The sequence below is a fragment of the Pseudomonas sp. BF-B-26 genome, from assembly GCF_019956495.1.
Lineage (GTDB): Bacteria > Pseudomonadota > Gammaproteobacteria > Pseudomonadales > Pseudomonadaceae > Aquipseudomonas.
In genome coordinates this window covers 1-115,343 of record NZ_JAHBDP010000011.1, presented here as the reverse complement: position 1 = coordinate 115,343, position 115,343 = coordinate 1, and the positions used below count along the sequence as shown (strand labels likewise).

80 protein-coding genes, 1 tRNA gene and 1 pseudogene are annotated in these 115,343 nt (G+C 58.4%); 41 read left to right on the top strand and 41 right to left on the bottom strand.

Annotated elements, in window-relative coordinates:
* Window positions 1-31: 31 nt before the first annotated feature.
* A complete protein-coding gene (gene phaR / locus KGB03_RS01065) occupies window positions 32-580 on the top strand; it encodes a polyhydroxyalkanoate synthesis repressor PhaR (RefSeq protein WP_192408535.1) in 549 nt (182 codons plus the stop codon).
* 35 nt (window positions 581-615) lie between these two features.
* On the opposite strand, the gene phaP is transcribed toward phaR, so the two are convergent.
* Window positions 616-1,185: a TIGR01841 family phasin gene (phaP, locus tag KGB03_RS01060; RefSeq protein WP_223525920.1), complete on the bottom strand. Its 570-nt coding sequence runs from the start codon at window positions 1,183-1,185 to the stop codon at window positions 616-618.
* Between the two features lie 255 nt (window positions 1,186-1,440).
* Here phaP and KGB03_RS01055 point away from each other — a divergent pair, with 255 nt between their 5' ends.
* Window positions 1,441-3,978 (top strand): DUF3141 domain-containing protein, encoded by a 2,538-nt coding sequence (locus KGB03_RS01055; RefSeq protein ID WP_223525919.1) that lies wholly within the window; start codon window positions 1,441-1,443, stop codon window positions 3,976-3,978.
* 25 nt (window positions 3,979-4,003) lie between these two features.
* On the opposite strand, the gene KGB03_RS01050 is transcribed toward KGB03_RS01055, so the two are convergent.
* Window positions 4,004-5,041, bottom strand: a complete 1,038-nt coding sequence (locus KGB03_RS01050) for an AraC family transcriptional regulator (protein WP_218535364.1) — start codon at window positions 5,039-5,041, stop codon at window positions 4,004-4,006.
* A gap of 342 nt (window positions 5,042-5,383) precedes the next feature.
* Between KGB03_RS01050 and phbB the strand changes: the two genes are divergently transcribed.
* The 5 genes from phbB (at window position 5,384) to KGB03_RS01025 (ending at window position 11,370) form a co-directional block, all read left to right on the top strand.
* Window positions 5,384-6,130: an acetoacetyl-CoA reductase gene (gene phbB / locus KGB03_RS01045; protein WP_111449940.1), complete on the top strand. Its 747-nt coding sequence runs from the start codon at window positions 5,384-5,386 to the stop codon at window positions 6,128-6,130.
* Between the two features lie 57 nt (window positions 6,131-6,187).
* Window positions 6,188-7,366: an acetyl-CoA C-acetyltransferase gene (locus KGB03_RS01040; protein WP_223525917.1), complete on the top strand. Its 1,179-nt coding sequence runs from the start codon at window positions 6,188-6,190 to the stop codon at window positions 7,364-7,366.
* A gap of 98 nt (window positions 7,367-7,464) precedes the next feature.
* Window positions 7,465-9,168, top strand: coding sequence for a class I poly(R)-hydroxyalkanoic acid synthase (gene phaC, locus KGB03_RS01035; RefSeq protein ID WP_223525916.1), 1,704 nt, complete (start codon window positions 7,465-7,467; stop codon window positions 9,166-9,168).
* A gap of 144 nt (window positions 9,169-9,312) precedes the next feature.
* The gene (locus KGB03_RS01030) at window positions 9,313-9,966 is read left to right on the top strand and encodes a hydrolase (RefSeq protein WP_008146861.1); all 654 of its coding nucleotides are present in this window, start codon (window positions 9,313-9,315) and stop codon (window positions 9,964-9,966) included.
* A 63-nt stretch (window positions 9,967-10,029) separates the two neighbouring features.
* Window positions 10,030-11,370 carry an OprD family porin gene (locus tag KGB03_RS01025; RefSeq protein WP_223525915.1) on the top strand — a complete coding sequence of 447 codons (1,341 nt, stop codon included), beginning with the start codon at window positions 10,030-10,032 and terminating at the stop codon, window positions 11,368-11,370.
* A gap of 9 nt (window positions 11,371-11,379) precedes the next feature.
* Here KGB03_RS01025 and KGB03_RS01020 read toward each other — a convergent pair.
* From KGB03_RS01020 to fdnG, 7 genes are all read right to left on the bottom strand, one after another.
* Window positions 11,380-11,475: transfer RNA gene (locus tag KGB03_RS01020), tRNA-Sec, on the bottom strand.
* Between the two features lie 6 nt (window positions 11,476-11,481).
* On the bottom strand, window positions 11,482-13,389 hold the full coding sequence (selB, locus tag KGB03_RS01015) for a selenocysteine-specific translation elongation factor (protein ID WP_223525914.1): 1,908 nt from the start codon (window positions 13,387-13,389) through the stop codon (window positions 11,482-11,484).
* Complete coding sequence (selA, locus tag KGB03_RS01010; RefSeq protein WP_223525913.1) at window positions 13,386-14,810, bottom strand: L-seryl-tRNA(Sec) selenium transferase; 1,425 nt, start codon at window positions 14,808-14,810, stop codon at window positions 13,386-13,388. The genes selB and selA overlap by 4 nt, the downstream gene beginning before the upstream one ends.
* A gap of 76 nt (window positions 14,811-14,886) precedes the next feature.
* On the bottom strand, window positions 14,887-15,813 hold the full coding sequence (fdhE, locus tag KGB03_RS01005) for a formate dehydrogenase accessory protein FdhE (protein ID WP_111449946.1): 927 nt from the start codon (window positions 15,811-15,813) through the stop codon (window positions 14,887-14,889).
* A 4-nt stretch (window positions 15,814-15,817) separates the two neighbouring features.
* Window positions 15,818-16,471 carry a formate dehydrogenase subunit gamma gene (locus tag KGB03_RS01000; protein ID WP_111449947.1) on the bottom strand — a complete coding sequence of 218 codons (654 nt, stop codon included), beginning with the start codon at window positions 16,469-16,471 and terminating at the stop codon, window positions 15,818-15,820.
* On the bottom strand, window positions 16,468-17,403 hold the full coding sequence (gene fdxH / locus KGB03_RS00995; RefSeq protein ID WP_223525912.1) for a formate dehydrogenase subunit beta: 936 nt from the start codon (window positions 17,401-17,403) through the stop codon (window positions 16,468-16,470). The genes KGB03_RS01000 and fdxH overlap by 4 nt, the downstream gene beginning before the upstream one ends.
* The gene (gene fdnG / locus KGB03_RS00990; protein WP_223525911.1) at window positions 17,404-20,469 is read right to left on the bottom strand and encodes a formate dehydrogenase-N subunit alpha; all 3,066 of its coding nucleotides are present in this window, start codon (window positions 20,467-20,469) and stop codon (window positions 17,404-17,406) included.
* A gap of 243 nt (window positions 20,470-20,712) precedes the next feature.
* Between fdnG and KGB03_RS00985 the strand changes: the two genes are divergently transcribed.
* From KGB03_RS00985 to KGB03_RS00960, 6 genes and pseudogenes are all read left to right on the top strand, one after another.
* A complete protein-coding gene (locus tag KGB03_RS00985) occupies window positions 20,713-21,867 on the top strand; it encodes a MalY/PatB family protein (protein ID WP_223525910.1) in 1,155 nt (384 codons plus the stop codon).
* Between the two features lie 209 nt (window positions 21,868-22,076).
* Window positions 22,077-22,680 (top strand): annotated as a pseudogene (locus KGB03_RS00980) (SDR family oxidoreductase).
* A gap of 304 nt (window positions 22,681-22,984) precedes the next feature.
* Window positions 22,985-23,596 carry a Yip1 family protein gene (locus KGB03_RS00975; RefSeq protein ID WP_223525909.1) on the top strand — a complete coding sequence of 204 codons (612 nt, stop codon included), beginning with the start codon at window positions 22,985-22,987 and terminating at the stop codon, window positions 23,594-23,596.
* A 45-nt stretch (window positions 23,597-23,641) separates the two neighbouring features.
* Entirely contained in the window at window positions 23,642-24,985 is a 1,344-nt protein-coding gene (locus tag KGB03_RS00970; RefSeq protein ID WP_223525908.1) for a cation:proton antiporter, read from the top strand.
* Window positions 24,986-25,173: 188 nt separating this feature from the next.
* Entirely contained in the window at window positions 25,174-25,470 is a 297-nt protein-coding gene (locus KGB03_RS00965) for a hypothetical protein (protein ID WP_192408506.1), read from the top strand.
* A gap of 491 nt (window positions 25,471-25,961) precedes the next feature.
* On the top strand, window positions 25,962-26,438 hold the full coding sequence (locus KGB03_RS00960; protein ID WP_223525907.1) for a hemerythrin domain-containing protein: 477 nt from the start codon (window positions 25,962-25,964) through the stop codon (window positions 26,436-26,438).
* 147 nt (window positions 26,439-26,585) lie between these two features.
* Here the strand turns inward: KGB03_RS00960 and KGB03_RS00955 are convergent, their stop codons facing one another.
* The 4 genes from KGB03_RS00955 to KGB03_RS00940 form a co-directional block, all read right to left on the bottom strand.
* Window positions 26,586-28,508 (bottom strand): PAS domain-containing sensor histidine kinase, encoded by a 1,923-nt coding sequence (locus KGB03_RS00955; protein ID WP_223525906.1) that lies wholly within the window; start codon window positions 28,506-28,508, stop codon window positions 26,586-26,588.
* A gap of 87 nt (window positions 28,509-28,595) precedes the next feature.
* A complete protein-coding gene (locus KGB03_RS00950; protein ID WP_223525905.1) occupies window positions 28,596-29,504 on the bottom strand; it encodes a zeta toxin family protein in 909 nt (302 codons plus the stop codon).
* 127 nt (window positions 29,505-29,631) lie between these two features.
* Window positions 29,632-31,911 (bottom strand): ATP-dependent DNA helicase, encoded by a 2,280-nt coding sequence (locus tag KGB03_RS00945; protein WP_223525904.1) that lies wholly within the window; start codon window positions 31,909-31,911, stop codon window positions 29,632-29,634.
* Complete coding sequence (locus KGB03_RS00940) at window positions 31,908-33,575, bottom strand: VRR-NUC domain-containing protein (protein ID WP_223525903.1); 1,668 nt, start codon at window positions 33,573-33,575, stop codon at window positions 31,908-31,910. The genes KGB03_RS00945 and KGB03_RS00940 overlap by 4 nt, the downstream gene beginning before the upstream one ends.
* 209 nt (window positions 33,576-33,784) lie before the next feature.
* On the opposite strand from KGB03_RS00940, the gene KGB03_RS00935 reads away from it, so the two are divergent.
* A complete protein-coding gene (locus tag KGB03_RS00935) occupies window positions 33,785-34,009 on the top strand; it encodes a YgdI/YgdR family lipoprotein (RefSeq protein WP_111449962.1) in 225 nt (74 codons plus the stop codon).
* 119 nt (window positions 34,010-34,128) lie between these two features.
* Here KGB03_RS00935 and KGB03_RS00930 read toward each other — a convergent pair whose 3' ends face one another.
* From KGB03_RS00930 to KGB03_RS00865, 14 genes are all read right to left on the bottom strand, one after another.
* The gene (locus KGB03_RS00930; RefSeq protein WP_223525902.1) at window positions 34,129-35,982 is read right to left on the bottom strand and encodes a polyurethanase; all 1,854 of its coding nucleotides are present in this window, start codon (window positions 35,980-35,982) and stop codon (window positions 34,129-34,131) included.
* A gap of 95 nt (window positions 35,983-36,077) precedes the next feature.
* Window positions 36,078-37,766: a polyurethanase gene (locus KGB03_RS00925; RefSeq protein ID WP_218535041.1), complete on the bottom strand. Its 1,689-nt coding sequence runs from the start codon at window positions 37,764-37,766 to the stop codon at window positions 36,078-36,080.
* A gap of 23 nt (window positions 37,767-37,789) precedes the next feature.
* Window positions 37,790-40,837 (bottom strand): autotransporter serine protease, encoded by a 3,048-nt coding sequence (locus KGB03_RS00920; RefSeq protein WP_223525901.1) that lies wholly within the window; start codon window positions 40,835-40,837, stop codon window positions 37,790-37,792.
* A gap of 224 nt (window positions 40,838-41,061) precedes the next feature.
* Window positions 41,062-44,019, bottom strand: a complete 2,958-nt coding sequence (locus KGB03_RS00915) for an autotransporter serine protease (RefSeq protein WP_223525900.1) — start codon at window positions 44,017-44,019, stop codon at window positions 41,062-41,064.
* A gap of 36 nt (window positions 44,020-44,055) precedes the next feature.
* Window positions 44,056-45,420, bottom strand: a complete 1,365-nt coding sequence (locus tag KGB03_RS00910; RefSeq protein ID WP_223525899.1) for a TolC family outer membrane protein — start codon at window positions 45,418-45,420, stop codon at window positions 44,056-44,058.
* A gap of 2 nt (window positions 45,421-45,422) precedes the next feature.
* On the bottom strand, window positions 45,423-46,757 hold the full coding sequence (locus tag KGB03_RS00905; protein WP_223525898.1) for an HlyD family type I secretion periplasmic adaptor subunit: 1,335 nt from the start codon (window positions 46,755-46,757) through the stop codon (window positions 45,423-45,425).
* On the bottom strand, window positions 46,754-48,529 hold the full coding sequence (locus tag KGB03_RS00900; protein ID WP_223525897.1) for a type I secretion system permease/ATPase: 1,776 nt from the start codon (window positions 48,527-48,529) through the stop codon (window positions 46,754-46,756). Before KGB03_RS00900 ends, KGB03_RS00905 begins: the two co-directional genes overlap by 4 nt.
* 188 nt (window positions 48,530-48,717) lie before the next feature.
* Window positions 48,718-49,143, bottom strand: coding sequence for an AprI/Inh family metalloprotease inhibitor (locus tag KGB03_RS00895; RefSeq protein ID WP_111449969.1), 426 nt, complete (start codon window positions 49,141-49,143; stop codon window positions 48,718-48,720).
* 67 nt (window positions 49,144-49,210) lie between these two features.
* Window positions 49,211-50,668: a serralysin family metalloprotease gene (locus tag KGB03_RS00890; RefSeq protein WP_223525896.1), complete on the bottom strand. Its 1,458-nt coding sequence runs from the start codon at window positions 50,666-50,668 to the stop codon at window positions 49,211-49,213.
* A 421-nt stretch (window positions 50,669-51,089) separates the two neighbouring features.
* Window positions 51,090-51,539 (bottom strand): hypothetical protein, encoded by a 450-nt coding sequence (locus KGB03_RS00885; protein WP_223525895.1) that lies wholly within the window; start codon window positions 51,537-51,539, stop codon window positions 51,090-51,092.
* Window positions 51,540-51,721: 182 nt separating this feature from the next.
* The gene (locus KGB03_RS00880) at window positions 51,722-52,807 is read right to left on the bottom strand and encodes a polyamine ABC transporter substrate-binding protein (protein ID WP_192408490.1); all 1,086 of its coding nucleotides are present in this window, start codon (window positions 52,805-52,807) and stop codon (window positions 51,722-51,724) included.
* A gap of 47 nt (window positions 52,808-52,854) precedes the next feature.
* Window positions 52,855-53,196: a cupin domain-containing protein gene (locus KGB03_RS00875; RefSeq protein WP_223525894.1), complete on the bottom strand. Its 342-nt coding sequence runs from the start codon at window positions 53,194-53,196 to the stop codon at window positions 52,855-52,857.
* A gap of 43 nt (window positions 53,197-53,239) precedes the next feature.
* The gene (locus tag KGB03_RS00870) at window positions 53,240-54,643 is read right to left on the bottom strand and encodes an NAD(P)/FAD-dependent oxidoreductase (protein ID WP_223525893.1); all 1,404 of its coding nucleotides are present in this window, start codon (window positions 54,641-54,643) and stop codon (window positions 53,240-53,242) included.
* Window positions 54,644-54,693: 50 nt separating this feature from the next.
* Window positions 54,694-55,509, bottom strand: coding sequence for a helix-turn-helix domain-containing protein (locus KGB03_RS00865; protein WP_218535064.1), 816 nt, complete (start codon window positions 55,507-55,509; stop codon window positions 54,694-54,696).
* Window positions 55,510-55,772: 263 nt separating this feature from the next.
* Between KGB03_RS00865 and KGB03_RS00860 the strand changes: the two genes are divergently transcribed.
* Window positions 55,773-56,045, top strand: a complete 273-nt coding sequence (locus tag KGB03_RS00860; protein WP_111449976.1) for a DUF1652 domain-containing protein — start codon at window positions 55,773-55,775, stop codon at window positions 56,043-56,045.
* A 66-nt stretch (window positions 56,046-56,111) separates the two neighbouring features.
* Here KGB03_RS00860 and KGB03_RS00855 read toward each other — a convergent pair whose 3' ends face one another.
* On the bottom strand, window positions 56,112-58,586 hold the full coding sequence (locus KGB03_RS00855) for a UvrD-helicase domain-containing protein (protein ID WP_223525892.1): 2,475 nt from the start codon (window positions 58,584-58,586) through the stop codon (window positions 56,112-56,114).
* Between the two features lie 280 nt (window positions 58,587-58,866).
* Here KGB03_RS00855 and KGB03_RS00850 point away from each other — a divergent pair, with 280 nt between their 5' ends.
* Window positions 58,867-59,562, top strand: a complete 696-nt coding sequence (locus KGB03_RS00850; protein ID WP_123364433.1) for a pirin family protein — start codon at window positions 58,867-58,869, stop codon at window positions 59,560-59,562.
* A gap of 159 nt (window positions 59,563-59,721) precedes the next feature.
* Here the strand turns inward: KGB03_RS00850 and pgm are convergent, their stop codons facing one another.
* The 4 genes from pgm to KGB03_RS00830 all read right to left on the bottom strand — a co-directional run bounded on the left by pgm (window position 59,722) and on the right by KGB03_RS00830 (window position 66,033).
* Window positions 59,722-61,368: a phosphoglucomutase (alpha-D-glucose-1,6-bisphosphate-dependent) gene (pgm, locus tag KGB03_RS00845; RefSeq protein ID WP_223525891.1), complete on the bottom strand. Its 1,647-nt coding sequence runs from the start codon at window positions 61,366-61,368 to the stop codon at window positions 59,722-59,724.
* 112 nt (window positions 61,369-61,480) lie between these two features.
* Window positions 61,481-62,881 (bottom strand): PLP-dependent aminotransferase family protein, encoded by a 1,401-nt coding sequence (locus tag KGB03_RS00840; RefSeq protein WP_223525890.1) that lies wholly within the window; start codon window positions 62,879-62,881, stop codon window positions 61,481-61,483.
* Window positions 62,882-62,948: 67 nt separating this feature from the next.
* Window positions 62,949-64,436: a hypothetical protein gene (locus tag KGB03_RS00835; RefSeq protein WP_223525889.1), complete on the bottom strand. Its 1,488-nt coding sequence runs from the start codon at window positions 64,434-64,436 to the stop codon at window positions 62,949-62,951.
* 574 nt (window positions 64,437-65,010) lie between these two features.
* The gene (locus KGB03_RS00830) at window positions 65,011-66,033 is read right to left on the bottom strand and encodes a zinc-dependent alcohol dehydrogenase family protein (RefSeq protein ID WP_218535077.1); all 1,023 of its coding nucleotides are present in this window, start codon (window positions 66,031-66,033) and stop codon (window positions 65,011-65,013) included.
* A gap of 269 nt (window positions 66,034-66,302) precedes the next feature.
* On the opposite strand from KGB03_RS00830, the gene KGB03_RS00825 reads away from it, so the two are divergent.
* The 4 genes from KGB03_RS00825 to KGB03_RS00810 all read left to right on the top strand — a co-directional run bounded on the left by KGB03_RS00825 (window position 66,303) and on the right by KGB03_RS00810 (window position 73,411).
* Window positions 66,303-67,220: a LysR family transcriptional regulator gene (locus KGB03_RS00825; protein ID WP_008156370.1), complete on the top strand. Its 918-nt coding sequence runs from the start codon at window positions 66,303-66,305 to the stop codon at window positions 67,218-67,220.
* A 312-nt stretch (window positions 67,221-67,532) separates the two neighbouring features.
* Window positions 67,533-68,786, top strand: coding sequence for a multidrug efflux RND transporter periplasmic adaptor subunit MexE (gene mexE, locus KGB03_RS00820; RefSeq protein ID WP_008156373.1), 1,254 nt, complete (start codon window positions 67,533-67,535; stop codon window positions 68,784-68,786).
* A gap of 12 nt (window positions 68,787-68,798) precedes the next feature.
* Entirely contained in the window at window positions 68,799-71,993 is a 3,195-nt protein-coding gene (locus tag KGB03_RS00815; protein ID WP_192408480.1) for an efflux RND transporter permease subunit, read from the top strand.
* Complete coding sequence (locus tag KGB03_RS00810; protein WP_192408479.1) at window positions 71,990-73,411, top strand: efflux transporter outer membrane subunit; 1,422 nt, start codon at window positions 71,990-71,992, stop codon at window positions 73,409-73,411. The genes KGB03_RS00815 and KGB03_RS00810 overlap by 4 nt, the downstream gene beginning before the upstream one ends.
* A 219-nt stretch (window positions 73,412-73,630) precedes the next feature.
* On the opposite strand, the gene KGB03_RS00805 is transcribed toward KGB03_RS00810, so the two are convergent.
* From KGB03_RS00805 to KGB03_RS00795, 3 genes are read right to left on the bottom strand one after another with little or no spacing between them, the layout of a single operon-like run.
* Complete coding sequence (locus KGB03_RS00805) at window positions 73,631-74,596, bottom strand: HlyD family secretion protein (protein WP_223525888.1); 966 nt, start codon at window positions 74,594-74,596, stop codon at window positions 73,631-73,633.
* A gap of 4 nt (window positions 74,597-74,600) precedes the next feature.
* Entirely contained in the window at window positions 74,601-74,801 is a 201-nt protein-coding gene (locus tag KGB03_RS00800; RefSeq protein ID WP_192408439.1) for a DUF1656 domain-containing protein, read from the bottom strand.
* Window positions 74,791-76,938: an FUSC family protein gene (locus KGB03_RS00795; protein ID WP_223525887.1), complete on the bottom strand. Its 2,148-nt coding sequence runs from the start codon at window positions 76,936-76,938 to the stop codon at window positions 74,791-74,793. Before KGB03_RS00795 ends, KGB03_RS00800 begins: the two co-directional genes overlap by 11 nt.
* 204 nt (window positions 76,939-77,142) lie before the next feature.
* Here KGB03_RS00795 and KGB03_RS00790 point away from each other — a divergent pair, with 204 nt between their 5' ends.
* The 7 genes from KGB03_RS00790 to KGB03_RS00760 all read left to right on the top strand — a co-directional run bounded on the left by KGB03_RS00790 (window position 77,143) and on the right by KGB03_RS00760 (window position 86,378).
* The gene (locus KGB03_RS00790; protein WP_111449989.1) at window positions 77,143-78,198 is read left to right on the top strand and encodes a tetratricopeptide repeat protein; all 1,056 of its coding nucleotides are present in this window, start codon (window positions 77,143-77,145) and stop codon (window positions 78,196-78,198) included.
* A 115-nt stretch (window positions 78,199-78,313) separates the two neighbouring features.
* Window positions 78,314-79,816, top strand: a complete 1,503-nt coding sequence (locus KGB03_RS00785) for an ATPase domain-containing protein (RefSeq protein WP_192408437.1) — start codon at window positions 78,314-78,316, stop codon at window positions 79,814-79,816.
* Window positions 79,817-79,830: 14 nt separating this feature from the next.
* Entirely contained in the window at window positions 79,831-81,483 is a 1,653-nt protein-coding gene (locus KGB03_RS00780) for an ATP-binding protein (protein WP_263293549.1), read from the top strand.
* Window positions 81,484-81,865: 382 nt separating this feature from the next.
* Entirely contained in the window at window positions 81,866-82,837 is a 972-nt protein-coding gene (locus KGB03_RS00775) for a hypothetical protein (RefSeq protein WP_218535088.1), read from the top strand.
* Between the two features lie 71 nt (window positions 82,838-82,908).
* Window positions 82,909-83,988, top strand: coding sequence for a hypothetical protein (locus KGB03_RS00770; RefSeq protein ID WP_223525885.1), 1,080 nt, complete (start codon window positions 82,909-82,911; stop codon window positions 83,986-83,988).
* Window positions 83,978-85,081: a mandelate racemase/muconate lactonizing enzyme family protein gene (locus KGB03_RS00765; RefSeq protein WP_223525884.1), complete on the top strand. Its 1,104-nt coding sequence runs from the start codon at window positions 83,978-83,980 to the stop codon at window positions 85,079-85,081. Before KGB03_RS00770 ends, KGB03_RS00765 begins: the two co-directional genes overlap by 11 nt.
* Before the next feature lie 58 nt (window positions 85,082-85,139).
* Window positions 85,140-86,378 carry an acetyl-CoA carboxylase biotin carboxylase subunit family protein gene (locus tag KGB03_RS00760; protein WP_223525883.1) on the top strand — a complete coding sequence of 413 codons (1,239 nt, stop codon included), beginning with the start codon at window positions 85,140-85,142 and terminating at the stop codon, window positions 86,376-86,378.
* 131 nt (window positions 86,379-86,509) lie between these two features.
* Here KGB03_RS00760 and KGB03_RS00755 read toward each other — a convergent pair whose 3' ends face one another.
* The 5 genes from KGB03_RS00755 to KGB03_RS00735 all read right to left on the bottom strand — a co-directional run bounded on the left by KGB03_RS00755 (window position 86,510) and on the right by KGB03_RS00735 (window position 93,036).
* On the bottom strand, window positions 86,510-86,887 hold the full coding sequence (locus KGB03_RS00755; RefSeq protein ID WP_008146959.1) for a response regulator: 378 nt from the start codon (window positions 86,885-86,887) through the stop codon (window positions 86,510-86,512).
* Between the two features lie 77 nt (window positions 86,888-86,964).
* Window positions 86,965-88,146, bottom strand: coding sequence for a hybrid sensor histidine kinase/response regulator (locus KGB03_RS00750; RefSeq protein WP_192408434.1), 1,182 nt, complete (start codon window positions 88,144-88,146; stop codon window positions 86,965-86,967).
* Complete coding sequence (locus KGB03_RS00745; RefSeq protein ID WP_218535098.1) at window positions 88,140-88,733, bottom strand: chemotaxis protein CheB; 594 nt, start codon at window positions 88,731-88,733, stop codon at window positions 88,140-88,142. The genes KGB03_RS00750 and KGB03_RS00745 overlap by 7 nt, the downstream gene beginning before the upstream one ends.
* Complete coding sequence (locus KGB03_RS00740) at window positions 88,730-89,545, bottom strand: CheR family methyltransferase (protein WP_192408432.1); 816 nt, start codon at window positions 89,543-89,545, stop codon at window positions 88,730-88,732. Before KGB03_RS00740 ends, KGB03_RS00745 begins: the two co-directional genes overlap by 4 nt.
* Entirely contained in the window at window positions 89,545-93,036 is a 3,492-nt protein-coding gene (locus KGB03_RS00735) for a response regulator (protein WP_218535103.1), read from the bottom strand. The genes KGB03_RS00740 and KGB03_RS00735 overlap by 1 nt, the downstream gene beginning before the upstream one ends.
* Before the next feature lie 261 nt (window positions 93,037-93,297).
* On the opposite strand from KGB03_RS00735, the gene KGB03_RS00730 reads away from it, so the two are divergent.
* The 13 genes from KGB03_RS00730 (at window position 93,298) to KGB03_RS00665 (ending at window position 111,826) form a co-directional block, all read left to right on the top strand.
* Window positions 93,298-93,657: a response regulator gene (locus tag KGB03_RS00730; RefSeq protein ID WP_218535107.1), complete on the top strand. Its 360-nt coding sequence runs from the start codon at window positions 93,298-93,300 to the stop codon at window positions 93,655-93,657.
* Between the two features lie 162 nt (window positions 93,658-93,819).
* Window positions 93,820-95,325: a PhoPQ-activated protein PqaA family protein gene (locus KGB03_RS00725; RefSeq protein WP_223525882.1), complete on the top strand. Its 1,506-nt coding sequence runs from the start codon at window positions 93,820-93,822 to the stop codon at window positions 95,323-95,325.
* 107 nt (window positions 95,326-95,432) lie between these two features.
* Entirely contained in the window at window positions 95,433-99,497 is a 4,065-nt protein-coding gene (locus tag KGB03_RS00720; RefSeq protein WP_223525881.1) for a hypothetical protein, read from the top strand.
* Window positions 99,498-99,574: 77 nt separating this feature from the next.
* Window positions 99,575-100,870, top strand: a complete 1,296-nt coding sequence (locus KGB03_RS00715) for a glycosyltransferase (RefSeq protein ID WP_218535114.1) — start codon at window positions 99,575-99,577, stop codon at window positions 100,868-100,870.
* A 139-nt stretch (window positions 100,871-101,009) separates the two neighbouring features.
* Window positions 101,010-101,873, top strand: coding sequence for a phospholipase (locus KGB03_RS00710; RefSeq protein ID WP_223525880.1), 864 nt, complete (start codon window positions 101,010-101,012; stop codon window positions 101,871-101,873).
* A gap of 78 nt (window positions 101,874-101,951) precedes the next feature.
* Window positions 101,952-102,857: an AraC family transcriptional regulator gene (locus KGB03_RS00705; RefSeq protein WP_223525879.1), complete on the top strand. Its 906-nt coding sequence runs from the start codon at window positions 101,952-101,954 to the stop codon at window positions 102,855-102,857.
* A 344-nt stretch (window positions 102,858-103,201) separates the two neighbouring features.
* Entirely contained in the window at window positions 103,202-104,512 is a 1,311-nt protein-coding gene (locus KGB03_RS00695) for an ABC transporter substrate-binding protein (protein WP_223525878.1), read from the top strand.
* 175 nt (window positions 104,513-104,687) lie between these two features.
* Window positions 104,688-105,614: a carbohydrate ABC transporter permease gene (locus KGB03_RS00690; RefSeq protein WP_046055095.1), complete on the top strand. Its 927-nt coding sequence runs from the start codon at window positions 104,688-104,690 to the stop codon at window positions 105,612-105,614.
* Between the two features lie 10 nt (window positions 105,615-105,624).
* Window positions 105,625-106,455, top strand: a complete 831-nt coding sequence (locus tag KGB03_RS00685; protein ID WP_111450004.1) for a carbohydrate ABC transporter permease — start codon at window positions 105,625-105,627, stop codon at window positions 106,453-106,455.
* 165 nt (window positions 106,456-106,620) lie between these two features.
* Window positions 106,621-107,724 (top strand): ABC transporter ATP-binding protein, encoded by a 1,104-nt coding sequence (locus tag KGB03_RS00680; protein WP_111450005.1) that lies wholly within the window; start codon window positions 106,621-106,623, stop codon window positions 107,722-107,724.
* A gap of 16 nt (window positions 107,725-107,740) precedes the next feature.
* Window positions 107,741-109,213: a mannitol dehydrogenase family protein gene (locus KGB03_RS00675; protein WP_223525877.1), complete on the top strand. Its 1,473-nt coding sequence runs from the start codon at window positions 107,741-107,743 to the stop codon at window positions 109,211-109,213.
* Window positions 109,214-109,371: 158 nt separating this feature from the next.
* Entirely contained in the window at window positions 109,372-110,868 is a 1,497-nt protein-coding gene (xylB, locus tag KGB03_RS00670; protein ID WP_223525876.1) for a xylulokinase, read from the top strand.
* Between the two features lie 13 nt (window positions 110,869-110,881).
* Window positions 110,882-111,826: a carbohydrate kinase family protein gene (locus KGB03_RS00665; protein ID WP_223525875.1), complete on the top strand. Its 945-nt coding sequence runs from the start codon at window positions 110,882-110,884 to the stop codon at window positions 111,824-111,826.
* Window positions 111,827-111,935: 109 nt separating this feature from the next.
* Here KGB03_RS00665 and KGB03_RS00660 read toward each other — a convergent pair whose 3' ends face one another.
* Window positions 111,936-113,237, bottom strand: a complete 1,302-nt coding sequence (locus tag KGB03_RS00660; protein ID WP_223525874.1) for an OprD family porin — start codon at window positions 113,235-113,237, stop codon at window positions 111,936-111,938.
* Window positions 113,238-113,478: 241 nt separating this feature from the next.
* Here KGB03_RS00660 and KGB03_RS00655 point away from each other — a divergent pair.
* Window positions 113,479-115,343, top strand: a 1,865-nt coding sequence (locus KGB03_RS00655; RefSeq protein WP_223525873.1) for a type VI secretion system tip protein VgrG, incomplete at its 3' end; no start/stop codon positions are given.

Below are 115,343 nucleotides of genomic sequence, written 5' to 3'. Positions count from 1 at the left end.
CAACCCGCAGCAGTGGCCAGAGTAGGTTAAGATGCCTGCAAACCAGGCCCGCCGCGAGACGCCCCGCATGACTGATACCACCCCCCGCCTGATCAAGAAGTACCCCAATCGCCGACTGTATGACACCCACACCAGCAGTCATTTGACGCTGGCGGACATACGCCAGTTGGTGGTCGACAAAGTTGCCTTTCAGGTGGTCGATGCCAAGAGCGGCGAGGACCTGACCCGCAGCATCCTGCTGCAAGTGATTCTGGAAGCTGAAAGCGGCGGTGAGCCCATCTTCACTACCGAAATGCTGATGGGGATTATCCAGTTCTACGGCCCTTATCAAGGCGTACTCGGTAGCTATCTGGACAAGAGCATTCAGACCGTGATCGACATCCAGTCCCAGACCGGCGCGCAATCGTCCGAGGCCTGGAGCGACTTCATGCATCAACAGGCCCCGGTGATGCAGGACCTGATGCGCCAATATGTCGACCAGTCGAAGGCGCTGTACCTGAACACCCAGAACCTGTTCGGCATGTTCGGCGGCAAGCCGGATACCAAAAACGGGCCGAAAAAAAATGGCGATGGGGAATAAACCCATCGCCATTGTTGCCGCTGATCTAATGCGACTTACTTATTACCGCTGGTAGCCTTGGCGCTTGCTTCTGGAGCAGCTTTGGTGGCCGCGGCAGTCGCTGCTTCGAAATTACTTTGAGCGGCTTCGGAAGCCTGTTTCACGGCTTTCTGTGCGCTTTCAAATGCAGTGCTGGCATTTGCCAGACCCGACTTGAACGCTGCCACAACAGGCTCGGAGCCGGCCGGTGCATTCTTGCTGATGGTTTCAACGAACTCTTGCACCTGTTGGGTGCCCGCTTCGACCTGGCTCGAAGTCAATTTGGCGATGTCCGACTGAGTACCGACGATCAGGGCTTGAACCTGACGATTGAATTCGGCCAGGCGTTCGGTCTGCGCGCTCGGCTGGGTGAAAGAAGCCTGCAGCTCGGCGAAACCTTGTGGATCACGCACGGCCAGCAGCTTGCGAACGCCTTCGAAGTGCTCTTCGGTGGAGTCGCGCAGTGCCTTGAACTGCAACTGGCTGAGCTGTTCAACGCTGGCGAAGACTTTGCCGCTGATTTGCTGCAAAAGGTCGAGGTTGGCTTTCTGAGCGGTTTGCAGTTTTTCCGAATTGAAAAAAGACATGCTTGAATCTCCTGGTACTGGAAGGCCCTGATGGACCAGAGGACGCGATAGCGATCCGGCCAGTCATCGCGTTAGCCTTGATATTGCAGTGCACAAAACCATTTGGCAACGTGTATTTTTGTGCGGTGCAAAATAAACTTTGCTAAAGCCCTCCTTGTTAGCTGTAAACTCCTGCTCATCGAACGGCCAGGCTAGCCCTCTTTAACTAAAGGGGTCTGATGGGCCGGTTCCCATGCACAGCGTCAGGAGATCACGATGGGTCAGGAATTAAATATTGCGCTGCAAGATGAAGAGTTCTCCGAACCCGCCGGCTTGTTCGAACACCTGAATCATCTGCAACGCCTCAATACCCGCAACGTCCTCGACGCCGTGCAGAAGCGCCAGGCAAAAACCTTCGCGCCTTTAAACCTTGGACAACTCCGACAGCCAACGCCTGCTGACTGGCAGGAATACTTCACGGACCTCGGCCAACGTAGTGTGTTGTTCTGGGACACCTTGCGTCAGCGCGGCGACAACACCCTGGCCCACGAACGCGCCGGGTATCCACTGCTGCTCAAGTTCAATCATGAAACACTGGTCGCCGGTGAAGACCTGCCCCGCCCGGTCAACTATTCGTTGTTGCAAATCCTCGGCGGCCCCGGTCAGCGGATCGACAGCAAAAAACAGCCGGTGATCATCATCGATCCCCGCGGCGGTCACGGCTCGGGCATCGGCGGGTTCAAACAGGATTCGGTCATCGGCGAAAGCCTGAGAGCCGGCCACCCCACCTACTTCATCTCCTTCAGTCACGCGCCCCGCCCAGGGCAAACCCTTGCTGATATCACAGACGCCCAAGCGCGGTTCATTGAAGTCGTCAGCGCCCGGCATCCAGACAGCGCCAAACCAGTCGTCATTGGTAACTGCCAGGCGGGCTGGGCGTTAATGGGCCTCGCGGCTACCCGTCCGGAGCTGCCGGGGTTGATCATCGTCAATGGTGCGCCGTTGTCGTACTGGGCCGGCGTCAACGGCCGCAATCCAATGCGCTACACCGGTGGTTTGCTGGGCGGTGGCTGGATGGCACGCCTGGGAAGCGATCTGGGCAATGACCGTTTCGACGGCACCTGGCTGGTGAGCAATTTCGAAAACCTGGACCCGGCCAACACCTTTTGGGGCAAGTACTACCACCTGTTCAGCGAAGTCGACAGCGAGGCGGCACGCTTTCTGGACTTCGAACGCTGGTGGGGCAGCCCGACCTTGCTCAATGGCGAAGAGATCGAGATGATTGTCGACGACCTGTTCATCGGCAATCGGCTGTCCGGTGGCCTTGGCCGCAAGAGCAGCGGGCTTGACCTCAAGCTGATCGAAGTGCCGGTGGTGGTGTTCTGCTCGTATGGCGACAACATCACCTCCCCACAGCAGGCACTGGACTGGATCACCGACGTCTATCCCAGCGATCTCGCGTTGCAAAATGCCGGACGCACCATCGTTTACCTACGACATGCGAGCATCGGTCATTTGGGCATCTTCGTGTCCGGTGACGTGGCGCGGCGTGAACACCGTGAATTGCTCGGTGCGGTTGATGCGATCAATGCACTGTCAGCCGGGCTGTATGAAATGCTGATCGAAGACCTGCCGGAGAATTCGGCGACGCCGTATGCCGTGCGTTTCGAACGCCGGCGTATCGCCGACATCCATGGCCAGGTGCAGCCGCCCCGCGATGACGATCGCGAATTTGCGCTGGTCCAGCGCGTGTCCGCTATCAACAACAGTGTGTACGACGAATGCATACGCCCGTGGTTGCGCCAGTTGATCAACGAACCGAGCGCCGAAATGCTGCGCCGGACGCACCCTTTCCATCAGCAGCAAGTGGCCTGGAGCAGTTTGAACCCGGCGCTTTGGTGGCTGGCAGGCAGTGCCGCCCAAGTGAGCAAGGATCGTCACCCCGCCAGCCAGAACAACCCGTTGCTGGTCTGGCAGGAACTGTTTTCCAACCAGATGCAGGATGCCTTGAACGGCTATCGCGACCTGCGTGATGCGGCTCAGGAAATGTGTTTCTACGGCGTGTATGGCGTGCTCAACAGCCTCGCTGGCAATGCCCCCGGACGAAATCTGCAGGAACATGCCGAGCAGCACGACAAGGTTTTGATCGAGCGCTTGCAGGATGCCCTGCCCCTCGGCGGCCTGATGGAAGCCTTGATACGGATCCTGTTCCTGCTGGGCCGCGACAGCGACGAGCCGGGCAAGGAAAGTGTCGAAAAATTGATCCTGCAACTGCAGGCGCTGCTCCAGGACTACAGTGCCGAGCCGCTTGATTTGCGCGAAACCCTGCGCCTGCAAAAACTGCTGGTCGCCACCCATCCGCAAGAAAGCCTGCACAGCCTGCCCTTGATGCTTGCAGAGGTCGAAGAACGCCAGCAAGTGTTGGCGGCTGTCGCCAATTTGTTGCCGGAACTGCTGATCAGCGGCGCAGACAACCTCTTCTGGCGGGAACTGCACACGCTGCTCGACGTGCCGCTGCCAGGTTTCAGCCTGACCCAACCACCCGGTGAAGCCGATGCCATCGAAGGGAAAGTCCCGGCGGTAACCCCTGAGCCGATCAAGCAGATCACCCCGGTGGAAATCCCCAAGCCAATCAAGCAGAAAACCCCTGTGGTCATCCCTGAGCCCGTTAAGCAGGAAGCCCCAGCGCTAATCCCCGAGCCAATCAAGCAGAAAATACCCGCAGTGACCCCAGCCCCCATCGCCAAGGTTGCCAGTCCTGTGCGCAAACCTGCCAAGGGCAAGAAAGGCGTGAAAAAACCTCCGGTGAAATAACGTTGAACGTTGACGGGAGGCTGCGTCAGACCGACGCGGCCTCCTTGATTTCAAACGATTCATCGGCCCGATACTGACCGGGTGTCATGCCAAACCAGCGGCTACAGGCTTTGTTGAAACTGCTGTGATCATGAAAACCAAGGAGATACGCGACATGCTTCATGTTGAAGTGAGAATGGCGCAGGTAGAAATCGGCCAATTGCCGGCGCACCGCGTTCTGCACGTCCTTGAATTGCGTCCCTTCCTTTTCCAGCGCGCGTTGCAACGTCCGCTTGCTGATGTTCAATGCCGCTGCGATCGACTCCATGTCGCATTGCCCCTGGCCCTGACTCAAGCGCTCGGTAATCAATGCGCGAATTCTGCTGACAATGCAAAAACCAAACAGCAGGTCCAGTTGAGCCTCGGCAAAACTGTCATGCAGCACCGCCAACGCTTCATTGGCCATGCTCAACGGACGCATCAGTTCCTCACTGTCAAACAAAATGCTGTCGTAAGGCGCGTCGAAATGCAGGTCGCAGCCAAACAACCGACGATGCTCGGTGGTGTCTTCAGGTTCGGGATAGGTGAATCCCACGCTCAAGGGTTGCGGTGCGTTGCCGCCCGCCAGCTTACGGCAGAAACCCAGCAATGAAGCCAGCGCTGCATCGGTGTATTGGCGAGGTTTGATCGAGCCTTTTTGTTGATGATCAAGGCCGGAAAGTCGGTAATTCTGCTGTTCCGATGTAAAGAAAAGGCTGAACCCGGTACCAATCAACGGACTGAAACGGACCAGTCGTTCAAGGGCGTTTTTCAGATTCAGGCTGGACATCATGGTGTAGCCGACGATCTGAAAGCTGCCGGGGTGGAAACTTCCATAGGCCTTCAAGCCAATGTCTGGATCCCCCGAGGCCTGAGCGGCCAGATCCCATAGTCGATAGATAGCCCTTCGCTCGCAAAACGCTCCTGGTTTGTTCGCGAGTTTCATGTCTAGTTCAGCCTCCTGGCACAGACTGGCAACATCCAGTCCCTGAGCCAAGAGCGTATTTACCAGCACGCTGGCATAGCCTGAACTCATTCTATACATGGCGTCCTCAATGACCTGTGGAACCGAACATCCTGTCCGGGGCCGTGACTGATCTGCGATGAATCAAATACTAATAGGTGGTTCAGTTGCCAATATTGATCCCAGTATAGGTACTCCTCACTTTTAGCCACTATTTCAGACCACTCGTCACCTTGCAGCAGCTGCCGAGCCCGCGAGGCTGTAGTGAGAGGATTGTGGAGAGGCGACGACAGAAAGTTCAGTTTCGCCTCGGACATGGCACCGTTGGACACCAGACCGTCACCTCTCAACACTTCCGCACGTCCTGCCAATACCGAACAATCCCCCATCTTGCCGCGCAAAATACAAAAAGGAAGAGAGCATATGAAGTCGCTTGGTCGTATTGCGTTGGTCACGGGTGGTATGGGTGGAATTGGCACTGCGATAAGCCAACGCCTGTACAAGGAAGGATTCAAGGTCATCGTGGGCTGCAGCTCCGATTCCGCCCGCAAGAAAGAATGGATGGCGAGCCAACAGGAGGCGGGTTATCAATTCGAATGCATCTATGGCGACATCACCGATTGGGAATCAACACGCAACGCGTTCGAGATGGCGCGTGAGCAATTCGGCCCGATCGATGTCCTGGTCAATAACGCCGGGATCACCCGTGATGCGTCCTTTCGCAAGCTGACGCCCGAAGACTGGAACGCGGTCATCGGCACCAACCTGAGTGGCCTGTTCAACACCACCAAACAGGTGATTGAAGGGATGCTGGCCAAGAAGTGGGGACGGGTCATCAACATCTCCTCGATCAACGGTCAGCGTGGTCAGTTCGGTCAGACCAACTACAGCGCGGCCAAGGCCGGTATCCATGGCTTCACCATGGCGCTGGCCCGGGAAGTGTCCGGCAAGGGCGTGACCGTCAACACCGTTTCCCCAGGCTACATCCAGACCAGCATGACGGCGGCCATTCGCCCGGACATTCTCGAGACCATGATCGCGGCCACACCGGTCGGGCGTCTCGGTCAACCTGAAGAAATCGCCTCCATCGTGGCCTGGCTGGCTTCCGATGAATCGGCCTACAGCACCGGGGCCGACTTCTCGGTCAACGGCGGCATGAACATGCAGTAGACCTGTCAGGGCATGGATGCCCTGCTTTCGCTCGACAACATCTTAATGAGGTCACGCATGAACGAAGTCGTAATCGTTGCCGCTACTCGTACCGCCATTGGCAGTTTTCAAGGTGCCTTGTCCGCGATTCCAGCCACCGAGCTGGGCGCAGCGGTCATTCGCCGTTTGCTGGAAGAGACCGGTCTGGACGGCTCGCAGATCGATGAAGTGATCCTCGGCCAGGTACTCACCGCAGGCTCGGGGCAAAACCCCGCACGTCAGACGGCGATCAAGGCCGGCCTGCCCCATACCACCCCTGCCCTGACCCTGAACAAGGTCTGCGGCTCGGGCCTCAAGGCGGTCCAGCTGGCGGTCCAGGCCATCCGTTGCGGCGACGCCGAACTCATCATTGCCGGCGGTCAGGAAAACATGAGCCTGGCGCCGTATGTTCTGCCCAAGGCCCGCACCGGTTTGCGTCTGGGTCATGCGCAACTGCAAGACAGCGTGATTCAGGACGGTTTGTGGGACGCCTTCAACGATTACCACATGGGCATCACTGCCGAGAACCTGGCGAAGAAATACGAACTGAGTCGCGAAGACCAGGACGCTTTCGCCGCGGCCTCGCAGCAGAAAGCCTCTGCCGCCATCGAAGCGGGTTACTTCAAGCGTGAAATCACCCCGATCCTGATCCCTCAGCGCAAGGGTGAGCCGCTGGTCTTTGACACCGATGAACAGCCGCGTCCGGGCAGCACGCTGAAGGCGCTGGGCAACCTCAAACCCGCGTTCCAGAAAGACGGCAGCGTGACCGCCGGGAACTCGTCGACTCTCAACGACGGTGCCGCCGTACTGTTGCTGGCCAGCGCCGCCAAGGCCCAGGCCCTCGGTTTGCCGGTTCTGGCACGCATCAAGGCTTACGCCAGCGCTGGCGTCGACCCGTCGATCATGGGCATCGGCCCGGTACCGGCCACCCGCTTGGCATTGACCAAAGCCGGCTGGAGCCTGGACGACCTCGACCTGATCGAAGCCAATGAAGCGTTCGCTGCGCAATCACTGGCCGTCGGCAAGGAACTGGGTTGGGACACCAGCAAAGTCAACGTCAACGGTGGCGCGATTGCCCTGGGTCATCCGATCGGCGCATCGGGCGCGCGGATTCTGGTGTCGCTGTTGCACGAACTGATTCGTCGCGACGGCAAAAAAGGCCTGGCCACGTTGTGCATCGGTGGCGGCCAGGGCGTCAGCCTGGTCATCGAGCGCTAGAAGAAACACAGGACTGCTTGCTTGACTGCTAACGCGGCGCCGAAGTCCGGCGCCGCGGTTTTTTTCTGCCTGGTTTACTGATGTGGGCAAGGAGTTCCATGGACAATAACGCGCATACCTTCAACACCTTCTGGTCAGGCCAGGTTCCGTTCATTGCCTCCTTTGCAGTGCAACAACTACGTCTCTGGGTCAGCACCAACCCGTGGTTTACCGGCCAGGACTACAACGAGTGGTTTGACCTGCCGCGCGGCACCCTGGACAGCCTTCAATCGGAGTACCAACAGCAATGGGGCGAACTCGGCCAGCAACTGCTGACCGGTCAGCCATTCAGCTTCGACGATCGACGTTTTGCCAGCGGCAACTGGAGCCAGCCCCTGTTCGGCTCCCTCGCCGCCTTTTATCTGCTCAACGCAGGGTTTCTGTTGAAGCTGCTGGACACGTTAGCGATCCCGGACAAAAAGCCGCGCCAGCGCCTGCTCTATCTGGTGGAACAGGCCATCGCGGCCGGCGCGCCCAGCAACTTTCTGGCCAGTAATCCCGATGCGCTGCAACGGGTCGTCGACACCCAGGGCAGCAGCCTCCTCACCGGCCTGTTGCACCTGGCCAGCGACCTGCAAGAAGGCAAGATGCGCCAGTGCGACGCCGGCGCCTTCAAAGTCGGTGTCGATCTCGCCAACACCCCCGGCGAAGTGGTGTTCGAGAACGAACTCTTCCAGCTGATTCAGTATTACCCGCAAAGCGAAACCCAGTACCGGCGCCCGGTGTTTGTCGTGCCGCCGTCCATCAACAAGTACTACATTCTCGACTTGCGCCCGGACAACTCGATGGTTGCCCATCTGTTGAAACAAGGGCATCCGGTGTTTCTGATGTCGTGGCGTAACTTCGACCAGGAGCACGCTGGCACCACTTGGGATGACCTGATCGAAACCGGCATCCTCAAAGGCCTGCAAGTGACCCGCGAGATCAGCGGCGAGCAGCGGCCCAATTGCGTCGGCTTCTGCATCGGCGGCACCTTGTTGAGTTCGGCGCTGGCGGTCCTGGCGGCGCGCGGCGACCGCGAGATTGGCAGCGTGAGCCTTTTGACCACCTTCCTCGACTACCTCGATACCGGCCCCATCGACATTTTCGTCGACGAACAACTGGTGGCCTACCGCGAGCGCACCATCGGCGGCCAGGATGGCCCCATCGGCCTGTTCAAGGGCGAGGACATGGGCAATACCTTCTCGCTGCTGCGTCCCAACGACTTGTGGTGGAACTACAACGTCGACAAATACCTCAAGGGCCAGAAACCAATCCCCCTTGACCTGCTGTTCTGGAACAACGACAGCACCAACCTCCCGGGACCGATGTACTGCTGGTATTTGCGCCACACCTATCTGCAGAACGATCTGAAATCCGGTGAGCTGGACTGTTGCGGGGTCAAGCTGGACCTGCGCGCCATCGATGCTCCGGCGTACATCCTCGCCACCCATGACGATCACATCGTGCCGTGGAGAAGCGCTTACGCCAGCACCGAGTTGCTCTCCGGGACCAAGCGTTTTGTACTGGGCGCATCAGGGCATATCGCCGGGGTGATCAACCCGCCGGCCAAGGAAAAACGCCACTACTGGACCAACAACCGGGTCACCAAAAACCCGGAAACCTGGTTCAAGAACGCTCAGCAACATTCCGGTAGCTGGTGGAATGACTGGTTCGTCTGGCTGGCTGAACAGTCTGGCGAACGCCAGCCCTCGGTACTGCATACCGGTAACGCGCAATACCCGGCGATTGAGTCGGCGCCTGGGCGTTATGTGATGCAGTGACAGACAGCCCCGCGCCTTGACCGACAGCGCGCGGGGCCGTCCTTCAGCATCCTCGCAAAAAAACCAAACACAGCACATCGGTTCAATATTCCCGCCTGAATCTACGCAACCATGGCCTCCTCACTCACCCGTAAGGACATCGCCATGGCCCTCGCAAAAGCTGTTCCCGGCAAAACCCTGCTGACCCCGTCCGACCACACCCTGATCATGATCGATCACCAGTCGCAGATGTCCTTTGCGACCAAGTCAATTGACGCCGTCACCCTGCGCAACAACGCTGCACTTGTGGCCAAGGCCGCGCGGGGCTTCAAGGTCTCGACCATCCTGACCACCGTCGCCGAGAAGAGCTTCTCCGGGCCGATCTTCGACGAAATCAAGTCAGTGTTCCCGGAACACAACGTCATCGACCGTACCAGCATGAACACCTGGGAAGACGAGCGCATTGCCGTCGAAGTCAACGCGTTCGGCAAACAGAAAATCGTCCTCGCCGGTCTGTGGACCTCGGTGTGCATCGTGGGCCCGGCACTGTCGGCCATCGACCAGGGTTTCGAGGTTTACGTGATTGCCGATGCCTGTGGCGACGTCAGCACCGAAGCCCATGAAATGGCGATGCAGCGCATGATCCAGATCGGTGCCCGCCCAATGACCTCGCTGCAATACCTGCTTGAACTCCAGCGCGACTGGGCACGTACCGAAACCTATGACGAAACGGTGAAAACCTCGATTGCGAACGGAGGCTCCTACGGTCTTGGCCTGATCTACGCCAAAACCATGTTCGGTGCCTCGGAAGGCCATTAAGCGCCGTCTAAAAACAAGCGACTCCAGACATTCTGGAGTCGCTGTCCTCGTGATGAATAAGCCATGAAGCTTTGCGCGCAAGAACTGAAACTCGCGTTGCCGTTCTGGGTGTCGGTGCTGTTCGCGGGCTCGGCCGGGGCGGCTCTGGCTGATGAATCGACGCAACCCTCCCAGGGCTTTCTGGACGGTGCATCGTTGTCGGTGCTCAGTCGAAATTTCTACCTCAACAGTGACTATCGGTCACCGTCACCCGCGGACAAAAACTATAAACAGGAGTGGGCTCAAGGATTTATCGGCGCTTTTGAATCCGGATTCACGCCCGGTACATTTGGATTTGGCCTGGATGCCCATGGGTTTCTGGGGCTCAAGCTCGATGGCGGCAAGGGCCATTCCGGGACTGGACTGCTGCCCGTGGATGCTGATGGCCGCAGTGAAGACAACTACTCCAGCGGCGGCGCGGCATTGAAAATCAAGGCCTCCCGAACCACAGTGGCCTTCGGTGAAATGATGGTGGAAACCCCGGTGTTCGACACCGCAGACAAACGCCTGCAACCGGAGTACGCCACGGGTTTTTTGCTCAACAGCCGTGAAATCGACGGTATGAATCTGCAGGCCGGTCACTTCACCGCGTTCAAGAACCAGGACAGTTCTTCGAGCAAAGACGACTTTTACGGCTACGGCGCCAACACCGAGGCCGGTGGCATCTCGTTTCTCGGCGCTGACCTGTTCACCCAGAGTCCCGTCGGCGGCGCGCTCTACGCTTCCGAGCTGACCGACACCTGGCACCAGTACTACGCCAACCTGCACCTGAAACAATCCGGCATGTTCCTCGATGCCAATGTCTATCACACGCAGGACACCGGCCAGGCGTTGGCCGGCGCCATCGACAACACGGCATTCAGCCTGTCGGGCAAATACACTCACGATGCCCACGGGTTCACGCTGGCTTATCAAAAAATCAATGGCGACACGCCCTTCGATTTCGTCGGTGGCGACTCCATCTACCTCGCCAACTCGATCAAGTACGCGGACTTCAACGGCGCGCATGAACGTTCCTGGCAAGCACGCTATGACCTTGACCTGGGCCCCTACGGGATTCCCGGGCTGAACTTCATGACCCGTTATGTGAAAGGCAGCCAGATCGACGGCACCCATGCGCCCAAAGGTGGAGCCTACAACCCGTTCGACGAGACGCTCGGTGAGTACGTTCCTCAACAAGGGGACGGCGGACGGCATTGGGAGCGGGACATAGACCTGCGTTACATCGTGCAATCAGGATCGGCGAAGGGCTTGTCCCTGCAACTGTCCCATGTGTCGCACCGGGCCAACAGCGCACAGGCCGGCGACGATATCGACAGGATCTACGTGGTTATCCAGTACCCGCTGAGCTTCGGGCATCTCTGATGGGGAAAATGGCGGAAGGCAGCCGGAGTCGAACCTGCCCGGGAACGGATGCCGTCCCCAACCGGGTTTGAAGCCCGGCCGCGCCACCGGGCGCGATTGCCTTCCTTGAAATCAGTGGTCGGTGCGTTGGGCCAAGGCATTGTCGAGGCGGATATGGCGCTTGTCGCCAAACCGTCGCGTCAGGCCGATCCGGTCGAAGTATTCGAGAATCTGGATGCTGCGCTTGCGACCCAGGCCCACCGCATCACGAAACGCCGTGACCTGAATCACCGGGTTTTGCGCCGCCAGTTGCACAAGCATAGCCGCCAATCGGCGGATCATCGTGTCGGTGTAGAACAGGTCACGGACGACTTGATGCACCAATCCCAACCTCGCCATTTTGCACAGCAGCAAGCGCACGGCCGCCTCGTCATGGCCAAGGTCGCGCACCCACGGCGGATCAAAACCTGCCTGTTCGAACAATGGCTGCAAGTGTTGCCACAAGGCGTCGTCGTCTTCGCTCAAACGCACCTGATGATCGGGCAAATGCAACCAAGGCCCGCTGGCGGCAATGGCCGCGCTGGCGAGTAATTCGTCGAGCAGGCTGATGAACGTCGCACGCTCCAGCGCGGTGCCGCTGAACCGCCGCAGGCGATCCCGGTCCGGGCCCATTTGATCCGGTTCCAGTTGATGAAAACGTGCGAGGTGTTCCAGCAACAATGCTTTCAGTGCTTCCCAGCGGGCCGCACTGAACAGCAACGGGCCTTGGCGGGTGTCGATCAGGCGCACGTCATCGGGCAAAACCCAGGTGTTGCGGGGGCGATTGAACTGACGCTCAAGACGCTGCGGGTCGAGCCCGGTGTCGCTGTTGGCCAATAATGCCGGCAGGACCTCCTCCAACTGATTACCTGGGGCGAGGGCGTATAACTGCGCCAACCGTTCGGGGCTGCGGCGTTGTCGGGTCGGTGCAAACGGGTCGAGCACCCGCGCGCCGCCGAGGGTGCGTTGGGCGCTCTGGTCCCGCAGGATCAAGGGATCGCCCTTCACGGCCTGCACCGGGGCATTCAACAGCAGTTGCGCGAACATCCGCTCACCCGGCAAAAGGCGGGTGCCTTCCAGCAACGCCACCCGGCCAGTCACGTCCTGAGTCCCCACGTGAACATGCACAAGCTGAAAGTGCTCGAAGGCTTTGGGTTCGCTGGCCAACAATTGCAGGTCGATATCCACTCGCTGGGTTGGCGCGTACAGCCACTCGGACGACAGCCACTGACCGCGATGGATCTGCTCCAGGGCCAAGCGTTCGGCACTCAGGTTCAACGCTACTCGCTGTCCGGCCATTGCGATCTCGGCAGCCTGGCTCTGCGCATGCAGGCCGCGCGCGCGAACGGGTTTGCCCAGCGGGCCGAGCATCAGCGTATCGCCCACGGCCACCACGCCAGACAACGCAGTGCCGGTCACCACGATACCGACGCCAGCCACGCTGAAGGCTCGGTCAATCGCCAGGCGAAAACCGCCGCTGGTGCTGCGTTGAAGGACTTCACGTTGCGCCGCGAGCAAGGCCTGTCGCAGCGTCTCGACGCCCTCCCCGGTCACACTCGACAGCGCAATCTGCGGCACGTTGGCATAGGGTCCCGGGGCCAGCAATGTCTGGATCTGTTCGCGGACGGCGTGCACTCTGGACGGTTCGACGCGGTCGCATTTGCTGATCGCCACCAGCGCTCGAGGGATACCCAGCAGTTCAACGATGGCCAGGTGTTCGCGAGTCTGCGGCATGACACCATCGTCGGCCGCGACCACCAGCAACACCAGATCAATGCCCTGAGCCCCCGCCAGCATGTTGTGGGTGAAGCGCTCATGACCGGGCACGTCGATAAAACCGGTCAGGGGCGCGTGGGGTTCCAGCGCCGCGTAGAGGTAGCCGAGGTCGATGGTCATGCCGCGTTCACGTTCTTCCCGACGCCGGTCGCCGAGCAGGCCGGTCAGTGCCTGGAGCAAGGCCGTCTTGCCGTGGTCGATGTGCCCGGCGGTGCCGACGATCACGCTACGGTTCCTGCCATTTGATCGAGTTGCGCCAGCCACGCCGGTTCATCGTCCAGTTGCCGCAGGTCCAGCCACAACGCATCGTCATCAATGCGCCCCAGCACCGGAATCGGCAACGCACGCAGGACCGCTTCCAGACCCTGCAGCTGCCGCCCGCGAAGACGTTTGGATACGTGCGGTCGCAGGCATAACGCGGCACTCGGCAATCGCGCCACCGGTTGGCTGCCGCTGCCGATCATGCCCAGCGCCGGTACTGCGCTGACGCTCCAGCCGTCGCCCAAGGCTTTGGCCAGCGAGGGTTGCAGGCGTTCAGCCTGGGCGAGGATGTCCGCCTGGGGTCGGGTCAGCAGGCGCAAACTCGGCAACCGTTCGGCCAGTCGATCAGGGTCGCGGTACAGGCCCAACACCGCTTCGAGGGCGGCCAGGGTCAGTTTGTCGACCCGCAAGGCGCGTTTGAGTGGATTTTTCTTGATCTTCGCGATCAGGTCTTTGCGGCCGACAATCAACCCGGCCTGGGGGCCACCCAGCAGTTTGTCGCCACTGAAGGTGACGATGTCGGCGCCATCGATCAGTGCCTGGCGCACCGTCGGTTCGGCGGGCAAGCCCCAGCGCGTCAGGTCCAGCAGGCTGCCGCTGCCGAGGTCTTCAAGCAATGGCAAGCCGTGTTGATGCGCGAGTTGCGCCAACTCGGCGGTCGGCACTCGCGCGGTGAAGCCTTCGATGTTGTAGTTGCTCGCATGGACGCGCATCACCAAACCGCTACGGGGGCCGATGGCCGCCTCGTAATCCCGTGCATGGGTGCGATTGGTGGTGCCGACTTCGTGGAGCCTGACCCCAGCCCTGGCCATGATGTCGGGAATGCGGAAGGCGCCACCGATTTCGATCAGTTCGCCTCGGGAAATGATGCCTTCCTTACGCGCGCCCAGGCTGTTGAGCGCCAGCAACACCGCAGCGGCGTTGTTGTTGACCACCGTCACCGCCTCGGCGCCGGTCAGCTCGCGGATCAGGCCTTCGATCAGGTCATCTCGGTCGCCGCGCTTGCCGCTGTGCAGGTCAAATTCCAGGTTAAGCGGATAACGGGCCGCCCTCTGCAGCGCTTCGATGGCTTCCTCCGGCAACAACGCTCGCCCCAGATTGGTGTGCAGCACCGTGCCGGTAAGATTGAACACCCGGCGCACGTTGCTGCGATGCTGACTGGCCAAGCGTTCTCCCGCCCTGCCCGCTAATGCTTCAGGCGCGATTTCAATGGCGTCGAGTTGCCCGAAAAGGACCGGCTCACGCAAGTCATCGAGCAATTGGCGCAGGCTGGCCAGCAGCGCATCACGCCCGTAACGTTCGGCCAATGGCTGACAGGCGGGATGACGCAGCAAACTGTCGATAGAAGGCAGCCGCAGGGTTGAGCTGGCGGATCTGGAAGACATCAGGCGCTCCCGCAAACGTTGACCGTCGCGCCTGAGTGTAGTCGCTGAGCCCGGAGGGATAGCTTAAAGGGCTCGCTCAGTCACCTCCCGGTGCCAGCAACAGATTAGGCGCCGGACGCTGGTAGCCTTCCTGCTCCAGGCGCATGTCCAGTAGCAGGCTGGTCAGGTCCGTCGACAGCGCTTCGGCCTCGGCGTCGTTTTCCAGGTAAAGCAGTTTCAGGTAGCTGCGACAGCCCGGACAGACCTCCGCGCGCAACGGGGCCTGGTTGGCGGCGTGGCGGTCGTCATCGAGGCTGACGTATTCAAGGCCTTTGCTTTGTTCGCAATACACGCATTTGACCCGCACCACATGCCATTCGCAGGCACACAGCGAGCACACCAGGTACCGCAAGCCGTTGTATTTGCCGCGATGACGAATCACCCCGGCCATGGCCGGCGAACCGCAGGCCGGGCATTGACTGAGACTGTCACCGGGCTTCAACGCAAGGTCCGGCGTGCTCAGCAACCAATGACTCCAGGCCACCTGCAACGCGGCGCCGAGAAACGGCACCACGGCGGCGGGCAGCAAGGCGAACTGGCCGCTGACCAGCGCAATCGCCCAGGCCTTGCGTTGCCCGACGTTGGCGCTGCGCAAGGTCGCCACGGCTTTTTCCACGGCCGGTTGCGGCGGTGGCTGGTAACGCTGCAATAGCGCTTCGAGGTAAGGCAGCCAATGGTCTTCGCGTACCAGACTGTCGGCGGCGAACGGCGGCAAGCCGTGTTGCTGGCACATTCGCCTACGTTCGGGATCGGGCATGGCGGCTGCGGGCGGATCATCCATCAGTCCCTGCTGCACGTGGCACAGACCGGTCACCAACCGCAGGTAATCGGCCATTGGATGGCCGTCAACCAGACGTTCCAGGCGCAAGGCGCGCAAGGTGAACAGGTTGTTCGGTGGCAGGTGCAGAAACGGCGGCGAACTCGCCGCCGCTTCGATCTCGCCAGGCTCAAGAATCGTCGCCAAGGGGTTATCCTTTTTTGCTGATTGGCCGGTCGGGGTGCTCGTCGCGGGTCACTTCGCGGTACCAGAGTTCATGGTGTTTCCTCGCCCAGGCGCGGCTGACCCAGCCATGCGTCATGGCGCTGACCGAACCCTTGATCCAGATGCCAGCGTAGATGTGAACGATGATGCTCAGCACCAGGATCAAACCCGCCAACGCATGCAGCAGCATGGCCCAACGAATGCTGGTGATGCCGAAGTACTCGCTGAAATACGCGCGCCAGATCACCAAGCCGCTGAACAACAGCACCAGCATGCAAATCAGCAAGGTCCAGAACAGCAGCTTCTGCCCAGGGTTGTACTTGCCGATGGGCGGCACGCCCTCTTCCTCGTTCTTGATTACCCGCCCGACGCGTCGCAGCCACAAGCGGTCATTGCTGATAAAGAAGTTCGCCCGGAAGAATTGAATCACCAATCCCAGAAACAGGACGAACATCACCACGCCCATGAACGGATGCAGAACGCGCGTCCACGGCCCACCGCCAAACAGATTGCTCAGCCAGAACAGTGCCGGATGGAACAACGCCAGCCCCGACAGCGCCGCCATGAAGAAGAAAATCGCCACCAGCCAGTGATTGGTGCGCTGGTTCGAGGTGTAGCGCAGGATCTGTCTGCGGATCATGGTCTGTCCTCCCCGCGCGGATCAAAGGTGTGTACTGACGGATCGACTTCATGCACCGCAGGATCAACGGTGGTCGGCAGTTCATCCTCCTCGACCAACTGCGGCCCGACCCGCACGTAGTGGAAGAACCCGGCCAGCACGGCCAAACCCATAGCCAGTAAGCCCAACGGTTTACTCACGCCTTTCCACAACTCCACCAGCGGACTGATGGTCGGAGCGCTCGGCAGGCCGGCATACAACTTCGGCGTGTCGGCGTGGTGCAGCACGTACATCACGTGGGTGCCGCCGACACCTTCGGGGTCATACAAGCCAGCGTTGTCGAAGCCACGGCTCTTGAGGTCGACGATACGTTCGGCAGCGTGTTCTTTCATGTCTTCCTTGCTGCCGAAAACGATGGCACCGGTCGGGCAGGTTTTCACGCAGGCCGGCTCCAGCCCCACCGCCACCCGGTCCGAGCACAATGTGCATTTGTAGGCCTTGTGATCCTTTTGCGAGATTCGCGGGATATTGAACGGGCAACCGGTGATGCAATAACCGCAGCCGATGCAATGGTCCTGGTCGAAATCGACAATGCCATTGGCGTGCTTAATGATCGCCCCCGGACTCGGGCACGCCGCCAGGCAACCGGGCTCGGCGCAGTGCATGCAGCCGTCCTTGCGAATCAGCCACTCAAGATTGCCGGCGTCGGTTTCATGCTCGGTGAAGCGCATCAAGGTCCAGGTTTCTGCGCTCAGGTCCTGCGGGTTGTCGTAGGTGCCGAGGTTGTGGCCGACATCGTCGCGCAGCTCGTTCCATTCCGAGCAGGCGACCTGACACGCCTTGCAGCCAATGCACTTGGTGGTGTCGATCAGCTTGGCCACTTCCTCTTGATTGCGTACCGAGGACGGGACGGTCGTGGTGGCCGAACGGGCGATGATGTCTTGGCTGGCCATTTAGACTTTCTCCACGTTGACCAGGAATGACTTGGATTCCGGGGTCTGAGTGTTGCCATCGCCGAGGAACGGCACCAGGGTGTTGGTCAGGTAACCGTGACGGGTGGCGCCAGTGAATCCCCAGTGCAACGGGATACCGATCTGGTGCACCACCTGATTGTTGACCTGCAGCGGACGAATCCGCTTGGTCACCACCGCCACTGCTTCTATGTGCCCGCGCTTGGAACTGACACGGACCCGGTCGCCGGCCACGATGCCTTTCTCCTTGGCCAGCACTTCACCGATTTCGACAAACTGCTCGGGCTGGGTCACGGCATTGATGGGGCAATGCTTGGTCCAGAAGTGGAAGTGTTCGGTCAGCCGGTAACTGGTCGCCGCGTAAGGGAAGTCCTTGGCCTGCCCGAGGGTTTCCCAGACTGAATCGAAGATCCTCCCGGCCGGGTTGCTGGTCGCCTGCTTGTTGTTCGGGTGCATCGGATTGATGCCAATGGGCGTCTCGAACGGCTCATAGTGTTCAGGGAACGGCCCTTCGTTCATCTTGTCGAGGGCGAAGAAACGCGCCACGCCTTCGGGGTTCATGATGAACGGGTTGATGCCCGCTTCCGGTGGGGCATCGACCTTGTAGTCGGGCACGTCGGTGCCTGTCCAGGCCTTGCCGTTCCACCACACCAGCCGTTTGTTCGCGTCCCACGGTTTGCCTTGAGGGTCGCAGGAGGCGCGGTTGTAGAGAATCCGCCGGTTCATCGGCCAGGCCCAGGCCCATCCCAGGTTCTGTTTCATGCCGAAAGGATCGCTGTTGTCGCGCCGGGCCATGTTATTGCCCTGCTCGGTCCAGCTGCCGCAGAAGATCCAGCACCCGGAAGCCGTGCTGCCATCGTCCTTGAGTTGGCCAAAGCCGGACAGCTGCTGACCGGCCTTGACCACCGCACCTGAGGCGTCAGTGACATCGGCGATGGCATAGCCGTTAAATTCCCGGGCCAGCTCTTCCGGTGTCGGGTCATCCGCCGTCTTGTAGGGCCAGTCGAGTTTGAGGATCGGCTCGGCCCAGGCACCGCCGTTGGCCTGGTAACGCTTGCGCAGGCGCAAGAACAGCTCGGCCATGATCTTCACGTCCGTGCGCGCCTGCCCCGGGCCATCGGCGCCCTTCCAGTGCCATTGCAGCCAGCGACCGCTGTTGACCAGTGAACCGTTTTCTTCAGCGAAGCAGGTGGTCGGCAGACGGATGACTTCGGTCTGGATGCTGGCCGTTTCCACATCGTTGTAAGGCCCGACGTTACGCCAGAACTCTGAGGTTTCGGTGGCCAGTGGGTCCATCACCACCAGCCATTTGAGTTTGGCGAGCGCCTTCATCACACGGTTCTTGTCCGGTAATGCGGCGATCGGGTTGAAGCCCTGGCACATGTAGCCATTGACCTCGCCCTTGCCCATCATGTCGAACATTTTCAGGATGTCGTAGCCGGGAATGTCCAGCTTGGGCAGCCAGTCGTAGCCCCAGTTATTCTCAGCAGTGGCGTTGGCGCCGTACCAGGCTTTCATCAGGCTGACGTGAAACTTGCCGTAGTTCTGCCAGTAGGACATCTGCCCGGGACGCAGCGGCTTGAGTGAGCGCTTGGCGATATAGGCGTTGTAATCCTGTTCGGCCTCAGACGGCAGGGTCAGGTAACCGGGTAGCAGGTTGGACAGCAAGCCCAGGTCGGTCAGGCCCTGAATGTTGGAGTGCCCGCGCAGGGCGTTCACGCCCCCGCCCGGCATGCCGACGTTGCCCAGCAGCAGTTGCACCATGGCCGCGCTGCGAATCATCTGCGAGCCGGTCGAATGCTGGGTCCAGCCCAGCGCATAGAGAATCGTCATGGTCTTGCCCGGTTGTGAGCAGGTGGCGATCTCTTCCCAGATTTTTTGCATCGCGTCCGTGGGCATGCCGCAAACCTGACTGGCCAACTCCAGGGTGTAGCGGCTGTAATGCTGCTTCATCAATTGATAGACGCAGTGCGGGTCCTGCAAGGTCGGGTCGACTTTGGCGAAGCCATCCTCACCGATTTCGTAGCCCCAGCCGGACTTGTCGGTGTAGGTGCGTTTGTTCGCGTCGTAACCGCTGAACAACCCGTCCTCGAAACCGTAGCTGGCCTTGACGATGAAAGACACGTCCGTATAGGCGCGCACGTACTCGTGCTGGATCTTGTCTTCAGTCAGCAGGTAATTGATCAGCCCGCCCATGAAGGCGATGTCGGTACCGGTGCGGATCGGCGCGTAATAGTCGGCCACCGAGGCGGTACGGGTGAAACGCGGGTCGACCACAATCAGCCGCGCCTTGTTGTGGGCTTTGGCTTCGGTCACCCATTTGAAACCGCAAGGGTGCGCTTCTGCTGCGTTGCCGCCCATCACCAGAACCAGATTCGCGTTGGCGATATCGGTCCAGTGGTTGGTCATGGCACCACGGCCATACGTCGGGGCAAGACTTGCCACCGTCGGGCCATGTCAGACACGTGCCTGGTTATCGAACCCCAGCATGCCCAGACTGCGAATCACCTTGTGGGTGATGTAACCCGCTTCGTTGGACGACGCCGACGCCGCAAGGAAACCGGTGGTCAGCCAACGATTCACCGTTTTCCCCTGAGCGTTCTTCTCGATGAAGTTGGCGTCACGGTCAGCCTTCATCAGGTCAGCGATGCGATCCAGCGCTTCATCCCAGGAGATTCGCGTCCACTCTGTGGTGCCGGGCTTGCGCACCTGTGGGTACTGAAGACGGTTGGGACTGTGAATGAAGTCGAGCAGACCGGCACCTTTGGGGCACAGGGTGCCGCGGTTGACCGGGTGGTCGGAATCGCCTTCGATGTGGATGATGTTTTGCGCGACGTTCTTGGCCGCATCGCCCTGGCTGTACATGATCACGCCGCAGCCGACCGAGCAGTACGGGCAGGTGTTGCGGGTTTCATGGGTGTGGGCAAGCTTGAAGTGGCGCACCTGCTCGGCGAAGGCAGTCGCGGGGGCCATGCCCAGCGCGCCGAGGCTCGAGCCCGCAAGGCCGATACCAGCGACCTTGAAGAACTGACGACGGTTGAGGTCCATCGTGCACTCCTGTCAGGTGGAAACCCGGTATTTTTGCCGGGTTTTTCTGGACAATCATGGTGGCGGCAGTCTGGCTGCCGACACTTAAAACTGTAGACAATGTTAGAACTGACTGTGTGAAAACCGACCATCGGGCAACACCGCGGCCTAAGCCATCACACACAACCTGTGGGTGCTCGCTCCCACAGGGGCTTGGCGTTTATCATTGCCCCACGTTCAACCACGCTTTTTATGAGACTGAGCATGACTTTCGATTTTGATCAGGTGTTCGACCGCCACAACACCGGCAGTACCAAATGGAGCCGTTACCCGGCCGACGTGTTGCCGATGTGGGTGGCCGACATGGACTTCTCCGCACCGCCGGTGATCATCCAGGCCCTGCAAAAACGTCTGGAACACCCGATGCTCGGCTACAGCGTGGCCCAGGATGACTTGCGCGATGCCATCGTCGCCGACCTCTGGAACAAGTACGCCTGGCGCGTATTGCCTGAAGAACTGATTTTCCTGCCGGGCGTGGAGTCGGGTTTCAACATGGCGCTGAATGCGCTGGTCCAGCCGCAGCAGAACGTTGTGGTCCAGGTTCCGAACTACCCGCCGCTGCGCCATGCGCCGGGGCACTGGGGCTTGAACAAGGTTGAACTCGAATTCGATGCGTTGGCGGACGGCACTTACGCCACGCCACTCGATGCCTTGAATCGGGCGCTGACCGGTGGCGGTGCGCTGCTGCTGAGCAACCCGCACAACCCGGTGGGCAAAGTCTTCCCGCGAGAAGAACTGCAAGCGGTCGCCGACATTTGCCTGGAGCAGGATGCCTGGATCATCTCTGACGAGATTCATGCCGAGCTGTGTTTCGACGGGCGCGTGCACATTCCGACAGCGTCCCTGAGCCCGGAAATCGCCAAGCGCACCATTACGCTGATGTCGGCGAGCAAGGCCTACAACATCGCCGGTCTGAAGACGTCGTTCATGATCATTCAGGACTCGGCGTTGCGTGCAAAGGTCAACCACGCCCGCTGTGGCATGGTCGACAGCGTCAACCCGCTGGGCATGGAAGCGACGCGCGTCGCCTACAGCGAAGGCGGCCCTTGGCTGGCCGGGTTGAAGGCGTACCTGCAAAGCAATCGGGATTATCTGGTGGACGCGGTCAATACGCGACTGCCGGGGGTGACCATGAATATCCCGCAAGGCACGTATCTGGCGTGGCTCGATTGCTCGGCGCTGGGCCTGGATAACCCTCAGCAGTTTTTCCTTGAACAGGCCAAGGTCGGGCTGAGTCCTGGTCTGGACTTCGGCGATGACAGCAAACAGTTCGTGCGCCTGAATTTCGGCTGCCCACGGTCATTGCTGGAAGAAGGCATTGCGCGGATGGAGCGCAGCTTGCTCAATCGCAAGGCCTGATGATGATCGTTCCTACGCTCCGCGTGGGAATGCAGCCCGGGACGCTCCGCGTCCCAAGAGCGGACGCAGAGCGTCCATTGAGGCATTCCCACGCGGAGCGTGGGAACGATCGGCGACAAGAGTGACCATCACGGAAATCCAACCGAACTCAAGGCAAAACACCAGGGTCAACCCTTTGACTCCTCTGCCTTGAGAACGGAGATTTCGCAATGATTGCCTATCCAAAACCACCCTTCCCGAAACAAAGCCAGCCAGTCCCCGACTCCCAAAAGAAAATGGACCCGTACCCCGACTGTGGCGAACACAGCTACAAGGGCTCAGGCCGACTGGACGGCAGCCGCGTTCCAGATGAACCATGAACACCTCGAGGACATCCCGGACGAAGAATGGGTGATGACCTTCGACGTCAACATCACCGCCATTTTCAGGCTCTGTCAGGCCGCGTTGAAGCACATGAAACCCGGCAGTTCGATCATCAACACCCGTTCGGTCAATTCCGACATGCCCAAACCGCCCCTCCTGCCTTACGCCACGACCAAGGGCGCGATTGCCAACTTCACCGCTGGCCTGGCGCAGATGCTGGGGCCGGAGAACATTCGGGTGAACTGCGTGGCACCGGGGCCGATCTGGACGCCGCTGATTGTCTCGACCATGCCCGATGAAGAGGTTCAGAACTTCGGCGGTCAAACCCCACTCGACCGGCCGGGTCAACCGGTGGAAGTGGCGCCGATTTATGTGTTGCTGGCGTCGGACGAGGCCAGTTACATCACGGGGCAGCGCTATGGAATCACCGGTGGCAAGCCGATGCTTTAAGTTGAACCCGTCGCCATTTCCAGAGCTCCACATTCTTATAGGCCCTCCAATGGCGTAATGCTGTTCACTCAGGCGCCGGCCCAACATTTGTGGCGAGGGGATTTAGCGAAACGTCGCACCGCCCCGTTCGGCTGCGAAGCAGTCGTAAATCCGCGAGACTCAGTCTGCTTGAATGGACGCTGAGGGCCGCTTCGCGACCCAACGGGGATAAATCCCCTCGCCACAGGTTTCTTGCTCGCCTGAAGATTGTCTTATGTGAACAGCATTACTCCAATGGCGGGCCTTTCGATATCTGGAGGTCATCATGTCCGCACCTATCGTCAAGCTGTTCACCCAACCGAACTACGCGTGGACGGATATCCGCAAGGAAGAGGAAGCGCATCCATGCCACTACCTCGCTCATTTACTGTTGCTCGCCATGATCCCTGCCGTGTGCCTGTTTATCGGGACCACCTACGTCGGCTGGAGCCTGGTCGAAAACGAAACAGTCAAACTCAGCAGCGCCAGCGCGCTACAACTCTGCGTTCTGCTGTACGTGACCATCGTCGCCGGCGTGGCGCTGATGGGGCTGTTCATCCGCTGGATGTCGCGCACCTTCGACGCGCGGCCGACCGTCAACCAATGCATCGGTTTTGCCGCTTACACCGTGACCCCGTTTTTCCTCGCAGGCTTCGCCGGTTTGTACCCGAGCCGCTGGCTGGCGATTGTGGGGCTGGGCGCGGCGTCGATCTATTCGACGTTTCTGCTGTTCGTCGGCTTGCCGACCTTTATGCATGAGCGCAAGGAACAAGGCTTGCTGAATGCCGCTTGTGTCTGGGGCGTCGGGCTGCTGGTGCTGGTCACCCTCCTGGTCTCGATGATCCTGCTATGGTTCAACGTATTGACGCCTGAATACCTGCGCACGACCGTCGGTTGATGGCGCAGGCCCTGCATCGCGGCATGCACCCGGCGAGTACCGAGCATGAGCTTCATTTTATGGGTGGCGGTGTTGGGTGCGGTGCTGCTGACGCTGGCGCTGACCTCTTCGTACCTGCGTTGGATGCCGGTGACCACGTCGGCGGTGTGTCTGGTGCTGGGCGCAGCCATCGGTCCCGCGGGGCTTGGACTGTTAAAACTGGACACCGAAGATGCGTCCACCTGGATGGAGCACCTGACGGAAGTCGCCGTGCTGTTTTCGTTGTTTGTCTGCGGTTTGAAGTTGCGCTTGCCGCTCAGGAACGAAAACTGGCGCATTGCCTACGGCCTGGCTGGCCCGGTCATGGTGTTGACCATTGCCGGGGTCAGCCTGTTGCTGCATTACGCTTTCGAATTGTCCTGGGGCGCGTCCGTGTTGATCGGCTCGATTCTGGCGCCCACCGACCCGGTGCTCGCCGCCCTGGTGCAGGTCAACGACGCCCGGGATGACGACAGCGTGCGCTTCGGGCTGTCGGGTGAAGCCGGGCTCAATGACGGGATCGCCTTCCCGTTTGTCATCCTCGGCCTGCTGCTGGTGCAACACGACAGCAACCCCGGCTGGCTCAGCGACTGGGTGTTGCGCAGTCTGTTGTGGGCAGTCCCGGCCGGTTTGCTCACCGGCTACTGGATGGGCCGCGGTATTGGCCGCCTGACCTTGTTAATGCGCATCAAAAATGACGACAGCACCCTTTCCCCGAATGATTACCTCTCCCTCGCCTTGATTGCCCTGGCGTATGTTGGGGCCGAGTGGATTCACGGTTACGGCTTTCTGTCAGTGTTCGCCGCCGGCTTGGGTTTGCGCCACGAAGAAGTCAAATCCACCGGCGACGACGAACTTCCCGCTGAGCATCTGGTACAGCCTGTCGTGGGACATCAGAACGTCGAGCCGCAGCACGCGGTTCATGGTGATACCGCAAGCCTTGAGGACACGCAGGTCGCCGCGGGCATCATGATGGGCGACATGCTCGCCTTTGGCAGTCTGGTGGAACGGGCCATGGAAGTCTTTCTGGTGACGCTGCTCGGCGTGGTGCTGATGACGCATTGGGACTGGCGTGCGTTGTCGATCGCCGGCGTGTTGTTTTGCCTGATACGACCACTGAGCGTCTTCGCCATGCCTTGGGGCAGTTTGCTCAACGGCCACCAGCGAATGTTGATTGGCTGGTTCGGCATACGCGGCATCGGCAGTCTGTATTACCTGTTTTATGCCCTGAACCACGGGTTGGGTGAGTCGATAGCAACGCTATGCACCGACCTGACGTTGTCCGTGGTCGCGCTCAGCATCCTGCTTCACGGGATCAGTACTCAACCGATCCTGGCTCAATATGAACGGCAAAAAAAACAGATTTTTTGATTTGGTCGTGAGTATTTACGGCATGAATTATCGAATTTCTTCACTGATAAATTTGAAGTCCTTGAGCGACCCCGCAGGTCACAACCTTAATCCCACCCGGCTTTTGCACGGTCGGGACATGCCAGGTTCGGTTCCCCTGCGGCATCGATACCTATCAAGAAGAACCTCGAAAAAATCAGGTGCTGGTCATGGTTCACTATTCCACCTCCGATGAAATCAAAGCTTGCCGGGCTTTGGCCCTGGAACGTAATCATCAAATGTTTGAAGAGGCCCAGGCGCTCAGCCGTAGTGCCTTCGCGTTACTCGAGGGCAGCGACATGGATGTGGAACAGTTCGATCGTTATCGGGCCTTGCGTAGAAAGGCCGACTTGAAGTTCAAGGAAGCGATCGAGCACTTGCGGCTGCTCAACGAAGATTTCCCACCTGTCTCGATATCCACGCAAAACGCGCATCGTTCGCTCCAGCAACCCGAATCCATCTCCTGAACTTGAAAAGCTCGGCGACTGCGCCGAATGCTGTTCACTTAAGCGCGGCGTCCACATTTGTGGCGAGGGGATTTAGCGAAACGTCACACCGTTCGGCTGCGAAGCAGTCGTAATCCAGACAACTTAGTCTGTCTGAAAAGACGCTGGGGCCGCTTCGCAGCCCAACGGGGCGGTGCGACGTTTCGATAAATCCCCTCGCCACAGGTTCTAGCTCGACTGAAGAATGTCTTAAGTGAACAGCATTCGGCGCAGTCACCGAGCTTTTTTTATTGTCTGAAACATCAATGTTCCACTGCGAACTGCATGAGTCAATTTCCGGACTCATGCAGGCTGCATGACCCCAGTTCGCCATCAGTCACTTCAACTTATTGTTTTGTAAACACGTTATCGCACTGGCAAAAACCGGCACGACAAATGCTCCAGGACAATGAGCGACTTTCGGCCTTGAGACCGTTCGCGCTCACCCCCTGACATGTTGGAGAGACTCGACCATGAATGCCATAGACCTGTTGAAAGCCGACCATGAACGTGTAAAAGGCATCCTGACCCAATTAAGCGAATCCACCGAGCGTGGTGTTAAAAAGCGCGGCGAGTTGCTGGCCAAGCTGGAAATGGAGATCGCCATCCACACCCGTCTCGAAGAGGAAGTCTTGTACCCGGCGTACAAGAAAGCCGGGGGCAAGGAGCAGGACGTCATGTATTACGAAGCCAAGGAAGAACATCGCGCCGTAGATTCGCTGGTGCTGCCAGACTTGAAGGTTACCGACCCGTCCACGCCGGAATTTGCCGGCCGGGTGAAAGTGGTCAAGGAGCTGCTGGAACATCACATTGAAGAAGAGGAAACGGAGATGTTCCCTCAGGCCAGCAAGCTGTTGGGCAAAGCCACACTGGAAGAGCTGGGGGCGCAAATGGAACGTTTGAAAGTTCAGTACAAGAAGGAGATGAGTGCAGGCAATCTGGCGGCTTGATGCACCGGAATGCTGTTCACTTGCGGGGTACATATCCGTTTCTGCGGTCACGGCTACTGGCGGTTTCGCTTTTACAGCCAGCCGCCGTTACCGCAGAACCAGATATGTACCCGACCACAAAAGCGGCCAAACACCGAGCAAGCGTTGTCACTTCATGGTCGAGGCAATGATTTCCACCAGATTAAGTTGGGTAAAAGGTTTGGACAGCCGCGGCAGTCGGGTCGCGAAACCTTCCAGACGCTCAGCGTAACCAGTAGCAAGGATGATCGGCAGGTTCGGCTTGATGATCCGGATAGCCTGCGCCAGTTGCGCGCCATTCATCTGCGGCATGGCCATGTCGGTGATGACCAGATCAATCGCCTGTTCGCTGTCGAGCATTGCGAGCGCCTGCGCGCCGGACGCTGCACTGATCACTCGATGCCCCAGGTCCTCGAGCAACAGGCAGGTACTGGTCAATACCAGGCTGTCGTCGTCCACCACCAACACACACAGTCGGGGCACCGGCGGTGCGGCTTGCTCCTCGGCAACCGGTTGGGCGACGGAACCCGCGGCGGCGACGGGTATCCACAGTTCGGCGGTTGTGCCTTTGTCCTTCAGGCTCTTGAGAACGAATCGGCCGCCCAATTGCTCAATAAAACCATGAACCATCGACAGCCCCAGGCCAGTGCCTTTGCCAACGCCCTTTGTGGTGAAAAAAGGGTCCGTTGCCGATGCCAGCGTCGCGTCATCCATGCCCTCACCCGTGTCGGTGACACTCAGGCAGACATAACGACCGGGCTCCAGGGAAAGCTGCGCCTTGTCCAGAACCGCATCAGTCTGGGCACTGATCACGATTTTTCCGCCATGGGGCATTGCATCTCGAGCGTTGGTCACCAGATTCAGTACCGCTAGTTCGAGCTGATTGATGTCGGCCTGGACCGGTTCAAGTTCTTGTGAAAAGCGTGTTTCGAGCATCACCGAAGGCCCAAGTGAGCTGCGCAACAGTCCGGTAATCCCTTGCACCAGCGTCGGGATCTCGACAGGTTCGGACTTGAGCTCCTGGCGTCTGGCAAACGCCAGCATGCGCTGAGTCAGGGTTACGCCACGCTGAGCACCCTGGGTAGCGTTGTCCACCAATCGGGTAATTCTCGAATCGTCGCCGACGCGTTTGCCGATGATTTCCAGATTGCCAAGGATGACGGTCAGCAAGTTGTTGAAGTCGTGGGCAATGCCACCACTGAGTTGACCGATGACCTGCATCTTCTGCGCCTGAAACAGCGCTTCGCGGGTTTGCTCCAAGGTCTGCTGGGCTTGTGTGACTTCGGTGATATCACGGGTGATCTTGGCAAAGCCGAGTAACGTGCCGGTGTCGCCCCAAATCGGGTCGACCACGACATGCGCCAGGAACCGCGTACCGTCCTTGCGCATGCGCCAGCTTTTGTTTTCGAATCGCCCCTCACGTACCGCAATGTCCAGAGTCCGTTGTGGTTCGCCGGCCTCGCGATCTTCCGGGGTGTAAAACATCGAAAAATGCTGGCCAATGACCTCTTCGGGCAAGTAGCCCTTGATGCGCTGAGCCCCAAGATTCCAATTGGTCATGCGGCCATCCGGGGTGAGCATGTAGATGGCGTAATCAGTGACACTTTGAACCAGCAGGCGGAATTGCTGCTCGCTTTGCTTGAGGATCTCTTCAGCCATCTTGCGGTCGGTCAGGTCCCGGGTGATCTTGGCAAACCCAAGCAACGTGCCCGACGGGTCAAGAATCGGATCAATGACCACGTGGCACCAGAAATGCGTGCCGTCCTTGCGAACCCGCCAGCCTTCCCCCTCGAAACGCCCCTCCCGGATCGCCGTATCCAGTGCCTGCTGGGGCAAACCGGCACGGCGATCCTCTTCGGTATAGAACCGCGAAAAATGCTGACCGAGGATTTCAGACTCCTCGTACCCCTTGAAACGCCTGGCGCCGGTGTTCCAACTGGTGATGATGCCATCGGGATCAATCATGTAGATCGCGTAGTCAATCACAGCATCGATCAACAGGCGAAAACGACTGTCGTCGATGGCGCTGGCTTTGGTCCGATCCTCGTTCATTGATGCCTCTTGGTACGACCGTTTTTTTGGAGTATGCGACAAACCACGCATTTGGAAAGCCGGAAAAACGGTACTCCTCGCCCAACGTTATCGATTCACGTGTTTGACGATGTAGGCGTACAGATCGTTGTAGACGAATTTCGGAACATGCGAAGCATAAGTCGCCATCTTGAGCAGCGCCAGGTGGCACTCTTTGATGACTTCATCGCGATCGCTCGCCGCGAAGACGTGGTTGTCGATAATGTTCGAATAGATGCTGTACGCAAAATCCACCTTGGTTGTCGTTGTGGTGACGGAACCGTCGGCAGCTTTGGAGTAAGTACTCTGGGCAATCAAGGTTCGCTCGTTCAACACGCCGAACCCACGTTCATACACATTGACTTGCGAGCCGCTGACCGCTTTTGCAGCCGTCTCGAGGGCCAGGATGATCGCAGGCGCATAACTCATGCTGGCATCCAGCGTCGATACGGTGAGAAACCGTTCCATTTCCTGGGCTTCAAGGCTTTTGAACGCTCGTTTAATGCTCGACACATGAGCAAACGCTTGAGTGCAACCAACGATGTGAGTTTCGAACTGATAACCGGCGGCGGTCGCCGACGGCGGGAAGGTCGCGAATGCGAGGCTATCGAACGCACATTCCATGATGATGTTGAATTTGCGGCTGAAGGCTTGCTTATAGATTTTCGTACTGACTTCGCGAACAAATGCCTCGGTATGCTCATACGCATGCAAGACGCCGAGTTTGATCATCTCTGCGTATTGGGGGTGTTTCTTGCGGTAGTCGGGCAGGTAAAGACGAACATAATTGTTGTAGCGATTTGAAGGCAGCAGGGTCTTTTCCAGCAGGTAGGTTTTACCTGACCCTTGCAGCCCGGCAACGACCAGGATTTTGGGGGTTGCCTCGGCGGTGATGCCGCTGAACAGCGTCGCTTTTATTTCATTGAATGCTGCGGTGACCTGCTCAGGGGTGTACTTGTATTGCGGTGCTACTGACATATCTTGATTTCCTTATCAAAGATTCAGCTGAAAGTGATGACGGGCTCTTTGAATAAAGACAGTATTCGCTGCTTGTTCAAATGGGTGTGTCTTTCAAGATATGTCGATGTTTTTAAAGTAAAAAATCCTACTCGATAGTGTGCAAAATCCTCGGAGCAATCGACCACCAGCGCGGCAGCAGCTGCTTGACCTTGCTGTCGCCAAACCGGTCATCGATCAACATCACCACCCCTTGGTCCTGCTGGGTGCGGATCACCCTCCCCGCCGCCTGCACCACTTTCTGCACACCGGGAAACAGGTAGGTGTAGTCATAACCGGCACCGAAAATGGCTGCCATGCGCTGTTTCAACTGCTCGTTGACCGGGTTGAGTTGCGCCAGCCCCAGGGTGGCGATAAACGCTCCGATCAGGCGCGCGCCCGGCAAGTCGATGCCCTCGCCAAAAGCCCCGCCCAACACCGCAAAACCGACACCCTGACTTTCGGCGGTGAATTGATCGAGAAAGTCCTGTCGCTGCTCTTCTCCCATGCCCCGGGACTGCGACCACAGATTGATATGTGGATGTTTCTCGGCCAGCAACTGCGCCACTTGCTGCAAATAATCAAAGCTGCTGAAAAACGCCAGGTAGTTGCCGGGACGCTGGCTGAACTGCCGGGCAATCAGCTCGACAATCGGCGCAAGGGATGACTGGCGATGGACAAACCGTGTGGAGATCTGGCTGACGATGTGTACTTGCAGCTGATCGGCCTGAAAGGGCGATTCAACGTCTATCCACACCGTGTTCGCCGGCGTACCCAGCAGGTCGGCATAGTAGTGGCGAGGGCTCAGTGTCGCGGAAAACAGCACGGTGCTGCGTGCAGCCGTCAGGCGTGGGCGGATGAAGCCGGCGGGCACCACGTTGCGCAAGCACAGCTGCGACAGGTTGCGTTGACGGTCCAGGTCGCGCTTGCTGATGTCGAACAGGAACTGTTCATCAAACAGCTCAGCCACCCGGCTAAATTGCAGCATGTCGAAATAGAAGTTCTGTAACGCCCCGTCCAGGCCTTGCGGATGATCGTTCAGGTAATCGCCGATGCTCGCGCTGCACGATGACAACGCCTGGAGCAGTTTTTCCGGCGCCTTGTCATAGGCCTGATAGGCGCCGAGTTGCAGGTTATGCAGGGCATTCCACTCACGGTTGACCCGCTGCAAGGATTTTTTCAACGCCTCGGGAGCGGTTTTTCGTACAGCGTTGAGCGTCGATTGGTCGAGGCTGGCGCTGTACATCTGCCGGCCGCGTTCCACCAGGTTGTGCGCTTCGTCCACCAGCACCGCGACGTTCCAGTTATTGGCCTGGGCCAGCCCGAACAGCAGCGCGCTGAAATCGAAGTAGTAGTTGTAATCGGCGACTACCACGTCTGCCCAGCGGGCCATTTCCTGGCTCAGGTAGTAGGGACAGACGTCGTGTTGCAGGGCGACCTCGCGCAAAGCGTTCTGGTTCAGCAGGGACAATTGGCTGGCCGCCTGGCGAGCGGCGGGCAAACGATCATAAAACCCTTGGGCCAACGGGCAGGATTCGCCGTGACAGGCTTTGTCCGGATGCTCGCAGGCCTTGTCCCGGGCGATCATATCGAGCACCCGCAAGGGTGGCGCATCGGCGCTGTCGAGGATCACTTGCGCGGCGTCCAGCGCCAGTTTGCGCCCCGGGGTTTTCGCCGTGAGGAAGAACACCTTGTCCAGTTGCTGCGGCGCCAGGGCCTTGAGCATCGGGAACAGCGTGCCGACGGTCTTGCCGATCCCCGTGGGCGCCTGCGCCATCAAGCAACGACCGGTACTGACCGCCTTGAACACCGACTCCGCCAGATGACGTTGCCCCGGTCGAAAGTCGGCATGGGGAAACGCCAGGTGTTGCGCCGCCCGATTACGCCCTTCGCGATGAGCCATTTCCTGCTCTGCCCAGTGCAGGAACAAAGCGCAATGTTGTTCGAAGAACAGCCTTAGTTGCGCGGCGCTGAATGCCTCGACCAGGCAGGTTTCCTTTTCATTGACGATGTTGAAGTACACCAGGGCCAGATTGATCTGCGTCAGCTGCAACTTCTGGCACATCAACCAGCCGTAAATCTTCGCCTGCGCCCAGTGCAGCTGACGGTGGTTGGCCGGTTGCTTGCTCAAGTCGCCGCGATAGGTTTTGACTTCTTCCAGGCAGTTTTGCGCGGGGTCGTAGCCGTCAGCCCGGCCCTTTACCTTCAACGTCTGATACAGGCCTTCAAGCGCGACTTCACTCTGGTAGCCCTCGCTGCGCCGGGACGCCACCGTACGGTGCCCGACAATCCCTTCCAGCGCCGTCGGCGAAGGCGTAAAACGCAGGTCGAGGTCACCGACCTTGGCGGTGAATTCACACAGCGCCCGCACCGCGATGCTATAACTCAAGCGCCCTGCTCCGCCCATTGCACGTAGCAGACGGCAATCGGCATCTGGTGCTCATGGCAGAACTCGAGCCAGCGCAATTGATTGTCTTGGAGGCGATCACCGGGACCTTTGACTTCGATCATCCGGTAGGTTTTGTCCTGGGGCCAAAACTGGATCAGGTCCGGCATGCCGGCGCGATTGGCCTTGATGTCCAACAGCAGTCGATTGAACCAGTGCTTGAGGTGTTCGGCCGGCAGGCAATCGAGTGCCTGATCGAGCAATTCTTCGCTCAGCACCCCCCAGAACATGAAGGGCGACTGCACGCCCCACTTGCTGGCATAGCGTTCGCGAATCGTCTGGCGGTAACGCCCGTCATCGAGTTCAGCCAGGCAGCCCTGGAACAGCTCCGCGCGGCGTGCGTGAAAGTCTTCATTGAGCAGATCCACCGGCCCACGCTGGAACGGGTGGAAAAACGCCCCCGGCAACGGCGCGAAAATCGCCGGCCAGCACAGCAGACCGAACAGCGAGTTGATCAGGCTGTTTTCGACGTAATGCACCGGCGCCGACTCTTCCGTCAAATGCGCCTGAACGTAACTTTCCACCGACAACGCCGGGTCGGTTCTGGGCAGTTGCAAGTCCAGGCGCAGCATTTCCCGTGGGGACGTGCGCTTTATCACCGGACCGCCCAACTTGCGCCGCAGCCTGGGCAGCACACGCAACAATTGTTGCTGCTCGGCGGCACTTTCCGGCGATTGCTCCACCGCAGTGGCCAGGTCCATGGCCAGCTGATATTCACCGCAGCGCTCCAACACGCGAATCAACCGCAGGCGCGCGCCGGGATAGGCACACTCGCGGTAGATCGCCAGTGCGGTAGAGAAATCCGCCACACGCTCGCAGTGCTGACCGATCTGGAACAACAGTTTTTCGCGACGTCTTTGCAGCCAGGGATTGCTCAGCGCCCGCCCTTTGATCTGCTCGACAATGCCTTCCACGGCTTCGCCGGCCTCGAAATGTTGCTGACATTCATGAAGGAAGAGGCAGGCGTCCACGTCGTCGCGGCTGCGCAGGCCTCGGGAGTCGGCGCAGAACTCGACTTTTTCATAGGTAAAGATGCCCAGGTCCGCCAGCACGAACTCGGACCAGTCCTGGTAAAGATTGCCAAAAAACATCAAGCGCAGCCGGTCGCACAGGCCCATGATGGTCAGGCTGAACAATCGATCATCCAGCGATGGGCACCACTGGCCGAAACGTTGGACCTGGGGAAACTGTTCGCTCAGTGCGGGCAGCCAATCGGTCTTTTTCCCCTTGGGTTGATCGATGGTGGTGCCAAAACACTGGAGAATTTCCGCCTTGAGCAGCACCTCGAACAGCGCTTCGATCGACAGCGGCGATTGCTCATCGATCCAGCCCAGCGCCAGCAGTGGGCCGGCGGCAATGGCGATGTCACCGATCTCGAGGTAATGCAGCTTGCTCACCCGGAAATGAATCCCCTTGCGCATCACCATCCGGACCAGCAGTGCCCTGGACTCACGGGGCAACCGCTTGAACTCGCGGGTGAAGTGTTGCTCTTCGACGCTCAACACATCGGCATAACGATGCTCAAGCCAATCAAGCACTTGCATGAAGTTGTTCAAGTAATAGAACGGATCGTCGAGAGGATTTGCAGTCACAGGAAAATGGGCCATGGCGAGCGAGTACTGGTTATGCGTACAGATACCAGCTGCGCCCCGCCTGGTGCAAACGGAAAAGGATAAGCGGCGACGTTATTCGGTAATTTTTCGAGTGGCTATGAACTTTCTGCCGCTCCATTGCACCTAACCGCGATAGAGGTACAGCGAAGATTGATTTCGTTCGTGGCAGTCGCGCTGTTTTTTTTGAAGGATGAGAGGTGGTTATGAATATCAAGACTCTGGGTTTGCCCTTGGCGGTAGCGGCCTTTCTGGCCCTGGCCGGTTGCTCGACGCCAACAGTTGTGACGCTGCAGAACGGCACCCAGTATTTGACCAAGGACATGCCGAAAACCAAGACCAAGGACGGTTTCTTCGAGTTCGAAGATATTTCCGGGGCGAAAGTGAAGGTCAAGGCCGATGATGTGAGCACGATTCGTCAGGAAGACTGAAGACCGAGTCATCGTTCTTCGCGAGCAAGCCCGCTCCCACATTGGATCTGTGGCGTTCACAAATCCCCTGTGGGAGCGGGCTTGCTCGCGAAGAGGCCCTTACAGGCAGTAAATCACCCTCAGGCGATAACAATCCCTCCACTGGACAAGCTATCCAGCCCAACCCCAACCAACGTCACCGAATCCCCCCCAAACGTCAGCACCGTGTCGTGCCCCACCGCCGTGGCATGCGCCCGATAGTCATCGTTCGGCGTCACACCCTGAACCCCGACAAACACCAGTTTGTCGCTGGCCTGGTAGCCAACCACCCGGTCCTGACCAAACGCGCCGCTAAACAGGAACGTATCGATTCCGCCTCCTGACTCCAACACGTCATTGCCCGCACCGCCGACAAACACGTCGTTACCGTTGCCGCCGAGCAAATGATCGTTGCCGTCCAGCCCGAACAACCAATCACCACCGGCATGAGCCGTGAGCGTATCGGTGCCGGCCCCGCCCTTCACCGTTGACGCGTACTGAGTCAGGTTGGTGCCCGCCTTAAGGCCGTCGGCTGTGACGCTGTGGATCACGTCATCCTTGAACAGCCCCCACAGAAACCCCGGCTCCTGGGTCACAATGCTGCCGATATCGCGGGTCATGCTGATGCCGCCATTGGCGTCGCGGATGTACAGGTTGCCCGCGCCGTCGTTGGCGAAGTCGAGATTTTTCACCGACTGCTGCACGTCCAGCACATTGTTGCCCTTGCCGCCCAACAGGATGTTGTAGCCGCCACCGTCGCGGAAGGTGTCGTTGCCATCGCGGCCTTCCAGATAGTCGTTGCCCCGGCCACCCTGGATCAGATCGTTGCCGTCACTGCCGATGATGAAGGTGCTGCCCTTGTGGGTTTCAGCGTTGCGATTCAGATCCTGAACCCACGTGTTGGTACGCGCCGGGTCCGACAGATTGGCAACGATGATCGTCGAGTCTTTGCTGGTCAGGTCGTAGAACTTCGACTCGATCACCCGGTTCATGCCGTCGCCATAGGCGGTGGGCAAGTGCGAGATCCAGGTCGGGATGTTGAGGATGGAAAATGGCAGCACATTCCACGCGGTCGAAGCGTAGTGGTCATTGAAGCTGACGATGTTATCGGTCGCCGAGACCTTGGCGGCATCGTGAACGCCCACCGACGACAGGTTAAAGGATGAACCGTCGAGGGCGCGGTACACCGGGTCGTTCTCGTAACCGACGTTCAGCACTTTATCGGTGCTGCTTTGGGTCGGCGAGGCGTAGGCGATGTAGTTGGAGTCCTGGTAGAACCCGGCCCACTTGTCGTTGCTCAAATCCGCCAGGCTGTTGACCGCCAGCCCGCCGAGGCTGTGACCGCTGACCAGCACGTCCTTGCCCGACAGACCATTGGCCCGGGCAAAGGCCGCCACATCGTCGAGCAGATTACCGAAGGCTTCGCCGACGTAGTTTTTCGCATAATCCTTTGGCCCCAACGCCGCCAGCAGATCATTGATCACATCGCCGATGGAGTCGCTGATCTGGCTTTCTCGTGGGCCGCTGGTGCCGCGAAAAGCGATACCGATTTCGCTGAGATGACCCTGCGCGTCGTACTTGCCGAGGATCTCCACCTGAGCGCTGGTGTACCCGGCCTTTTCTCCGAAGAACGTTCCCCGTGCATCGACCTTGCCGGCATAGCCCAGTTGCGTGGCGGTGATCGGCGTCCAGCCGGCTTTCTGCACCGCGTCCAGTGCGGCTTTTTCCGAGTCGGGGTTCCAGGGGATTCCGGGAATGACGCCCTGGGAGTCGGTGCCACCGATCAGTGCGGTCACCAGTGTCGCCGGCAAGCCAAGGCCGAAGCCGTTGTGCTGATAGCCAGTGGCAAAGCCGTTATCCAGGTTGTGGTAGGAATACAGCGTGATTGCCATCGCGTCGGTAAATAACGCTTTGGAATCAGCTGTACCGAAATTTTTGTAGTCGTACACACCCATTGGTATTGCCTCTCTCTTTGTTGGAATTGTTAGAGATAGCTCACAACCAGGACGCCCGATCACGAGGCGCCCCGGAGCATTTAGTGCATGCAGCCTCAGGCAAACGTAATGCCTGAAGCCGACAGGTTATCCAGTCCCACCCCCACCAGCGTCACGGCAAAGTCGCCAATTTTCAGCACCGTGTCCTGGCCCGACTGCGAAGCGTGTTGTTTGTAGTCATAGCCCTGCCCTGCGCCCTGAACGCCCATGAACAGCAGTTTGTCGCTGCCCTGGTAGCCATTGATCGCGTCGAAACCGAAAGCGCCGCTGAACAGGAACGTGTTGTTGCCACCCGAGGCCTGCATCACGTCATTGCCCGCGCCACCGACAAAGGTCACGTGGCTTTTATCGCTGCGCAGCAGGTCGTCGCCGGCATTGCCGAACAACCAGTCGCCATCGACGCTGGCCGCCAGCGTGTTGCCGTAGGCATCACCGTTAAGCGAGTGGTTGTACTGGGTCAGCCCACTGCCGTTGAGCAATCCGTTGGCGGTGACGCTGTAAGTCACCTCCTTGCTCCCCCACCATGAGCCCGACTCTTTACTGACCAGCGCGCCGATGTCGCGGGTCATGCTGATGCCGCCATAGGCATCACGCACGTACAGCGTGCCGTCGCCGTCATTGGCAACGCTGAAGTTCTGCAACGGCTTCTGCAATTCGAAGGTGTTGCTGCCCTTGCCGCCCAGCAGGAGGTTGTAGCCACCGTCATCGCGGAACCGGTCATTGCCGTCGCGGCCTTCGATGAAGTCATTGCCGGCGCCGCCCTTGAGCAGGTCGTTGCTGTCAGTGCCGATAATGAAGGTGCTGCCGGTGTGAGGTTCGCCGCTGCGACCAAGGTCCTCGACCCAGGTCTTGCCCCGGGACGCTTCTGCCAGGTTGGACACGATCAGCGTCGAGTCCTTGTCGGTGAGGTCGTAGAAACGCGAGTCGATTACCCGGTTCAACCCGTCGGCATAACCCAACGAACCGTGAGCCGACCAGTTCAGCGGGTTGAGGATGCTGAACGGCACCAGGTTCTGTGAGGTGGACGCGTACTGGTCATTGAAGTTGACGATGTTGTTGGTCGCCGAGTCCTGGTGTCCGTCGTGCTTGCCCAGGGAACCGCTGCTGAACGTGGTGCCGTCGAGTACCCGAAATACCGGATCGTTCTCGTAGCCGATGTTCAGCACGTTGTTGCCGGTAGCGCTCTGGGTCGGCGAGGCGAAGGCAACGTAGTTGGCCTCCTTGAAGAAACCGCCCCAGTTGTTGCCACTCAGTTCGGCGAGGCTGTTGACGCCCAGCCCGCCCAGGCTATGGCCGCTGACCATGACGTCCTTGGCGTTCAGACCATGGGAAATCGCAAACTCGGCAACGTCCTTGAGCAAGTTGTCGAAGGCATTCTTCGCGTAGTTCGTCGCGTAATCCACCGGGCCGACGGCGGCCAGCAGGTTGTTTTTCATGTCGCCGAAAGTGTCGCTGTAACCCAGGCCGCCGGTACCACGAAAGGCAATGCCGATACCGATCAGTTTGCCCGCCGCATCGTACTTGCCGAGCACTTCGGCTTCGGCGCTGGTGAAGCCGTCCTTCTCGCCATAGAAGGTGCCTTGTGCGCCGACCTTGCCTTGATAACCCAGCTGCGTGGCGCCAATCGGCGCCCAACCGGTCGCCGGCAGCGGCTGACCGGTTGGCGTGTACGCATATAGCGTCAGCGCGATGGCATCGGAGTACAACGCCTTGCCGTCAGCCTTTTTGTAATCAAACAGTCCCATAGGTTTGCTTCCTTTGCGTTAAATCAGAACTGCCAGTCGAGCGTCAGACCCACACCGTGGTCTTTCTCGTTAGAACCAAGCAGTCCGTTGTAATCCAGGCTCAAACGAACGTCCTGCGCCACCGCCAGACCGGCACGCGCCCCCACAACGGCGGCGTTGCGATCCAGGGAAACGCTCTGCACGCTGAACGCGGTGTTGCCGTTGGCGAAGGCCAGATGATCTTCGGAACGGGTGTTGCTCAGGTTGTGCTGCCAGCCCAGCGTGCCGGACAGTTCCAGCTGCTGTTTGTCCGACAGGGCAATCGCTTTGCTCGCCCGCAGGCCGAGGGTCGAGAGCACGGCGTCGCGGTTGTCTTCGCCGCCCTTGAGCGCCGCGGCATCACCTTTCTCGGTAAAGCTGTCGCTGTTGAGGTGCACGTAAGCCAGGTTGGCGAACGGTTCCAGCGCCAGCGGTTGCAGGTCCAGGCGATACGCCGCTTCGGTAAACAGTTGAGCGGTTGTCGCATCGCGTTTGGATTTCTGTTTGCCGCTGACGTCGCCCAATTGCAGGTCACGCTTCACGTCGATGCGGTGCCAGCTGTAAGCACCGCCAACGCTCAGACGCAGCGCATCGATTTCATGGCCCAGATAGGTGCCCAAGTGGTAGCTGTCGACGGAGGCTGACGAATGCGTGCCATCGCCCATGCTCAACGAACTGTCGCTGTAACCGGTCACGAAACCCAGTCGCGTATGTTCAGTGATCAGACCGTCGACACCGGCCAGCAAGCCGCCGATGGAGCTGTTGGAACTGGCGTTGTCATGCCCGCCATCGCTCTTGCCCCAGGCGCCAAGCACTTTGACCCAGGCGTTGCTACGGTCATCGGTGGGTGCCGCGGCATTAAACAGATCACGCTCGCGCAGGCGTTCGCCGACGGCATCGCGCAGGTAACGGCTGTCGTTGATCAGCAGCGTGCCGATCGCCGGGTGAATCTCACCTGACAGTTGCTGGAAGGCTTGTTGCGCGACGGCGGCGGTCGGCGAAAGCAGCAAGGTTTCATAGAGCGGATTGCCAGCGCCCAGTTGCTCGGCGGCCGCGGCGACGGCGCGTTGATTCGGGGTTTGGCCGATGCTGGCGAAGGACGCTGCGTTGCGCTCTACCGCCAGCTGGATGCCATTGGCCGAATAGTCGAGTGTGCCGCCGATGAACAGATAATCCGGGAGCACGGCGCCGAAACGCCCTTCGATCCCGCCGGCCGCTTGCAGAATGTTGTACTGATGGCCGAGCAGGGATTTCACTTCGCGGGTGGTCAACAAGGTCGGGCTGTTTTCCAGGGACAGGCTGACGGTAGCACCGTCGATCACGGCTTTACCGCCCGCCACGATCTGATCGCTGCTGGTCGGCGATAACTCCACGGCATAGGTCGAGCCAGGTTCGAAGGTCACGTCGCCCGCCACTTGCAAGGTGCCGATGGAGTTGCCTGGCGCTACGGTGCCGCCGCGTTTCGCGGTCAAAGCGCCGATGTGGCCATTACCGCCGAGGACCCCGCTGTCGTTGACGGTGACCGCCGAGAGCAGCGAGCCGTTGATTGCCAATCGGCCCTGATTGACCAGCGTCGGACCGGTGTAGGTGTTGGCGCCAGTCATGACCAGCGTGCCGATGCCTTGCTTGGTCAGGCCACCATGGCCGGAAATGTCGTTGCGCCACGTGTCGAGGCCGCAGTGCACGTCATTGCACATGCGTTCGGTCGGTTTGCCTGCGTCGATGATTGCGCCGATGCCTGGCAAATCCGCGACAAACTGGCTCGAACCGTAGGCACCCTGGATGCGGAACTCCTCGGGAATGTCTTGCTCGGTGACAAACATAGCCGGGCCATCGATGCCTTTGCGCAGGTTGATCATGCCCCAGCCGTACAGCGAATCGACACCTGGCGCACCGAGGTCGGTGGCCGTGGTGCGCAACACGCTGGCGACCTGGGCACCGGTCATGTACGGGAAGCGCTCCATCAGCACAGCCATGGAACCGGCGACGTGCGGCGCCGCCATCGAGGTGCCGTTGTAGTTGGCGTAGCCGGTGATCAGGTTGTCGGCGTTGGTACCGCTGATGATCGAGCTGTAGATCTTGCTGCCCGGTGCGGACACGCAAAAGCTGGCGGTGTAGCCGCAGCGTGATGAGAAGGTGCTGATGTTGTAGGGGTTCGGGCTATTGAGGTCCGGGTTTTTCTGCATCGCCGCCACGGTCACCCAGTTCGGCGCGATGTCCGGGACGAAATAGCCTAGGCCTGCAATGGCGTCCGGGTTGTTGAGGTTGTAGTCGTTGCCGGCCGCGAAGATCGTCACGATACCGCTGCGGGCCGCCGCGATGGCCCCATCGTAGGCTCCGCCCGGTTTGGTCCCGAGCAACGGACGGATCTCGTTGAACTGCAATTGCGCGTCCTGCACGGTGAAATGCGGGTAGGCGGGGTTGCGTCCGCCGAGGTCGAAGCGATCGGTGATGCCGATGCCCCAACTGTTATTGATGATCCGCGCGCCGCTGGCGATCAAGGCATCCCAACCGGCCTTGTAGACCGCACCGTCGTTGCCGCGAATGATGCCGTCTTCCGGGCCCGGATCTCCGTTGTCCGCACTGATGATTTGCGCGCCAAACGCCACGCCATGCATCGGGCCGCCATCGCGACTGCCGGCAGCGATACCGGCAACGTGGGTGCCGTGGGCACCATACTCGCCGTCGGAATCGATCGTGGGCGAACCGTCATAACGAAACGCATCGCCGGCTTTGACCGGGATGTACGGGTCGGTGTATTCGCGGATGCCGCTGGTGACCAGGTTGATCACTTTGTTCGGGCCGGAGAATTCCGGATGCGCGGCGTAGACCGGTTGGTCGAAGATCCCCAGCTTCACGCCTTTGCCGGTGTAACCGGCGGCATAGGCCGTTTGTGCGTTGACCGCTCCCAGGCCCCAATCAGCGTTGAATTCAGTGCTGCGCCAGCTGTTGGGATCGCCTGCTCTACCGTTTTCCACGTAAGGCGCCGCTTGCGCGGTACCGAGGGTGGCCAATGCGCAGAGCAAGGCAAGGTTGTTGTGCTTGTTATTCATCCAGCTACCGTCCTTAGTTGTGTTGCCAAAATCCTGGTGGCTATAGGGCTTGCCCCAGTTCCTGTCAGTTGAAGTGCGAGACCTGTGGGAGCGGGCTTGCTCGCGAAAGCGGTGTGTCAGGCGACATCAATGTTGACTGTGCCGCCGTCTTCGCGAGCAAGCCCGCTCCCACAAGGGATCTCGCTTAACCGACAACCCCCTTCTCACAATTGGTGTTCACAGGGTTAAAACTGCCAATTGAGGCTGAAGCCTACGCCATGGCTTTTCTCGCGGCTGGCCAGTTGGCCGGTGTAATCGAGGTTCAAGCGGATGTCCCGGCTCAGGGCCAGGCTGGCATGGGCGCCCACCAGCGCCGCATCACGCACCATGGGCGAACTCTCCACGGAAAACGCTGTGCTGCCGCCGGCAAACGCCAGGTGCTCTTCGGAATCGGTACGGCTCAGGTTGTGCTGCCAGCCGAGGCTGCCGCTCAAGTCCAGTTTCTGCTGGCCGGACAGGTTCACGGTTTTCAATGCGCGCACGCCCAACGTGCTGAGCACGGCGTCACGCGTGTCGCCACTGCTTTTAAGTGCGGCGGCGTCACCTTTCTCGGTGAAACCTTCGGTGTCGAGGTGCACGTAAGCCAGGTTCGCGAAGGGTTCGAGCGCCAGCGGTTGCAGGTTCAGGCGATACGCCGCTTCACCGAACACTTGGGTGGTCCCGGCATCGACCTTGGCTTTCTGCTTGGCGCTGACGTCGCCGTATTGCAGGTCACGTTTGACGTCGGCCCGATGCCAGCTGTAGGCACCGCCGGCACTCAGGCGCCAGGCACCCGACTCGCGACCGGCATAAGCCCCCAGGTGATAGCTGTCGACCTTGGCCGATGAGTGAGTGCCGGAGCCCATGTTCACCGAGCTGTCGCTATAGCCGGTGACCAGGCCGATCCGGGTTTGCTCATCGAGCGCCCCATCGACCCCGGCGAGCAAGCCGCCAATCGAAGTGGTGTAACCGGCGGTGTCATGGCGCTCATCGGTCTTGCCCCAGGCGCCCAGCGCTTTGATCCAGCCATTGCTTTGAGTGCCTTGGGCGTCAATCAGCCGCTCGCCAATCGCATCACGCAGGTAGCGGCTGTCGTTGATCAGTACCGAACCCAGCGCCGGATAGATTTCCCCCGACAACTGCTGAAACGACTGTTGGGCGGACATCGCGGTGGGCGACAGCAGCAGGCTTTCGTAAACCGGATTGCCCGCCCCAAGCCCTTCAGCGGCGGAGGCTACGGCGCGCTGGTTGGGCGTTTGGCCGACACTGGTGAAGGTCGTGTCGTTGCGCTCGACACTCAGTTGAACACCCGTGGCGGCGTAATCGAGGCTGCCGCCGATGAACAGGTAGTTGGGCAGCACCGCGCCGAACTGACCTTGAACGCCGCCGGCCGCTTGCAGGATGTTGTACTGATGACCGAGCAGGCTTTGCACTTGTTGAGTGCTGAGCAAGGTCAGACTGTTTTCCAGTGACAGGCTGACGGTCGCGCCACTGACCGTGGCCGTGCCGCCCGCGACGATCCGGTCGCTATCGGTCGGCGATAGCTCCACCGCATAGGTCGAACCCGGCGCAAACGTGACGTCGCCGCTGACCTGCAAGGTGCCAATGGAATTGCCGGGGGCAACCGTAGCGCCGCGGTTGGCGGTCAGTGCACCGATGCGTCCCGATCCGCCCAGCGTGCCGCTGTCATTGACGGTCACTTGCGATGCCAGCGAACCGTTGACTGACAGCAGACCGCCATTCACCGTGGTCGGCCCGCGATAAGTGCTGTTGCCGGTCAGCATCAGGCGTCCGGCACCGGACTTGATCAGGCTGCCTTCGTAGACCCGAGTGGCGGCGGCGAGATCCCGGGCCGTGCCCACCGCATAGTCGGTCCGATCCTGCTGGCTGGCACCGACCGGTACACCGTTCTCCCAACCTTTGGTTTTCAGTGTCTGTTGCCAGGCACTGTGTTCCGCCGCGTCTTCGCTCTGGCGCTGAATCAGCGCCTTGTCGGTGATGTCATTGCTCCAGACATCGTTCTGCCCTGCCCCCAGATTGGCGTCGAAACGCCCGAGCAATTGCCCCGGCCCGTGCATCGCCCGTTCGAGGTTAGCCACGCCCCAGCCGACGCGGGTATTCGGCGCCTCGGTGATCGAACCGTCGAGTTGGGTGGCGGTGGTCAGCAGGGTTTCCAGCGCCTGCTGGTTGTTCATGTACGGATAGCGTTCCATCACCAGCGCCAAGGCACCGGTGGCATGCGGCGCGGACATGGAAGTGCCGGACTTGATCGCATAGCCTGCGCCGGGAATGGTGCTGTCGATCTTCGCGCCGGGCGTGGTGATGCACCAATACTTGGCGATCCCGCACTGGTTGTATTTTTGTTGGTTGCTTTGATCCAGCCCCGACACCGCCAGCCAGTGGCCTTCCAGGTCCGGCTCAAAATACGGCAAGGCTGAACGCACGCTGGCGTTGGGGTAACCGCTGTTACCGGCGCTGAACACGTTGATCACGCCGCGCCGGGAAACGCCTGCGGCCTCGTCGATCCAGGTGCCTTTGTTCCAGTGCTGGGCGTAGGCCGCCTGCAGATCGTCGAGGGTCCGATAGCTGACATCCGGTGGCTGGCTGCCCCAGCTGTTGTTGATCGCTCGCACACCGGCATCCGCCAACGCGTTATAGACCGCTTTGAAGTAGCGTGGATCAGGGTTGGGGCCGAACAGGAAGCTGTCGTTCTTGTTGGTGTTGCCAACATAGACCTGCGCGTTGTAGGCCACGCCGTGCATGCCGGTGCCGTCGCGCGAGGCACCGATAGTGCCGGCGACGTGCGTGCCATGGGAGTCGTTGTTGGCGTTGAGTGTGCCGTCGACATTGAACCGGGAGCCGTCAACGTAGCTGCCGCTGGCGGTCACCCCGTGGTAACGGTCGGTAGCGAATTCGGGATGGGCAGCATCGAAGCCTGAATCGAGCTCGCCGATTTTCACGCCTTTGCCCGTGATGCCGGCGGCGTAGGCTTGATCGGCTTGCATACGGGCGAGTCCCCAGTCGCGCTGGAACTCCGCCGTGCGCCAACTGGCGGCATCACCGGGTGTGCCGGTTTCCAGGTAAGCGGCTTGCACCGAGACCGGCATTGCTGACACCAGGAGTAATAGCGTGCCGACCGACATTGGCTTGATCTGTACGTCCATGTTCACTTCTCGCTTTTTTTGTTTTTTTTGGGGCATTTATTGCGTTCTCGGACCTTGGCCGAACGCCTCGTCAACCTTGGCCAAATCCTGCTCATTTAACGTCCCGGCGTAGTAATGCAGCTTGGTCCAGGCCATCAAGTAGTCGTAGCGTGCCTGTGCCAGATCGCGGCGGGTGGTAAATAGTTGTTGTTCTGCATTCAATGCATCGAGGTTGACGCGCTCACCGCCCAAAATGCTTTGCTTGGTCGAAACCACCAGCGCTTCGGCAGACGTCAGGGCTTTCTGATAAGCGCGCAACTTGTTCACGCCCGACAGGCAGGCGCTGAACTGGCGACGCAGTTCAATCAACGTTTGCCGGGTTTTGCCGTCCAGTTCGTACTCGGCCTGCTCCATGGTGCGGCTGGCCTGGCGAGTCGAGGCCGAGACCCCGCCGCCGGCGTACAACGGCACGCTGACTTCAATCCCGATGGTGTTGGTGTCGTAACGCTGGTTGTAGGTGTTGCCGCTTTCCGACTCGTTCTGGCGCATCGAGGCGTAGGCGCTGACTTTGGGCAGGTGCCCGGCGCGGTTGCGTTCGACTTCATAACGTGCGACTTCCACGGCATGGCGCTGCGAAGCCAGGTTCGGGTTGTTGGCCACGGCCATCTCATACCAGGTGTCGTAATTGGCCGGCTGCAGAGTGAAGGTCTGGAAGCTCTGATCCAGCGGCGCCAAATCCCCGATGTTGATCGCCGGCACGCCAATCAGCGCGCCCAGCTCTCGTAACGATGCGTCCTGCTCATCACGGGCTTCGATTTCCTCGGCCGTGGCCAGTTCATAGCGGGACTCGGCCTCAAGGATGTCGGTACGCGTGCCCTCGCCCTGCCGGAACATGTGTTCGTTCTGCTGGAACTGTTGCTCGAAAGCCTTTTTCTTGGCTTGCGCGATGTCGATCTGATCCTGAGCGAACAGCGCCTGGGTGTAATGCTCCAGTACCCGAACCAGCAATTCCTGGCTCTTGCCGCGAAAGGCTTCGTCGGCAAACAGCGATTGCGCCACGCCTTTGCGGTACGACGCGTAAGCCTCGTAGTCGAGCAGCGGTTGTTGCAGCGTCAGGGTCGAGCCGTAACTGCTGTAGTTGCGGTCATCGGTGCGGTTTTGCCCGCGCTCATTGAGGGCGGTGGCCTTGGAGGAGTTGCGCCCCTTGTTGTAGTTGTAACCGATCCTGGGCAACAGTCCGGCGCGGCCAATGACGCGGTTTTCAAGGCCGGCATCGCGTTCCTTGATGGCGCCGAGAAACACCGGATCATTGCGCAATGCTTGTTCGTAGATGTCGAACGGTCCCATCGCCAGCACACTGTTGCAGGTCAGCAACGCCAGGGTCGCTGCGAGCATGGAAAGCTTATTCATACAGCGGAACATCCTTATTCCTCAGTCAACGCGGAACCTGCCCGGTCGAGCAGCGGTTTGAACAAATAGTTGAGGAGTGAACGTTCACCGGTGCGCACGAACATTTCCGCCGGCATGCCAGGCTTGATCACCAGACCGTTGAGTTTTTCCATGGCCTGATCGCTGACGCTGCTGCGCAGGACGTAATACGGCGCACCGGTTTTCTCGTCGATCATCTGGTCGGCGGAGATCAGGCTGACTTCGCCGGGCACCCGTGGCGTGCGGCTCTGGTTGAACGCGGTGAACAAGATGTCCACCGGCAAGTGCGTGCCGACCTTGTCGACCAGGTTGACCGGCAGGTGCCCTTCCACCTCCAGGCTTGTCCCCTGAGGCACGATCTCCAGCAGGGTTTCGCCCTGACGCACCACCGCGCCGACGGTGTGAACACCGAGGTTGACCGCAATGCCATCGGCGGTGGCGATGATCTCGCTGTGTTGCAGATCGAACCCGGCGGAAGTCAGTTGCTCTTCCAGCGTCACGCTTTTCAATTGCGCATCGGCCAGTTGGGTGCGGACCTCTTTCTGGTATTCCTCGACGTGCTGTTGCAGTTTCAGCCGCGATTCGAGGATGCCCTGCTCCACGCGGCCGCTGTCGCCGCTGTTTTCCGCCAATTGTTGCTGAACCTGTGACAGCTGACGCTGGTACTCCATCAACCGATTGCGCGGGATATAGCCGTTATCCGCCAGGGGCTGAAGGTTGCTCAGCTGTTGTTGCAGAGAACTGGCCTGGGCAGTCAAGTCCGTGCGGGCGCGGCGCATGCCGGCCAGTTGCGCACTGGCGCCTTCGATACTGGCGCGCAAGGCAGCCTGTTCGCGGGAAAACGCTTCACGGCGGCTGCTGAACAACTGCCGTTGACCTTCCAGCACCAAGGCCAGGCGCGGGTCAGGATTGTTGCTCAGTTCAGCGGGGAAACTCACCTGTTTGAGGTTGTCCCGTTCACTCTGCCACCGCGCCAGACTGGCCCAGGCCATGCGGTATTGCGCTTGCAGCGATTGCACGTCAGCCGCGACTTGGGTCTGGTCGAGCTGGAACAATGGCTGGCCCTGCATCACCACTTGACCCTCGCGCACCAGAATCTGGCTGACCACGCCACTGCTCATCGATTGCACGGCTTTGCGCTTGCCCGACACCACGACCGTGCCTTGCACGGGAATGCCTTGGTCAAGCGGCGCAAGACTGGCCCAGGTGAAGAAACTGCCGGCGCCGACGATCGCCAGAATCCAGCCCATTCGGACGAAGAAACGCGCGTCGCGCTCAGGGCGTTCTGCGATGTAGTCGTGTTCCATGGTGGCTTCGCTGATGTTGCTCATACGCCCGAATTCCTTGTCGAGGGCTGATACTGCCGGCTCATGCTGAGCCCGCCCGGTGCTTGCGCGGTTTTCTCCCGCTGCTGCTCCTGATTGGCCGCGAGTGCCTTGAGCACGTCCTGGCTTGCACCGAAGGCTTGCAGGCGCCCTTCGTTGAGCACCAGCAGCTTGTCGGCCTGGGCCAGTGCCGAGGAGCGATGGGTCACCAGAATCACGCTGGTGCCTTGGGCTTTCATTTGCGCAATGGCGCTGGCCAATGCGGCTTCGCCCACGGTGTCGAGGTTGGAATTGGGTTCGTCCAGCACCACCAGGCGCGGGTTGCCGTACAACGCCCGCGCCAGTGCCACACGCTGCTTCTGCCCCCCGGACAAACCGCTGCCGTCCTCGCCGAGCACGGTGTCGTAGCCTTGCGGCATGCGCAGAATCAGTTCGTGAACGCCGGCCTGCTGCGCGGCTTCAACGATTTTTTGCGGGTCCGCCTCGCTGAACCGGGCGATGTTTTCGGCGATGCTGCCGCTGAACAGCTCGATGTCTTGCGGCAGATAACCGATGTAGGGACCCAGATCGTCGCGGTTCCAGCGATGAATGTCCGCGCCGTCGAGCCGCACCGTCCCGCCCAGCGTCGGCCAGACGCCGACCAGCACCCGGGCCAATGTCGATTTGCCAGAACCGGAGGCCCCGAGCACGCCGAGCACTTCCCCGGCACCGAGGCTGAAATTGACCAAATGCAGCGTGGCGCCCCGTTGCCCCGGCGGCGCGGCACTGACCTGTTCGAAGCTGATCTGCCCCTTCGGCGCCGGCAGCGCCATGGCTTCGTCACTCGGTGGAAAGGCTTGCAGCAACGAATCAAGACGACGGTAAGCGAGCTTGGCGCCGCTCCACTGCTTCCACACGGCGATCAACTGATCGATGGGGCTCAGGACGCGACCCATCAGAATGGAACCGGCGATCATCATCCCGGCCGTCATATCCCCCTTGATCACCAGCAATGCCCCCAGCCCCAGCACCAACGATTGCAGGCACAGGCGCAGGGTTTTGCTCAGGGAGCTGATGACGGCACCGGTGTCGCTGGCCTGGTTCTGCAAGCCGAGGAAACGTGAATGGACCTGGAACCAGCGTGTACGCAACGCCCCGAGCATACCCATGGCCTGAATGGTTTCGGCGTTGTGCAGGTGACTGGTGGCCAGTTGGCTGGATTTCTGGGAAAACCCTGCGGCTTCGCCCAAGGGCTTTTTGGTCATTGTCTCGTTGAGGCAAGCCAGGCCGATCAACAGCACCGTGCCCACCGTCGCAAACACGCCAAGCCAGACATTGAACAGGTAGATCACGAACAGATAGACCGGAAACCACGGCGCATCGAAGAAGGCAAACAGCGCAGGCCCCGTGACGAATTGGCGAATTTGCGTCAGGTCCCCCAAGGCTTGCCCGGCGTTGCCCTCGCCCCGAAACAGGTTGCGCTCGAATGCGGCCTGATAAACCCGCAGGTTGAAGCGGCGCTCCAGTTGGCTGCCGATGCGGATCACGATGAAGCTGCGCACGATCTCAAGCAAACCGATGAAGGCAAAGAACCCGACCACCATCAACGACAGCATCGCCAGGGTGGTTTCATTTTGCGACGACAGCACGCGGTCGTAGACCTGAAGCATGTAAATCGACGGGACCAGCATCAGCACGTTAATTAACGCGGTAAAACTACCGACGCTGACCAGGATGCTCTTGTAGTCGCCCAGCGCTTTGAATAAAGGTGCGGTGGCCGGGCTCTTTGCCATCTTCATGGGTTATTCCTGAGGTGTTATTCCACGCCCTTTTCTGGCGAAGTTTCCATTAACTGTCCGCGCAGGGGCGGATATAGGCCTTGCGATAGCGCTTACAAACTAATAACAACTTTTCGTGGGCGACAGAGCGCTTCCACTAGTTGTGTTGTGCTTATGCCCGCAATGACTAGCGCTCTATTCGAATTGTGTTATTGCACCTGGCGCACAAGTGTTATGACCAGATCGGATTTCAATGTGGCTTTATACGATCCGTCGCGTTGGCGGCTGAGAAATAGAATCTTCGAACCTTCTTTGCCGGTGATCGCCAGGCCATCCGGCTCAGGGAACCAGCCAATCGCAGATTCACCATCCAGCCAGGCGCTGAGACAATCGGCGCCCTCGCCCAGTGTCTGTTTCGGTTGAAAGTCGATGACACAGACGTTGGACGGTTTGTCCTGCAACGCCTGGGACTCTGGCGAGTCATCTTTGGCGATCAGGGTCGCCTGCCATTTGCCGGCCAGTTCCGAGGGGTCTGCTAATTTCAGGCTGCTCGCCATGGCTACATCTCCAAAAATCATCATGAACGTCGCCAATAGCCACGCGGTTGTTCTGCAGGTGAAGCGGTTATGGATCATAAGGCGCGTTACTCCAATCAAGGGGCAGAGAGCAGCGCGTCTGCGCCGCTCTCCTTTTCACCTCACATCACGCAGCGATGTCGGAGTAAGCCGCCTGGCCCACGGTGCTGACCAGGAAATCAGCCACCCCATGCCCGGAGAAGTCCACTGACAACAGGCTATTGCCGCCCGAAGAGGTCAACACCGCATCGCCTGCCGCACCGGTGAACGCGTTCACGAAATGCAGGCCAGCGCCGTTGGTGATGCCGGTCAGGTCGATCTTGTCCAGGCCGCTGACAAAATCGAGGATCTGATCGATAGCACCGGGTTTGGAATCGCTGCTGGCGGCGAACACGAAGGTGTCCGAACCGGCGCCACCCCACAGCTTGTCTGCGCCGCCCGCGCCGAAGAGGATGTCGTTGCCGGCACCGCCCTTCAGTTCGTTGGACACGCTGTTGCCGATCAGCAGGTCGCTGCCCGAACCGCCGATAGCGTTTTCGATGGTGACGCCCTTGGCGATGGACACGTTACCCACCATGCCGCCAACGTCGGAGAACGAGGCCTCATTGAGGTTGATCTTCTGGTTTTGGGTGAAACCGGAGAAGTCCAGGGTGTCCTTGCCGCCCGCATCCCATACCGAAAACACAACCTTGTCCGACGACGAAGTCGCGCTCAGGAAGTCGCGCCCGGCGTTGGCGTTGAAGCCGTAAGTGGTGTCACCGGTACGGGTGGTGGTGTTGGCGCCGTAGAGCTTTTGGATGGCCGCGATATCGTCCATCAGCGGACCGGACGAATAAGCTTCGACACCGCCCTTGCTGAAGTTCTGGCTGGTATTGCTTTCACTCCAGTAGCTCATGACGCTGTAACCGCGGGTGTCTTGCCCGTAGGACGCGTCGTTGTAGGTCGGAGCACCCTCGCCGGCGTTGTAGTCGCCAGGATGGGCAAGGCCCAGGGTGTGACCGATTTCGTGGGTCAGGGTTTGTCGGCCGTAATTGTTCAGGTCCGGCGTTTTGTTTGGCGTGTAGCTGCTGTTGGTCAGGTACCAGGAAGTACCGTCGTAACCTGCGCCCGTACCCGGCAGATAGGCGAAGGCCGCCGCGCCATCCTGGCCGCCGCTGTAGTTGCCGAAGGTCATGTGACCGTCGCCACCCGTGGCCTTGTCGGTGAACGTGACATTGGCCACGTCGGCCCAGGATTGCATGGCCAGCACGGCCTGGCCTTTCTGCTGAGCGCTGAACTGGCTGAACCCGGTAATCCCGTGCTTGTTCATGGTGCTCGACGACGCAGAGGTCAGGAACGTGTAGGTGAGTTCGATTTTGCCGCTGCCGTCCTTGTCCTGGTAGGCAGCACCATCGCGCAGCAACTGGGTCGCTGCCTGGTCGACGGAGAAGGAGGGTTTGCCATTGACCGTGAGGTTACCGCCCCGATCATACTGATGGCTGAAGCTATTGATCTGGTTGAACGCAGAACTGGATGCAGCCAATGCTTGCAGTGGCTGGAACGCCTGTGCGGCGGTATCAATAGCGTTGTCTTTTACTTTCGACATAAACACACTTCCTTGTTTAGCTATGGAACAGTTTTTTGTCAGACAGCAACGATCTCTGGCGAGATCGTCCTATCACTCGCCCAATGAAGGCGAAAGAAAACTGACACAATTTGAAATCAAACGTCTACATTTTTTTTGACGTCAAATTGAGTTGTTCCTGCAAGTACCCGGAAACAATGCCTGTGCTGTCGAAATATTGTTTGTTAGATGGCGATTTGCGCAAATTGTCTGACGATTTGTTATTTAATTATTAAATAGAGGTAAGTTTCTTTTTGTCGATGGAGTCTCACTTTTCTGAACTTATTAATATGGGTGCCATCGCATTGCCATCAATCAATTAAACGTTTGGTGAGTACTGCGTGTAACAAGGTCGCGGAAGGAATTACCGACCAGATAAATCCCGCCGCTCTCCACTGATAGATCAATCCTGAAGCTTTTTGCGTCCAGGCGGCACATCGATGCCTTCTATCGCATACACCACATTGACATCAACGTACCTGCCGTTCTTGGCTCTCGCGCGAAACGCCATGCGCCCGTTAATGCGAAGTGGTTCGCCAGTGTGCCTCTCAATCTCGATGAACCCCTTCTCTGCTTCAAAAACGGGACAAAAAGGTTGAATGATGTAGGATGCGCTTACTACCTCACGGCTGTTCACATCGTATGTGCCGCCAGGTAAGTCATTGTTATCAAGAGTAAAACTAATTGATTTGCCGGCCCCGGGCACCTCTCCTTGCTCCCCGTCAACCATTATTCCCCAAACATGGAGTTGGCCTTGCGGTTCTGCCCTACCCACGTGCGTAGCCAGATATTCGATCTCTTCGGCACCCTCTTCGGTGACCGTCCCCTTCATGACATCCGTTTGCGTAGACATAACAAATCCTCGATTAAAAATCAGTCCTCCCTGACGACCATCAGCCGTCAAAGCATTGAACCAATCGCACGAGAGCTTTGTGACTGTCATAAATGACAGTTAGTTATACTTTTTCGTGATATCAGGCAGCTCGGTTTCCATGAACGGAAGCTAGCGCTTCCGTTCTGAACACTTCTAATGCTTCAACTCCCCGTCCGAATCTTGTTCCAAACCCGCGTCCGAACCCGGTCAATGTTCAGCGGCATCGCCTCCAGCGCAAACAATTTCCCCATCATGTCCGGGCTCGGGTAGACCTTGGTGTCATTCTTGATCGCCGGGTCGATGAGGCTGTCGGCTTGCTCGTTACCGTTGGCGTAGTGCACGTAGTTGCTGATGCTGGCCATGACGTCCGGGCGCAGCAGGTAGTTCATGAAGGCATAGCCGGCCTTTTCGTCCGGGGCGTCTACCGGCATGGCGACCATGTCGAACCAGATCGCGGCGCCTTCCTTGGGAATCGAATAGCCGATGTCGACGCCGTTCCTGGCTTCTTTCGCGCGGTTTTCAGCTTGCAGAATGTCACCGGAGAAGCCGACGGCCACGCAGATGTCGCCGTTAGCCAGGTCGCTGGTGTACTTGGACGAGTGGAAGTAGCTGACATACGGGCGGACTTTCATCAGCAGCGCTTCAGCCTTTTTGTAGTCTTCCGGGTTTTTGCTGTGATGCGGCAGGCCCAGGTAGTTCAGGGCCGCCGGCAACAGTTCGGGCCCGTTATCGAGGATGGCCACGCCGCACTTCTGCAGCTTTTGCATGTTTTCGGGTTTGAAAATCAGGTCCCAGGAATCCACTGGCGCGTTATCACCCAACACAGCCTTGACCTTGGCGATGTTGTAACCGATGCCGGTGCTGCCCCAGAGGTACGGGAAGCCGTGTTCGTTGCCGGGGTCATTGGTTTGCAAGGCCTTGAGCAGCGCCGGGTTGAGATTTTTCCAGTTCGGCAGTTGGCTCTTGTCGAGCTTCTTCAGCGCCACGCCTTGAATCTGCCGCGCCATGAAGTGGTTGGACGGAAACACCACGTCGTAGCCGGATTTGCCGGTCATCAATTTTCCGTCGAGGGTTTCATTGCTGTCGAAGACATCGTAGCTGAACGCGATGCCGGTTTCTTTCTGGAAGTTTTTGGTGGTGTCCGGGGCGATGTATTCCGACCAGTTGTAGATCTTGACGGTTTCGGCCGCATGGCCGAGGGTCGCGAAAAGCGCAAGGGGAGCCAGAGTCAGTGTCTTTCGGATCATGAGTCGATTCCTGATGGGTTTGTTGTTGTTGGCAGGCAATCAGAGGATCAAAAAATCAAAACGTAGGTCTTGCGCACGGTTTCCTGGATATCCCAGATACCGAGGCTGTTGGCTGGCAACATCAGTGCATCGCCGGCTTCTATGTGCAGGGTTTCACCGTCATCGGGGGTAAATGTGCAGCGCCCCTGGATGAAGTGACAGAACTCCTGGGCGACGATCTGCCGTCGCCAGCGGCCGGGCGTGCATTCCCAGACGCCGGTTTCGACGCCATCGTCGCGTTCAACGCTGGAAGTCGAGGCCACTGCCACGGGCAAGCCCAGTGGTACGGCGACCGGATTCGACGCTTCCAGCTCCAGGGTTGCGGTGTTCTTGAATTGCGTGATGCTCATGGGAGTACCTGTCGATTGAGCCTGTAGATGAAGAACGCACTGTTTACTGCATGAATCCTTCCATGAAGCCGGCAATACCGGTGGCCAGTTTGCGACGCCAGGGTGCTGTGGCCGGGTTGGCCAGGGTCTGGTCTTCATGGACGAAGCTGCGGATGATCGCGTTGTAACCAAGCCAGCGGCAGGGCTCCGGCTCCCAGGCCCGGAGCGCGTCGAGCCCTCCCTGGATGACCCACGGCTGGCGAACCAGCTCGGTGTCGCGCTGCAGAATCAGGTCGGCCAGCGTCCGGCCACCCAGGTTGCTGGCACCGACGCCCTCCCCGCCATAGCCTCCCGACAAGGCGATGCCGCTGGCCTGATCGCACAGCATGTGCGGCTTGAAACGCCGGGACATTCCCAGATTGCCGCCCCAGGCATGGGTAATCTGCACGTTCTTGAGCTGCGGGAAGAGTTCGCCAAACAGATAACGCCGCAGCTCTACTTCGCTGGTGGTCAAGTCGAAGTCATGGCGCAACTTGGCAGCAAACTGATAACCGCCCCGAGCGCCGAACACCAACCGGTTGTCAGCCGTGCGCTGACCGTAAGTGACCTGGCGACTGTTTTCGCTGAAGGCCTGGCCGCGACTCAGGCCGATTTCATCCCACGTGGCAGCGGATAACGGCTCGGTGGCCACTATCAAGCTTTGCACCGGCAGCTGATAACGCCCCAACGGTGGCAAGGTGACTGAGTAACCTTCGACCGCCGGCACGATCCAACGGCTGCGAACCGAGGCTTTCGCCGTGTGCAGGCCACCCGATTGCCATTGGGTGACCGGGCTGTTCTCGTAAATCCTGATGCCCATTTTCTCCACCGTCCGAGCCAGACCTCGCACCAACTTTGCCGGGTGAAGGGTCGCAACGTGCGGTGCATAGATACCGCCATAAGGTTTGGCGACTCTGATCTGTTGCGCCAACTGCTCGGGGTTTAGCCAGCGGTAATCGCTTTCGGTCAATCCCTGGCGATAGAGCGTGTCGAGATAGTGCCGAAGGCTGGCTTCCTGTTCCGGATAGCGGGCAGCGCAATACAGCGCCCCGCCTTTGCGGTAATCGCAGCTGATGTCTTCACGCTCAAGGATGATCCCGACTTCATCCGGAATGCCGTGCAGCAAATCGAAAGAAGCCCGGCGCTGTTCGGGCGGCAAGTCGGCAAGCAAGCGGTCTTCGCCCAGCACATTGCCCATCAGCCAGCCGCCGTTACGCCCCGAGGCGCCAAAACCGGCGGTTTGCGCTTCAACGATGGCAATGCTCAGGTCGGGCGCCTGGCGTTTGAGGTAGTACGCGGTCCAGAGGCCGGTGTATCCGGCGCCAATGATGGCGACGTCGACGTCCAGATCCTGTTCCAGCGCCGGACGCGCCAATAATGGCTCGTCGAGTTGATCCATCCACAAACTGATAGTGCGCCACGCCGACATGCAAGACTCCGCCACTCAAACTTCGATGGCGTCGATCCTAGTGCGTGGACTCAGAGGCTGTCTTGCGCGCGTGCACGCAAAGAAATTTGTTTTACGTAGGCCTTGGGCGACTGGCCGGTGTGCTGACGGAAGCAGCTGTAAAACGCCGACAACGAATTGAACCCGGCGGCAAACGCCAGTTCGTCGATACGCAGTGGCGGCGTGGCGTTATCCAGTGCCGTGAGCAAATGCTGCAGGCGCGCCTGGTTGACGTATCGGTAGAAGCTCTGGCCAAGCACCTGATTCAGCAGATAGGAAATCTGATTGCGGCTGTACCCGCACTCCTTCGCCACCCGTTGCAGGTCGAGTTCGGGATCGAGATAAGGTTGTTGGCGCTGAAAATATTGCTGCAAGTCTTCAGCCATGAAACTCAGTTGGCGTGCAGACAGCCCGAGCCGACTGACCGCCGGGCGTTGGCTGCTGGCGGCTTTGCTGGAGGGCTGTTCATGCACCAGCGAGGCGTATTCGTTGACCCGCCAGATCAGTCCGTCACGTACGGTAATCGCCTCGCTGGCCCTGAATGACACCAGGCCTTCACCGCCGCGCAGGGTTATACGGTACTGAATGAACGCCGTGTTGCCGTCCAGACGAATACGGTCCGAGTGCTCCAGGGCCTCATCGGGATCGCGGGGCATGCTGTTGCGCACATATTCACGTAATTCGGACAGCCCCATCACACGGTTCTGGAAAAAATCGCTGTACTGGATCTCTGGATGATAGAGCGCCATCACCCCATCCAGGTCCCGGTGTTTCCAGCGCAAGTGATAACGCATCACCGTGTCGCCCGTGGCCAGGGTTTGCAGCGGACCATCATCATCGGCGTGCATAAAGGACTCGGCGAGAAAAAGCCGAGCTTGCCGAAATTCCGTCTCAGCTTCAATGACCAACCATTGGTGGCCAACGGCGGAACACCGACCATTTCCATGACCTGCATCAAAAAAACTGAACCAATCGCTAAACGGCCTGAAAAAACCACATTGTTTTCACATTTGGCTGCTACTTTTAAAGGCAGTCACCGGTTGAGCCATTGAAGGTTCTTCCCTCCTAACATGAGCTAAAGGAAGCGCTCGATGAATAAGGCGGGCTATATATGAATAGAGGGTTCAGCAAAGTCACCTTTCCAAACGCCTGCCAGCTGATGCGCTGGCATTTTCATCCCATGGGTTTCGAGGCGAGCATGGATGCGCCGGGCAGCATGATTGCCCGTCTATTTGACCGTGCCAGTGGTGAGACCATGATCGCCATCGCCGGAATTCCTTGCGCGACGGTAATGAATGCTGCGGATGTAGAACGAATAATCGAAGCGGTGGAAGACGAGCTTGAGGCTTTCATTCCGCCAGCCGCCCTCAGGAGCTATGCCTGAAGGCTGAACCTTCAACAACAAGCCCACATTAAGTGGGCTTTTTTGTGCGCGACGATTTTTTACGGTTCACGCCGATGTCTTGCCCTGTCGATGGTCGGCAAAGAATGCCTTGCCCTTGCCGATCCGATCGGACGCTTTAGGCAGGTTGGCCGCCTGGGTGTCTTGCCCATCGACATACCAATAGCAATGACTCACGGCCCGAGTGATGCCGACGTAAGCCAGTCGCAGGATCTCGTCTTTCTGTGCGCTGTCGTACGCTTCGCTGTCGCCTGACTTACCCAGACCTGCCATGCGGTAGACCTGGTTCTTGTACGGTGAACTGGTCAGGTGCTGACAATCACCCAGCAGGAACACGGCGTCGGCCTGAAGTCCCTTGGCGCTGTGATAAGTCAGTTGCTTGAGCCTTCGCGCTTCATACGGCAAGCTAGAATCCACATTAACTACAGACTGAATATGCTCTTCTATCAATGAGTTATCGCTGCTTTTTCGATAAAGCATCAAGATTGAATCGCCCTTTTTGTAGTGCTCCATCAGGCGTTTGGCCATGCCTTGATCGTCACGATCGAGAACGTTAACCGGCAGTAATGCCTTCGGCTCGCCACTGGCCTTGGCCTTCTTGCCCGCGATTGCCGGCGCCGCACGAACGATATGTTCGGCAGCATCGATGATGTGCTGGTGACTGCGGTAGTTGTCGCTCAGCATGACTTTGGTCGTGCTGGGTGAAGGGAATTCCTTGTTGAATTCCATGAAGTACGTCGGCGAACTGCCCCGCCAGCCGTAGATGGATTGCCAGTCATCGCCGACACAGAGCAACGACGAACGTTGTGCACCGCGCCCCACGTGCATGGCCGGCCCCCGACTGCGGATTTCCGCCAGGCTCGCGCGAATCCAGGAAACGATCTGCGGCGATACGTCCTGAAACTCGTCGATCATCAGGTGCGACATCGGCCTGAGCAGCTCATCGCTCAGCAGCTTCAGGTTTTCCGGCGAATGTTCACTGAACAAGGCGAACATCCGGTTGTAGGTCATCACCGGTGGCTTCTGATCGAGCAGATGATCTTCCAGCGCTCGCCAGTACAGGCTCAAGGCCTCGAAGAAAAACCGGTCGGGGTCGTCCTTGGCAAAACTCATCTGGCCCACGGCATTGGGTACATCCAGGCCAAGATTCTCGATAAATCCGGCGGCAGCGACAAAACAGTCCAGTAACGGTGCAGAGCTGAGCTCGCCCTTGACCTTGTAATCGAAGCCCGGCCCGGCACTGGCATCGCCTCCAAGAGACGCCAATACACGCTTTGATGACTCGTAACTATCAAGCCATATCAATGGTTTACGACAGAAAGCTTGAAACAGGGTGCGTTTTACAGCCCATTCCGCGCGCACGCTCAATTTGGCATTGGGGCGACTGACCTGCGGGTTTTCCCGGGGATCGAATCCCAGCACCACCCAAGCGTCCAGGCTCGGAATATAGCCATGACAATGAAATGTCGAGCCGTTGATATCGAATGTGTGGCGCTTCGGCTCGATGCCTTTGATTGGCCAGGCACCCGCGCGAAACCACAAATCTTCGATAGCGTCGCAGAGTTCTTCATCACGCTTGGCGGCCAGTTCGGTCACGGCCATGCGTTTCTGCACGTCCGGGTGATCGCGCTCCAGCTCCTTGAGTTGCAGCGCATGACGGGACAATGGCTTGATCAATTCGCGAAAGCGCTCATCACGGGTGTGCAGGCTGTGATAACAAGCGTTGAGTTGTTGGCGCTGGGCGTCGTTGATGCGCAGGTCGAATGGATTGCTGTCGACCTCCTCGTCGCCGCTCTGCGCACGGTGACTGAGGTTTTCGAAGGCTTGCAGCCGCTCGAAACCCGGCAGACTGCGAACCATCGGCAGGATTCTCGAATGGAAGGTGCGCACCAGATCGCGCGCCTCTTTGAAACTGAGCAACTGGCCCCAGAGTGCAAACAGCTCGATCAGTTTGTTGATGAAGTCTTTGCGCGATTCACGGGTAAAGGTCACCACCGTCATCGAACTCAGCTCGAACCCCAGATAATGGGTGAGCAGCAAAATACGCAACACCAACGTGGTCGACTTGCCGGCACCCGCGCCGGCAATCACCGAGGTCGACGGCGTGTCGCTGAAGATCATTTTCCACTGCGCGGCGCTGGGCTGGGCGTGCGGTGGCAGCAGTCGAGCGACATCCGTCTTCATGCGCTTCTTCAACTCAGCGCTCAACGGCAGACGCCAATCGTCGAACAGATTCTCGTCAACGTTGGGTGGCCGGTGTTCAGTCGAGCGCGAGTCGCGGATCAACAATACCTGCCGGCCTTCCTCCAACCCTTCAAGTTTGCCTTCCTTATAGCCGTAATCCACGCCGGCACTGTGCCCGCTGCGAAAGCCGTCGGCCTGGCCGTGCAGCCAGGATGCCCGGTGTTGTGCGCGCAGACGCGTCAGGCCATGACCAAAGAACCGGGCGGCCAGACGCTTGAGCAGCGGCATCTCGGCCAGGGGACGAAGTTCAGGAGGAAGATCGGGGGTGTGTTGCGGCACGCGGGCTGACTCCAGGGTGTGAGGCTGTTGAGGGCTATGGTGTCTGCATTTGCCGTTCAGTTCTAGTGAAATGCTTACAGGTCATTGGCTTATGCGATGAAGTGAAGGTTGGATGAGAATCTTTCGAGGTGATTTGACATCAAATTATTCGATTGTATTGAGGCATTTTTTACGCTTTTTATCGATCAATGCCTGATAGATGATGCTCCCCATCAACCACCGGTTCGCGTTTCATGGCTCAGTAGCTCTGCACCATGACGAACCTTTTCAGGAGACGATCATGCTTGAACTCAGACCCTTCAAATCCCTGGGCGGCGCCAACCATGGCTGGTTGGATGCTCACCACCACTTTTCGTTCGCCGAATACCATGACCCAAAACGCATGAACTGGGGCAACCTGCGGGTGTGGAACGACGACGTGATTGCCTCTGGCACCGGGTTCCCGAAACACCCGCACCGGGATATGGAAATCATCACTTACGTCCGTGAAGGCGCAATCACTCACGAAGACAACCTGGGCAACAAGGGTCGTACCGAAGCGGGCGACGTTCAGGTCATGAGCGCCGGCACCGGGATCGCCCACAGTGAATACAACCTGGAAGCCACGGAGACCAGGATCTTCCAGATCTGGATCATCCCGAACGAAACCGGTTTGGCACCGTCCTGGGGCGCCAAGCCCTTTCCAAAAGGCCAGCGCGAGGGTTTCGTAACGCTGGCGAGCGGTAAGGCAGGCGACGATCAAAGCCTGCGGATTCGAGCCGATGCGCGATTGGTGGCCGCGAACCTGAAGGCCGGTGAATCCGCCGAGTATCGCCTGGACAATGGCCGTCGAGCCTATCTGGTACCAGCCACCGGCATCATTGAAGTCAATGGCTTACGTGCACAAGCTCGAGACGGCATTGCGGTTGCCGATGAGCAAGTGTTGCGGGTGACCGCCATCGAAGACAGTGAAATCGTCCTGGTGGACCTGGCTTGATCGGGTAAACGCGGGACAAAAAAAGGGGCGACCGTCATGGCCGCCCCTTTTTTTGGCGGAAATCTCAGTGACGGTACTGACGCCTTCGCGGGCAAGCCCGCTCCCACAGGCTTATGCGCAATCCTGTGGGAGCGGGCTTGCCCGCGATGGGGCCCTCACTTACTTCGCCGAAATAGCGCCGTCCACCAGTGTTTGCGCTTCTGCCACCAATTGTTTGAGGTGTTCGTCACTGACGAAGCTTTCAGCGTAGATCTTGTAGATGTCTTCGGTGCCCGACGGACGCGCCGCGAACCAGCCGTTCTCGGTCATGACTTTCAGACCACCGATCGCCTGGTCGTTACCCGGTGCGTGACTGAGGATGCTCTGGATTGCTTCGCCCGCCAGCTGGGTCGAGGTGACCTGGTCCGGCGACAACTTGCTCAGCAGGGCCTTCTGCTCAGGGTTGGCCTTGGCATCGACGCGCACCGAGAACGGTTCGCCCAGTTCGTCGGTCAAGGCGCGATAGGCCTGACTTGGGTCGCGGCCGGTGCGGGCGGTCATTTCTGCGGCCAGCAGTGCCGGGATCAAGCCGTCCTTGTCGGTGCACCAGACGCTGCCATCCTTGCGCAGGAACGAAGCGCCGGCGCTTTCTTCGCCGCCAAAGCCCAGAGAACCGTCAAACAGGCCGTCAGCAAACCACTTGAAGCCGACCGGCACTTCGTACAGGCGACGCCCCAGACGTTTTGCCACGCGATCGATCAAGCCACTGCTGACCACGGTTTTACCCACGGCCGCATCGGCGCGCCACTGCGGACGGTTCTGGAACAGGTAATCGATCGATACGGCAAGGTAGTTGTTCGGCGCGAGCAAACCACCGGACGGGGTCACGATGCCATGGCGATCGTGGTCCGGGTCGCACGCGAAAGCCACATCGAAACGCTCTTTCAGACCGATAAGGCCCTGCATGGCGTGAGTGGACGATGGGTCCATGCGGATCTGACCATCCCAGTCGACCGTCATGAAGCGGAAGGTCGGATCGACCTGTTGGTTGACCACTTCCAGATCCAGGCGGTAATGCTCGGCAATCGCCGACCAGTAGCGCACCCCTGCTCCACCCAGCGGATCGACACCCAAACGCAGCTTGGCATCACGGATGGCGTCGAAGTCGATCACGTTGATCAGATCGGCAACATAGGTATTGAGGTAGTCGTGACGATGGGTCGTGCTGGCCTTCAGCGCCTGCTCGTAGCTGATGCGCTTGACGCCGGCGAGCTTGTTGCTCAGCAGTTCGTTGGCCTTGGCTTCGATCCACTTGGTGATATGGGTATCGGCCGGGCCACCATTGGTAGGGTTGTATTTGTAGCCACCGCTTTGCGGCGGATTGTGCGACGGCGTGATGACGATGCCGTCCGCCAGGCCCGACGTGCGTCCGCGGTTGTAGCAGAGAATGGCGTGGGAAATGGCCGGTGTCGGGGTGTATTCGTCACCTTCGGCGATCATTACCGTCACGCCGTTGGCGGCCAGTACTTCAAGGGCACTGGCGCCGGCCGGGGTGGACAACGCGTGGGTGTCGATGCCGACGAACAGCGGACCGTCAATGCCTTGGGCTTCGCGGTACAGACAGATTGCCTGGCTGATCGCCAGAACGTGCCATTCGTTGAAACTCAAGTCGAACGAGCTGCCTCGGTGCCCGGATGTGCCAAACGCTACGCGCTGGGTCGAAATGGCGGCATCGGGCTGACCGGTGTAATAGGCCGTTACCAGTCGCGGGATGTCGACCAACAGTTCTACCGGTGCCGGTTTGCCCGCAAAAGGACTGAGTGTCATGCAAAACCTCTGAAGTAGAGTGGTTCAGGAATAGGAACGCAGTTTACTGGCAGTTTGACCGTAGCGCGATGGGATCGATCCATGAGAGTCGCGCAGGGTGTGTGACCCCGGTTCAATCGATCGATTCCAGACGCAAGGCGTCCCCTAACAAGCCCATTGCCGCGCCAAGGTCGTGATCACCGCCGAAGGTGTGACTCAGGCGCAAGTGTTGCGCATGCAAGCCCTGGAGGCTGAACAGCTCTCCCGGCGCGATCACCACCTGATGCTTGAGCAGACGCTGGAACACCCGACGCACATCGACCTGGCGCAGCGAACGCACCCAGATGGTTGCACCGCCCTGGGGTTCGACAAAGTGCAAGGCATCGCCCAGACGCTCCTGCAACAGCTGCGTCATCTGCACCTTGCGGTCCTTGAGCATCCGCCGTAATACCTGAAGGTGCTGATCGACACGTCCATTGCCGTACAGGCGGGCGATGGCTTTCTGGCGAATCGGTGACAAGCGGAACGACCGCAGCAGAAAGTACCGTTGCAGTTCAGCACTGAAATGCCGCGACAGCAGATAACCGTATGGCGCCTCCGGTCCGATGATTTTCTCGAAGGTGGAAAACACGATCAGCCGATCAGGGTCCAGCAAGTCGCGAAACCGCTGGCCGTCCGGTTCGAATCCGAGTTCGCCGTAGCAGTCGTTTTCCAACACCCAACTGCCATGTCGCTCCAGCAACTGCGCGACGGCTTGTCGGTTGTCATCGGGTGCCCGGCTGCCTCGCGGCATGTTCAGCCCGGATGAAACCATCACCAGCCGCACCGGCTCGGTCTCCAGCAGCTCCTTGAGCCATTCGACGTCCAGGCCACCGCTCGATTGCACCGCCAGCTCGATCACTCGCACCTGCGCAGCCTGGAGCAACCGCAGAATCGCCCAGTCGCACGGCGACTCGACCAACACCGTGGCGTCCTTGAGATTCAACACCGCGATCAGAATTTCCAGCACGCCACGCAGGTCAGCGCCAATATAGACATCGTCGGCGTGCCAGCAGCGCAGCGGCGAGGTGGTGTAGCGCGCTGCCAGGGCAATGCGCAATTCCAGCTCGCCGCAAGGTTGCGATGTCGGTTGCGGCTGACGCGGATACTGACGCAGCAGTTCTCGTTCCAGCAGTAACAACGGACTGTCGAGGGGTTGCAACAACGCCGGTTCATCGGCGCTCAAGACCAGCATTCCGGGACGTCTGGCGTTGACATAAACGGTTTCCAGCAGGTCGTTGCCACTGCTGAGCGTGCTGATGGAGGACACCGGTAACGCGTAATAGCCGGACTTGGCCACCGAATAAACGCGCCCTTCCTTCTCTAGCAGCGAATAAGCGTACTGAATGGTCGAGATAGACACGCTCAGACGCTCCGCCAACTGTCGCAACGAAGGCAGACGGACTCGCGTGTCACTGACCGGTTCGTTGATCAGGTTAGTCAGATATCGGTACACCGCCTGATACGCGAAGTCAGTTTCTCGTGGCCCTTTCATGGGCGAGGGCCGAATGCCGTATGAACGTCATCATGCATCGTCAAGAAATCTGTCAAGCCACGCACTTTCAGCGCCCCGCTGACCATTCATCCGCCACCGCCGTGTCGTCGTCATAGTCGGTTGCGGCTTGCACACCCGCGCCGTCGATTTCCAGCGCGCCGCCCCTACCCTCATTCGCAGACACCGGGCCCATGCGGTAAAGCTTGCCGATCAAGCTGACAGGCAACCCGCTGACGTCGGTCATCCATTGCAGAACCTGCTCTGGCACAGGATTGCCCTGCATTGCCCGGTGCAAATCAGGCATCGCCACGAGCATGCCGGGGTGGCACTGGCGCAGAAAAAGCTCAAGCGCCGCGCCATTCTCGACAAAAGGTGAAAAGAGTAGGCACACCAGTTGAGCCTCGCTCAAGCCAAGGGTTTTTTGAGCCTCGGCCGCTGCCAGCACGCGCTGCTCGGCCAACGTCGCCGGATTGCCGAACGCCTCTACCGCTTGTTCGCACAACCGTTCCGCCAGTTGTTTGCGCCGCATCATCACCAATGCCCGTTGCAGGAATTCGGCGACACCCGTCTCGTAGCCGCGGTCCTGCACGAAGCACGACTGCAAACCCCGCATGTGTGCAGAGATAGAAAGGCTGACGTACTCATTGTCACGGAGCTGGGCCGCCAGTTCGTCAGGTTGAAAACCTAGAAACTCGGTGAGCAGTGGCCAGCGCTCTTCCAGGTTGCTGACCAACAAGTCGTGAATGTCGATGTACGTGGCGCGACGACAGGTCTCGAATTGTTCGGCCGGACGCCACGCAACCTGGCCGTGCTCAGCATAAAAAGCGCGGTAGCAGTCGCTGCCCAGTTCATCGAGCAACGCGAAAAGCGCCTCGTAGCCGGTTTCATGGTGATTCGAGGTCTTGAGCCCGGCCTTGGCGGCAGCACGTTTCAAGCCGTCGAGAAACTGCTTCTGCTGACGAGGTGAGTCGCTGCTGATCAATGCATCCACACCGCTGTCCCAGCGAGCTATTTGCCCATAGAACTCGCCGGTAGCCAGATACCCGTCGTCCCACAGATCAAGCGGCCCGTTCCAGGCGCGACAATGGCCCACCATCAAAAGATTGAGCCGATTCGACTCACGGCCGCCTTCGGAAATCGGCGCCAGGTGGTTGAACGGCAGGACTTCCCGGTTATCAACCATCAACACTTCGACCCGCGGATCGTCGTAGAGGAACAAGGCGCTGTAGCTGCGATGGATGTTTTCCAGGGCCGTCGGGCTTGCGTCGTTCAAGCGCAAGGATGCCACTCGCAACTGAAATGTCGCTGGCGCCCGGCCGGCGATACTCAGCTGCGCGGCGCGCAGCAGCGCCAGGGTGTAACAACTGTCGCGGGACCCGGACTGAATCGCCAGGACCTTGTAATCGCCAATACGCTCCATGCCCCCCGCGGCCACCACCAGTCGCTGAATCATCAGTTGCAATGCCGTGCGTTCGGCGCGCGAGAAGAAACTCAGCAATCGCTGCAGCACTTGCTGATAGACATAGTTCATCGCTTGGTCATGGATATTGGTCATCTTTATTTACCTGATGCTTGTAAGTTCGATATCGCGCCAACAACGACACGCATTGCGCAATGGGTTGCTTGCCACGATTGAAGTACTGGACGCTATTGCCAAATGCTAGCACTTAAGCTTTTAGTAATTATTTGAAATAACTAGAAGTCTCCCCTACTCCCGCCAGAGACAGGTGGCCGCCAACCCCTGTAGAGCCGGCCTTTTGCGACTGCGAGCGACATCCTAGGAAATGTCCGACAGCGTCCCACAGACAATTAGCACAAGAAATAGAGAAAGAAGTCACCCATGTTTTTTTGGCAACTGCGCAACGACGAACTATTGGTCGGATATGTATTAACAGTGCGTATTGAAAAGTATCAAGCCGATACCCAGCCATGACTCATTCCTTGAGATGAAAGTAATCATTCAATTATCAAGGCTTATATGATGATTAGAAGATACAGATTGCGAGCAAAAACCAGTTCAGTTGCTGAACTGCCCCATTGACGGGGCAATGGGATGTCTCATTTTGGAAGGTGCTGAAAACAGAAGAGTCCGTGAGGGCACGGACTCTTGCAGAGGGGCTTTGAAGGGCTTATGCAGGTACGACCTGGAGGGCGACCCGTTCGCGGCATGGGCATTCGTCCATGTAACGGTGTGCTTCTACAAACTCGGCAAACGGGAAGACCCGAGTCTTGAGCGGCAGCAGCACGCGGTCGGCGGTCATCTGGTTGATGTCGCGCAAGGCGCGTTGCAGTGCGACCTGGTCCTGGATGATGCCCAGTTCAGGCTTGCCAGTAAAGTTGCCGATGCAGTGCACAAAGAACTGGATGTTCTTCTGGAACGCTGCGCAGGCCGGGAACGGCGTCTGGTTGCCACCTTGCAGCCCGTACAACACCAGGCTGCCACGAGGCGCAAGCACATCGCCAAGCAACGACATCTGTGGACCGCCGAGACCGTCGAACACAACGTCCACGCCACGGTTGTCGGTGATCTTGTTGATCTGCATCAGCAGATCCTGTTCTTCGGTGACGATGACTTTCTCGGCACCCAGGGACAGCAGGTTTTCACGCTCTTCTGCGGTCTTGGTCGCGGCAATGACCCGGATACCCAGAGCCTTGCCCAATTGTACAAAGGACGGACCGGCACAGTGACTGGCGTCGGTCACCAGGGCAAATTGCCCGGGTTTGACCCGTGCCAGATCGACATAAGCGAAGTAAGCGATCAGCAGCGGCGTGTAATGCACGCTGGCTTCGATCGGGCTGAGCACGTCCGGGTAGCGGGTCAGTGCCGAGCGAGGCAGGACGATCTGTTCGCCGTAGACCGGATAATCGTTCGGGCTTTCAGCCGGGAAGCTGGCGACCTTGTCGCCGATTGCCAGATCATCGACGCCCTCGCCGAGCGCCGTCACGACACCGGACATTTCATGGCCAAGGCCTGAAGGCAGACGAGCGTGGGACGAGGCCAGGTTCTGGCGCCAGAGAATGTCGTACCAGCTGATGCCAATCGCCTCGACGCGCACCTGCACTTCGCCCGGCGCAGGGAGAGCGGCCGCATGCTCTTCGCATTTGAGCACCTCGGCTGGACCAAACTTGTGAAAACGGATCGTGCGGGACATCGCAAACCTCGTCAAAGAAACCTCTAATGCCATGAACTCTATCTGGGCTTTCTACCCAAGACTATCAGTGGCTATTAATAGTCGACATGCCTGTCATTGATTCCGCAGCGCCGGCGACATCGTCAAATGCCGTGAAAACCGAAGCAGCCCTTTTCAGGAAAACTGAATTACTCGGTGCAGAGTAGCAGCCTTTCCCCGTAATATTCATGCCGGCCATTGTTCTCATATGGCCGCTCTCGTCAAGCTTGATGACTCTGCCAGGACTCCAGATGAATCGTAATGACCTGCGTCGTGTCGACCTGAACCTGTTGATCGTTTTCGAAACATTGATGCATGAACGCAGTGTGACCCGCGCTGCGGAGAAACTGTTCCTCGGCCAGCCGGCCATCAGTGCGGCGCTCTCGCGCCTGCGCGGGCTGTTCGATGATCCGTTGTTCGTGCGTACCGGCCGCAGCATGGAACCGTCCGCCCGGGCGGTGGAAATCTTCGCCCTGCTCTCGCCTGCACTGGATTCGATTTCCACCGCGGTCAGTCGTGCGGCGGAATTCGACCCGGCGACCAGCACCGCGGTGTTTCGCATCGGTCTGTCGGACGATGTCGAGTTCGCGTTGCTGCCGATGCTGCTCAAGCGCCTGCGCGCCGAATCCCCAGGGATCGTGCTGGTAGTGCGCCGGGCCAACTACATCCTGATGCCGAGCCTGCTGGCCTCGGGCGAGATTTCCATCGGCGTCAGCTACACCGCCGACCTGCCGGCCAACGCCAAGCGCAAAGTACTGCGCCGCAGCATGCCGAAGCTGTTGCGGGCCGACACGGTGCCGGGGCCGTTGAGCCTGGATGATTTCTGTGCACGGCCTCATGCGCTGGTGTCGTTCGCCGGAGACCTGAGCGGCTTTATAGATGAAGAACTGGAAAAGCTCGGACGCAAACGCCATGTGGTGCTCGCGGTGCCGCAGTTCAACGGACTCAGCACACTCATTAGCGGGACCGATATTGTCGCGACCGTGCCGGATTACACGGCTGAAGCGCTGACCGCGGCCGGCGGTGTGCGGGCTGAAGACCCGCCGTTGCCTGTGCGCAGTTTTGAATTGCACATGGCCTGGCGTGGGTCGCAGGATAATGATCCGGGCGAGCGTTGGTTACGCTCGCGAATTCAGATGTTCTTTGGTGATCCGGATAGTTTGGCCTGATCCTGATTATGTGTGAGGGCTTCTGGCCCTTTCGCGAGCAAGCCCGCTCCCACAGGGGAATGCATTCCAAATGTGGGAGCGGGCTTGCTCGCGAATAGCCGCAACACGGTTTCGAACCTTACCTTTGCACTCCCCGCAACACTGAATTGTCATCAATCCAATTGATAGCCGCCTAACGAAAGGTGCACGCTAGAGAGCTTGGCTGGCGCTTATATCATTCCGAATGATAGTTACCTTTAGCTCATTCGATTCGTGCGATACATCCTCGCCGAGCATCATCCGTCCATTCTCAATACATTGGCGGATGCATCCATGGAACAATCACTCAAACATTTACGCTTCCCGTTGGCCCTGCTGGCCGTACTGGTGATGAGCGCCTGCGGCAAGACTCCGGACACGGCCGCCACTATGCCCGCAGCCAAGGTCAGCGTGGCCAAGGTGCTGGAACAACCGGTTAACGAGTGGGACGAGTTCACCGGGCGCCTCGAAGCCCCGGAAACCGTAGAAATACGTCCACGGGTCTCTGGCCAGATCGATGAAGTGGCCTTTACTGAAGGCGCTTTGGTCAAGAAAGGCGACCTGTTGTTCCAGATCGACCCGCGTCCATTCCAGGCCGAGGTCCGCCGCCTCGAAGCTCTGGTCGCCCAGTCCCGCGCCAACGCCACCCGCAGCGAAAACGAGTCCCAGCGTGGCGAACGTCTGCGCACCAGCAACGCGATCTCCGCCGAGCTGGCCGATTCGCGCACCAGCGCTGCTCAAGAAGCCCGCGCCGCCGTCGGTGCCCTCCAGGCGCAACTGGACCTGGCCAAACTGAACCTGAGCTTCACCCGTGTCACCGCGCCGATCAGTGGCCGCGTCAGCCGTGCGGAAATCACCGCCGGTAACCTGGTGACCGCCGATACCACCGCGCTGACCAGTGTGGTGTCCACCGACAAGGTCTACGCCTACTTCGACGCTGACGAGCGTGTGTTCCTCAAATACACCCAGCTCGCTCGCCAGGGCAAACGCGGTGCGACCACGCCGGTGTACCTCGGCCTCTCCAACGAAGACGGCAACCCACACCAGGGCGTGATGAACTTCGTCGACAACCAGGTCAACCCGAAAACCGGCACCATTCGCGGTCGTGCCGTGTTCGACAACAGCGACGGCGCCTACACCCCAGGTCTGTATGCCCGTCTGAAACTGGTCGGCAGCGGCACCTATTCTGCCGTGCTGATCAACGACGAAGCGGTCGGTACCGATCTGGGTAAAAAGTTCGTGCTGGTGATGGATGCCGACAACAAGACTGTTTACCGCTCGGTCGAGCTGGGTCCGAAGATTGAAGGTTTGCGCATCGTGCGCAGCGGGCTGAACAAGGACGACACCGTCATCGTCAAGGGTCTGCAACGGGTTCGCCCTGGTTCACCGGTCACCCCAGAAGTGATCCCGATGGCCAGCGAACAAACCCTCGCGGCACTTGCACAACAACGACAAGCGCTGGAAGCCAGCAACCTGCCCCAAGTCGCACCTGCCAAGGTCGCGCCGGGTTCGGTTGTGAAACTGGCTGCTGCGACTCCACGCGGTTAAGGGATCTCTACGATGAATTTTTCCCAATTCTTCATTTCACGGCCGATCTTTGCAGCGGTACTTTCGCTGCTGATCCTGATCGCCGGCGCCATCTCGCTGTTCCAGTTGCCGATCAGCGAATACCCGGAAGTGGTACCGCCGACCGTTGTGGTTCGTGCGAACTTCCCGGGTGCCAACCCTAAAGTCATCGGTGAAACCGTGGCCGCTCCATTGGAGCAAGCCATCACCGGCGTCGAGAACATGCTGTATATGTCCTCGCAGTCCACCGCTGACGGCAAGATCACCCTGACCATCACCTTTGCGCTGGGCACCGACCTGGACAACGCACAGGTACAGGTGCAGAACCGCGTGACCCGGACCGAGCCGAAACTTCCAGAAGAAGTGACGCGCATTGGTATCACCGTGGACAAGGCTTCGCCCGACCTGACCATGGTTGTGCACTTGACCTCGCCGGACAAACGCTACGACATGCTCTACCTGTCCAACTACGCCTTGCTCAACATCAAGGATGAGCTGGCGCGTCTGGGCGGTGTCGGTGATGTGCAGCTGTTCGGCATGGGCGATTACTCGCTGCGGGTCTGGCTCGATCCGAACAAGACTGCTTCGCGCAATCTGACTGCGACCGATGTCGTGACTGCGATTCGTGAACAGAACCGTCAAGTGGCTGCCGGTGCACTGGGTGCGCCACCCGCGCCGAATGCCACAGCGTTCCAGCTGTCGGTCAACACGCAAGGTCGTCTGGTTTCTGAAGAAGAGTTCGAGAACATCATCATTCGCTCCGGCGAAAACGGTGAAATCACTCGCCTGAAAGATATCGCTCGCATTGAGTTGGGTTCCAGCCAATACGCATTGCGTTCGCTGCTGAACAACCAACCGGCAGTGGCGATCCCGATCTTCCAGCGCCCTGGTTCCAACGCAATCGAAATCTCCAACGAAGTGCGCGACAAGATGGCGGAGCTGAAAAAGGGCTTCCCGGAAGGCATGGACTTCAGCATCGTCTATGACCCGACGATCTTCGTGCGTGGTTCCATCGAGGCGGTGGTGCACACCCTCTTCGAAGCGCTGATCCTCGTTGTGCTGGTGGTGATCCTGTTCCTGCAAACCTGGCGCGCCTCGATCATTCCATTGGTGGCGGTGCCGGTTTCGCTGATCGGTACGTTTGCCGTGATGCACCTGTTCGGCTTCTCGCTGAACGCCCTGTCACTGTTCGGCCTGGTATTGGCCATCGGTATCGTGGTGGACGACGCCATCGTGGTGGTGGAGAACGTCGAGCGAAATATCGGACTGGGATTGACGCCGGTCGAAGCAACCAAACGTGCGATGCGTGAAGTAACCGGCCCGATCATCGCGACGGCGCTGGTGCTGTGTGCGGTGTTTATCCCGGCGGCCTTCATCTCCGGGTTGACCGGGCAGTTCTACAAGCAGTTCGCCCTGACCATTGCGATCTCGACTGTGATCTCGGCGTTCAACTCGCTGACCCTGTCGCCTGCCCTGGCTGCAGTGTTGCTCAAAAGCCATGACGCACCGAAGGACCGTTTCTCCAAGGTCCTCGACAAGATTTTCGGTGGCTGGCTGTTCCGTCCGTTCAACCGCTTCTTCGACAAGGCCAGCCATGGTTATGTCGGCACCGTGGGCCGGGTTATCCGCAGCAGCGGCATAGCCCTGCTGCTGTACGCAGGCCTGATGGTGCTGACCTTCTTCGGTTTCGCCAACACCCCGACCGGTTTCGTACCCGGCCAGGACAAGCAATACCTGGTGGCCTTCGCGCAACTGCCGGATGCCTCGAGCCTGGACCGTACCGAAGACGTGATCAAACGCATGTCCGATCTCGCCCTGAAACAGCCGGGCGTGGAAAGTGCCGTGGCCTTCCCGGGCCTGTCGATCAACGGTTTCACCAACAGCCCTAACGCCGGCATCGTGTTTGTTACCCTGAAACCGTTCGACCAGCGTAAAGACCCGAGCATGTCTGCCGGTGCGATTGCCGGTGCCTTGAACGGCCAGTACGCCGGGATTCAGGAAGCCTACATGGCGATCTTCCCGCCGCCGCCGGTACAAGGCCTGGGCACCATTGGTGGTTTCCGTCTGCAGATCGAAGACCGGGGCAACCTGGGCTATGACGAGCTGTACAAAGAAACCATGAACATCATCACCAAGAGCCACAACGTGCCGGAACTGGCCGCCCTGTTCACCAGCTACACCGTGAACGTGCCGCAAGTCGATGCCGCTATCGACCGCGAAAAAGCCAAGACCCACGGCGTGGCCGTCAGCGACATCTTCGACACCCTGCAGATCTATCTGGGTTCGCTGTATGCCAACGACTTCAACCGCTTCGGTCGCACCTACCAGGTCAACGTTCAGGCTGAACAGCAGTTCCGTCTCGAACCGGACCAGATCGGTCAGCTGAAAGTGCGTAACAACAAAGGCGAGATGATCCCGCTGGCGACCTTCATCAAGGTCAGCGACACCTCGGGCCCGGACCGCGTGATGCACTACAACGGCTTCATCACCGCAGAAATCAACGGCGCGGCAGCCCCAGGCTACAGCTCCGGCCAGGCTCAAGCGGCCATCGAGAAACTGCTCAAGGAAGAACTTCCGAACGGCATGACCTACGAGTGGACGGACCTGACCTACCAGCAGATTCTGTCCGGCAACACCGCACTGTTCGTGTTCCCGCTCTGCGTGCTGCTGGCGTTCCTGGTACTCGCGGCGCAATACGAAAGCTGGAGCCTGCCACTGGCGGTGATCCTGATCGTACCGATGACCCTGCTGTCGGCCATCACCGGTGTGATTGCTTCGGGAGGCGACAACAACATCTTCACCCAGATCGGCTTGATCGTACTGGTGGGACTTGCCTGTAAGAACGCGATTCTGATCGTCGAGTTTGCCAAGGATAAACAGCAGGACGAAGGCATGAACCCGCTGGCTGCGGTGCTCGAAGCTTGCCGTCTGCGTCTGCGCCCGATCCTGATGACATCCTTCGCGTTCATCATGGGTGTTGTGCCTCTGGTGTTCTCCAGCGGTGCCGGTGCCGAAATGCGTCATGCCATGGGTGTGGCAGTGTTCTCCGGGATGCTCGGGGTGACCTTCTTCGGTCTGTTGCTGACGCCAGTGTTCTACGTACTGATTCGTAACTTTGTGGAGCGCGGTGAAAAGCGCAAAGCGGCCAAGGCGCTAAAACTGGAAAACCAACTGGAGGCGCAACAATGAGTCTGAAAGCCTTCCTGCCGAGCCTTCTGGTACTGGCCCTGAGTGCCTGTGCCGTCGGCCCGGACTACAAGACTCCAGCCACTGAGCCGGCCAACATCACCACCGCCACCGATGGCAGCGCCGGTCAGAAGAACTTCGACCGCTCGCGTTTCGAAGGCATCTGGTGGCAGCAGTTCGAAGACCCGACCCTCAACCAGTTGGTGACTCAATCGCTGAAAGGCAACCGTGATTTGCGCGTGGCCTTTGCCCGCTGGAAAGCAGCGCGAGCGATTCGTGATGACGTCAGCAATGACGCCATGCCAACCATCACCAGCCGGGCCAGCAGTGACCTGGCCAAGGGTCAGATCCCGGGCCAGACCACCAAGCGGGTCAATAGCGAACGCTACGACCTGGGCCTGGACATGGCGTGGGAGATCGACCTGTTTGGCCGTATCCAGCGCAACCTGGAATCCGCCGACGCCGAACAGCAAGCGCTCGAAGCCGATCTGTACCAACTGCAAGTCTCGATGATTGCCGAACTGGTGGATGCCTACGGTCAACTGCGCGGTGCGCAGCTGCGGGAAAAGATCGCCCTGGCCAACCTGAACAACCAGCAGGAATCGAGCAAGATCACCGTCAGCCTGCGTGATGCCGGCGTCGGCGATCAGCTCGATGTGGTTCGCGCCGATGCACGCCTGGCGTCCGTCGAAGCCAGCGTGCCGCAATTGCAGGCCGAACAGGTTCGGCAGAAAAACCGCATCGCCACTCTGTTGGGTGAACGTCCTGACAAGCTGACCGTCGACCTGAGTCCAAAAGACTTGCCGGCGATCGCCAAGGCCCTGCCGATCGGTGATCCGGGTGAACTGCTGCAACGTCGCCCGGACATTCTCAGCGCCGAGCGCAAACTGGCCTCCGCCACCGCCCGAATCGGCGTGGCCAAGGCTGATTTGTTCCCACGGGTCAGCCTCAGCGGCTTCCTCGGCTTCACCGCCGGGCGCGGTTCGCAAATCGGTTCTTCGGCGGCCAACGCCTGGGCACTGGGCCCAAGCATTACCTGGGCGGCGTTCGACCTTGGCAGCGTGCGCGCTCGTCTACGGGGTGCCGATGCGGATGCCGAAGGCGCCTTGGCGACCTACGAGCAGCAAGTACTGTTGGCGCTGGAAGAATCGGAAAACGCCTTTAGCGACTACGGCAAACGCCAACAACGCCTGATCTCGCTGATCCGTCAGAGCGAATCCAGCCGCGCCGCGGCCGACCTCGCCCAAATTCGCTACCGCGAAGGCACGGCGGACTTCCTCGTCCTGCTCGACGCCCAGCGTGAGCGCCTGGCGGCCGAAGACACTCAGGCCCAGGCCGAAGTCGATCTGTATCGCGGCATTGTCGCGATTTACAAAGCCCTGGGCGGTGGCTGGCAACCAGAGACGGTCGCCAGCAAGTAAAGTTTTAACGAGCTCCTTTTGGTTGGTCGCAACCAGCCAATTCCTTTGCCCTGCGCCTCATTCGGTCGCGGGGCTTTTTTTTGCCGATCCCGAATTCAACGCCTATCCCTGTGGGAGCGGCGGTGCGGCGATCCGACTTGCTCGCGAAGGCGGTGTGTCAGGCAAGATTATGTCGACTGACACACCGCATTCGCGAGCAAGCCCGCTCCCACAAGGGGATTAGCGGTGTTCTTGAGTATTGCGGGTTTCCAGGATTGTTACGGTGGCCGTGGTCCCGGCACGCAGTCGGTTTTTGGCTGCGTAATCGGCGTCGATCTGTATCCGCACCGGTACCCGTTGTGCCAGTTTGACCCAGGTGTAACTGGGGTTGATGTTGGCCAGCAGGCGACCGCCGGGCAGGTTCTCCCGGTCGGAAATGGCGAAGGCAATGCTTTGCACGGTGCCGCCGAAGGTTTCGCCGCTCATCAATTCGATCCTGACCCGGTCGCCCTCCTCGATTCGCGGCAGCTTGGTTTCTTCAAAGTAGCCGCTGACATAAAACGAGTCGCTGTCCACCAGCGCCAGCAGCGCGCCACCGGCCGCGGCATAGTCACCCTGACGGGTCAGCAGGTTGGTGACGTAACCACTGACGGGCGCTTCGACCCGCGTGCGCTTCAAATCCAGTTCGGCCTGGGTCAATGCGGCGATTGCCAATTGCACATTGGCCTGGGCCAAACCGAGGTTGGCCTGGTTGCGCAGCAACTCGGCCTGCGCCACCGCCACTTCCGTGCTGGATTTCTCCCATTCTTCGCCAGAAATGGCGAAACGCTGCTTGAGCGTGCGCCGTCGGCGTTCTTCACTCTGACGCTGGTGGAGCAGCGCTTCACTGGCGACAATCGTTGCCTCGGACTGACCAAGGGCGGCTTTCGCCACTTCCACCGAGCGTTTGGCATGCTCCACCGCCAGGACATAGCGCGCCGGGTCGATCTCCAGCAGCAACTGGCCTTTCTCCACGTGCTGGTTGTCCTGCACGCCGAGGCCGACGATGCGCCCCGAGACATCGGCGGACAAGGTCACCACATCGGCACGCACCCGTGCATCGCGGGTCCAGGGCGCACGGGTGTAATGCTCCCAGGCAAACCAGCCGAGAACAAAAGCCAGCAATACCACCGCCACCGTTACGAGTCGGGCAAGGATCTTCTTCAACGCATCAAGCTCCCATCACCAGAATCAGCGTTGCGCAAACGCAGGCGTACAACGCGCCTTCGAACAAGGCTTCATGCCAGACGAACCGCAGCACGCCAGCACGGCGCAAGATCCAGTCCAGCAGCAAGTAAATCGGCAAGGCCAGCAATAACGCCTGGGCAATCGGCGGCAAGTAGACGCCACCCAATTCGAAATCAATGGGCAAGGGCTGGCACTCCTTCCGTTTCTGCGGGTTGAAAGTGTTGGCGATGTCGCTCCAGAAACGACACCACGATCAACAACGCCACGCGCATCCTGAAGACCGACCACAGGTGTTCATGAACGTCTAAATGGAGGTCGTCCATTTCATCACCCAAGACACGCAGCTTTCCGAGCAACTGCTCAAGGTCAATCCCGGGCCGCCCGGCAATCAATCGTCCTGTCTCACGAACCGCAGCCAGCAAACGGTTTTGCTGATCAGTACTGAGCAAGGTGTTGCTTTGCCCCTGTTGCCTGAGTTGGTTCAACGCCACACCCAGCGCCATGCACCCGAGACTGACTTCGAACAGCTCGCTCGATTGCTTGTCGTTGGTGGCCGGCAACAGTCCCAACATCATGGTCAGGCTGTCGACCATGCGACTTTCAAACGCAAATTGCTGCTCATCGGTGGCCGGCGTCTTCAGCAATGCGTGGACCTGCTCACAGTTCTCATTGAACAGTCTACGCATCCGTAAATCGGGCCTGAACGGGAAGATCAAGGCGTAGACACTGAGCGCCAGCGCGGCTGCGCAGACATACGAACCGGCAAACTCGAACCACTGAATGGCACTGTTTTGGCCGATTTCCGTGTTTTGCGGGCCCAACAACAGCATTGTCGTCAGTCCAAGACCAATGCCTGTGCCCGTGGTGGCCGGACTGGACAACCCCACCGCGACGGCATACAGCAATGGGGTTAACAACAAGGCGAGTAACTCGAAGTCACTGATCATCGGTATCAGCAGGAACAGATACAACGCCGAGACCACCAAGGCCAGACCCAGCCCCCTGGCGAAGCTTTGGCTGGCCAGCAACGGCCTTGGAAAAGTCGCCATCAGCGAACAGAGAATTCCCGCCACGATCATCCCGCCACGCGCTCCGTCCCAGGCGGTCTCGATCCAGATCAGGCCGGCCACCAGCAACGCGGTAAATGCGCGGATCGCGTTCATTGCCGCCAACGTGAAATCCAGGTGGAGCGGATTCTCCTGGCCGCGAAACATGCTGCTGGCCGCACGCCCTTCCTGAATCGCGTCGCTCAGCTCCAGAATCTGCCCCAGTTGCTCCAGCATCCGCGCCTGCTCCCAGCGCAGTGACCAGGCCAGTGAACGCAGCGTGGCAGGCATCGTCTCGGTCAGTTGTTCTGCCTTATAGGCTTGATCATCGAAACGCTGTTGCAGCGCCGCGAAAGGGTGCCGCGCTTCGGTCGACAGTGAGCGCCCTTGCAGGGCCAATTCATCGAGAAACGCCAGTTCTTCGCCACGCAAACGCTGTATCTCTTCGGGCAACGCTCCTTTCCAGCGCTCGGCCAGCAGTTGCCGCTGGTGACGTAGCGCCGTCAGCCGCGAGGTTAGCAGCACCAGCTGATTGCCCAGCAGTTGCACCAGACCATTGGCGCTGCGCAATCGGGGTGCGTCGTAATACAAATGCCGCCTTACACCTTCCAGGGCGCTGATGGAGCCGAGCAGTTGCATCTGCCGCCGATGGAAATCGGCCTCGCTTTCTTCGGTTCGAATGACGGCAGCAGCGTGGGTCGCGAGCAGCTTGATGACCTGATCGATCTTGGCGAAGTAATCCCGGGCCACCGCTTCCGGTCGCGCGGTCAGCAGACTGACCACGCACACACAAGCCACCGCCAATAGCGTCTCGGTCACGCGGGTGACGGCTAGAAGGAACGTACCGCCCTGATCGGGTACCGCCAGCAGTGCCACGACCACTGCCGTGTACCCGCTCAAAACAAACGCCTGGGAACTGGTGTAGCGCAACAAGGTGCCGCCGGCGGTACACAGCGCCAGCCACAAGGCCAGGGTGAGGATGAAAGGCAGGGGCGCCTGGGGAAAGATCGCCATGATCAACACCGCCACGACCGCCCCTAGCGTGGTACCGATGACCTGGCCGAAACTTCGGGCCAGGGCCATGCCACCCAATGGCTGGCTGACGATGACCACCGCCATGATCGACCACTTGGGTTGTTCAAGGTCGAACAGGAACGCCAGATACAACGTCAGCAGCCCGGCCACGATGGTCCGCAGAGCGAACAACGCCACGCCGGACCCGGGGTTGAGTATCGCCTTGAAGTACTGAAGCAGCGGTTGCATGGGAGCGCTCATTGAGTCATCTCCAGCAAGCGTAGTCACTGCCAAGGCGCCTCGACGGGTTTCAATATCGACGCAACCTGTAGGCAAAATCATTGAAAAGCCAGCCAGCCTCGAATTGCCTGACTAACGAATTGAACTGAGTCTGGGTTTGACTCACAGCCTTGGCTGACCGAAGCTGGCACCTTTGCAACAGCTTGCCAGCTCCCGGATTCCTGCATGCCCCAGTCTCGCCGCTACCTGCTCATCAGCCTCTGCGTCCTGTTTGCCATCGGCCTTGCCTGGTTTTTCCTGCGCAGCACACCCCCCGCCGTGCCGGAGGCGATCAAGCGTGGCTACAGCGAGGCGCTGAATCAGGCGCGCGCGGGCCAACCGGGTGCAGCGCGGGTTCTCTACCAGCAATTGGGCCGCCCTGATATATCGCCCAAACGCCGCGTCTGGTTGCATGCCGAACTGCCCAACTACCCCAGCTCCGTAGCCCTGAAACTGGCGGATGCGGACTTGCAGCATGAATCACCGGACGTGCGCATCGCGGCGATCAAAAGCATCAGCGGTCTGGTGCCCAGCGGTCAGCGCAGCCTGCTGCTGGGCCCGTTACTCGATGACAGCGAACAGCGCGTCCGCTATGCCGCCGTGAATGCCTTGCTGGGGCTATCGCCGGACGATCTCGGCTTGTACTTCGGGCCGCTGGAGCAAGCCATCGATGCCTGGGAACAGGACCTGAAGAGTCAACCGGAAAGTGCCGACAACCAATATCAACTGGCTCGGCTGCATCTGCACAATGCCGAATTGAAAGAGGCGCAGCAGGCGCTGGAGAACACCTTGCGTCTTGCGCCCGGTAACCTGCCCGCGCTGGTGATGCAAATCGACGTGCTGGATCGCCTGGGCCAAAACGATGCGGCCCGGCAACTGTTGGCCAAGCAACTGAAGGCTCAGCCCGACTCGGCCTACCTGCAACATGCCCTGGGACTCTGGCTGTTGCATCACGGGCAAAGTGAGTTCGCCCTCCTCGGCCTTTCCAAAGCCGTGGAACTGGAGCCGGACAACAAGGATTACCGCTACGACCTGGCCACCACGCTACACGCTGAACAGGAACTGGAAGCAGCGCAGAAACAGTTGCAGGAGATCGTCCAGCGCCACCCGGCCGACCGAAGAGCCCGGGTACTGTTGATCAACTACTGGAAAGAAAGCGGCCAGCTGCAAAACGTACAGATTCTGTTGGCGCAACTTGAACAACTCAATCCCGACGACCCCGCCTTGCAGCAAGGGCTTTAACAACAGCAAAAATTTCGTTGAACTCGTCGTCTCGGCCAAGGGTCAAGAGAACAGGCAGTCCATTCAGGCGCTACGGCCTGCTGCCTCGCTTCCCCTAGTCATGAGAGGGCATTTTTTGTCTACATCAAACGAGTTGATCAGTGCAAAAGCCGCCACCGGCATCGAAGGTCTGGATGACATCCTGGCCGGTGGCTTGTCCCGCGGGCATGTGTTTTTACTGGAGGGGGAACCCGGAACCGGCAAAACCACCGTCGCTTTGCATTTCCTGTTGGCCGGCGCTCGTGCCGGCGAGCGCTCGTTGTACATCACGTTGTCGGAAACCGAGCGGGAGCTGCGACAGGGTGCGTTGTCCCACGGCTGGGAGCTGGATGAAAACATCCACATCTTCGAGCTGACGCCCCCGGAAAGCCTGCTCAATGCCGAGCATCAGCAGAGCTTGTTGTATTCCTCGGACCTTGAACTGGGCGAAGCCACCAGGCAGATTTTCGAAGTGGTCGAACGGGTCAAGCCGACCCGCGTGGTGCTCGACAGTCTTTCCGAGATCCGTCTGCTGGCCCAAAGCTCATTGCGCTACCGTCGCCAGATCCTCGCGATCAAACACTACTTCGTGCGCTATGACGCCACGGTGGTGTTGCTGGACGACCTGACCACCGAATCCCTCGACAAAACCGTGCACAGTGTGGCCCACGGCGTCATTCGCCTTGAGGAACTGACCCCAAATTATGGCGCCGAGCGCCGGCGAGTCCGTGTGGTGAAATACCGTGGCCAGAAGTACCGTGGCGGGTTTCACGACTTCACCATCATGGGCGATGGCGTTCATGTGTTTCCGCGCCTGGTGGCTGCCGAGCATCGCGGTCGCTATATCCGTCAGCAACTGTCCAGCGGCATCAAGGAAATGGATGCCCTGCTCGGTGGCGGGATCGAGACCGGGTCCAGCACGTTGATCCTCGGCCCGGCCGGTACCGGCAAATCGCTGATCTCGATGATCTTCGCCGCTGCCGCCGTGGCCCGTGGCGAAAAAGCCGCGCTGTTTATTTTTGATGAAGAGCTCGGGTTGCTGTTCGAACGCATGAAGAACATTGGCATCGACCTCCAGGCGTTGCAAGACACCGGCAACCTGCTGATCGAGCAAGTGGACGCGGCCGAGTTGTCCCCCGGGGAGTTTTCCTACCGGGTTCGTCGCTGCGTCGATGAGCGCAACATCAAAACCGTGGTGATCGACAGCATCAATGGCTATCAGGCAGCGATGCCCGAAGAAAACGCCCTGGTACTGCACATGCACGAGTTGCTGCTGTACCTCAATCGCCAGGGTGCCGCGACCTTCATGACCGTCGCCCAGCATGGACTGGTCGGTGACATGCAGGCCCCCGTGGACATCACCTATCTGGCCGACACGGTCGTCCTGCTGCGCTACTTCGAGGCACTGGGCAAGGTGCGCCGGGCGATTTCGATCATCAAGAAACGCACGGGCAGCCATGAATCGACCATTCGTGAATACCGCATCAGCGCTCAGGGCATGACCATTGGTGAACCGCTGGATGCATTTCAGGGGGTATTGCGCGGTGTCCCGACCTATCTGGGTGCCAGCAATCCTCTGCTTGAGGAACAAAGCCCGTGATCGCCCGGGAAGCGATGTCCGAGCGTGCAATCATTCTCGCGCCGCTGGGTCGCGACAGCCAGATTGCGCTGATGATGCTCAATGAAGCGGGTTACGACGGGGTCATTACTCGGGACCTGGTGGCGTTGTGCAGCGAACTGCAGCAAGGGGCAGGATTACTGCTGATCTCTTCCGAGGCCTTGCAGGGCGGTGATCTTGAACCGCTGCTCGGGCTGATCGAGCAACAGCCGGCCTGGTCCGACCTGCCGATTGTATTGATGACCTACCATGGCGGCCCGGAACAGAACCCGGCGTCGCGCTACGGCCCACAGCTGGGGAACGTGACCTTTCTTGAGCGCCCTTTTCACCCGGTCACGTTGATCAGCCTGGTGACCACCGCATTGCGCGGTCGTCGACGACAGTACGAAGCCAGGGACCGGCTGATCGATTTGAGTCAAAGCGAATTGCGACTGCAAAACACCCTCGAAACCCTTGAACAGCAGGTCGAGGAACGCACCGCCCAGCTGCGACACAATGAAGAAGCCCTGCGCCAATCGCAGAAGATGGAAGCGGTCGGCCAGCTCACCGGTGGCATTGCCCACGACTTCAACAACATGTTGACCGGCATCATCGGCAGCCTTGAGCTGCTGCGCCGACGTCTGGCCCGTGGGCGCACCGAGGATCTGGACAGCCTGATCGACCTCGGCGTGACCTCAGCCAACCGCGCGGCGGGCCTGACCCACCGCCTGCTGGCGTTCTCCCGGCGTCAGTCGCTGGACTCCAAACCCGTGGAGATGAATACCCTGGTGGTGTCCATGGGCGAACTGCTTCAGCGCAGCATCAACGAAACCATTCAGCTGGACATGCAGCTGAACGAGCAACTCTGGGTGGCCGAGGCTGACCCCAATCAACTGGAAAGCGCCCTGCTCAATCTGGTGATCAATGCTCGGGATGCGATGCCCGATGGCGGCAAACTGGTGGTAAAAACCAGCAATCAGTATCTGGACCGCGACTTCACCGAGACGCAAAGCAACCTTCAACCGGGTGATTACGTGGTGCTGAGCGTCACGGATACCGGGTGTGGCATGCCGCAAAGCACCGTCAACCGGGCCTTTGACCCGTTCTTTACCACCAAGCCTATCGGTCAGGGCACAGGCCTTGGATTGTCGATGATCTATGGCTTCAGCAAGCAATCACGCGGCCACGTCGCCATTCACAGTGAAGTAGGCGAAGGCACCACGGTGAGTCTGTTTCTGCCGCGATTCGACGGTGACCTGCCTAAGGACAGCCCGGTGAACGTCCAGCACGCTCCGTTCGCGCGCAATGGCGAAACGGTGCTGATCGTCGAGGACGATCCGGCGGTGCGGGTGTTGGTCAGTACAGTCTTGAGTGACCTGGGCTATGCCTTCGTCGAGGCGGGCGATGCGAACAGCGCAGTGCCGATTCTCGATTCCGGGCAGCGCATCGATCTGTTGATCAGCGACGTTGGATTGCCCGGCATGAATGGCCGGCAACTGGCGGAAATCGGCCGGCAATACCGGCCTGATCTGAAGGTGTTGTTCATCACCGGCTACGCCGAGCACGCGGCGGTGCGCGGTGGCTTCCTTGATCCAGGCATGCAGATGATCACGAAGCCCTTCACCTTCGACCTGTTGACGGCGAAGGTGCGGGAGATGATCCGCGTGTGAGACGTCTGCGTCCATGGGTCAGGTTCACTTTTCACCCCCATAGGGGTCGCTGACTGCTGCGCTAGAGCGGTGGAACAGTAGCTGACAGCGGATCGCAGGACTGAACCGGCCTCTTCTTGGCACGGCCAGTACCCTTCTTTGATAGCCCCGAATCTGATTCGCGCCGTAATATTTATACATTAATTTTGTATTGCCTAAATTTCGCCTTGGGGTCCAATCTTAGAAGCGATGTTAACGGCGACGAACTCAAAGAATATAAACACGCAAGTTAAACCACCTGGTTTTCTGTTTAATTTTGTATTGCACCATGGCGCAATACAAAATCTGTATGCGCTGCGCGAGATATGGATATCTCCAAAATTCGTTTTAAAAGGAACTTTAAATGGAATTGACTCCGAAGTTCATACACGACCACCTACGTCATGAGCGAGTTTTCACGCGAGACGTAGGATATATCTGTGACCCAGTTGAAGTCTGGTGGACAAATCACCAGCCCGACCTGTCAAATCACGCTTTGAAGCTTCAGCTAATTTCCCTGTTCAGCGATACATTGCGTGAAGACGACAAGCGTTACTTTGATAGTGTCGGAAAGAATGGCGTCTCAGCAGTATGCTTGACAGGCGTGTTCCGAACGGACAATTACCGCCTCGCCTTTATAGTTCACGAAGCATTGTGCGAACTTTTCCATCTTCGGGACATCAAGTATCCTTATGAAAATCATAAAGCGATATTCCTCAAAGAAAATGCCGAAAAGTATCGAAACTGGGGAAATGGTTATGGTGACATCACGCCTCATTCCGATGATCTGTACGAAGTTGAATCAACCGATCTTCTCGCACTAACCGTCTGTCGCGATGAGACATGCACGCCAACACAGTGTTTTCTTGCTAAGAATATTATTGACTGTCTCAGTGATACAGAGCTGAAGCAACTTGCGCAAATGAGCGCACGCTTTCGATCGGGAAAAAACGTTGAACTTTTGAAAAGTCATGAGAGAAAACTGATCCAGTACGATCCAACCTACGGAATACAGGTTTACCTCGACTTCCGTATTGATACTGATATCGGCGCGCGTATGGTGCCAACCAACCCTGTCGACAGTCAATTGATTCGAATCATAAGGCAGCGAATACCGTCGTGGACCCCGATCTGTTCAGCCGCTACCACGGGTACCTTTCTTATTTTAGCGAACCATAAGGTGCTGCATGCCCGTCCCATTTTAAATCTGGACATCCATACCGCAGCCACTCATGCACGGAGGATAAAGCTCAACGAAACACCCCGCCTGTTGTTTCGTAGCAAAGGACCGAGACACAATTTGTCTTTATCACCCGGATATGACGCGTATCTCTAAAGCAGTCAGAAGTACGGCCCTCGCTTGAATTTCAGAAACACATCGTTGTATGCCTACCATAAGGATATCCAATGAAAGGAGCCTTCATCGTTCGACTCATTATTGCGACTTCGTTCTACACGATTCTGGGTCGCGCTACCGTCTGGTTTGATCCCATTTCGAATGCGATACTTGTTTTCGGTAGTCGCTTTTTTCTGGTTTTTTCGCCGTTCTTTTTTACGCACTTCAGGGCTAACGCAATCCTGGCAGCTACATTGTTAGCCGCGTTGGGTGCTGTATTACTCTTGATCCCAGGCCAGATATTCCTCATTGCGGGAGCGATATGTCTGGCGACCGGTGTTAGCGTGGCGGGTTATCTGATTAGAGCGTACGCCTCCGAAAACATCGGTGCAGCGGCGCGAAACAAGGTTGCAATAAACTCAGGTGTCATCCTGGCCGGCATCGCTCTTTCAATTCCAGCCCAAAACAACACTGTAATAGCGCTGACAAGCTTCATACTTCTGTTACTGGCGGCGTATGTGGCTCGAAGTATCGTTTCCTCCCGGACCTGTGTCGAATTACCCGCAGGAAGCACTGCGTCCAGATCCATTCAATTGGCATGGGTGCTCCTGGGTTTAACAATGGGCATCAAACTGTACAGCCCGTTTACCCTGCTGCCCCAATATATTGTGTCGACAACTGGATCACTCGCCCCGTGGTATGGAATGGTTGTCTTGGCCAGTAGCGTGTTCATCGTCATTCTTCAAAAACCAGTTATCAGCGTTATGGGCAAGTTCACCGGTGACAGAGTTTCGATGATCACCACGTGGCTGGCAATGTTCTGCGGCCTCTGCGTAATAGCGCTGCCCGGGCCTTTCCATGCAGCGACATTCACCGGCGCACTTGTATGGGTAATGATGCTCTCGTTAGTTGAATGTTTTGCCAGCTACCTGGACGTATTTGGAGCGAAAGACAACTGTCTTTTTATCAAAGAGCTTGCGGTCGGGGCTGGTGGAGGACTAAGCGCCCTGGTCTCACGTTACGCCCCTCTGGAAATATCTGGCCCAATCCTGGCATTGACCGGGATGGCTTTCATCGTTGTTGCGGTGATGATCATTCTAAATTCAAGCTCGGCTTATCGACCGAAACTCAGGAAATACGATGCGAATTAACAGAGTGTCCATCAGTTTGCTGCGCATCCCCCTTCGAAAACCGTTTGTGTCATGCCTTCGCCGTGTTCAATACATCGAGGACGTGGTCATCGAGATAGAGACGGATTGCGGCTTGCGTGGCTACGGAGCAGGTACACCCTCTTTGCGAATGAACGGCGAAAGCGTCGATTCGATAATATCGGCAGTAAGAAACGTATTTGCACCCACCTTGATGGGCAAGGATGTTTCGAAGTTTGAAGCGATCCTAACGTCGCAGGATCATTCCATTGCCGGGAACACAGCCGCAAAAGCATCAATCGACATAGCGCTACACGACCTTATGGCTCAAGCCGCCGGCCTTCCGCTTTATCGTTTCCTGGGTGGTGACAGCCAGCAGATAACGACGGGCATCTCGATTTCCCACAACACGCTTGATGAGATGGTGAGCGATGCTGCTGCCGCTGTCAGCAACGGTTTCACTACCTTGAAGCTTAAACTTGGCTCCGAACAGGGTATTGAGGACGACCTCCGACGGGTTCGAGAGATCCGTCGCTCGGTTGGGGGACATATTGAAATCGGAGTCGACGCCAATCAGGCATGGAGTGAAAACGATGCGCTGAGATTTGCCGAACATGTCGAAGCTACCGCAATGAATCTCTCTTTTATAGAACAACCTGTGCTATTTACCGAGAGGTCCTGCCTTGGTCGAGTCACCGCCGCCTCGCGTGTTCCTGTGCTGGCAGATGAGAGTTGCTCATCGCTACTTGACGCAGCCGATTTGGTAAAACACGGAATTGTAGACGGGCTCGCCATAAAACTGATGAAGCTGGGGGGTATCCGCTCCGCAAGATCGGCTTACGACCTCGCTCGCCTGCACTCCAGGATTTGTGCGGCGACGTGTCTCATGGAGTCTCCCATCGCGATAGCTGCAATGGCGAGTTTTTGCTCAGGCAGGAATTTCAGATTCATTGATCTCGACGTTATGGCGTTGATCACTCGCAATCCCGTAATCGGTGGCGCGACGATGTCGATAAATACGCTTCTCTTGAGTGATAAGCCGGGTCTGGGAATACAACGAATCGAGGGCTTGGAGCCGGTGCTCAGTATTAGCTGACGTGCAGCTATCGGAGTCGAATACGTTCATTGCGCCTCAATCAAAGGATAAGACCGACATGGAAAAATGCTTGATCGTCGTTGGATACAACAACGTCCGTATTTACGACATCCCCAAAATTCAACGAGCTTGCCATCAACTCTTCGACGCGAAGTTATTACTTGTGACAGAAAAGATCGAAGAAGCCGATCGTCACGCCGCCGATGAATTAGTCGCGTGCCCCCTTGGGAATGACGCCGTAGAAACGTCGACTCGATGGGTGTGCGCAGAGCTTGATCGGCTTGAGCTCAAAACCATCGGCATCCTGCCATTTTCAGACCGTGGCGTGCTGCTTGGCGCCACACTGGCCAAGCATTTCGGGCTTGCTGGAGTAACGCCGCACGATGCACTTGCAGGCCTCGACAAGCATGCGTTTCGCAACCGGGACGCACAAAGTAAAGCTCACGTTCCAGCGTACAAACCTGTTCGTTGCGTTCATGTACGATCAAAGGCGCAGTTCCAGAACGCTGTAGCTGAGCTCGGTGGGCGAGCTTTCGTCAAGCCGGTGAACGAAGGAAATAGTCGTGGTTGCCATGTCGTCCCCTCCATCGAGCACTGCGAAATCATCTGGGCAGACTTAAGGCAATATCACGACAGTGGAATTATCGTCGAAGAATTGATCGAGAATGCTCAAGAGTACAGTTGGGATTACGTGGCGGGATGCTCGTGGATAACGGAGAAACATACAACAACGGGGCTATACCGCGCAGAAGTACAACAAATTGTGCCTGCACCATTGCCAGAAGATATCCGTCGTCAGGTTGACGCCGCCGGGAATCACATGCGGCGACTGGTTCCAGACGGCGGCGCCTACCACAACGAAATATTCTCGCGCCCCGGACTCACTGCCGCAGTAGAAACAAACATGCGGCCAGCCGGCCTGCACATTTGGGACTTGGCTGCGTTGTCGTTTAAAAATCTGGATCCCTGGGAGATCTGGGTGCGGTGGGCTGTCACTGGCGTTGTCGACGAGAGGTCGCCAGATCCTCTGTGCTACTCCGGTATTCGGCTGATTAAAGCACCGGTGTCAGGGGTTTTGACTGCGCTTCCGGACATTGGGCAAATCGCGGCCGAGCTCGGAATCGACGTGCGAGATTATCGATATACGAAACAACCTGGAGAGCGCGTCACGGATATCCCTCAAGACAACTCAGACTTTTTGGGTGAAGTCATAAGCTGTTCCACTGAGTACACAGATCTCTGCGCGCAGCTGCTTGAATTGACGTCGACGATTGAATCCAGGATGAGCTTCGCTTGATGGGTGCACTCTCCCACTGGTGAGTCGCATCCGCCGCGTCTGCGATCTTCTGATTTTTCAAGTATTTCAAAAGATCGCAGTTCACGGCTGCCCCCACCTGAAGGTTTGGTGCCGAAATCCCCCGACAGGTCTTACGAGAGCATTTCCTGCATAAGCTCCTGCAGCACATCCAGATCAAACGGCTTGGCCAGGATCGGCGCCTTACGGGTGATCGGGCTGTCCGTCTCGCGGATCTCCTGCGGATAACCGCTGATAAAGATCACCTTGAGCTCCGGTCGCAGCTTCACGGCAGGTTCCGCAATCTGCACGCCAGAGATCCCGCCCGGCAGGCGGAAATCGGTGATCATCATGTCCAGGTGCGGTTTGCTCGACAGAATTTCGAAGGCCTGCTCGCCGTTTTCGGCCTGCAATACCCGGTAGCCCTCACCCGACAGATAGGCAGACAGCACCATCAAAATCGAGGGGTCATCTTCGACGATCAATACGACGTCTTGTGCATCTTCACTCATGGGAAGCCTTTGTTCGGTCAATAGCTGCTGATACGACCGTGGGGTCGATCAGAGGTTGCGTTTATCTGGCTGTTTTCCTACAGCGGCAGACAAACGCGAAACAAGGCGCCTTCGCCAATCCGGCTTTCGACGGTAATAAAACCGCCATGGGCGGCCACAATCTGCTCGGAAATAAACAACCCCAGGCCCAGCCCCGCGACAGCGTGTTTAGCCGTGACGCGTTCGAACTGCTGGAAAATACGCTTCTGGTTCTCTTCGCCGATGCCGATCCCCAGATCGCGCACTTCCACCCAAGCCTGACCACTCTCACTGTACACCTTAACGGTGATCGGACTCTTGGCGCCGTAGCGCAAAGCATTGGTCAGCAGGTTGGACATCACCTGTTCAATGCGAAATTCGTCCCAGCTGCCCAGCACCGGTTGCTCGGCCTCCAGGGTGACCGAGGACTCGGCAGCATCGATCTGTGGTGCAAAGTTCTGCAACAAGTCGCGAACCAGCGCCGACAGATCGAAGCGCGTCGGTCGGATCGACAACTTGCCCGTGCGAATGCGCGACACATCGAGCATGTCCTCGATCAAGCGAATCAGGCTTTTGATCTGCCGCTCATCGCGATCGACCATCGCGTGCATTTTGTCCAGGGTGAACGCCGCCGCGTTGTCCCGGGCCAGGTGCATCTTGCGCAACTGGGTTTCGAGGATAAGGCCATTGAGTGGCGTGCGGACTTCGTGGGCAACGATGGACATGAAGTCATCGCGCATGCGCACCGCTTGCTCCAGTTCCAGCTGGGTACTCTGTAACTGCTTGAGCAGCGCTTCCTGCTCGCGGCGGCTTTGCTCCAGCTCTTCGACCTGTTGTTTCATCGCCTTGCTTTGGCGATACAGTTCGACGAACACGTTGACCTTGCTCTTGACCGCATGGATATCCAGCGGCTTGTAGAGGAAATCCACGGCGCCGCTTTCATAGCCCTTGAACGCGTAGTTCAGTTCACGACCGCCCGCACTGACGAACACGATCGGAATGTTCTTGGTCTTTTCCGTACCGCGCATCAGCTCGGCCAGTTCGAAGCCGTTCATGCCGGGCATTTGCACGTCGAGAATGGCCATGGCGAACTCGTGTTGCAGTAACAGCGACAAGGCTTCGTCGGCGGACAAGGCTTTATAGACGATACGGTCTTCGCGCTTGATCAACGCTTCGAGCGCCAACAAGTTCTCCGGCAAGTCGTCGACGATCAGCAGTTTGGCCTGGATATTACTTAGCATGCGATTCGTTCCAGCTCGACAAGCAGACGGCCGATGCCGCGAATAGGGAGAATATGGTCCGGCTGGTGTATATCAAGCGCCGCCCGGGGCATGGTCGCGACCTGGGCTTCGTCCGGGTCCTGAACGATGGTCATGCCTCCACGACGCTTGACCTGGGCCAGGCCGCGGGCACCATCACGGTTGGCGCCGGTCAACAACACCGCGGCCAGCGTTGAACCGTAGGCATCGGCGGCTGACTCGAACAGGTAATCGATGGCCGGTCGCGAATAATGCACGCGGGCTTCCAGGCTCAAGGAAAAACTGCGGTCCTGCTCCACCGACAAGTGATAACCCGGAGCCGCGAAATACAGCGTTCCCGCTTCGACCAGCGTCTTGTCGCAGGCTTCCCGCACAGGCATGGCTACCCGCCGTGCGAACACCTCGACCAGATGACTGCGACGTACGTCCGGCAAGTGCAAAACCACAATGATCGGCAGTTTGAAGCCCTCTCGCAGTGAGCCGAGGATATTCAGCAATGCCTCCACTCCGCCGGCCGAGGCGCCGATCACAATAGCCTCTATAGAAGGCAGATCCGCTGCACTGTTCATGATTTTCGGTAGACCCGTTCTTGTTTGACCAACGGTTCGAACTGGTTGCCGTAAGACGAGAAATCCAGGGTTTCCTTGCTGCCCAGCACCAGAAATCCTCGATGGCAAAGGGAATCATGGAACAAACCGAAAGCACGATCCTGAAGCTTTTTATTGAAATAAATCAAAACATTACGGCACGAAATCAATTGAGTTTCTGAAAAAACACTGTCAGTCGCCAGGCTGTGATCGGCGAAGGTCACGTTCTCACACAGGGTCTTGTCGAAAATGGCGTAACCGTAAGCCGCCGTGTAGTACTCGGCGAACGAACCCTGGCCACCTGCCTGCTGGTAGTTATGAGTGTAGGCGCGGACACTCTCCATGGAGAAAATCCCTTGCTTGGCTTTATCCAGCGAGCGCGGATTGATGTCGGTGGCATAGATGATGGTGCGATCGAGCAAGCCTTCTTCGCGCAGCAGAATGGCCATCGAATAGACCTCCTCACCGGTGCTGCAACCGGCAATCCAGATCTTGATCGAGGGGTAAGTCTTGAGCAGCGGCACCACTTCCCTGCGAATCGCCAGGAAATGCGAAGGGTCGCGGAACATTTCGCTGACCGGGATCGTCAGCAGTTGCAACAACTGCATGAATGCCGCCGGGTCGTGCAGGACCTTTTCCTGCAACGCTGAAATGGTCGTGCACTCGAACTGGCTCAACGCGTGATTGACCCGGCGTTTGATCGAAGCACCGGAGTAATCGCGAAAGTCATAGCTGTATTTGAGGTATATCGCCTCGATCAACAAGCGCAATTCGATTTCAGTGTTCTTTTCCACTAAATGCGTTCCATCTTCGGCAACCACACGCGAATCAGCGAGAACAGGCGATCCAGGTCGATGGGCTTGGCCAGGTAATCGTTGGAGCCCGCTTGCAAGCAGCGCTCCTGATCGTCCTTCATGGCCTTGGCCGTCACCGCAATGATCGGCAGCTTGCGCCAGCGCGGGTCCTTGCGGATCTCGATAGTGGCTTCGTAGCCATCCATCTCCGGCATCATCACGTCCATCAACACCAGATCGATATCCTCGACTTCATTCAGTCTTTCAATCGCTTCACGGCCGTTCCGGCCGATGACCACGACTGCACCCTTTTGCTCCAGGGCACTGGTGAGGGCGAAGATGTTGCGTACATCGTCGTCCACCAGCAGCACCTTACGACCCTCGAAGACCTTATCGCGGCTGCGCGCGGTCTTGAGCATTCTCTGGCGTTCATGGGACAACCCGGATTCGACTTTGTGCAGAAAGAGTGTCACCTCATCGAGCAAACGCTCTGGCGAGCGCGCCCCCTTGATGATGATCGAGCGCGAATACTTGCGCAGCTCGGCTTCTTCGTCCCGGGTCAGGTTGCGCCCGGTGTAGACGATCACTGGAGGGAACGAGCAGATATCTTCCGTGGACATGCGCTTGAGCAAGTCGTTGCCGAGCATGTCCGGTAGCTTCAGGTCGATGATCATGCAATCGAAAATCGTCGTGCGCAGCAGGTCCAGCGCATCTTGTGCCAGGCCAACGGCAGTGATCTCGATGTCCTCGTCACCGATCAGCCGGGCAATGCTGTCGCGCTGCAAATCATCGTCTTCGACCAGCAGGACGCGTTTGACTTTCTGGGTCAGCTTGGCCTCAAGGCGGGCAAACACGTCCTTGAGTTCTTCGCGGGTGGTCGGTTTGACCGCGTAACCAATGGCCCCCATGTGCATCGCGGCTTCGACCCGGTCTTCCACGGAAATCACATGCACCGGAATGTGTCGGGTTTCGGCGTGTTCCTTCAGGCGTTGCAACACAGTCAACCCGGAATGATCCGGCAGACGCATGTCCAGCAGAATGGCGTCCGGGATGAATTCCCTGGCCAGGTCGTAACCCTCGTCCGCCCCGTGCGCCACCAGGCACTGATAACCAAGCTCATGCGCCAGGTCGTAAAGGATATTGGCGAAGTTCGGCTCGTCTTCCACCACCAGAATGCAACGCGTGGCGAATGGCGCTTTGGTGCGATCGTCGTCGAAACGCGGAATATCGACTTCGGCAATCAACGGCACCGGCGCGGCGGGCGTTACTCTCGGTGTTATGGCAACCGGCGTGGCTCTCATCGGTTCGACAGGCTCTTCGCCCGGTTCAACGTATTGCTGCGGCAACACCAGGGTGAACACACTGCCCTGCCCCGGCTCGCTGGTGACGCTGATGGAGCCGCCGAGCAAAGCGGCCAGGTCACGGGAAATCGACAAGCCCAGGCCGGTGCCGCCGTAACGACGATTGGTGGTGCCATCGGCCTGGCGGAAGGCTTCGAAAATACCGTCCTGCTGATCCGCGGCAATGCCAATCCCCGTATCGCGAATGATAAAGGCAATACCGTCGGCGGGCTGACTGGCAACTGTCAGGCTGACTTCGCCTTTTTCGGTGAATTTCACCGCGTTGGACAGCAGGTTCTTGATCACCTGCTCCAGACGCTGGCGGTCGGTGAAGATCATCATCGGCGCACCGGCCTGCACTGCGACCTGGAAATCCAGTTTCTTGTCGGTCGCCAAGGGTTGGAACATCCCGCGCAAACCATCCACCAGACGCGCGACACTGGTGTTTTCCGGTCGCATCTCAAGCTTGCCGGCCTCGACCTTGGAAATGTCGAGAATGTCGTTGATCAAGTTGAGCAAATCATTGCCGGCGGAATAAATCGACTCGGCAAACTTGACCTGCTCGGCGCTGAGGTTTTCCTGAGGGTTTTCTGCCAGCAACTTGGCCAGGATCAACGAGCTGTTCAGCGGCGTGCGCAACTCGTGGGACATGTTGGCGAGGAATTCAGACTTGTACTTGCTCGAGCGCTGCAACTCTTCGGCGCGTTCTTCGAGCTGGATCTGGGCCTGATTGAGCTGGGTGTTCTTCAGGTCCATGGCGTCGCGCTGGTCCGCCAGGATCTGACCCTGTTCGGCGAGTTGCTCATTGGTTTGTTCAAGTTCGACCTGCTGGGTCTCCAGATGCACCTGAGATTCCTTGAGAATCCGCGACTGCTCTTCCAGCTCTTCGTTGGCGGTCTTGAGTTCTTCCTGCTGGACTTGCAGCTCTTCATTGAGCTGCTGGGTTTCAGCCAGCACTTCCTGCAGACGCTGGCGATAGCGAGCGGCCTCGATGGACGTGCCGATGTTGCCGGCAATCAGTTCAAGCAATTCGACATCGCGGTCCGTCAGCGGGCGCAGGAAACCCAGCTCGATCACACCGTTGACCCGATCGTCATCACTGGTCGGCACCACCAGCACACTGTGCGGCAGACCTTCACCCAGGCCGGAGCTGACCTTGAAGTAACCGCTCGGTACGTCATCGAGACGGATCAAGCGAGCCTGGTGCGCTACCTGGCCGACTATGCCTTCATCGTTGTAAATCTGCTGTTCGCGCGCTTCCTGCTCGCGGGAGAAACCGTAAGAAGCAATGCGCTTGAGACCGCCATGGTCTTCGCGGACATAAATGGCAGCGACGGCGGTGCCCAGGTACTGCGCGCAGAACTGCAGAATGTTGCGACCCAGCAGATTCAGCGACAGTTGCCCCAGCACTTGTTCGGCCAGTTCAGTCTGGCCATTGCGCAGCCAGGCTTGCTGTTCCAGACGCTGGGCACTGGCCTGTTGCCTGGCGAGGGTGGCGCTGTAGCTTTGCGAAAGATTGAGCAAATCCCGACGACCAATATAGGCCAGCAAGGCGCTGATCCCGGCGATGAATAACAGGTAAAGGCTGATGCTCCAGATCGTGGTACGGCGCACTTCTTCGTTGCGCGTGGTGCGCAACTGTTGCTCCATGTCGATCACGTCTTCGAATTGCTTGCGGATCTCATCGGTCAGCCGCTTGCCGCGCCCGGCCTTGACCGCGCTGCGGTAATCGCCGCTGGATCGCTGCAATTCAATCAGGGACTGCGCGTAAGTGGCCCACTCATTCTGCAAGGCCTGGAGCCGGTGCAGACGATCGGTCTGCACCGGGTTGTCCGCGGTCAGGTCGAGCAAGGTATTGAGGGCGACAGCGATTCGCGGCTTGGCCGTTTCGTAAGGTTCAAGGAAGTGCTCGTCGCCAGTGAGCAGGAAGCCGCGCATACCGGTTTCCAGATCGACGGTCAGCTTGATCGATTCATTGGCGTTATTGATCACCCGGTCAGTGTGCTCGACCCACTGGATCATCGACAGAAGGTAAGTAATCAGCGAAACAAAGAACACTGCACTGAGCACGCCGACACCTAACGGCAGGCTGAGGTTGCGGCTCAGGAGTTTGCGGAATCGTTGCTCATCAACCGAAGACGCGGATGTCATGGGGGGAAACCTTGTCGAACTGTTGAAAACCAAGGAGTTTGCCCCAAAAGCGCCGGTTTGATCCAACTATCTGATACCTTTCCGCGCAAAATCCTACATTCTACTGCTACACCGCAAAGGAGCGGTTATCCTTGCCGGCACTTGGGCGGCTATTCTTTTTTCTACCGCGTGGGAACTTGTCGGGTTCCGTCACTTACTCAAGCAAGAGCCCGGCGATTTCGATCGACCGACAACCGCGAATTCATCCTCTGAGAACCCACTATGTCCGCCACCGCGTCCATCATCCTTGTAGTCGAAGACGACGCCATCGTGCGCATGCTGATTGTCGATGTGCTGGAGGAACTCGAGTTCAAGGTGCTCGAGGCCGATGGCAGCGAACAGGCGCTGGAGTTTCTCAACGATGAAGACCAGTACATCGATTTGATGATGACCGACGTTGGTTTGCCGGTGATGGACGGCCGTGAATTGGCCACCCAGGCGCGGATGCTGCGTCCCGAGCTGCCCATCCTGTTTGCCAGCGGTTATGCCGAAAGCATGGATGTGCCCGAAGGCATGTCGGTGATCGGCAAGCCGTTCTCTATTGATCAGTTGCGCGACAAGGTCAAAGGCATGCTGGCTTGAGAAAGTTGTCTGGGGCTGTGGCCCCTCCATTTCTGCATAAACCGACGCAAGGCTGCATTTTTCGGCGTTTTTCGGCTCTGACCTGTCAACTCTGACAGTAGAAAAGGCCGCCCGCCTGGCGTTTGATTGGACCGGTGATCCCACTCATAAGGAACCGAGTCCATGCCGAGTCGAACCGAACGCTACGCACGTTATTTGAGAATCAGCGGATTGTCGTTGATGCTCATCGCCGGATATGGTTGCCAGTCAGCCTCTTCCGACAATCCCCAGCACTGCTTTGAACAGAGCGGACAGGCGTTCAGCGAAGTATTGAGCTGCTATCGCAAAGCCGCAGCGACGCAACCGCTGCGCTACATCAGCAAGGGGCAAGAGCAACAGCCCGGCGTCAACATCCGGCGCTTCGAGCTGATGTCACAGTCCTGGGGCCAGAGCGGTCAAGTCGCCCCGGCAGACTGGATTCACGGAGTCGACCTGTACATTCCCGACCACGTAAAGGGGACGCGCGCCGTGCTGGTCGCCAACGACGGCGTTAATAACCCTTTGCCCGGTGGGTCCCCGGGAGCACCCAATAACTTTTCGCAGCAAACACTGCTCAACATTGCCCGGCAAACCGGTTTGATCGTAGTGGCTGTCAGCAATGTCCCTAACCAGTATTTGACCTACAGCGATGACGGCGTGCGGCGCATAGAAGATGACAGCGTTGCCCGCAGCTGGGACCTATTCATGCAGGCCCCGGAACAACAACCCTTTATGTCGCTGCATGTGCCAATGATGGAAGCGCTGGTCAAGGCCATGGACCTGGCGCAAAAGGAAACGCAGCCAGGCCAGGTGGTGAGTTTTCTGGCTACCGGCGCGTCGAAACGCGGTTGGGCGGTATGGCTGTCTGCCCTTGCGGACTCACGCGTCGATAGCATCGTGCCGTTTGTCATAGACGTCTTGAATACGGACAAAGTGTTCGACCAGACGGCTCTGGCTTACGACGGTAACTGGCCTCTGGCGTACTTCGACTACCACTCGCAAGGCGTGATCGCCCAACGCAAGAGCGAGCCGTTCAAGAAGTTGCTGCAAGTCGAAGATCCGATGAACTATCGAAATCTATCCGGCTACATCGACCGCTTGAAGATCCCGAAATACATCGTCAACGCCAGTGGCGATGACTTCTTCATCCCGGATGCTTCACGCCAGTATCTTATGGATCTGCCGGGTGACAATACACTTCGGGTCATTCCCAATGCCGCCCACGATGTGCGGGCGTTTGTTGAAGCGAACCTGATTCCTTACATCAAGCGGCGGCAGGCCGGCAATACCGCACCGAGGTTAAAGGCACAGGAACAGCACCTGGACGCCACATCGACCACGTTGCAACTGACCTTGTCCGAAATGCCAATCAGGATGACCCAGTGGACAGCCCACAACCCAAAGGCCCGGGACTTCAGGTACAACTGCGGCGTGCGCTACACCGCAGCACAGTTGCCGGCCTCCACGGAAGTCCATGCGACTCTCCGTGCTCCCAAGGTGGGTTGGAGCGCAGCGTTCTTCGAGGCTGAGTACGCAGACGGCGTTATCGAAACGACGATGGTCAAGGTTCTGCCGGATACGTATCCGAATCAGGCACCACCCGCCGATGAGGCGTTTTGCAGAACACTACCCCCCACCCTGGGTCAGTGAATCAAGACACGACAATCTCGACCGTTTTGCTCAGTGGAGTTGTCGTGTTTCCTTAACTGTCCTTGGTCATTCATTTTCTTGCGCCTGCCGCCGGAGCGTTCAGCTCAGTGCCACGCTTGCTGTCGCTTAATACAACATCAATAACTTACCTCCCCCTGAAACTGATTCTTCTCTCCAATAATTTGCCGCCTGTCGACAAACATTTTCTATTTATTACCCCTGGATCGTACGCCTTCGCAAATAAACACAACTCATCAAACTTCGCTATCGAAATACGCACTAACACAACGCTCTTTGCTTCCCAGATCGAATTAAAAGAGTATTTCCGCCAACTTTCAACCCACACAAAGTCAACGGATTTACTTATGAGCAGCATCATCACCTCACCCCCTCCGACACCTGACAACTTTGAGCTGACAAAAACAATTCGAGGTGAACAAGAGGATTTTATTCGTGCACTTGAAATTATCATCCAGGGCGCAGAAGACAATGAACCTGTTGATCTTTCGAACATCCATATTCCCCACCGCCCAGGCACTCCGTTTGATGAGGCGTATGAGCCAGGAAGAGTGCTTCTGGAAAAAATGGTTCACACTTCCGACTTTTCCAAGCTCAGCGAAGCCCTGACTATTTTTGACAAAGAAACTTGCCTTAGAGTCAATGTGCGCGGTGATCTCGATGTTCGCCGACACACCCCCTGGATAAGCCTGAGGGATGAATTTAGATATTTTCCTGGTCTCGAACATTCATTATCAGTGATAGGTGAATTGGCAGAGATGGCGGGCGGTTATATTTACTTCAACGACCCTATTAGCGTTGAACAGTGGCTAACCTTCCATCAGTTCAATATCCCGAAGACGGTGGGCGAAACAAAAAACCTGATCAGGTTTCTACACCTCGATTTACCCGATGCCTCTCCGGTTGGTAACTACTGGCAAGCAATCTCGGGCGCTGAAAGCTCCCCGTTTTTGCTGAGCGCAGCGGAACGTGAGCGAGTGATGGCGCTCACCCGTGAGGTGTTCAAGCACCCTCATGAAATTCTGGAGGAGCTCGCTCGACCAGTCATTTCAGATAAATCCATCGAACAGGTGGAAGCGGGAGCCGGTTACCTGCTGGACCAGATCCTGGAAACCGAGAGAGCAATAGAATATGGACGCGAATACCTCGCCGCTGTGGAATGGTATGGCACCCATGATGGACAAGACGCCTGTAAAGAACACGTACAGTCGTTGCTGTTGGCAGCGGTCATCCTTGGGTTTGATTCATCGGCTGGCCAAACACGAAATCAGATCGCAGGCTATGACCTCTATCAGCCTGGTAACGTTGATCGTAGTCCCCTCGCTGTTCGTGGCGATCTTGAAGATCACCTCGCCGGATTGAACAAAGAGGCAGGCCGTGCGACACCGCTGGCTTCGTTTATCCTCCTTGCGGGTATCGCGCCTGAGTTTCTCGTCAGGGACCTGCCCGAGTCATTACGACTGGGCTCCCCGGCCTGGGTCACATTCAGTCAGGCCGTAGCGTTGGCCGAGCTCAATGACCCCGGATCGTCTCGGATGATGACGTACAGTCAGCTGCTGGACTTTGCGGCGCTTGAGCCTGTGACTTCAGAACTCTCGCTGCTACACAGTGTTGTGGCGATCAACCCTATTATCAACTGGGCAGCATTAAATGGAGTGATTTCGGCTGATACGCATGGCAATTACAATGAACACGCATTGCATGTTGCGACTTCCGCCTTCAGCGAATATATCGGTCACTTCGATAGTGTTATCCATGCACTCACCAGCCCTCTGCCTTCCCGGCAGGCCCTCGCACTTTCACAGTTGCAAAAAGAACTTCCGGGGTGCGACTATCTCGACAAAAAAATTCTGGTACAGGCAGGGAAAGGATTTTACGCCAATCGCGGATCATCACTAAAGATGTCGATGGTGGATTTGCACATGTCTGATGATCTTGCATCAGGTGAGTGGAACCGAAGTGGCACCAGCATTTATAAGTCTTTCCCGCAAATCACATCGTTGTATCCCGTGAGTGAGCTGTTTGAGCCCGCATTCGATGCCTACTATGAAAAACTTGAAGCCGGTGTCGTCACTAATATAAAACTCGCCCTGGCACAGTTGCCCGATCAGGATCGGATCGCACTTCAGGTGGGCGAAATCAGTTTTTATACGATTCGAGAGTCGGTAGCGGCCCTGCACAGCACGCCAGCCAGTTCAGTCGGTCTTGTCGGCGTGAACACCAAACCTGCGCAACGGACAGAGAGACAGATCGACAAAGACGCGGCCATCTGCCGTTACGGAATAGTCCTCTGTGCGACTTACCAGGGCCGCGTCAGCTGTTATGAAGTGTTCACTCTGCGCGGCGAATGTCGAAAAAATACCAGGCTGGGTCGCTTACTTGTCGACTCGGGCAAATTAAATTCAACTTCCCGGTTGGACTTCAAGGGGAACTTGACTGACCCAAGTCCAGCGGTCGCCCCCTTTCACTTGCCGATTGATTTCGTCGCTTACAGTCAGGGAGTTGCACCTCGAGACGATATTTCCAGTAAGGCGGTGATCGAAAAACTCGGAGTGCTGTCTGTCCCGTCGATACGTCCACCCTTGAGCAGTAGTCCATACCATAGCTTTTGCACCGAACAGTTTGAGGCTATCGCTCGCTTCATCTTCAAGCACCGCCCCTTCGCGACGTATGAAGAGCTGTACCGCAATGCCGAGGGTAGAACGGCGCTGGAGCTTGAGCGAGAAAAAGCCGAGCGCATAGGCACCTTCATCATTGATTTGATTGTGCCGTTCAAAAAATGCATTGAGGACCTCTCTTCGGATGACAAGACGCGCCAGGCTGAAGGTGCCGTCGGGTGCATCATCGATGGGCTTGCGATTCTCGCGGTGGTGATCGGTGTCCCTGCACAGTTTGCGAACGCAGCAGCCAAGACCGCCTCCCTGGCCGCAAAAACCGCCCACTTGGCCAGGATTGGTGTCGGTGTGACGCTCTCAATCCTCAATCCTTTGGATGGCACGCCTCAATTGTTGTTTGGTGGTGTCAATCTGCTTAAAAAGGGTTTCCTTAAATTGAGCAAACAGGGAGCGGTTGCCCTGGACAACGCGACGTTTCAGCTGCAACGGCTCACGGGACGCGCACAATCCTATGACCTGTTCAGGGCGGCCAATCGTACGGATGTCAGGCAAGGTACATGGCAATCGCTGGGAGACTCTGCTGAAGCTGTATCAATTTTGGCTATTCGCCACAAGCACCAGTGGTATGCCCTCAATCTGCGGACTGGCGAACCGTGGGGCCCCGCTTTGAAGAACTTTCGTGTCACCAATGATTTGGTGCGAGTACCCGGCTTGCATCGAGTCATGCCTAAAAGCTATGCACGAACCGTCATCACCAACGCGTTACCCATTGCGGGCCAAAAAATCGACTTTGCAATTGACGTACTGGGCAAGCGAATTCACGACGGCGACAGCAAATTCGTACTCAAGGCGTTCTTCGGTTCGGACTCGGATGAGGTGATCGAATGGTATCTGGACGGTCTCAAAATCATGAGAGACGATCTCAAGACTGTCTCGATCAGTAACTTCACGGTTGATGGATCCAGCGCAGGGGATGTAATGGGCGGACTTTACACCAATCGCTACAAGGCTTGGCAAGCCTCTACGAAGGCAGATCAAGCACACGAACAATTCATAGTGTTCTATGCCGACCAACTAAATCATTACTACCGACGCATGAAATACGACGACAGCAGAATCGCTGACATATTGGTGCACGAAATGTCTCATGGCGGGCCAGGCACTCTGGATTTTTTCTACGCAGACAAAAGTCTTAGTAAGTCCTCGGGGCTGGGTGACACGGAAGTATCCGAATTGCTCAATCTGGCCAAGGGTAGTGAGTATATTGCCCCCTCCAGCAGGCTTGCCGGTAAAGATGTCGGAGTGCTGCTCAACCCATCGGAGGGTGACATCGTGCCGTTTCTAAACGAGGCGCCCGGTTTACTTAATGCTGACTCCCAAGCCGTTGTTACTTCGTTACTGAGTCAGTCGGTGACGAATGCTCCGGCTTTTCAAGCCAATCTCTCCCATCTACGCGCAATGTTGAAGGAAGCCGGAAACAAGCGCATTACCGGACCTATACGGCTGAATCTAGGACAGGGTTCCATTCCCGTGAGGTGAACTTCAGTTCGGTCTGCTGTGATTTAATGGCGCCCCCTCTCTCGCGCCCATCTACCTACATCAAGGAATACCGGTTCATGACCCAGCCCCACGCAACCAAAGTCCTGGTCATCGGTTACGTCTGGCCCGAGCCCCGTTCTTCAGCGGCCGGTGGGCATATGATGCAAATTCTCGAGACTTTCTTGCAGCAAGGCTGGGACATAACTTTCAGTAGTCCGGCCAGCTCCGGTGAGCATCGGGCAGACCTGACGGTGTTGGGCATTCGCGAAGTTCCGATCGAATTGAACAACAGCAGTTTCGACACGTTCATCAGCGAACTGGCCCCGGATATCGTTTTGTTCGATCGGTTCATGATGGAAGAACAGTTCGGCTGGCGAGTTGAGAAGCACTGCCCGGATGCCTTGCGCGTGCTTGAGACTTCCGACCTGCAAAGCCTGCGAGATGCCCGCCATCAACGCCTCAAGGAGCGTTTGAAGGCGAGCGACGACACCAATGACTTCAATGAGCTATTCGCGCCAGCGTTACGTGAAGAGTTTGAGCTCATGGCCGAGACCGATCTGGCCAAACGGGAAATCGCAGCGATTTATCGTTGCGACCTGAATCTGATGATTTCTGAAGTAGAGATCGAGTTGCTGGTCGAGCAATTCAAGCTGCCGCGCCACTTGCTGCACTGGTGCCCGCTGATGGTCGATCTACCGAGCGTGCCACCGGTTTCTTTTGAAGACCGCGCGCACTTTCTCAGCATCGGCAACTTCCGACATGCGCCGAACTGGGATGCGGTGCTCTGGATGAAAACCACTATCTGGCCGCTGATCCGCGAACAACTGCCAAAGGCTCAATTGCACATTTACGGTGCCTACACACCGCCCAAAGCGACGGCATTGCACAACCCCGGCCAGGGTTTTCATGTGATGAATTGGGCGCAAGATGCATTGCAGGTCATGTCTGGCGCGCGGATTTGTCTGGCCCCCCTACGCTTCGGTGCCGGAATCAAAGGCAAAATTGTCGACGCCATGTTGTGTGGCACGCCCACCGTCACAACGCCAATCGGCGCAGAAGCGATGCATGGCGAACATCTCTGGCCGGGGGCTGTGACCCGAACGGCACAGGCGTTCGCCGAGTGCGCGGTTCAGCTGTACAAGGACGAGGCTCTGTGGACGGATGCCCAATCCCAAGGGAAGACATTGCTGGCCGATCGTTATCGACAATCGGAGCATGGTCCGGCACTGATCGAAAAACTGTTGCATTGCCAACAACATCTGGCACAACTTAGAAACGACAACTTTATGGGAAGTATGTTGCGTCATCACCATCACAAAAGTACGCAATACATGGCGCAATGGATTGAGGCAAAGAATCGGAATCCGCGATAGAACTTACGCCAACAACAAACATTTTGCATTATCACTATTATTGACCGAGCCTGACACTCAACTTTATAAGTACCCAGCCAAACTTACTTAAGTTCGGCGCCATCAACCCTTCTTATAAATTAATGCAAGGATGCATTAAATGAGCAACTACGCCAATAACAACTGGATGTCCGCCACGCCAGCCATTAACACTTTATCCCTCAGCGAACTGACGCTGCCTGGCACTCATAACGCCGGCTGCGACTGGAAAGCGCCCTGGCCTTTTTTCGGCCCTCCCCCCCACTGGGTGGCCTGTCAGCATGAATCGTTCTATAGCCAACTGTGTCATGGGTCTCGAGTACTTGACGCCCGCCTGATCTATGACGCCGCTGCCCCGGGGTTAGGAAAATTCATATTTACACATGACAGTCATCGCTCTAATCGCACGCTGGGAAACCTGATAACCGACCTAAATAGATTCCTTATGGAAAATCCAGATGAGTTTGTCATTGTGGACTTTCACCAACTCAAGAATGGCGAGCATCCATTTGACTTCAAATACTTCAACGACATGATGTTGAGGTTTATCGACCACCGGATGATTCCTGTCCAAAACCAGGGCCTGAGCCTTGAGAGACTCAAGCAAATCAGCCCACTGCAAAGGATACTGGTCGCCGCTCCATGGCACAGCGCTCTTGATCGAACTGTATTTCACGAGCAGATCAGGCACAAATGGTCTGGCAGCGGTATCACTAACGCCGCTGATTTGAAGCAGCACATTATTAATGTACTGAAATACCCGCCAGGCACAGGGGCACCGTGGTCACTTTCCGCCACCAGTTACAGCGCGCTCGGTGGCCCCGTGGATATTCATGACGAGCTTGATTCCTGGTTCGATCCGAATACCAGCGACTGGGCGTCAAAATGCAACATCATCAACGTCGATTTCATTGAAGAGTCCAACATCGTCTCTTATTGCCGAACGGTAAACCTGATGAAAGCGCGCGATCGGGTCCCCCGTTAGCGAAAGTCGTGGCAGGCTGGCACAGCAGGCGCCAAAAGAGGCATGATCGAACAGCGATAACAAGAAAAGCATCCTGACATGACCCGAACAGCCCGCGTGACAGACCCCTCCTACGAATTGATGGACGACCACAACGGGTTGTCCATCATCTACCGTCAGCACGGATTCCCTTGCCCGCTGGTGCGTTGGCATTTTCACAAGGAATACGAACTGCATCTGATCGTCGCCAGCTCCGGCAAAGTATTCATCGGTGACTACATCGGTAATTTCTATCCGCAATCGCTGTTCCTCACCGGCCCCAACCTGCCCCACAACTGGATCAGCCAGGTGACCGAAGACGAAGTGGTGCCCAAGCGCGACATGCTGGTCAATTTCACGGACGAGTTGTTCGACAGCGGCCACTTGGTGTTTGCCGAACTCAAGGCACTGGCGCCACTGTTGGAGCGCGCCCAGTACGGCATCGAGTTTCGCTGCAAGCACACCATCCGCCAGGCCATGACCTTGATGCAGCGTATCGCCGATACCCAAGGCGTGACGCGTCTCGGGCACTTTTTCATTCTGCTGGAGTTGTTGGCCGCCTCTGACGACTATCAGCTGCTGTCCGGGGCCACGACGCCGCAATTGGCCGACGAGCACAATATCGATCGCACCAACCGGGCGGTGGATTACATCTTCGCGCATTACGCTCGGGAACTGCCGCTGGAAGAAGTCGCCGAGCACTTGGGCATGAAGCCGACCTATTTCAGTCGAGTGTTCAAGCAAGCCACCGGCCGCTGCTTCATCGAATTCGTCAATCGCCTGCGCATCAGCAAATCCTGCGAGCTGCTGGCCGATGGCAACAAACCGGTCACCGACGTGTGTTTCGAGTCGGGCTTCAACAATATTTCCAACTTCAATCGGCGCTTCCAGCAGCTCAAGGGCATGACGCCATCGCATTACCGACGGTTGGCGGTGCAGCGGTTGACCGAACAAAACCTTGGTTAACCACAAATCCCTGTGGGAGCGGGCTTGCTCGCGAAAGCGGTGGATCATTCAACAGTGATATTGACTGACACGACGCCTTCGCGAGCAAGCCCGCTCCAACAGGTCAAGACCTGTTTTAGCACTGAAAACCTGTACGTATTCAATAGGCTTTAACCGCTGAAAACCCGTCCCCTGCACCTCTCCCCTCAAAGTCCAGTGCAAAATAGTATCGATTGAAGTGCGATGGATGATTTGTCACGTCATCAATTGAAGGCTGTAATCAGTGCACATTCTTCCTGCCGTCGGAAGACACAAAAACAATAACTGTCCTTCTGTACCCGCTGGGTGCAGAAAAGGAGTGCACGATGCAACCTTCTGTAAAAGCTCTGCTTGCCCTCACCTGCATGACCCTCAGCAGCGTCAGCCTCGGCGCCCAGACCCTGACCATCGCCACCGTCAATAACAGCGACATGATCCGTATGCAAAAACTCTCGAAAACCTTCGAAGCCGAGCATCCGGACATCAAGCTCAATTGGGTGGTGCTGGAAGAAAATGTCCTGCGCCAACGCCTGACCACCGACATCGCCACTCAGGGCGGACAGTTCGATGTGTTGACCATCGGCATGTACGAAGCCGCACTCTGGGGCGCCAAAGGTTGGCTGGAGCCGATGAAGGATTTGCCGGCGTCTTATGCCCTCGACGACGTGTTCCCGTCGGTGCGTGAAGGCCTGTCGGTCAAGGGTTCGCTGTATGCCCTGCCGTTCTATGCCGAAAGCTCCATCACCTATTACCGCACCGATCTGTTCAAGGAAGCCGGGCTGACCATGCCCGAGCACCCGACCTGGACCCAAATCAGTGAATTCGCCAGCAAACTCACCCATAAGGATAAAGAACAGTACGGCATCTGCCTGCGCGGCAAGGCCGGCTGGGGCGAGAACATGGCGCTGATCACCACCGTCGCCAATGCCTATGGTGCGCGCTGGTTCGATGAGCAGTGGAAGCCGGAATTCACCGGCCCCGAGTGGAAGAACGCGCTGAACTTCTACGTCGACACCATGAAAAAATCCGGCCCGCCGGGCGCGTCGAGCAACGGTTTCAACGAAAACCTCGCGCTGTTCAACAGCGGCAAATGCGCCATTTGGGTGGATGCCAGCGTCGCCGGCTCCTTCGTCACCGACAAGACCCAAAGCAAGGTCAGTGACCACGTCGGTTTCACCTACGCACCGCACGAGACCACCGACAAAGGCTCGGCCTGGTTGTATTCCTGGGCGCTGGCGATTCCGACCAGTTCCAAGGCCAAGGACGCGGCGAAAACCTTCAGCGCCTGGGCCACTTCCAAGGAATACGGTGCGTTGGTTGCCGAGAAAGACGGCATCGCCAACGTGCCGCCAGGTACTCGCGCTTCGACGTACAGCGATGAGTACATGAAGGCTGCGCCGTTCGCCAAGGTGACCCTTGAATCGCTGAAAGCCGCGGACCCGAGCAAACCGACCCTCAAACCCGTGCCGTACATCGGCATCCAGTTGGTGACCATTCCTGAATTCCAGGCCGTGGGCACCCAGGTCGGCAAATTGTTCTCGGCAGCGCTGATCGGCCAGACCACGGTCGACCAGGCCCTGACCGCTGCCCAGTCAACCACCGAACGTGAAATGAAGCGCGCCGGTTACCCCAAGTAACCCCCTTTGCGGGTACCCCCCGCTCCCACTGGTGAAACACAATCACTGTGGGAGCGGGCTTGCTCGCGAAGACGGCGCTTCATCCAGCATCAATATTGCCTGACACACCGCTTTCGCGAGCAAGCCCGCTCCCACATTAGATCTTCATAGGTCTGCATGAATCGGTTCTATCACCATGAATATTTCAACTGCCAAAGCTCACATGGACATTCCCCAACCGGTGCGTAAAAGCCGGTTGGCCAACCCCGGCTGGTTTCTGGTCAGCCCCTCGGTGGCGTTGTTGCTGCTGTGGATGATCGTGCCGCTGGGCATGACCGTTTACTTCTCGCTGATCCGCTACAACCTGCTCTACCCCGGCGAAAACGAGTTCGTGGGACTTGAGAACTTCAGCTACTTCCTCAGCGACTCGGGGTTCCTGCCCGGCGCCACCAACACCTTGCTGCTGGTCGGCAGCGTGCTGCTGATCAGCGTGGTGTTCGGCGTGTTGATCAGTGCGCTGCTGGAGGCCAGTGAGTTTCTCGGTCGCGGCATCGTGCGGGTGATGCTGATCTCGCCGTTTTTCATCATGCCCACCGTCGGTGCGCTGATCTGGAAGAACCTGATTTTCCACCCGGTGTCGGGGATTCTCGCCTACGTCTGGAAGCTATTCGGCGCGCAGCCGGTGGACTGGCTGGCGCACTACCCGCTGCTGTCGATCATCATCATTGTGTCCTGGCAATGGCTGCCCTTTGCGATCCTGATCCTGATGACCGCCATGCAGTCCCTCGACCAGGAGCAGAAGGAAGCCGCGCGCCTCGACGGTGCTGGGCCGATCGCGATTTTCTGGCACCTGACCCTGCCGCACCTGGCCCGCCCGATTGCCGTGGTGGTGATGATCGAAACCATCTTCCTGCTCTCGGTGTTCGCCGAAATCTTCACCACCACCAACGGCGGCCCCGGCTACGCCTCGACCAACCTCGCCTACCTGATCTACAACCAGGCGCTGGTGCAGTTCGACGTCGGCATGGCGTCCGCCGGCGGTTTGATCGCGGTGGTGATCGCCAACATCGCCGCCATCGTGCTGGTGCGCATGATCGGCAAAAACCTGACAGACAAAGCCTGAGGCCTGCGCCATGACCCTTCAACAATCCCGCCGTCTGCAAAGCCTGCTGCTCGGCACCCTGGCCTGGGCCATCGCGATCCTGATCTTCTTCCCGATCTTCTGGATGGTGATGACCAGTTTCAAAACCGAAATCGATGCGTTCGCCACGCCGCCGCAGTTCCTCTTCACGCCGACGCTGGAGAACTACCTGCACATCAATGAGCGCAGCGACTACTTCAGCTTCGCCTGGAACTCGGTGGTGATTTCCTTCAGCGCTACCGCCCTGTGCCTGCTGATCGCGGTGCCGGCGGCCTACTCGATGGCGTTCTACGAAACCAAACGCACCAAAGGCACGCTGCTGTGGATGCTCTCCACCAAGATGCTGCCGCCAGTGGGCGTGCTGATGCCGATCTACCTGTTGGCCAAGAGTTTCGGCCTGCTCGATACGCGCATCGCGCTGATCGTGATCTACACCCTGATCAACCTGCCGATCGTGGTCTGGATGATTTACACCTACTTCAAAGACATCCCCAAGGACATCCTCGAAGCCGCGCGCCTCGACGGTGCCACGCTGTGGCAGGAAATGGTCCGGGTGCTGTTGCCGATCGCCAAGGGCGGTCTGGCGTCCACGGTGCTGCTGTCGCTGATCCTGTGCTGGAACGAGGCGTTCTGGTCGCTGAACCTGACCTCGTCGAAAGCCGCGCCGCTGACTGCGTTGATCGCCTCGTACTCCAGTCCCGAAGGGTTGTTCTGGGCCAAGTTGTCGGCGGTGTCGACCCTGGCCTGCGCGCCGATCCTGATCTTCGGCTGGATCAGCCAGAAACAATTGGTCCGCGGCCTGTCGTTCGGCGCCGTGAAATGAAGATCGCCGACTCAACGCGACCACTGAGGGAGCGAGCCTGCTCGCGATGGCGGAGTGTCATTCAACAGTGATGCTGACTGACACGGCCTCATCGCGAGCAGGCTCACTCCCACAAAAAAAGCCCGCACGGCTCAACTGAATAACAACAAGTGGAGGCCCATCATCATGGCCAACCTGAAAATCAAGAATCTGCAAAAAGGCTTCGAAGGCTTTTCCATCATCAAGGGCATTGATCTCGAAGTCCGTGATAAAGAATTCGTGGTGTTCGTCGGCCCGTCGGGCTGCGGCAAATCCACCCTGCTGCGCCTGATCGCCGGTCTGGAAGAAGTCAGCGGCGGCACCATCGAACTCGATGGCCGCGACATCACCGAAGTCAGCCCGGCCAAGCGCGACCTGGCAATGGTGTTCCAGACCTACGCCCTGTACCCACACATGAGCGTGCGAAAAAACATGTCGTTTGCCCTCGACCTGGCTGGCGTACCGAAAGCCGAAGTCGAGAAGAAAGTCGGCGAAGCGGCGCGCATCCTCGAACTGGGGCCAATGCTCGAACGTAAACCGAAACAGTTGTCCGGCGGTCAGCGTCAGCGCGTGGCCATCGGCCGGGCCATCGTGCGCAATCCGAAAATCTTCCTGTTCGACGAGCCACTGTCCAACCTCGACGCCGCCCTGCGGGTGCAGATGCGCCTGGAACTGCTGCGCCTGCACAAAGAACTCAAAGCCACGATGATCTACGTGACCCACGACCAGGTCGAAGCCATGACCATGGCCGACAAAGTCGTGGTACTCAATGGCGGCAAAGTCGAACAAGTCGGCTCGCCCCTGGACCTGTATCACCAGCCGGCCAACCTGTTTGTCGCCGGGTTCCTGGGCACACCGAAAATGGGCTTCCTCAAGGGCAAAGTCACCCGCGTCGAAAGCCAGAGCTGCGAAGTGCTGCTGGATGCCGGCACCCGCATCACGTTGCCGCTGAGCGGCGCCAACCTGAGCGTCGGCGGCGCGGTCACCCTGGGCATTCGCCCGGAGCATCTGAATCTCGCGCAATCCGGCGACTGCACCTTGCAGGTCACCGCCGACGTCAGCGAACGCCTGGGCAGCGACACCTTCTGCCACGTGGTGACCTCGTCCGGCGAAGCGCTGACCATGCGCGTTCGCGGCGACTTGGCCAGCCGTTATGGCGAGTCGCTGAGCCTGCACCTGGACGCTGAGCACTGCCATTTATTCGATGCTGACGGCGTGGCGCTGACCCGCCCGTTGCGCGCTGCGGCCTGATTTTAGAGAGCATCTGATGAAACTGAATAAACAGAACCTCAACCGCCTCGCCCCCGAGGTGGTCCTGCCCGCTTACACCCTGAGCGACACCCACCAAGGCATTGCGCACATCGGCGTCGGCGGTTTCCACCGGGCGCATCAGGCGTATTACACCGATGCGTTGATGAATACCGGCGAAGGTCTGGACTGGGCGATTTGCGGCGTCGGCCTGCGCGCCGAAGACCGCCGCGCCCGGGACGATCTCAAAGAGCAGGACTACCTGTTCACCCTGTTCGAGCTGGGCGATACCGACGACACCGAAGTCCGGGTCATCGGCGCGATTCGCGACATGCTGTTGGCCGAAGACGGCGCGGCAGCGCTGATCGACAAACTCGCCAGCCCCGAGATCCGTATCGTTTCGCTGACCATTACCGAAGGCGGCTACTGCATCGACGACAGCACCGGCGGGTTCATGGCCCAGCTGCCGCAAATCCAACACGACCTGGCGCACCCGAACGCACCGAAAACCGTGTTCGGTTTTCTCTGCGCCGCACTGGCCAAACGCCGTGCAGCCGGCACACCGGCGTTCACCTTGATGTCCTGCGATAACCTGCCGCACAACGGCGCGGTCACTCGCAAAGCGTTATTGGCGTTCGCCGCCCTGCGTGATGCCGATCTGCGGGACTGGATCGCCAGCAACGTGAGTTTCCCCAACGCGATGGTCGACCGCATCACGCCGATGACCAGCACCGAACACAAGCTGCAACTGCACGACAAACACGCCATCGACGACGCCTGGCCGGTGGTCTGCGAACCCTTTGTGCAGTGGGTGCTGGAAGACAAATTCGTCAACGGTCGGCCGGCCTGGGAAAAGGTCGGCGTGCAGTTCACTGACGACGTCACGCCTTATGAAGAGATGAAGATCAAACTGCTCAACGGCAGTCACCTCGCACTCACTTATCTGGGTTTCTTGAAGGGTTACCGCTTCGTTCACGAAACCATGAACGACCCGCTGTTCGTGCGCTACATGCGTGCCTACATGGACCTGGACGTGACCCCGCAACTGTCAGCCGTGCCGGGGATTGACCTGACCGAGTACAAAAACACCCTGGAGGCGCGCTTCTCCAACCAGGCGATTGCCGATCAGCTGGAGCGCGTGTGTTCGGACGGTTCGTCGAAGTTTCCGAAGTTCACTGTGCCGACGATCAATCGATTGATCGCGGATGGACGAGAGACGACGCGTGCGGCATTGGTGGTGGCCGCTTGGGCGTTGTATTTGAAGGGCGTGGACGAGAATGGCGAGACCTACAACATTCCTGATCCGCGGGCGGCGTTCTGTCAGGCGTTGGTGGCGGATGATGCGTTGATCACGCAGCGGTTGCTGGCGGTTGAGGAGATTTTTGGTACGGCGATCCCGCATTCGCCCGAGTTTGTGGCGGCGTTTGAGTGGTGCTGTAACAGCTTGCGGGATGTCGGTGTGTCGCGGACGTTGGAGCGGGTGTTGGCGTAAGTACGACGGTGAACCTGCTGCCGTCTTCGCGAGCAAGCCCGCTCCCACATTAGATAGCTGGCGTACGCAACATTTGTGGCCACCTCAGGTCAAGTGTGGGAGCGGGCTTGCTCGCGAATGGCTTCACCGAGATCGACCTGACACACCAAGGATCTTCCATGGCAAACCAACAACTATTCCTCGGCATCGACTGCGGCACCCAAGGCACCAAAGCCATCATCCTCGACGCCGTCAGCGGTCAGGTGCTGGGCCAGGGTGCCGCCGCGCACAGCCTGATCACTGGCGCCAACGGCCGTCGCGAGCAAGACACCACCCAATGGCTGGAAGCCTTCGCACTTGCCACCCGCCGTGCATTGCTCGCGGCAGAGGTCGATGGCCAGGACATCCTCGGCATCGGCATTTCCGGCCAGCAACACGGGCTGGTGCTGCTCGATGATCAGGGCCAGGTGCTACGTCCGGCCAAGCTCTGGTGTGACACCGAATCCACCCCGGAAAACGACCGCCTGCTGGCCCATCTGGGTGGCGAAAAAGGCTCGCTGGAACGCCTCGGCGTTGTGATCGCGCCGGGCTACACCGTCTCCAAACTGCTCTGGACCAAAGAACAACACCCGCAGATTTTCGCTCGCATCGCGCGCATCCTGCTGCCCCACGACTACCTCAACTATTGGCTCACCGGCCGCAGTTGCAGTGAGTACGGCGACGCCTCGGGCACCGGGTATTTCAACGTGCGCACCCGTCAATGGGACTTGCAGCTGCTGCGTGACATCGATGCCACCGGGCGACTGCAAGCCGCGCTGCCGGAGCTGATCGACGCTCATCAAGCCGTCGGCACGATCCTGCCGAGCATCGCCGAACACCTGGGCATCAACCCGCAGGCGATGGTCTCCAGCGGCGGTGGCGACAACATGATGGGCGCCATCGGCACCGGCAATATCAAGCCCGGCGCAATCACCATGAGCCTCGGTTCATCAGGTACGGTGTACGCCTATGCCGACCAGCCGACAGTCAGTCCGGACGCTTGCGTCGCAACGTTCTGCTCCTCCAGCGGTGGTTGGCTGCCGCTGATCTGCACCATGAACCTGACTAACGCGACCGGGGTGGTTCGCGAGCTGTTCGAGCTGGATATCGAACAGTTCAACGACCTCGTCGCGCAAGCCCCCATCGGCGCCGAAGGCGTGTGCATGCTGCCGTTCCTCAACGGCGAGCGCGTCCCCGCCCTGCCCCATGCCACCGGCAGCCTGCTGGGCTTGACCATGACCAACCTGACCCAGGCCAACCTGTGCCGCGCCGTGGTGGAAGGCACGACCTTCGGTTTGCGTTATGGGCTGGACCTGCTGCGTCAGAATGGCTTACAAAGCCGCAGCATTCGCCTGATCGGCGGCGGCTCAAAAAGCGCGGTGTGGCGGCAGGTCGTCGCTGACATCATGAACACCCCAGTCATCTGCACCGAACAAAGCGAAGCCGCGGCCCTTGGCGCCGCGATTCAGGCGGCGTGGTGCACGTCCTGGGAAAACGGGCATGAAGACAGCCTGGAGGATCTATGCGAGCGCTGCGTGAAGCTCGATCCAGCCAGTGAAACCTTGCCGATCGCAGACAATGTGGCGGCCTGTCAGCAAGCCTACGAACGCTATCAACAGCATGTCGCAACCCTTTAAAGAGTGAATAACTATGTATCTGGTGTGTGGCGAAGCGCTGTTCGATTTCTTCAGTGAAGACGACGCCAGCGGCCTGGCTTCAAAAGTGAATTTCAAGGCGATTGCCGGCGGCTCGCCGTTCAACGTGGCGGTGGGTTTACGCCGTTTGGGGGTGGATGCTGCGTTGTTTGCCGGCCTTTCCACCGACTATCTTGGTCGGCGCTTGCAGCAGGTGCTGCAGGATGAAGGCGTGCGCGCGGATTACCTGGTGGATTTCGCTGCGCCTACAACCCTGGCGATGGTGGCCGTCGGTGCCAATGGTTCACCTCATTACAGCTTCCGGGGTGAAGGCTGCGCGGATCGTCAGTTGAAAACCGAGCATCTGCCGGAACTGGGCCCTGAGGTACGCGGCCTGCACATCGGTTCGTTTTCGCTGGTGGTGCAACCGATTGCCGACACGCTGTTGGCATTGGTGCGACGGGAAAGCGGTAAACGCTTGATCAGCCTTGATCCCAACGTACGGCTCAACCCTGAGCCGAATATCGACCTGTGGCGTTCGCGTATTGCCACCTTGGTTGAGCTGGCCGACCTGATCAAAGTCAGCGATGAGGATTTGAGCGTGTTGTACCCCGAGCAGGATCCGCAACGGGTCATTGAAGGCTGGCTGCAGCATCGCTGTCAGTTAGTGTTTCTGACCCGTGGCGGCGAGGGGGCGACGGTGTTCAGCCGTCAGCATGGCTCCTGGTCGGTACCGGCGAGTTCAGTGAAAATCGCCGACACCGTGGGCGCTGGCGATACGTTCCAGGCGGCGTTGATTACTTGGCTGACGGAGCAGCAGCTGGATTCGGTTGAGGGTGTGCAGCAGCTGAGTCGTGAGCAGATTGATGCCATGCTCAAATTCGCGGTGCAGGCGGCAGCGCTGACGTGCAGCAAGACCGGGCCGGACTTGCCATATCGCCAACAGCTGGAAATGCGCTGAATGTGATGGCCTCTTCGCGAGCAAGCCCGCTCCCACATTGGATCTCGGTCAAAATGTGGGAGCGGGCTTGCTCGCGAAGGCGGTGTAACTCACACCGCCAGCCTCACTGTCAGAGCACCGAAAAGTTGTAACTCACAATCAACCGGGTCTCATCCACATCCCGGGCAAACTTCTCGTAGTTGGTCCGGTACGTCGCATTGCGCAACCGCAGGCTGACATCCTTGAACGTCCCGCTCTGCACCACGTACTTGAGCTCGCTGTCGCGCTCCCATTCCTTCCCTTCCTGATCACTGCCCAGCACCTTGATATGGTCACCGTTCACGTAACGGGTCAGGAAACTCAGCCCATTAATGCCAATCGCCTTGAAGTCATAGTCGTAACGCAGCTGCCACGAGCGCTCCTGTGCAGCAGCGAAGTCGTTGACCTGTACATAGTTGACCAGGTACGGATTGGTCCCATCCAGATACGGCATCGAATTGTCGCCGTTCATGCGCTGCCAACCGGCGCTGAAGGTGTGGCCGCTGATGGCGTAAGCAAGCATGCCGCTCAGGGCACGGTTGTCGATGGAACCTGCACGAGCAGCGCCGCTGTCGGCACTCTTGAGCAATCGAAGGTCAGCCTTGAGCACGCCCTCGCCCAACGGCTGGTTGGCCAGCAAGCCTACAAAGTGCTGACGGTAAATGTCCTCCAGCTCGGCATAGTGATACTGGCCGGTCAGACGCTCGTTGATCTTGTAGTCAAAGCCGTACATGTCGAAATGATCGGCGGTGACATTGCAGGCATAACGCTTGTTCTTGCAGTGCACGCGGATGTCCTGGGAATCGGTGGAATCCCGGGCGGTGTACTTGTCCAGCCGCGCCGCCATAAAGGTCAGGTCCTTGACCTCTTTGGACGTGAGCATTGCGCCGTTGAACATCGTCGGCAACAATCGACCGTCGTTGTACTTGAGCAACGGCACGTCGGGCAGCAATGCGCCGTACTTCAGCACACTTTGCGAGACGCGCACTTTGGCGGTCAGCCCCAGTTTTGCGTATTGGTCTTTCGACCCCCGCGGATCCTGCCCCGTGGACGGCAGCAAACCAGTGTTGCTGCTGTCGGCGCTGGAATCGAGCTTGAGCCCCAGCATGCCCAAGGCGTCGATACCGAAACCGACGGTGCCTTCGGTGTAACCTGATTGCAGATTGAGAATAAAACCTTGGGCCGACTCTTCACGTTTCGAAGCGCCCTGCTCGGTGGACGTGTGCCCATCCCGAAAGTCGCGATTGAAATACACCGTGCGCGATTCGAGTTTCGCCGTGGTGTCGTCGATAAAACCGCTCGCAAAGGCCGACCCGGTAAAACCGGCGCACAGGACTAAAGCGCCGAAGCCGAGTGACTGGCGCGCGGTGATGAGAATAAAGGGGGGACGCATGAAAAAAAGCTCCAACAGTGCAGCGTTTGCGCAAGGCGCAATAAGCCAGAAAATAGCCTTCAGCCCGGACAAGTAACTTGCCAGGATGAAGTGGACACACAGAAGTGAGCGGCGATGATGGCAGAAGGCTGTTACAGGCTACAGACGACTTTAGTCGGTAAATGACCATTCGTTTCCTTGAACGAGGCGCTTTAATCCTGCACCATCCGCCCCAGCTTATTCAAAGGACGGAATTAAAGGCATGCTGGACGCGAACGCAACCCATATTTCCCTGACGCTGGAAGGCGTTTCCGTTGACCTTCAGGTACTCAGCTTCGTCGGTCGCGAAACCCTCAACCAGCCGTTCTGTTTCGACATCGAACTGGTCAGCGCGCGCCCCGACCTGAAACTCGAAGAGTTGCTGCACAAGCCCGGCTGCCTGACCTTCGGCGCCACCGGCAAAGGCATCATCCACGGCCTGGTGTACCGCATCGAGCAAGGCGATTCCGGCAAAAGCCTGACCCGCTACAGCATCAGTCTGGTGCCACAACTCGCCTACCTGCGCCACAACCATGACCAGCAAATTTTCCAGCATTTAAGTGTGCCGAAGATCATCGCTCAGGTCCTCGAAGCGCGCGGCATCCTGGCCGATGCCTACAGCTTCCAGCTCGGCGCGATCTACCCGGAACGCGATTACTGCGTGCAGTACGACGAATCCGACCTGCATTTCATCCAGCGCCTGTGCGAAGAAGAAGGCATTCACTTCCACTTCCAGCACAGTGCCAGCGGCCACAAACTGGTGTTCGGCGATGACCAGACGGTGTTCCGCAAACTCGCGCCCGTGGCCTATCAGCAAGACTCCGGCATGGCCGCCGAGAAACCGGTGATCAAGCGCTTCAACCTGCGCCTGGAAACCCGCACCACCCGCGTCAGCCGTCGCGATTACGACTTCGAGAAACCGCGCATCCTGCCCGAGGGCTCCGCCAAAAGCACGTTCGCCCCGGACCTTGAAGACTACGACTACCCCGGCCGCTTCACCGACCGCGAACGCGGCAAGCAACTGGCAACCCGCGCCCTGGAACGCCATCGCAGCGACTACAAACTGGCCGAAGGCAAAGGCGACGAGCCAACCCTGGTCAGCGGCCACTTCATGGCCCTGAGCGAACACCCGCGCGCCGAGTGGAACGACCTCTGGCTGCTGCTGGAAGTGGTGCACGAAGGCAAACAGCCGCAAGTGCTCGGCGCAAACGTCACCAGCGACGTCACCCAGAACAAAGACGATTTCCACCAGGGCTACCGCAACCGCTTCCTCGCCACCCCGTGGGACGCGCACTTCCGCCCTGCCCTCGAACACCCGAAACCCAAAGTCCTCGGCAGCCAGACCGCCATCGTCACCGGCCCTGCGGGTGAAGAAATCCACTGCGACGAATACGGTCGCGTCAAAGTCCAGTTCTACTGGGATCGCGAAGGCCAGGCCGACGACAAGACCAGCTGCTGGCTGCGCGTCGCCACCGGCTGGGCCGGCAGTGCCTACGGCGGCATCGCCATCCCGCGCATCGGCATGGAAGTGCTGGTGTCGTTTATGGAAGGCGACCCCGACCAACCGCTGATCACCGGCTGCCTGTACCACAAGGAAAACGTCGTCCCCTACGACCTGCCGGCGAACAAGACCCGCAGCACCTTCAAAACCCTGAGCTCACCCGGCGGCAACGGTTACAACGAGTTTCGGATTGAAGACAAGAAAGGCGCGGAACAGATTTATCTGCACGCTCAGCGGGATTGGGATGAAAACATCGAGCATGACCAGAAGATTCGCGTCGGCAACGAGCGACACGACACGGTCGAGGCCAATGTTTTAAGCGAATTCAAGGTTGAAGAACATCGCATCACCCACCTCGACCGCAAGACTGAAACCCGGGCGGATGATCACCTCACCGTTGGCGTGACTCAGCATGTGAAGGTGGGGACGGCGCAGTTTGTCGAGGCCGGCCAGGAGATTCACTACAACGCTGGGGAAAAGGTTGTGGTTGAGGGCGGCATGGAGCTCACGGCCAAGGCTGGTGGGAGCTTTGTGAAGGTGGATGCGGGGGGCGTGACCATTAGTGGTGCGCAGGTGAAGGTTAACTC

What these genes read in the sequence shown, in the direction of transcription:
- phaR (WP_192408535.1), top strand. Translation starts at nt 32, where the DNA reads ATGCCTGCAAACCAGGCCCGCCGCGAGACGCCCCGCATGACTGATACC.
- phaP (WP_223525920.1), bottom strand. Translation starts at nt 1,185, where the DNA reads ATGTCTTTTTTCAATTCGGAAAAACTGCAAACCGCTCAGAAAGCCAAC.
- KGB03_RS01055 (WP_223525919.1), top strand. Translation starts at nt 1,441, where the DNA reads ATGGGTCAGGAATTAAATATTGCGCTGCAAGATGAAGAGTTCTCCGAA.
- KGB03_RS01050 (WP_218535364.1), bottom strand. Translation starts at nt 5,041, where the DNA reads ATGTATAGAATGAGTTCAGGCTATGCCAGCGTGCTGGTAAATACGCTC.
- phbB (WP_111449940.1), top strand. Translation starts at nt 5,384, where the DNA reads ATGAAGTCGCTTGGTCGTATTGCGTTGGTCACGGGTGGTATGGGTGGA.
- KGB03_RS01040 (WP_223525917.1), top strand. Translation starts at nt 6,188, where the DNA reads ATGAACGAAGTCGTAATCGTTGCCGCTACTCGTACCGCCATTGGCAGT.
- phaC (WP_223525916.1), top strand. Translation starts at nt 7,465, where the DNA reads ATGGACAATAACGCGCATACCTTCAACACCTTCTGGTCAGGCCAGGTT.
- KGB03_RS01030 (WP_008146861.1), top strand. Translation starts at nt 9,313, where the DNA reads ATGGCCCTCGCAAAAGCTGTTCCCGGCAAAACCCTGCTGACCCCGTCC.
- KGB03_RS01025 (WP_223525915.1), top strand. Translation starts at nt 10,030, where the DNA reads ATGAAGCTTTGCGCGCAAGAACTGAAACTCGCGTTGCCGTTCTGGGTG.
- selA (WP_223525913.1), bottom strand. Translation starts at nt 14,810, where the DNA reads ATGTCTTCCAGATCCGCCAGCTCAACCCTGCGGCTGCCTTCTATCGAC.
- KGB03_RS01000 (WP_111449947.1), bottom strand. Translation starts at nt 16,471, where the DNA reads ATGATCCGCAGACAGATCCTGCGCTACACCTCGAACCAGCGCACCAAT.
- fdxH (WP_223525912.1), bottom strand. Translation starts at nt 17,403, where the DNA reads ATGGCCAGCCAAGACATCATCGCCCGTTCGGCCACCACGACCGTCCCG.
- KGB03_RS00985 (WP_223525910.1), top strand. Translation starts at nt 20,713, where the DNA reads ATGACTTTCGATTTTGATCAGGTGTTCGACCGCCACAACACCGGCAGT.
- KGB03_RS00975 (WP_223525909.1), top strand. Translation starts at nt 22,985, where the DNA reads ATGTCCGCACCTATCGTCAAGCTGTTCACCCAACCGAACTACGCGTGG.
- KGB03_RS00970 (WP_223525908.1), top strand. Translation starts at nt 23,642, where the DNA reads ATGAGCTTCATTTTATGGGTGGCGGTGTTGGGTGCGGTGCTGCTGACG.
- KGB03_RS00965 (WP_192408506.1), top strand. Translation starts at nt 25,174, where the DNA reads ATGGTTCACTATTCCACCTCCGATGAAATCAAAGCTTGCCGGGCTTTG.
- KGB03_RS00960 (WP_223525907.1), top strand. Translation starts at nt 25,962, where the DNA reads ATGAATGCCATAGACCTGTTGAAAGCCGACCATGAACGTGTAAAAGGC.
- KGB03_RS00955 (WP_223525906.1), bottom strand. Translation starts at nt 28,508, where the DNA reads ATGAACGAGGATCGGACCAAAGCCAGCGCCATCGACGACAGTCGTTTT.
- KGB03_RS00950 (WP_223525905.1), bottom strand. Translation starts at nt 29,504, where the DNA reads ATGTCAGTAGCACCGCAATACAAGTACACCCCTGAGCAGGTCACCGCA.
- KGB03_RS00940 (WP_223525903.1), bottom strand. Translation starts at nt 33,575, where the DNA reads ATGGCCCATTTTCCTGTGACTGCAAATCCTCTCGACGATCCGTTCTAT.
- KGB03_RS00935 (WP_111449962.1), top strand. Translation starts at nt 33,785, where the DNA reads ATGAATATCAAGACTCTGGGTTTGCCCTTGGCGGTAGCGGCCTTTCTG.
- KGB03_RS00930 (WP_223525902.1), bottom strand. Translation starts at nt 35,982, where the DNA reads ATGGGTGTGTACGACTACAAAAATTTCGGTACAGCTGATTCCAAAGCG.
- KGB03_RS00925 (WP_218535041.1), bottom strand. Translation starts at nt 37,766, where the DNA reads ATGGGACTGTTTGATTACAAAAAGGCTGACGGCAAGGCGTTGTACTCC.
- KGB03_RS00920 (WP_223525901.1), bottom strand. Translation starts at nt 40,837, where the DNA reads ATGAATAACAAGCACAACAACCTTGCCTTGCTCTGCGCATTGGCCACC.
- KGB03_RS00915 (WP_223525900.1), bottom strand. Translation starts at nt 44,019, where the DNA reads ATGGACGTACAGATCAAGCCAATGTCGGTCGGCACGCTATTACTCCTG.
- KGB03_RS00910 (WP_223525899.1), bottom strand. Translation starts at nt 45,420, where the DNA reads ATGTTCCGCTGTATGAATAAGCTTTCCATGCTCGCAGCGACCCTGGCG.
- KGB03_RS00905 (WP_223525898.1), bottom strand. Translation starts at nt 46,757, where the DNA reads ATGAGCAACATCAGCGAAGCCACCATGGAACACGACTACATCGCAGAA.
- KGB03_RS00900 (WP_223525897.1), bottom strand. Translation starts at nt 48,529, where the DNA reads ATGAAGATGGCAAAGAGCCCGGCCACCGCACCTTTATTCAAAGCGCTG.
- KGB03_RS00895 (WP_111449969.1), bottom strand. Translation starts at nt 49,143, where the DNA reads ATGATCCATAACCGCTTCACCTGCAGAACAACCGCGTGGCTATTGGCG.
- KGB03_RS00890 (WP_223525896.1), bottom strand. Translation starts at nt 50,668, where the DNA reads ATGTCGAAAGTAAAAGACAACGCTATTGATACCGCCGCACAGGCGTTC.
- KGB03_RS00885 (WP_223525895.1), bottom strand. Translation starts at nt 51,539, where the DNA reads ATGTCTACGCAAACGGATGTCATGAAGGGGACGGTCACCGAAGAGGGT.
- KGB03_RS00880 (WP_192408490.1), bottom strand. Translation starts at nt 52,807, where the DNA reads ATGATCCGAAAGACACTGACTCTGGCTCCCCTTGCGCTTTTCGCGACC.
- KGB03_RS00875 (WP_223525894.1), bottom strand. Translation starts at nt 53,196, where the DNA reads ATGAGCATCACGCAATTCAAGAACACCGCAACCCTGGAGCTGGAAGCG.
- KGB03_RS00870 (WP_223525893.1), bottom strand. Translation starts at nt 54,643, where the DNA reads ATGTCGGCGTGGCGCACTATCAGTTTGTGGATGGATCAACTCGACGAG.
- KGB03_RS00865 (WP_218535064.1), bottom strand. Translation starts at nt 55,509, where the DNA reads ATGCACGCCGATGATGATGGTCCGCTGCAAACCCTGGCCACGGGCGAC.
- KGB03_RS00860 (WP_111449976.1), top strand. Translation starts at nt 55,773, where the DNA reads ATGAATAGAGGGTTCAGCAAAGTCACCTTTCCAAACGCCTGCCAGCTG.
- KGB03_RS00850 (WP_123364433.1), top strand. Translation starts at nt 58,867, where the DNA reads ATGCTTGAACTCAGACCCTTCAAATCCCTGGGCGGCGCCAACCATGGC.
- pgm (WP_223525891.1), bottom strand. Translation starts at nt 61,368, where the DNA reads ATGACACTCAGTCCTTTTGCGGGCAAACCGGCACCGGTAGAACTGTTG.
- KGB03_RS00840 (WP_223525890.1), bottom strand. Translation starts at nt 62,881, where the DNA reads ATGAAAGGGCCACGAGAAACTGACTTCGCGTATCAGGCGGTGTACCGA.
- KGB03_RS00835 (WP_223525889.1), bottom strand. Translation starts at nt 64,436, where the DNA reads ATGACCAATATCCATGACCAAGCGATGAACTATGTCTATCAGCAAGTG.
- KGB03_RS00830 (WP_218535077.1), bottom strand. Translation starts at nt 66,033, where the DNA reads ATGTCCCGCACGATCCGTTTTCACAAGTTTGGTCCAGCCGAGGTGCTC.
- KGB03_RS00825 (WP_008156370.1), top strand. Translation starts at nt 66,303, where the DNA reads ATGAATCGTAATGACCTGCGTCGTGTCGACCTGAACCTGTTGATCGTT.
- mexE (WP_008156373.1), top strand. Translation starts at nt 67,533, where the DNA reads ATGGAACAATCACTCAAACATTTACGCTTCCCGTTGGCCCTGCTGGCC.
- KGB03_RS00815 (WP_192408480.1), top strand. Translation starts at nt 68,799, where the DNA reads ATGAATTTTTCCCAATTCTTCATTTCACGGCCGATCTTTGCAGCGGTA.
- KGB03_RS00810 (WP_192408479.1), top strand. Translation starts at nt 71,990, where the DNA reads ATGAGTCTGAAAGCCTTCCTGCCGAGCCTTCTGGTACTGGCCCTGAGT.
- KGB03_RS00795 (WP_223525887.1), bottom strand. Translation starts at nt 76,938, where the DNA reads ATGAGCGCTCCCATGCAACCGCTGCTTCAGTACTTCAAGGCGATACTC.
- KGB03_RS00790 (WP_111449989.1), top strand. Translation starts at nt 77,143, where the DNA reads ATGCCCCAGTCTCGCCGCTACCTGCTCATCAGCCTCTGCGTCCTGTTT.
- KGB03_RS00780 (WP_263293549.1), top strand. Translation starts at nt 79,831, where the DNA reads ATGTCCGAGCGTGCAATCATTCTCGCGCCGCTGGGTCGCGACAGCCAG.
- KGB03_RS00775 (WP_218535088.1), top strand. Translation starts at nt 81,866, where the DNA reads ATGGAATTGACTCCGAAGTTCATACACGACCACCTACGTCATGAGCGA.
- KGB03_RS00770 (WP_223525885.1), top strand. Translation starts at nt 82,909, where the DNA reads ATGAAAGGAGCCTTCATCGTTCGACTCATTATTGCGACTTCGTTCTAC.
- KGB03_RS00765 (WP_223525884.1), top strand. Translation starts at nt 83,978, where the DNA reads ATGCGAATTAACAGAGTGTCCATCAGTTTGCTGCGCATCCCCCTTCGA.
- KGB03_RS00760 (WP_223525883.1), top strand. Translation starts at nt 85,140, where the DNA reads ATGGAAAAATGCTTGATCGTCGTTGGATACAACAACGTCCGTATTTAC.
- KGB03_RS00755 (WP_008146959.1), bottom strand. Translation starts at nt 86,887, where the DNA reads ATGAGTGAAGATGCACAAGACGTCGTATTGATCGTCGAAGATGACCCC.
- KGB03_RS00750 (WP_192408434.1), bottom strand. Translation starts at nt 88,146, where the DNA reads ATGCTAAGTAATATCCAGGCCAAACTGCTGATCGTCGACGACTTGCCG.
- KGB03_RS00745 (WP_218535098.1), bottom strand. Translation starts at nt 88,733, where the DNA reads ATGAACAGTGCAGCGGATCTGCCTTCTATAGAGGCTATTGTGATCGGC.
- KGB03_RS00735 (WP_218535103.1), bottom strand. Translation starts at nt 93,036, where the DNA reads ATGACATCCGCGTCTTCGGTTGATGAGCAACGATTCCGCAAACTCCTG.
- KGB03_RS00730 (WP_218535107.1), top strand. Translation starts at nt 93,298, where the DNA reads ATGTCCGCCACCGCGTCCATCATCCTTGTAGTCGAAGACGACGCCATC.
- KGB03_RS00725 (WP_223525882.1), top strand. Translation starts at nt 93,820, where the DNA reads ATGCCGAGTCGAACCGAACGCTACGCACGTTATTTGAGAATCAGCGGA.
- KGB03_RS00715 (WP_218535114.1), top strand. Translation starts at nt 99,575, where the DNA reads ATGACCCAGCCCCACGCAACCAAAGTCCTGGTCATCGGTTACGTCTGG.
- KGB03_RS00710 (WP_223525880.1), top strand. Translation starts at nt 101,010, where the DNA reads ATGAGCAACTACGCCAATAACAACTGGATGTCCGCCACGCCAGCCATT.
- KGB03_RS00705 (WP_223525879.1), top strand. Translation starts at nt 101,952, where the DNA reads ATGACCCGAACAGCCCGCGTGACAGACCCCTCCTACGAATTGATGGAC.
- KGB03_RS00695 (WP_223525878.1), top strand. Translation starts at nt 103,202, where the DNA reads ATGCAACCTTCTGTAAAAGCTCTGCTTGCCCTCACCTGCATGACCCTC.
- KGB03_RS00690 (WP_046055095.1), top strand. Translation starts at nt 104,688, where the DNA reads ATGAATATTTCAACTGCCAAAGCTCACATGGACATTCCCCAACCGGTG.
- KGB03_RS00685 (WP_111450004.1), top strand. Translation starts at nt 105,625, where the DNA reads ATGACCCTTCAACAATCCCGCCGTCTGCAAAGCCTGCTGCTCGGCACC.
- KGB03_RS00680 (WP_111450005.1), top strand. Translation starts at nt 106,621, where the DNA reads ATGGCCAACCTGAAAATCAAGAATCTGCAAAAAGGCTTCGAAGGCTTT.
- KGB03_RS00675 (WP_223525877.1), top strand. Translation starts at nt 107,741, where the DNA reads ATGAAACTGAATAAACAGAACCTCAACCGCCTCGCCCCCGAGGTGGTC.
- xylB (WP_223525876.1), top strand. Translation starts at nt 109,372, where the DNA reads ATGGCAAACCAACAACTATTCCTCGGCATCGACTGCGGCACCCAAGGC.
- KGB03_RS00665 (WP_223525875.1), top strand. Translation starts at nt 110,882, where the DNA reads ATGTATCTGGTGTGTGGCGAAGCGCTGTTCGATTTCTTCAGTGAAGAC.
- KGB03_RS00660 (WP_223525874.1), bottom strand. Translation starts at nt 113,237, where the DNA reads ATGCGTCCCCCCTTTATTCTCATCACCGCGCGCCAGTCACTCGGCTTC.